Source organism: Niabella pedocola (assembly GCF_021044425.1).
Lineage (GTDB): Bacteria > Bacteroidota > Bacteroidia > Chitinophagales > Chitinophagaceae > Niabella > Niabella pedocola.
Map to the genome: position 1 here is coordinate 865,073 of NZ_JAJNEC010000004.1, position 91,532 is coordinate 956,604.

A 91,532-nucleotide genomic window follows, 5' to 3' on the forward strand; every position below is an offset into this window, starting at 1 on the left:
TGGTATTGGATCAGCTCGAAAATGCCGTCATCTCGCTGTTAACCGCCGGAGCACAGGGAAGCCCGTCGGTACTACGCCTGAAAAATTGTACCGACGTACTTATCGTCTCACCCAGGGTGCTGAACCCCGCCACCGTGTTTGCAGCAATTGAGGGGGCGGATACACGGAATATTAAAATAGAGGGCGGCGATTTAACAAAAGTCAAATCCAGGATACAGCTCCAGCAGGTTCCTCCGGCCGAAGTAAAAACTACAGAATAACAAAAACGCATAGACCAACATGGCAGCCGGCCCTGGAACGAATTGCCGGGAAGCAGATCCGGCGTATAAGCACGCAACCTTACACTCGCGTTGAATACATCCCCTGTTCCAATGCTGTCTGACATTTCACCTATTGGCCAAACTTAGTACCTCCGCAATCGGTTTATAAACTGTTCAGGCAATAAAAAAAAGATACGGCCGGTCGAGCACCGCTATCTCTTTGAAAACGATGCCAACGTAGAGGCTGACATAATTCAGCAACGGGCTTCCGTTCATTCCTGTTCATTGATGCCAGCCTCAGCTATTTCTACAATATTGCTTGTAAGGGATTGCAATTTCCCTGCAGCCAGGTTAAGCCCAACCTCCATAAGATAAGCACCGGAAAAGATATGCTCATTTTCCGGCAGCACCGATTTAACGCCGGGAAATAAATTTATTTCCCGGATCCTGTAACGTTTTGCGGGATCAAGCCCCTGTAAACGCACTTTTGAAAAACTATCTTTTTTTCTAAGGTTGGTAAAATAGTTAAATAGTATGCCCCGGTTTTGCGTTGTATTTACATACATAATGACGGCACGACTCTCATCATAGGGAGACACCAGCCGGTACAAATCTCCCTTCCAGATCACTTCACTGATGTCCTTATATGTTTTTACCGCATTTTTACTAAACTCCAGTTCCGGTGCCGTAAAATTATTGATCCGGATATCGTAGCCCATTTTCCCCATCATCGCCACATCCGTTCTGAATTTCAACGATTGCTTACCCATGCTGGTAACATGTGCAGAAATAGTGTTGGACGGAAAAAAGTAAGAGTATCCCCACTGGATAAAAATACGTTCCAGTGCATCCGTGTTGTCACTGGGCCAAAACTCCGTAAAATATTCCAGCGCCTTATAATCGGTACGTCCCCCTCCACCGGCGCATAACATAATGGGTAGATGTGGGTATTTTTTCCGGATCCGCTTCATCACTTCATAGAAGCCTTTTGTATAATTGATATATAGATGCGACTGGCGATCTTTCAAATAAGCCGAATATGCGTTGGTCATACTCCGGTTGCAATCCCATTTTATAAAAGCAACACCCGGATTTTGGGTCATTAACTGATCAACGATGCCAAATACAAAATCCTGCACGGCGGGATTTGTAAGATCCAATACCAGTTGATTCCGTCCATAACTCTCTGCCCGGTTGGGTAATTTTAAAATCCAATCCGGGTGTTTTTCATAAAGCTCACTTTTCGGATTTACCATCTCCGGCTCCAGCCAGATACCAAACTTAATGTTCCGCTCCCCGGCTTCCTTTACCAGTTTTGCAATCCCATTGGGCAATTTCGACTTGTCCGGCTGCCAGTCGCCCAACCCTGCTTTATCATCATTTCTTGGATATTTATTTCCAAACCATCCGTCATCCAGCAAAAACAAGTCCACCCCCAGGTTCCTGGCCTCATCAAACAATTCCACCAACCGCGTCTCATTAAAGCTGGTATGCGTCGCCTCCCAGTTGTTTAAAAGTGTCATCCTCGGGGCATTGCCATCCAGCAACGCATGATTCCGTACCCATTTGTGCAGGTTACGACTGGCCAGTCCCTTACCTTTTCCAGAAAAAGTGAATATAAACTCCGGCGTTTCAAAAATTTCATTGGGCCGCAGATAATATTCCGAAGCAAAGGGGTTGATGCCCGAAATCACCCGCAGGCCATTTTTCTGATCCACCTCAAAACTGTACTTAAAATTACCGGTCCACCCCAGGGTTCCGGCAATTAACCTGCCTTCGTTTTCAGTAGAAGGCTGATCCAGTGAAACAAAAAAGGTTTGTGTTTGATAGAAATTGGTGCGGGTGCCCAGTTTGCTTTCAATACTTTTAATTCCATTATTGAGTTTCTCTTCCTTGAGTTGAACCTCCCTGGCCCAATCTCCATGAAACTGCGTCAGCCAGTACGCCCGTGCATCAAAATGCAATAACGAAGATGCGTACTGCGTCAGCATTACGGGCTTTTTTTCGGCATGCCTGATCTCCGTCCAGGTTTTGATCACATCCTCTTCCATGTATGCTTTAAAATGAATGGTCACATAGAATGGGTAAACCGGATCTTTTAAAACAATCCGGCTATGGATTACGCCTCCTTCATTTTCCTGTTTATAATCCTCAAACTGCAAATCCAGAGAAGGATTTCCATCATTATGAACGGCCCTTATAGCCGGTTCAAACTGGTTTTCCATACCCGCCGTAAGATACATTTCACGGCCGCTGTTCATCATAGCATAATCTGCCCTGCCCAGCTTATTGCCGATATAAACCTGGCTTACCTTTTTATCCTTCCCAATTTTATATACAATCGCCGTATTATTGGTTTCAATAAAAATTTTATCAGCCTGCGCATTCCCCAATTGGGCTGTCAGTAAAAAAAACAGTACCGGAAAAAACGATCTCATGCTCCTTTTATTTAGTATTCCTGATATCAATGGAAACGATAACCCGTCCTACAATTGAACGGAAATGGTTTTGCCTTCTTTTAGTGTATAACTTTTCGTTTTGCCTTTTTCAGCAACTTTCATAACCAGGTTGCTGCCATTTTTTCTGGATATATCCATATCGAATACGGTTCCAAAGGCATGAATATTTTTCAACCGCAAAAAATTCCACCCGGCCGGCAAATTGGGTGTGAGGTTAAACGCCCTCAGTCCCGTAGGGCGCATCCCCAGCACGCCTTCAGTAAAAATGCGGCAATACAACCCGCTTTCTGCTGAAAGGTGCCGCTGATTCCCTTCCGGATAGGCTTCTACGGCATAAGGCACATGCTCACCCAGCAAACGCCGCTCCGAGTAGTATTTCAAAAAGTCATAGGCTTTTGCCGTTTCTCCGGCAGCAAATGCACCGCGTAGTCCATACAAAGTAGCACGATCCCAAAACGTGCTATTTCCGGCCAGTGAAGCAAGGCCATCTTCTGTCCATAAGCGGCTTGAGAACAGCGCATCGATCGTTCCCTGCTTGCGATCGAACAGATCCATCACCAGCGGTGTTGCAATCCAGGCGCGCAGCGTATCATTCCCTTTATAATAGCGATAGGTTTTAAACCCTTCCACATCGGCGCCAAAATATTTTTCAATGTTTGCCCGCATTTGAGCAGCCTGGCCGGCATAAGCCTTTACCTGAGCTGCCGGTTTACCCAATGCCTTCCCAAGCATTGCAGCCGATACCAGCCCGTCATAATACAGGCAGCTTGTGTTCAAATTTGCATTGCCGGAAGGAAACCGTCCCTCCAGTTCATCCTTATTACTCCAGACCACGCCTTCATCATTGATCTTTCGCTTGCAGTACTCCAGGCACCATTCGATCAATGGCCATAGTACTTTTGCAGAATCTATGCTGCCATTGGCCAGGGCAAAACGCCCGGCGCCATAGGCGATCATGGCCATATCACCACGATCTCCGGCGCCATGCCAGGTTCCTTTTCCTTCATTGATGATGGAGCTGGGAATGGGCTTATACTCCGGGTTCATATAGCCGGCAAATAAGCGGTAGGCGTTCATGGCAGATTTTGTTGCGATATCATCTCCCAGGAATGCAAAAAAAGGATTCACATATTCCGCCTGATCATTGGCCCATATAGCCGCGTAATAACGCAACCCGCCAGGTCCATGCATGAGTCCGCCCCGGGTATTGAAAATACTTTCCGTGCCTCTTATTTTTGCAAAATAAAACATGGTGTTCAGCACTTCATCCGGCGTTTCCAGCTGAAGCAGGGAGGTTATTTCATGCACCCGTTCTCTTCTCGCCTGCTCTTCCTTATCTAAATCCGCAATCACAACAGGCGTAGCATCACCTGCAAGCGCCTGGTAGCTGATCCCAAAGGCAACTGAATCCCCCGGGTTAACCGTTTTCAATCCATCGTTCACCGTTGCTACTACAAAACGCAGCGGTCCCTCGCTGGCACGCTCGGCCGCCGGTCGTAGTTCACGGCGCATATACTCCATCTCTATTTTTGCCGGCTGACTGCCCTTATTGATAAATACCATTTTTTCAAGGCCCAATGCTTTGTCTGTTGAGGGGTAAAAGGATCTTCTCAATACGACTGTTCCACCACTACCAAGCACGCTCTCCATCGTAAGAATGCCATCAAACTTTACATTCATTGCTTTTTCAGGCTGGTCGTCCATGACCGTAGCGTTATAAACCCCTTTTTTCAGCAATTTATCATTTAACAGGATCCGGGGCAGGTTATCATCATCCACGCTGTACATCATGGAAGCGATAGTCCTTGCCGGCAGCAGCCGGAAAGAGGGAAACACAAAGGTTCTGACAAATCCCGGCTTTTTCATCTCGTCAACGCCATATTGCAGCCAGAAGGACACCTTTTCTCCGCTCATTTCAAGATGATCCTGATGCGGAAGGCGATCCGTAATTTTCCATTCAATGCTCCCCGGGGAATGCATCTTCCATCGGTTTGCGGTTTTATTATCGATATGCGACTGCGCATTACCCGTTATATACTGGATCAAAACAAGGGACAGGATAAGCGTTTTTTTCATGAAGGATCTCTTATTTAACGAATAAAATGCAAACATCTTATATACCGGCTTATATGAACCGGCCGGATTTCTGAACAATGAATCTGCACAACTGCAATAATACCTTTTTAAAACAATGCGGTCTTTTAATAAATCATCCAACTTATAAACAATTTCGGCAGATCTCAATGACACGCCCGCCGAACAAAGAGTAATGACATGAATGCCAAACAGCGGTGTATTCAACCGCTGCCTGACTTCCAAATCCAAATTGTCCTGCCTCTGTAATCATCTTTATGGTGTCACCGCTTTATAACTTGTATAAAATGTATCAATGGCCTCTTTACCAGGTAAAAATCCGGTGCGATAATTAAATGTTGCCCCCGGTTTATAATTATACAGGGTATCTGTATTAGAAAACCCCCTCGAGCGGCCCAGATTATCAAACCGCTCCGTAAGCAACAGCGTAGCCGGCTGTCCCCCGTCATTGGTATAGTTTACCTCCACAACCGCAGTTTGCTGAGCCGCACCAAACCATTCCAACCAAATATCTTTGCCATTGGGCGCTTTTTTTGCAGATTTTAACGACCGGTTAAAAATAGAGTTCGCGTAATTGTCTCCATAAGAAACCCCCGCAATCTCTGATTTTACGGATGAATGCCCCTCATTGTCATAAGTATACACCTGGAAAGAATACAGTCCTTCATTCAAATTATTGACAACAACCTGTATCGTATCAATCTTCCCGGTTTTCTTTACCGGTACGGATAAAGAGTCGGCCCCGTTATTCCAGAAAACTTTACACAACGTAATTTTTGGATCCGAAACCAGCTCCCAACTCAATTTCACCCGGTTCCTGCCCGGATAAGCGGTTAAGCCTTCCACCCGTCCAGTATATACAATTTCGCCATCCTTTATAAAATCCTCATAATTACTGCTCATTTTCCCACAGGCGCCAGGCAGTAAAATGATAACCATCCATAGCCCAACAAAACAGACTATGCGAGCATATGTTTTTATCTTTTTCAATCGCATCTTAATAATTTTTTGTTGTTATTTATTCTGCTGCCCCCAAAGTGTCAGTTCAAAAAGATGGAAAAATCCGGTAGCTCCGCCGATCGCATCCCAGCAATCAATATTTTTCCAGGCAATATAACGCACTGCGGGAAGGCCTTCTTTAAACTCATATTCCTGGCCGGCATTCGCCACGTCAATATCTTCATTGCTATTCTGGCCGTTCGGCAGGCCTGATGGCTTTACCATGATCTGTCTGTCCAGTAATATCCAGCTATTTACATCCGAAGGTGTATTGGTACCCCAGATCTCCCATTCATGTGGATTTCCGTGTCCCCATACAAATCCGCCGTTGCGCTGCCAAATTTTATACCGGCTAAAATTTGCCTTTACACCAAGGTCAATCGGAATCCATATAGGCTGATCGACATTCTGTTTTGTATGAAACATAGACCCTGTATTCCCATCATACCAATTCTTCATCGGATAACTGCTGGAATAATCCACGGCCTCGATCATTTTAGCACCTGATTTCGGCAGCGGATCCCGCTGGGGAATCGGATACTTTTTACGGATATCCACAAACTTGGTTTTATCCAGCTGTTCTTCATAGATCGGCTTCAACTGGAAATCCATTGTATCGGAAAGATTATTCCACCGATCGCGCACCACTAATCCAAACCGTTGCATTACAGAATCCTGCCCTCTCACCTTAAACAAACCACTATCGAGCGCCGTATAACTGGCGTCGATCTGTTTCCACTCCTTTAATCCCTCATCCCATTTCAAGGCAATAATGACAACATTGGCTCTGTCATCATTTCTAAACTCAACCGAAAAACCACCGAAAGAAGTTTTTGTAGTTAAAGAGTTACGCACTTTTAAAACAGGAGGAGTGAGCGGCTTAATTTTTACGACAACCGGCGACGAAACCTTTTCTGCGCGACTTACCGCATATATTTGTACATCATGCTCGTTGGTATCTCCAAAGCCTTCCAGCGTAATGGTATTTGCCAGGAATGAAGCCTTGGCTTCTTTTGTTTCGCCGTTCACCGTATATTCAGCTTTTACATACAGCAAATTTTTATTCGCCGGCAACGTATAGGAGATCTGTGCGCCGCCAGATGTATTCGTAACAGACACGTCGCTAACGGGGTCCGGTGCAGACATATCTTTATCGATCGGCGTATTTTTTGCTTTTTGGCAGCTTGTAAAGGCCATAATAAATAATCCAATATGAAAAAGAGTCTTCATTGTATTTTTTTTGATTATTGATCTGATTTACCAGCCTGTATTTTGTACCAGGTTTTTGTTAATTCGTAGTTCACTGATCTGTATAGGCCAGAGGTAATTGCGCAGGTCGAACCGTTGATTAAACATCAGCATCGGGTTATAATAAGGTACGGCGTCCTTTTGCGTAATATCCCATCCCCTTATAGGTCCATTCAGTTCTACATGCGCAATTTTCCATCTCAGAAGATCCCAGAATCGCTGTCCCTCAAACATCAGTTCAATTCCCCGTTCCTGCTGGATAATTGCCCGCATCCCCTGTTTACTTTTAAACTTAACAGGATCTTTGGAATGCTGGCTCCAGGAATCTTCAACAGATTGCAGCCCTGCCCTGGCCCTAACCAGGTCAACCCAGTGATAAACATCTGCTCCCGGCCCCTGTGCTTCATTCAGCGCCTCGGCATACAGCAGGTACAGATCCGACAACCGGAGCTCCGGCCAGGGATATTGCACCGTATTGCTGGTAATGTTTCCATCTGCAGCAACCGTTGTTTCAATATTAACCAATTTTTTAGGATAGTACCCTGTGATGGAGTAGTTACTGATTCCCTGCCGTGCGGCCGTTTCACCAGCACGGCCCTTTACATACAACAAACCAGTAGCGGCATAAACATTATAGTTATTGATCCAGTTGCCAAACCAGATACCCCGGTCAAAACCCAGTGAAGCATAAAACCGCGGCTCCCGGTCAAAATTAAGTTTTACCGTTTCCTGTCCCTTCGCAATATAATACTGGTCGGCATCTCCTGCGGTTCGCAAAGCAAACCGGTCGTTAAAGTCCCATTCCGGATCTTCGGTAATGGGTACCCCGTTCTTCGAATAAAACAGCTCTGCCATTTTAATGGTAGGCGCGATAATGCTCTTTGCATTAGAAGTACTCGTAAAGGGCGCAAGGTTGGCCATGGAAAAACGCTGTATATCACCGGCACGGCTGTCTGTATTGGGCCAGATCACTTCAGGATTATTGAATTTATTAGTTATTGCCGTACGAATATCCAGTTGCTTTTGTATGGTATCATTGATAATATACCCGGTATTTCCCGGAAATGTAGACAGGCTGTACCCGTTTGCAGTGCAAAACTCAATCGCATCTCTGCAGGCCTCCGCTGCACGCACCCATTTGGCCGGGTCCTCCGTTTGCGGGAACAGCGGTCTTCCCTTATTATCAATTAAAGAAGCATAACTCGTATTGCCATTAAATAATGGACTGGCTGCTGTAACGAGTACCTTGGCTTTCACCGCTTTCACGATACACTTGGTGATTCTGCCCAGTTCAGCATTTTCTGTTCCTGAAATCCGGTCCGGCATAAGATCACTTGCAGCTGCCTGATCCAGGAGCGAAACAATGTAATTTACACAGGAATCAACCGGCTCCCGGTACACTTTTACTTCTTCCGGTGAAGCTGAGATCGGAAGATTTTCCTTGGTTAATGGTATAGGGCCATACAGTCTGAAAAGGTAGAAATGATAATACGCCTTTAAAAATATTACTTCTGCCTTCCAACGCTCCCGTTCATATTCATTCAGATCGGGCACTTTGTCTACATTTTCCAAAAACGTATTGCATTTCCGGATAGCCTGAAACAGCGAGGTTCCGCGAGATGAGCCTGCCCAGAAATTGCCCAATGGATTATCTGCATTCTGCAGCCCCCTGGCAATATTATGATAGGTTGCATCCACATCCCTTATAGGATCCATGTACCACACTTCATCGCCGCTGTTAAACGCGGGGTTATCATTAAAAGAAGCATCACCGGGGAGATAGGAAAAGCAGGAGAACAGGTAGCGTTCAGCAGAAGTCCGTAAGGTAAATGCACTTTCAATGGTTGCGATACTATCCGGCACCACATTCAGGTATTTTTTACAGGCCGAAAACATACTTATTAACACCAATAAGACTGTTGTATTTTTAATAATTCTACGCATACAAAAATTTTAAAATGAAGCATCAATACCAATAGTAAAAGTTTTCTGCAAAGGATATCTCAATCCATCACCGCCCATTTCCACATCCCACAGGTCAAACTTGCTAAAGGTGAAAAGATTTCCGCCGGTAAAATAAATCTTCAGTTTTGTCATCTTTATTTTGTTGGACAAACGTGAAGGAACCGTGTAGGCGCCCTGCAATTGCTTTAAGCGGAGAAAAGACCCATCGCGCATAAACCAGGTGCTGGACTGGTTATTATTGGAATTAGTGGTGTAGCTTAACCTGGGCCACAATGCATAAAGATTCCGGTTATCTTCAGACCAATGATCGTCGGCATAGGCCTTCAGCAGCTGGTTTTTTAACTGCACATCAGCAGGCGCCGGATCATCGGAACCATACCTATAGGATATGAATGGCGCTGTAGACTGCGGATTGATCCAAAAGGAGCTTCTGGCAGAACCCTGTGCAAAAAATGAAAATTCAAAATTTTTATAGTTACCAGACAACCCAAAGCCATACACAATTTCCGGCGCTGTAGGAAATCCAATAGGTACCATATCATTTTGATTGATGACGCCATCACCGCTTACATCCCGGAATTTGATGTCGCCACCACGGGTTACGGTACTCCCGAAAACCTGGCTGGGAGAGCTTCTAACCTCTTCATCATCTACAAAAAGGCGTTCGGCAATATAGCCCCAGCTCTGGTTAACCGGCTGCCCCTTTCGGTATAACCACGGATAAGGGTATTCGGGTTCTTCGTATGCTTCAAACCGGTTCTTTGCATAGGTAAAATTGCCTATAAACTGTAACCCCAGATCATTGGTTACTTTTTGGTTATAATTCATATTGATATCAATAGACCGCGACCGTGCTTCTCCCACATTGGCCTTGGGAGTTGCTCCTTCAAGCCCCATAGACAGCGGTATTGATGCCCGGTCCATTAAAATATTATACCGGTGCTCAATAAAATATTCTGCAGTGATATCCAATTTACGGAAAAGGGTTGCCTCTAGTCCAAATGTTGAATTCCGGGCCGTTTCCCAGGTAATTTCGCTGTTGTTATAGCGGGACACAGAAATACCATTTCTCGTGTAGCCGCCATCGGTACCAAAACTGAACTTATACGCATCGTCATTCATGTTTACATTGGAAAGATAGAAGAAGCGATCGGAAGCACTTCCGATTTCGTCATTTCCACCCAAACCGATGTTCGCCCGTAACCGGAGTTTAGAAAAAACATTCCGGAGCGGCGCAAAGAATGCTTCGTTGGAAACCGCCCACGCTACTCCAATGGACGGAAAAAAGCCGAACCGGTGCGTTTTATCAAAACGCTCAGACCCATTATAGGCAAAATTCAGCTCTGTATAGTAACGACTGTCATAAGAATAAGTACCACGGCCACCCAATGTAATATTGCGCTTGGGAAGCGAACGCTGCAAGGTGGTTTCGTTTCCATTGGCATCATTCTGAATAATAAATAGTGCCATCCCTGTTACATTATGTTTTCCGAAGGTTCTGTTATAGTTAGATGCCAGTTCTCCACGGAATGTTGACAGCACGCTCTTACTTCCCGGTACAAAATCAATATAATCGGAACCCGTTTCCGCATTCAGATCCCGCAGGATAAAGCTGTTTGAAAATTTATCATAACTGGCGGGGGTTACATAAAAGGGTTTATAGGCCCTGGTAACCGTAAAGTTGGCCCTGCGGTTGGTGGTCATCATTCCGCGCAAGGACAATCCAGGCGTTATGATGGAAGAAAGATCCTGGTTCAGCTCAATCTGAGAGCCCATTAAAGAGTTGGAGTATTGTTTATACCCCCTTGTCATATCGGCATAAGGATTAAAATAATTACCTGTTTCAGCATTCCCGAAAAGTATATGGTTTACAAACCGGTGCGTTGAGTCCGGCTGATAGTAAGGCCGGAACAATACAGGGCTGGTACGCATAATATTCATGTACATGGCCGCTCCAGACGTGATCGGGCCGGTATAGCCGTCAAAGGTTCCAAAAAGCCGCACCATTGCTGAAGTGGTTTTGGTTACTTTAAGATTTACATTTGAGCGGATGGTATAGGTCTTCAGGCTGATATTTGTATTGAAATTATTGCGATGATCAACCTTCAGGTTACCATGATCTTGGTTCATTGATCCGGCGATATAATAAGTGGCCACACCACCACCGCCACTTAAGTTCATATTCAGGCGCTGGTTATTGGTGTTTTTGGTCAGCATTTCATTCTGCCAGTCAACTGTAGGAAACATTTCGGGGTTTATGCCGGAAATCGTATTGTCAATTTTACTTTGAGAATACGGCAATATCCCCAGTGGGTTTCTCGTTAACACCGCTTCATTTTCCAATTTCATATAGGTTATCGGATCCGAAATTTGCACCATTTTTGTAGGCGTTGATATTGAATTTTCAAATCGTATATTGATTTTTGCACGTCCCTCCTTTCCCTCTTTGGTTGTAATAAGAATTACACCGTTAGCACCCCGTGAGCCATAGAGCGCATTGGCCGTGGCATCTTTCATGATCGAGAAGCTTGCAATATCATCCACATTTAAGCGGGCCAGTTCCGTTGTGGTATATTCCATACCATCGATCAGAATCAGCGGATCTTTTTTATATCCGAAAGTAGTAGCACCCCGTACAAAAAATTCCGCATTATCTGCACCCGGTTCACCGGAGCGCTGATAAGCAATAATACCGGCCACTCTTCCGGCCAGGGCCTGTGTAAGGTTACTCGAAGGGATCTTAAGATCCTCCGGCCTGACGGTAGTTACAGAACCGATAACCGATGACTTCTTTTGTGTACCAAAAGCTACAACAACGATTTCGTCCATCTTACTATGCGACACTTTTAAAGAGACATCGATCACCGATTGCCCCTTTACCGGCAGCTCAACGGCTGTGTAGCCGCTCATTTCAAAAACAAGCACGGAATTTTCACCGGGCACATCCAGTATGTATTTTCCATTTGCATCCGTTGTGGTTCCAATAGCTGTTTGGTCCTTTACATAAACGGTTGCTCCAAATAACACACCGGAAGAATCCGTTACAGTTCCCCGGACCTCCTTTTTACTTTTACTTGCCGCCTTTTGTTCCTGTGTATTTCCGGCAAGCGGCACAAGAAAGAAGGCTCCCAATAAAACAACAAGCAGGCAGATTTCTTTTTTGATTTTTAACCAATTCATAAACAATTAAATAAAATAATAAATGATCAGCAATTCATAAAACGAAGATTGATCTTAGCAGGATGGCAAACTGGTAGTTCTCAACAAACTCGTTTTAGCTTTAATTTGGACATATGCAATCGACAGCAATATTAGAATGCAAAAACGGCCGGGCAATTCGTTATATTAACAAGTTGCTAAACAATCTTAACATATATATCAAATCAGAATAACCGCACCATCAAAATAAAGTGGTTTAACCAGGCAACGCGGATCAAAGCACTTTCACTCAACCGGATTCCTGTAATACGAAGGGTTATATAATACACTACGGCCACATTATCCCTACCCATTGCGGCGGCCCTGGAAACAGCCAGGCGGGGCCTGGCTTTGAAGCCCGGGGGCGTACCCGATACCCGTCTATTTTACGCAAACGATTGCATAACATTATTTTTATACAGCATTTGATAACTGTACTTTTATTGTATTGCTTTTGTACTGATTGCTTGATAAAAACATCTTGATATGAAACCCCAACTACTTAAGGTTCCTACCGAACCTCAAAATTCGTTCAGCCTCAGAAAAGATTCAGTTCCTTATATAAATAACAGGTGGCATCTGCACGCAGAGCTTGAACTCATTTATTTTAAAAAGGGAAAGGGAACCCAATATATCGGCGATAATATTTCAACATTTCGAGAGGGCGATGTTGTACTGGTAGGTTCAAATCTCCCGCATTATTGGCGATTTGCAGACTCATTTTTTGAAGACAATCCCCAGACAGTCGACGTACGGGTTGTTCATTTTTCACAGCATTTTTTAGGCAAACATTTTTTAGAGCTGCCCGAAAATCTCGAAATCAAGGAAGTTCTTGAGCGCTCAAAACGAGGATTGCAAATAAAAGGCGCAGCACGTGGCCAGATCGGCGCTCTGCTGGAACAACTTTCGGAAGCGGAAGGCAGTCAGCGGATCTTATTAATGCTGAAGGCACTTACGATGCTTGCTGCAGAAAAACAGTGCTTCGAACTCTCTTCAGTTGGCTTTCGCCCCGACTTTAGATCTGCGGATGAAAACGAGCGCCTACAGGCCATCCTGGATTATTCCGCAAAACATTTCAAACGAAAAATCACCCTTGAAGAAATTGCAGACATAGCAAATATCAGCCCCAGTTCTTTTTGCCGGTATTTTAAGTCGAGAACCCGTAAAACATATTCCAGGTATCTTATTGAACTCAGGGTGGGTTATGCCTGCCGGCTTCTTATTGAAACCAATACATGCCTGAAACGTTTGTGTTTTGAAAGTGGTTTTAATAATTTCACCAGTTTTCATAAATATTTTAAGATCATTACCGGCCGCAGCCCGATGATCTATCAGAAGGAGTTTCTGGTATAAGCGCGTTGGCCTGGCAGGACAGATGGCGGATCCTGAGATGGTGGTATACCCCAAACTGCACGATGCCAATATCAGTTATCAAATTGCTAATAACGGATATTGGCATATCCCCTGAAATACCCATATTCGTTCTATTATAAATAACATATAAATCTGTCAAGCAATCAATATATGAAAATAAAATCCATTTTAAAAGCATGCGCCTGCCTGCTCTTTTGGAGCAGCCTTGGTTTAAATACAACGGGCCAGTCGCAAAATGCCGGACTAAAACTGCCACCCGGGTTTTCAGCAAAAACGATACTGGACAGCTCCGGCAAAACCCGGCATCTTGTAGTACTTCCGGGCGGATTGATTTATGTAAAGATGGCCCGTCCCTGGAAGGGGAATGGAATCATGATATTAAAAGAAGACAATGCCGGGAAAGCCTCAATAGCGGGAGGATTTGGCGACTATGGCGGAACAGGGATCTATGTAAAGAACGGTTATTTATATGCTTCTTCCAATGAAGCTGTTTTTCGTTATAAACTCAATGAAAAAAATGAGGTATTGACTCCTGACCAACCCGAACGCATTATTACGGGATTGAAAATGGGCCGCCAACATGAAACGAAATCGATCGTGCTGGACAATGACAATAACATCTATGTAAATATTGGTTCCCCAAGTAATTCCTGCCAGTTGCAAGACCGGCAACCAGGCTCATTGGGCGTCCCTGGCTGCCCACTGCTGGACTCTGCCGGCGGTATCTGGCAGTTTCGTGTGGATAAGGCCGATCAATCCTATTCCCAGGGCATCCGTTATGCTACAGGGTTAAGAAATGTAGTAGGACTCGACTGGAACCAACAAAACAACACGCTATTTGTAACCCAGCACGGAAGAGACCAGCTGAATGATTTATTCCCCGCATTTTATACGGCCCAACAAAATGCAGAGCTACCCGCAGAATGCTTGTATATGATCAAAAAAGGAGATGACGCAGGTTTTCCCTTTGCGTATTATGATCAACTTCAGAAAAAATATATGCAGGCCCCGGAATACGGCGGAGATGGAAAAAAAGAAGCCGGGAAAAAATACCTGGAGCCGGTAGTTGCCTTTCCCGGGCATATGGCTCCTAACGGACTATTATTCTATACCGGCACTCAGTTTCCTGAAAAATACAGAAACGGCGCTTTTGTAGCCTTTCACGGATCCTGGAACCGGACCCCGCAAAAGCAGGAAGGATATTATGTGGTTTTTGTTCCATTTGCCAACGGAAAGCCTTCGGGGAACTGGGAGGTTTTTGCTGATGGATTTTCAGGTCAGGCAGAAGTAATGACGCCCCGGCAGGCCAAACACCGCCCCTGTGGGTTAGCCCAAGGGCCCGATGGCGCCCTGTACGTTACGGATGATGTAAAGGGAACCATTTACAAAATAGAATATAAAAAATAAAATGCGAAAAGTCTTCACATTGGGTCTTGTGATTATTTCACTGACCGGTTTTGCACAATCTGCTAAAAAACCAGTCGCCAAGAAACCCGTTACTCATGTTTCAGCAGCAACGCTTTCGATAAACAGAGGGAAACTGGTGTATCAAAAATTCTGCATGTCCTGCCATCAGGCAGACGGCGGAGGCGTTCCAAATTTAAACCCTCCGTTAATTGGCACCACAGGGGTCTTGGGTAATAAAAACAGGCTGGTTAAAATAGTAAGAAATGGGCTTCAGGAGCACGTTGAAATCGACGGCGAGTTTTACTCCAATAATATGCCCCCCTTTAAGATGTTGACCGACCAGCAGGTGGCAGATGTATTAACCTATATACGAAGAAGTTTTGGGAATAAGGCTACCCCTGTTTTAAAAAGTGAAGTATCCCCGTACTATGCAAAAGGGAAAAAGTAATTAGATCGGCCTTCAAATTCCGGACTATATCATTTAACAACGACGCCCTGATGAAGGAATAGTTACGGCCAGCGTTATTTCAACGGCAGCAAGGCAGCAGTAAGGGATTCACATGAATAAAGAGGCCTCACTCTAAAAAGTGAGGCCTCTTTATCGTTTGCGGAAAAATTATCGCAGCAACGCCGTTGCACACCAAAGCAAGGGCGCCTGGCCGTGCAGGTCACCGGTATTCCGTTTGCGATCCATATAGTACTGGAGATCGTTCTTTTTATTGGTTCCTTCACAAACATCTGTAATATCGTTCTCCGTATTGATATACGTAATCAACGCCAGCCAGGCTTTCCGGGCCGCCGGCGCATACATCTTTTTATCCAGCCAACCCTCTTTTACCCCGGTAATAAAAGCGCATGTAAACATTCCTGTACAGGAAGTTTCTTTCCAGGAATCCGGGTTGTCAATCAGCTGCCGCCACATACCATCTTCAGCCTGATATTTAAGCAAGGTTGCCATCATTTTCTGGTATCCTTCCATAATACGTGAACGGTTGGGATTGTCTTTGGGTAACGAGCGCAGTAATTCACTCATCCCTACCGCCATCCACCCATCGCCCCGCCCCCAGTAATAAGGAACACCCGGTGCATGGTAAAACAACCCATTGGGCTGTTGCAGTGAATCCAGGTAAAATACCATTTCATTTGCAGCCTTATCAATATACATCCGATCTCCGGTAGCCCGGTAGGCCTGGGTTTGAACAGCTGTTAGCATAAACATGTCATCTATCCAAAGCCGGGTTTGCCAACTCAACCCTTTGCCATAAAACCGATGCGAATCAGCTGTTACCATTTTCCCTTCAGGAGGTCCCCACTGTTTATCTGCCATTCGCTTACCGATAGACAAATAACGCGGATCTTTTGTTTGCATATACAATTCAAAGGGCACAGCTCCAAACACTGTACGATCCACATGATCCGGAGTGGGAATCAGTGTATCCCTGCTTCCGAACAAAGGCGTAAAGCGATCGGCGAGTTGCCGGACCAATGCCTTATTACCCGTTTCCTTTGCAAATGTAAGTGCACCATACCAGGTACAGGTTTCCGGGTACGTAATTGATTTAGGAGGCCCGGGACGGTTAAAATTGGTATGCGGCGTAATTATAAAGCGCGCGGCAATCCGGTCTCCTATTTCCTTTGGTGAGCTGCCGGTTGGCCAGGATTTAAATTCCTCTACTTTGGACAACTGCGCCACAGCCGTTCCAAAGCCGGAGCATAGTACGAAAGTACCGGCAACCCATATATTCGCTGATTTCATATAACGTTCGTGATTTTTCTTATTCTTTAAATTATTGCAAACCCGAATGTCGGTCTCTAAAACCATCCGGGGTTTTGCGGGTAAACTTCTCCCGTGGTTACAGCATCGATCTGGTTTTGCGGTATCGGACGCAGTACATGAAAATCTTTAATATTGGCAGCGGCCTCCGGGTTGTAGTTCTTTGTTTTTACCCGGTCGATCAGCTTGCTGGTCCGCACCAGGTCCAGCCAACGGGTGAGCTCGCCGCATAGCTCCCGGCTACGTTCATCCAGTATAAAATCAAGCGAGGGAATATCCGCCACATCCATTACGCCAGGGTTGGCGTTTGGATAGGCCGCCCGCCGTCTTACAATGTTGATGTTCTGGATGGCGTCTGCCATGCTTGCGCCTCCCATATAAGCCGCTTCTGCGGCAATGAGATAGGTTTCTGCAAGGCGGTAAACGATCACCGGACGGATGGAAGGGTAGTTCATATCAGCCCTTTTGGTATCATTATACTTTTTCATATAAGGGCTCAGGCTAATTGTGTAGTTATTCGGGGGCATCAACAGGTACCTGGAAGCAGCGATCTCCGCGTTGGTTGCTGCCCGGCCAGGCATATAAATCGCCGTATCTCCTACTGAAAATTTTGGCTTACCCACCGCTGCATCTGCCGGAGCTCCGGGAGGAAGCGGAGCCGTCCACTTGGGTATAGAAGCTGCGTTATTACTATACCATACGGTCTGGAAGGTTTTATTATACCGGGTATCATTTACCCGCTCCTGGAATGCCACATCGGTTAGCCAGCGGGTTGGCACACAGCGAATATAAGGCCTGCCGTACAGCACGTCCCGTTTCATTCCTCCTACGTCTTCATATTTTGGCACCCACATATGATTTAATACATTATCGGACCCGCCGCTGTTATTGGGACCATTGTACGCCAGGTTAGAGGTATGCTGAACGGTCCATATAACTTCGTTGCTGGCTTCATTGCCTTCTGCAAATACCTGTCCAAAATCCTGCAACAACGAAAGCCCGCTATTATTGATCACCTCCATGGCATTGGTATATGCATTCTTGTAATCATCAGCTTTTTTTGCGGCGGAGCCCGCTCTTGCAAGGTATACCTTGGCCAATACGTGCAAGGCCGCTGCTTTGGTGGCCTTTCCAGGCAACACACCTCCGCTTTTGGGACTTAAAGGAAAAGCGGGGGTACCTATCGCATCGTTGAGATCCTGAATGATAAAATCATATACCGCCGCCAGGGAAGCACGTGTTGCAGACGTAACAGGAGTGGTCTGAAAGTTTTTATTCAGTGTTACATCTCCCCAAAACTGTACCAGCAGGAAATAACAGTTTGCCCGCAGAAACTTTGCTTCCGCCACCATCCGCGCTTTTTGTTCGTCCGGGATCCCGGCTACTTTGGGGGCGTTTTCAATAACCCCGTTACAGGTATTGATATTTGTGTAGCACTCCTTCCAGATGGCTGCAACGGTACCATTGGAAGTGTTATAGTTGCTGTTATATTTATTAATATCATTGTTCCCATCCTTTCCTGTATAAAACTCATCCGTACCGATTACAGTCATAGTAAACAGGTTTTGCGTGCCCCAAAGGTTCCGGGTACCTGCGTAAGCAGCATCCAGGCCCTTTTGCAATCCCTGTGTGGTTGAAAGAAACTCAGGAGTCAGTATGGAATGAGGTTCCTCCCTTAATTGTCTGGAACAGGCCGAAACAATCACCATAACCAGTATGCCATATATACTATAAAATTTCGTTTTCATTTCTATATCTTTTGTAGCCCGCCGTCGGAGCAAGCCGTTGTAAATATTAATCCCGTATCATTTCTGTTCATCTGTAACTGCTAAAAGGTAATGTTAAGTCCGAAAAGGATTGAATACGTTGCCGGAGTATCCACATTGATCTCTCCCCGGTTATTACCGCCATTAATCGCTTCCGGATCGATCCCCTTGTACACGCTCCGGTACTTTGAAAACAGGATGAACGCATCATTGGCTGTTACATATACTCTTGCTGACCGCAGATTTGCTTTCAAAAATGAAGCAGGCAGGTTATATCCCAGTGTGAGGCTCCTTATTTTAACGAACGTGCCATCAAAATATCCGAGGGTTGAATTATTAGGCGTATTGGTAGAGGCGGCGTTGGCTTTTGGCCAGAAGTTCTCATTATTCTCTGGTGTCCAGTAATGCACCCGCAGGTTGTTGTAATTCCCCTGGAAGGTATTGGCAAAACCACTGTTGTGCATACGGCTGGTAATAGTGCTTCCAAAACGGCCAAAGGCCACTACCGTAAAGTCAAAGTTTTTATACGCCAGTCTGTTGGTAAAGCCGGCAGACCATTTGGGCTGACTTGAGCCCAGGATCACCCGGTCGCTGGCATTGATCTTACTGTCGCCGTTTACATCTTCTACCCTGATGTTACCGATCACCGATCCGGTTCCGGCCAGAGAAAGGCCCAGGCTTTTTGCAAGTGCTGAATCCGCTGCAGTATTTTGCCAGATCCCGATCTTCCGGTAATCATAGATCGTTCCGATAGGATACCCCACAAACCGGCTATTGGTAATATCCATTAAAACGCCTTCCTGCAATTGTGTGATCTTTCCCCTGTTTAAAAAGAAATTAATATCCGATGTCCAACTCAGTTTACTACGCCCGTCACCGGCGATATTCACTGTATTCAGCTGAATTTCGATCCCTTTATTCTCGGTTTTTCCCACGTTGGTCACTATAGGATTGGAAATCCCCGATGTGGGTGGCAAACTTTGGGGCAGCAGCAAAGAGCTCGTTGCCTGTTTATACAGATCAATTGCGCCGGAAATACGGCCATTAAAAAAACCGAAATCCAGGCCGATATTCGTAGTGGCGGTATATTCCCAGGTAAGATCAGGATTCGGCACATCTGAAAGATAGACGCCGGTGGTTGTTTGATCGCCATAATTATAAACAGCCGCGGATAACGCTCCAAGAGTCTGGTACGGATCAATCGCTGTATTCCCTACCTTTCCATACCCTACCCTTAATTTAAGATTGGTGATAAAGAGCGCGTTCTTAATAAAATCCTCTTCGCCCATATTCCAGGCCAATACCCCGGAAGGAAATGCCTTGAACTGATTACCCGGCGCCAGTCTTGACGAGCCATCGGACCGCACCGTAACGGTGGCCAGGTATTTATTTTTGAACCCGTAATTCAAACGTCCCATCAGCGAAACGATATCCCATTTCGCATAACTTCCAACCCCTTTCAGATTCGAGCCAAAGGTGGGATTATAGTACCAGAGCTGGTCAGCAACAATATCATTATTATCAAACTGGCTGGTTTGCCCCTGCGATTCCTGCAAGCTGAACAAGCCGGTAAAATCCAGTTTATGTTTTTCAGCAAACACCCGGTTATAGGTAAGAATATTCTCCAGGGTATAGTTAGTTGAAAACTCGGTTCTGTTACGGGAGGTAGACAGTCCGCCAAGATTGTTGGAGGTAGCACTGGCATAAAAGTTACCATAGATATCCGATCGTATTTCCGCACCGGCATTAAACTTATATTTCAGCCCCTTTGCCAGGTTTACGTCCAGATAAAGTGTGGTAAAAGTACCCGTTCTTTTCCGGTTCTCTACTTTTGCACCTTCCACAAAATCGCCCAGGGGGTTCCATACCTGGTTGGCACTGCCCGGCACAAACCCCCAGAGATTGCCATTTTCATCATACGGTGTAGCCAACGGACTTGCCCGGAGCACCTGGCCCATCGGATTGGCATTTTCTCCCTTTGTGATACTGTAATTATTTAGCGAGCTCAGCCCGATTTTAAAAGCCTTTCCCAGTTGCTGATCCACATTGATTCTTACAGAGTACCGTTCAAAGGATTGCCCGGGGTAGATGCCCGTTTCATTATGATACCCTGCCGACATTGCATATTGTGTTTTTTCCGACCCACCCGAAACACTAACCTGGTGATCGGTATTCAGGCCTTTTTTATAGATCAGGTCCTGCCAGTCCGTACTACGCCCCATATTCATGGATTCAATTTCCTGCGTTGCAAAAACGCCATCTTCTATGATCTTTGGATCATCGATGCCCGTATACTTGCGATTGCCGTTACTTAAAAAGTTGCCGTTATAGGCGGCCCATTTTTTCAGCAGCGCAAATTCCTCGCCATTCATCACCTCAATCTTCCCCAGGTTCTTTACATAGCCGGCATACCCGCTATAGGAGATCACGGCTTTACCATTGCGCCCTCTTTTACTTGTAACCAGGATCACGCCGTTAGCACCTCTCGATCCGTAGATAGCAGTTGCGGATGCATCTTTCAAAATTTCCACAGAAACGATATCATCCGGGTTAAGATCATTGATATTACCGTTATAGGGGATGCCGTCTACTACAAATAACGGTCCGTTATCTGCACTGATGGAGCGCACTCCCCGGATCCGGATCACCGGAGATGCCCCCGGCTTACTGTTACCACCGCCTTTTTGGATATCAATACCGGCGCCCCTGCCCTGTAACGCCTGGGAGAGGTTGGCTGCCGGCACCTCCCGCAGGGCTTTCTCGTTTACCGATGTGATGGAACCGGTAATATCCGATTTTTTCTGGGTGCCATATCCCACCACAATTACTTCGTCGAGCTTTCCATCGCTTTTTTCCAGGATGATCCCGGACGAAACGGCAGCAACAGCCACTTCCTTCGTTTTAAAGCCCACTACCGAAATAACAAGCACAGACTGCTGATCCTTTACCTCTATAAGAAAACTACCGTCATCATTGGTAACCGTGCCATTTGAAGTTCCTTTTTCCACCACATTTGCCCCCGAAACCGGCAGGCCATTTTCATCGGTCACGGTTCCCTTCACCGGCAGTTCTGCTACAATTCCATCCTCATTACCGGTAATCACAATCAGGCCCTTGTTCATTTTCTTATAAGAAAAACCAGTGGTTCTTAAAACCTTCTGCATGACCTCGTCAATACTGGCATCCTTTGCCAGCACGTCAATTTTCTGCCGGCTCAGGGCCACGCTGTCGCTGTAAACAAAACGGTAATCGTACCGGGCCTCAATACCCCTCAAAATGGCCATAATTGAGATATTGGATTGCCTCAGATTGATTTTTTCCTGGGAAAAGGTGTTGATCGCAACGGCCTGACTGGATGTTAAGAACGTTATTAATACGGCAAGCTTCATTACCAACAGGTATTTAATAATTAATTGGCTCCTGACGCACACGCCAGGGCAATCTTTAATTTTCATATTTTTGTATTCATTAAAGTGATGGAATATTGCTGTCCAGGCAATTATTTCGGTCTTTATCCGGCGGAAAATGTTGCAAGCATTTTCCGCTATTTTTTATATACTATGTTTCTTTTCTCATATGGGATCATTTTTAAAGCGTTATTTATAAAGCAACACGTTATTCTTATCGATCTTGTATTGAATTCCTGTGGCAAGACGGAAGGATTCCAAAACTTCAGTAAGGCTTTCATCCTGAAAAATACCGCTGAGCCTGCGGTCTAAGAGCGCGCTATCCTGTACCCGGATCGCACAGCCGTAATAACGCTCCAGAATTTTCACAATCGTTTCCAGCCGCTCCTGGCTAAATACCAGCCGGTTCTTCAACCACCGGGTCTCCGGAGCCATCGCTTCTGCTGAATCATAGTCCACTTTAAGCACTGCGATCTCGGGAAGGTCCTTTTCACCGGAAGTAGCGGCCATTACCGGGTTTCGCACAATTACTTTTTCCATTGGTCTCAACAGGATCTTTCCGGCCTCCTTTCTTTTAAAGGCCACTTCCACCGCACCCTCCATCAATGTTGTTTGTGCACTGGCTTCATCCCGGTACGAGCGCACATTAAAAGCAGTACCCACAGCTGTTATATCCATAGATTGCGTATGAACAATGAAAGGATGCGCTTTATCCTTAGCCACTTCAAAATACGCTTCCCCGGTCAGGTATACGGTTCTGGTTTTTGCCCCAAATGTATGATCGTAGGTCAGCCGGGTATCTGCATTTACCCATATTCTGGTTCCATCCGGCAGAATCAGGTTGGTACGGGACCCTTTGGCCGTGGCCACTACTGCGGCTTCGGTACGTTGACCCTGGCGGTGCATAAAAAAATAAAACAACCCGCCTGTACATAACACAAGAAGTACGGCTGCAGCGGTCATCCACTTTGCCGGAATGCTGAATATCCGCCCCTTTTGCTTTCTTTCTGCCTGCCCGATCCGCTTCCTGAGTTTTTCCAACGCTGCATCGTCTTTTTTCCCGCTGCTAAACATCGGGCCTGCTCCTGAAATCGCCTTAAGCGACTGCAGGATGGCCGCATATGACGCATTGGCCGCCAGGGCCTCATTGAGCTCCTTTTGTTCCAGCAGTGTTATTTCACCGCTTTCTTTTTTTCTTATCAGTTCAATAAACCGGGTCCGTTCCATAAAAAACGCGCTTACAGACTAAGAGTACCGGACAGATAAAAACCCTTAGTCGTTAAAAAAAAATTGAACTAATTCATAGGAATTTTCGCAACATTCCTGAGAATCAGGTATTCATGCTGCTATTGGCCCTCCCGATGAAAAGCCTGCTTTTGTATATTTTTCAAAAAACGGTTAAATACCGGAACTTTTACCGGGCTTGCAGGAGCCCAGGTGTTGAGATGGCTCCAATTCCAGGCATTCTACAATCCGGCTGTAGGCCAGTCGCATGTGGGCTTCCACGGTCTTTACCGAAATTTCCAAAAGGTGTGCTACCTCTTTATAACGAAAACCATCCTCCTTAATTAACCTGAAAACCAGCCGGCACTTATAGGGCAGGTTATTGATCGCGTTTTCCAGCAATTGCCTGGTCTCCTTTCTAATAATAGCCGTTTCCGGGCCGCCATCTGCCAGCGCAATCCGTTCGCCCGCTTCTGCCATCAATGGTGCAACCCGCCTTCGGGATTTAAGATCGTTAACCGCATTATTTTTTAAGGCATGATATAAATAGCTTGCAGGTCGTTCGATCGCTGTAAGGTTTTTCCGGTTTACCCAGAGGTTTACAAAAAGATCCTGAACCAAATCCAATGCGGCGTCCTTATCTTCCACAAGTGTAGCCGCAAAGGCCTGCATGCCCGGAGCAAAATGAAGATATAGTTTTTCAAATGCCTCCCGGCAGTCGTTTGCAGCCGCCCGGGCAAGCCAACTTTTTATCATCTCGTCCATACGCGCAAACCAATTTATAGCATGCCGGCGTAAAGCCATTATTTTTCGCGTTCCGCCTTTTTTTACTGCCTTAAGCAGCGCTTCTCTTAACCGTTCCGTAAGCCTCCTAAATCCAAGCCTTTACAAACAACTGGCGTTCCGCGCATATTAAAAACACGATGAGGGAATACAGCCCCCGGCAATCGGGCTGCGCTATATCCACTCCCTTGTACCGCATAGGAAAACCACTCGTCGTATACACATATCCAGTAGTCCTTATGTCTTATGGTTTTGCTTTGATCTATTTAACGATCAGTTAAGCATACGCTTTATCCCGGGTGTTTTATTAGCCCTTTGTACAATTCCTGTTTTACTGGCCGCATCCGCTTCAATAAAGGATTTTGCCGGAGCGGATGTTTGTATTTCCTGCAGCGTCAGGTTCCCTGATCCTTTTACTTTAAAAATAGCATCCGGATGGCCTGAGGCCCGGAATGCACATTGGGTCATTTGTGCGCGCTGTACATCTTCCATAAAAACAGCAGGACGCAGATCCGGTTTCTTCACCCGAACTTCCAGGTCCCTTATCCGGATATCCTGTGCATGACGCAACCACAAACCATAGGCAGGTATTACCGGGCCAAAGGTCTTTACCTCCGGGTACTGGTCAATTGCCTCGGGAACCGCTACAGCAGCCTCGTCAGCGGAACCTCCGCCGGGTAAATCGATGCGGATCTTTTCAAGCGAGATGCCGGAAATCTTATGCTCCGGCACCCCGGTGATCAGGATACCGGTGGCCGATTTTAGCTGCGTACTGTCCGCTGATACTGCACTAATATTTTTCAACACCACATTTTCAAAAAAACCGGTTTTTTGCTGCACATCCTGGCCCTTACGAAAAACACTGAGCCTGGATCCCAAACGCAGCAGTATCGGCGTGCGGATGTTGGTCATTTTTATATCGGTAATCGTTACATTCCTTATCGGTGCACCATCCACCGATAATAGTTTGATGCCCCCGTTCCGGGTATCATAGATCACACAATCGGAAATGTAGATATTCTCAAAATCGGCCATAGATTCTGTACCCATTTTGATACCGGCCTGACTGCTTTTTAATCGCAGACCGGTTGCCCTGATATTCTTACAGGCCATTTTACTGGAGGTTGTTTTAAAAACCAGGGCATCGTCTCCGCTCACTACATCACAATTGCGAATCGTTACATCCTGACATCCATCGATACCGATACCGTCATTATGCGCAACCCCCACACTTATAATTTTCAGATGCTCAATCTGGATATTTTTCGACTGAAAATAATGTGATGTCCATGCTCCGGCATATTTCAGCGTTACGTCCTTAATCTGAACCGCTGTACAGCGCACCACACGTAACAGAAAGGGACGACGTCCCCAACGCTGTCCTTCAGGCCTGGTATCCCGTAAAATATGAGCCGCCTTTAATTTGCTCCCCTGACCATCAATGGTTCCTTCTCCTTCAATACCAATATGCTTCCGGTCAACCGCCACCAGTAACGCCCAGCCCACGTCAATTCCCAGGCCCTCGGTAAACGGATCCAGGTTGCGGTAATCGTCAATATCGGTACTGCCCAGCAATGTAGCGCCTTTTTGAAAATGCAGGACAACATGGTCTTTAAATTCGATGGTACCAGATAGATATACACCCTCCGGGAAATGCACCTTTCCTCCTCCACTCTTATTGCAGGCATCAATCGCCTTTTGAATGGCTGCAGTATTCAGCGTAATGCCATCTCCTTTTGCCCCATAGTCTGTAATGGTTACATCCGCAGCTTTTACACTGCACCAGAGTACTGAAAAACAGATCAAGAATATTGACTTCATACTTATTTTTTAATCATGCACCTGTCCGGGATTCGGGTTCGGATTCTTCTCATAGATATTAAAATCTGTCAGCCACAGGGATTCATTCTTTAATAAGGGGCTTTGGCCAACCGGGTTCCGGTCCAGCCGGCCGCCAGCCAGACTCCTGTAAATACCGTACTTATTACGCATGTAAGAACTCCCTTTTCTCCACATATCGATGTTTTCATCCTTATAATCGACCAACACCTTACCATCTTTTACGCGGGTGATCTTACAGGCGTAATATCCGTTGTGTGTATAATGTACTTCCTCCTTTACCTGCACCCATTCGTCCTCAAAATCAGCCAGCGGTATGTTATCAACGATCGTGCCCTTGCCGGTGCTGGCCCCGTCTACCGAATGAATGATCTGTATCCTTTTATTTCCGCCACTGCTGCTTGCGCGCGGTGTGATCGTAATGAGCGGGCTACCGTTATTGGGCCCATCCTGGGCTTTCAACTGATGAATGTGACAAAAACTGGTGGTGGGCTGAAATCCCTTTGGCAGTTTAAATTTCCATTCCAGCAATTGCCATTCATCCCAGTTGCCCTGTACTTTAGCCCAGGTGGTATTATTGGTAGCAGATTTCATTTCATTCCGCTGCCGGTCTACTGTTCCTGAACTGCAACGATCGCCGTCAATTACCGGATCAATATGAATATTGAAACGGAATACGTACTTATTGAAAAACGGATCCAGTTCCGTATCACAATGAATGCCATCCGCATGTCCGCCATACCCGCCGCTGCAATTCGGATGCTCCGAATAATCGAATCCGAAGCCCTTCATATAGGTATTGATCGCATTGTATTTTTTTCCGGGCATTGTTGAATCGGATTGCATAGAAGCGGTAAGCTGATAACCGCGTCGTCCGGGGCCCTGCAAACTCAAGGCACTGCAGCTGGTTCCCGCCTTAACCCATCCTGTGGTGTTCACCCGTGCATAGATGGTATCCAGCTTTATTTCCACTATATATTGATCGGCTGCCCCCAGTTCTTCAAACTTGACAAAATTTGTTGCCAGAATCCCACAGGAAGTATTTCCGTTCGTATTCTTCAACTTGCTTGTCCAATCAACCCCATTGATCCGGGCCGATATAATATTATTAATTGTAGGACTGGCCTCATCCGGATTTCCCAGGTTTAATATAAAATAACCAATGTCTTTTGCCTTATCTGTTTTTGTAATTGTGTAAATCCATATATAATCGTTTAGAGCCTGTGCCGTATTCAGGCTAATCTTATAACTACCTGGGTTTTGAGAACCGGATTGGGTATTTTCGCTTGCAGCACTTATTTCGCCGCTGAACGGATTCCTGGTACTGCAAGCAAAAACAGACAGAATCAGGATAGCAATCATTAAGCTCACTCTTGTAAAACTTTTCATACTGTATTATTTATTTGATGAATATCGATCTTCCCCGTAATTATAATACCTATGCACGCTTTTATTAAGGACAATCCACCGGTGCCTCAGATCAGCAATCATCAACAGCAAGGGCCTTCTTCCACTACTTACACATCCTATAGACTGGTTCTTAAAAACTTCAATCGTTAGCACAATATGCAAATAAAAACGTTTTTACAGCAATGGATTTTTTTATATTATCCAACTACTAAACAATTTTAGCTTCACCAAACAGCGCCATGATTTTCTGACGTATATTTCACTACAATTTCTTGTCAACACAAATTCCGGATGAAACCGCAAGTACTAAAAATGGCCAATACGCCAGGCGCTTCTTTTGAGTTAAGAAGAGATCAGGTACCTGTTAATAATCGATGGCATTATCACAAAGAAGTAGAATTAATTTATGTGATCAGCGGATCCGGAACCCTTTTGATTGGCAATCGTATACGTAGTTTTTCTGCGGGAACCCTGTGTATGATAGGTGCAGGCATCCCCCATTACTGGCGGTTCGATGACCAGTATTTTGGCTTCGGCAAGGTACCCATAGACGTTATTGCGATTCATTTCCCTGAAACCTTCTGGGGGCAATCGTTCCTGGACCTGCCGGAAAACAAAGACATCCGGCAGCTGCTTGAAAGGGCAAAAAAAGGCATCCTGATACAAGGAAGCATCAAATCGCTGATTCCCACCTTTCAGTATATGCTAAGTATCAACGGCCCTTATCGCATTATTTCGCTCATAGCCTTGCTTTCAAAAATAGCGCGCTGGCCAACTATCACGTACCTGCTTCCGGAGCAAATAGCGACGTTCATCAGCACACAGGATGAAGGCCGGATCAACACGATTTATAATTATACAATGAAACACTTTAAAAGAGCTATCCGGCTGCTGGAGATCGCAGAAATAGCCGGGGTTACGCCCAATGCATTTTGCCGTTATTTCAAACAGCAAACTCAAAAAACCTATTCACAGTTTATTATCGAACTGCGGGTAAGTTATGCATGCAAACAACTGGAGGAAACCGATCGCCCCATAAAATCATTGAGCCTTGAAAGCGGGTTTGCCAATATTGCTTCATTTCGCAGATTTTTCAAGATCATTACCGGTTTAAGCCCGCTTTCCTACCAAAAAGCATACAAGGTGCGGACCACATCATAACCACGGATTATTAATCATTTTATTGAAATAATTATGAAATTTCTGACACTACTCATTTCAACGCTCTTATACGTTCCTATAAATGATCTGAGCGCACAATCGACCCGGTTTGAAAATTCCAGGTACGTTGCCGGTATCAAAACGGATACGCTGCAAATTGTTTCAGGAAGCACCTATGCGTTTACTGTAGACACCCCGGAAGACGGCGGCCTTGTTTCAACCACGCCTTCTGTCGCCGATCTGATGACTGATATTCAAAATGAGAGCGGTCGATATACGGTATACACCTCCGACGGGAAACCTAAAACATCCGGTACAATCAGCACCGGTGACCGTTTAAAAGCAGATGAACCGGGAGGAAGTGCCCGCACTCTTATCATTAAGCTGGTCCCAAAAGCGCTGGGAGGACAACTGATCGCAGAGGGGGAAAACAGAACGGTTAACACTACTTCAGACCTTACGCTCTTTTACACCGCCGGCCAGCGCAGCCCCAATGCAACCGTAACCATTTCCCTTCCCGACGGCGTAAAGGCCTCTATGCTACACACAACCGTAAACATTATCGGGCGTGGAGACGTACCATTAAAAGACCTCGAACAGCATTCAACCGGAAGATCCGGCCTGGGCTACCCTTATACTAAAACAGGACGGGTACAAATCTCCGATGACGGGCGTACGCTATTGTTAACGCACCTGGATCTGCGCCCCTCCAACGGACCCGACATCAAAATGGTGCTGCGCAATGTGCAATGGTCTAAAACCGGCCGTTATCATTTTAAAGCGCACTACACAACTACAGCTCCGGAAGTTTTCAGCAGTACGGATGCCATTGCCACTATTGCCGTTACCGAATCCATTTCTGACCTGAAACGGGCGCCCCAAAAGGCACGCATATATGATGAAATACCCGGTTTTTATACCTCACTGGAATTACAATGGCCACGGGCTGCAATACCCGGCGCCCTGGTAGAACAATCACTTGATTCCGGAAAAACCTGGACGCCTGCAAAAGCCGCCATCCGGATCAATGAAGGAAGAGCATCCCTGGCGGGCCTCCTACCCGACCGGTTCTATCTATTCCGGTTGCAGGTCGGCAACGGTCGTCATAAAGGTGCATCCAACCATATTGCATTCTACTCCGGGAAGATTGATATCAAACATTTTGGCATCACCGGCAACGGCGAAACAGATGATACGGAATCCATTAACAGCGCCATTCGTCAGGTGCATGCCTGGGGAGGCGGCACGCTCTTGTTCAGTAAAGGAGTCTATAACATCCGGACCGCGCATTTGCAAAGCAATGTGTGGCTTTACGTTGCGGAGGGTGCAGTTATAAAAGCGCTGAAAGGTGGAGACGCGCCGGAAACCACCTGGTACAGCGATAAAAAGTACCGTTCGGGCCTGTCCCCAACCGACATCGGACCCTATGAAGACCCCGAAAACTGGCTTACCAAGCAGGATGTGGGACACACTTTTTTTAGGAATGCCATGTTTTTTGGAGAACGGATTGACAATATAAAAATCGTTGGCAACGGGTATATTACCGGGAACGGGAACCTCGTTACAAGTGATAAGGTAATGAACAATGCCCCAGACAATCGTTGTGACAAGATGTTTTCGCTGAAACTCTGCACCAACATAGAAATTGGTGGTCTCCGGCGTGCCGAAGACCTATGGTACGACAGTACCAGGGATGAACCCTATTATATTCTGAAAGGCAACAAAAAAGATTTCGACACCGGTAATATGCTACACATAGACCGCGCGGGACACTTCGTGTTGCTGGCAACCGGAACGGATACGGTAAATATGCATGATACCTATTTTGCAAAACACCATACGTCCAATGTGCGGGATATTTACGATTTTATGAGTTGCAACGATGTTATTGTAACGAATATCTATTCAAAAGTAAGTTCAGACGACATTGTTAAGCCTGGATCCGATTGCTCGCTTGGATTTACACGTCCGGCCAGGAACTATCGGATCCGGAATATCATTGGTGACACCAATTGTAACCTGTTCCAGATAGGCTCCGAAACGGCCGACGATATCACTGATATTTGCGTGGATAATATTTACGTGCTCGGCGCCAATAAAGCGGGCTTTTCTATTTCCACCAACGATGGGGGGCATATCCGGAATATCCACCTCAATTGCGGACATACCGGCGTACTGCACCATCGTTCAAAAATGCTTCGTACTTATACTCCATTTTTTATATCTATTTCCAACAGGGGGCGTGTGTTAGGCGCCCATGCGCAGCTTTACCGTTTCAAAGAAAACGGAACTACCCGTAATGAATTACTGGTAACCAATGTGAATATCGGAACCGTTGAAAATATCATCTTAAATGGTATCGATATTTCGGAGGTTTATGCCGGAAGTTCCTTCGGCAAAGAAGGAAAACGCTGGTCTGCATTCAATGGAACCCAACGGACCGCCACCCCCATTGTTGCCGGCTACCGGCTGCCGGGTGCAAAAGACCTGGAAAGCGGTGAGCCTTTCCGGTTGCCCAACGGTATCCATACCGGCTATATCAAAAATATCACGTTTAACGATGTATCCATACAGGTAAAAGGCGGCCATCCGGCTGCAGATACAACCGCCAACCCTCCCGAATTAGGCGTGGGCCAGTACAACGCTTCCAACCTGAAGCTTCAGCCTTCCTGGGGAATATGGGCGCGGCACGTACAAAATCTGACGATTAAAAATTCAAAATTTACTGTTGAACAACCAGACGATCGGTACACGTTCTACCTGGATGATGCGCAAAACGTTCAATTATTAAATAATAAAACATCTTCAAAAATCAGCCAAACTGTGGGCAGCAGAACTGTAACGGGATTAACTGTGCGGTAAAAGAGGGTTCCCGGCTTCTCCGCCGGCTTAGCCAATGCTAAGGGTGCGCTCTTTTACGCATTATTTCCCCCACCACATTTATTGTTACCCAGGTTTTGCTGTATCCGGCTATCGCGGCCTTCGTACCTGTATCAGCGGCATTGGCCTTATCGGTTTTATTGCCAAACGAATCCTTCTTCTTATCAGCTTTATTTCCAACCGGCATAGGAAGAAACAAATACTTCTAGCGGCGGTTCCGGAGTTTATCTCCAAAGGCCACCTGTCCCATTGTCCTTGTTCATTCTAAGGTTCATTACAAATGGTACCACCTGAATTGCCCGTCATAGTATTACCCCATTGGCCAAAGTTTGTTACCAATGCAGGATGCCGTATGCTAATGGCGCAACCACTATTATTGGTAATGCTGTTATTATATACCTGGCAACCGTCATCAGGCTGATTGAGATTGTTTTGAAAACGTATCGCATGACCATAAGTCCGGTCAATTGTACAGTTAAAAATATTGGCCCCGTTGGCCTGGTCGATACCGATACCGCCTACTCCGCGATAGCCCTTATTGTTCTTATAGATCCATATATTACTCACGAAACAGTTGTGAGAACCGCCATCGATCGTTAGTCCCTCTGCACCATTTTCATATAACTGCCCATTTTTGATCGTATTGTCTGAGCTGGCCCATTGAGAAATACCACACATATAGTTATAATAGCACTTCACGCCTTCTATCCAAAGCTGATTGGCCTGGTGAATTAAAAGTCCTGTATTCCCGCTATTTCTGAAATGACTATTATAGATTTTTGTTTGGTTACCATAAACGCGCATATTGGGCTCCGGCAAATTCCCTCCGTCTATATAGATCCAGTCTATTACGGTGTTGATCACACCTGCATCCACATCTATAACAGAAACTCCTTGCTCGGGCGCAGCCGGAGCCTTACGCAGATAATTAAGCGGATCTGTACCATTATTTTCGCCCCTGATCGTTAGCCCACTTTTATTTACGTGCACGGTTCCTGTAAAATAATGATTTCCTGATCTGACCACAATGATATCGCCTGAAGCAGACTGGTTGATCAGGCCCTGAAAGGCAGCGGTTTCATCGGGGCCGTTTTGCGCACTCAGGTACCGCGTGGTAGCCAACAAGGCTTTGCCGGACACTTTTGCTGCAGAAGTCTCTTGCATAAGATCTGCATCCGGCGGACCAGAATGCACTGACTTACTACAGGAACACAAAAAAAATAAAATACAAAAAAAAATGGCATCAACAGAATACGTCTTTTTCATTTTTCTGATATTTAAATTTTAAAAAAGGAGTTTCTTATTATAACCAGCCCGCTCAGGCATCCGCAACTGCAGGAAGCACTTAATAACTATCTGTTCATGAGGTTCCCTTCGGGTTCTCCCGCTTTATTTTTCATTCAGAAATCGGCGATGAAAGAACAGGAGTTGAGCCGGTTAAAAACCGTATGCACTAATTTCTCCCAATACCATCAAAGGGCCCTCGCCGGTAAGCGCCACAAATTTAAAATATCTGCCCGAGGCCGCCGACGTAATGGGAAAAAGCTGCTCACCATTTGCCAGCCTGTTAAAATTAAAGGTCCCAAGGTCCATCCAGGTAATATTGTCTTTACTGATCAGCACCTGGAATGTATTGGGACCACGGGCATCGCCTGCGGGCACATCTTTGTTGGTACGCTCAACGCCAAACTGTGTAAACGTCTGTTCCGATTTCATATCAACAATTACCCAATGCGGATAGGGTGCTGCAGAAGGAATGGCCTGCGTGTGCCACCGTGTGGTGAATGTACCGTCAATCACAGCGGCGGCTCCTCCACCTGGTTCCGGATGCTGGTCGGAGAAGCTGACAACGCTCCACTTTGTTTTATCCAGTTTTATATCCCTGACCCTGCCATATTCTTTATAAATCGTATCAACCGCATTGGAATCCGCAAGAAACATGGAGCGGTACTCAAATTTCGTGTCTGCTGCAAAATCACTGATGACGCTTGCGCTCTGTGTATTACTGACAAAAATCTTTTTCTGCGCCCCCGCTGTGTCCTTATACATCAATTGTAACCCCACTTCCCCGTTATATACAGCAGCCGCCCCCCAGTTAATGGTTAAAATGCCGGCCCATACTGCAGCAGACGATACAAAACGGTTCGCCAAAGCAGCCAGGTAGCTGTCACCATACGCCCGGCCATTTACTTCCACCGGTACAGAACTGTTGCCTTTGTTATCAAAGGTTTTAACGATAAACGTATAGTACTGCTCCTGCAACCCCATAATGGGCACAGAAATGGTATCCTGGTTGGCTGCGATGTTTACCAAAACAGAATCGCTGTAGTTATTCCAATAAACTTTCGCACTGTGTACATTAGGGTCGGAGGCGCGGGGCCACACGATCGCCACTTTTTTGTAGCCGGGCCGCACCACAGCTTTTGCCTTTTCCACGTATACCCTGCCTCCGGGTTCAATAAGATTTTTATAACTGTCATCTATTTTTGAACAGCCCCATGCCATGAACAGGATACATAAAAATAATTGCTTCATGAATCAATGCTTTTGAATGATAATAATTATGGCTCTATTTTCCCCCAGAAACTGATTTCGGGAATTACAATCTGGCCGATAGGCCCCGAACTGGCATAGGTGGCAATGGTTTTGAACCGGATGTAGCGGAAAGCGCCCTGGTCCCCGGTAAATTCAAAATCGCCGCCGCGTACAACGGAGTAGGTCCTGTCTTCTTCTGTAATCTGCCCCTGCGGTAATCCTGAAGGTTTAATAAATTCAAAACTACCCAGTAGCTTCCAGTCATCCCAACTACCATTGGCTGGAGGATTATTGGATCCCCATATTTCAAATTGTTTAACGCTGGCCCCCAGGTAGGGCGATTCATGATAATGCATTACTTTCATACGGCTTGCCGTTACTGTTTTACCAAGATCGAGCGTAAACCATTGCGGTATCTGCAAGGTATGTACCGTGGCAAAAATATTATAGTTCCCGATCCCCCATGAATCATCGTATACATGTGGAAGATCATATGATTCTACATTCTGATAGGTATCTGTAGGCAGGTACATCGCCTTCCAGGTATTCTTGGGAATAAACTGCTCAAACAATGGTTTAATACGCTGCTCCACCTGTGGTGAGCGGTTATTCCATCTGTCGCGGACATATACTGCAAATCTCTTTGAAACAGTATCAAACCCCCTGGCTGAAAAAGTGCCTGAATCGAGCGCACTGTAATAAGAGTTGATTTCTTTATAAGTGCCGTCTCCCGTAGTGTCGTACAACAACGTAAAGGCGAGATTTGCATGTGTTGGATTTTTATACCTTAAACGTACGCCACCAAAAGTAGGCTCAAGACTGAGGGATTGCTGCACCAACATTACAGGAGGCATCATGGGAACCAGGTCAACCGTTACAGGGGTTGATTCTTTTTCATTTTTCCCAACACTGTATATTGTAATCTGTCGCGGGTTTACATCTCCAAAACCAGACACCATAAGTGTGTCTTTAAAAACAGAAGATTTGGTCTCTGCTTTTACCCCCGGTTGTATTTCATACACTGCTTTTACATAAGAGAGGTTGGCATCTACCGGCAGCTTGTATGTGATAATACCACCGCCCGGTGTTGGCTCTACCTTTATATTCGTAACCAGTGCAGGAGGAGGTGCATTGCCATCGGTATAATTATAAATGGGCTCCTTGCCACAGCGAGCCAGTATAAAGACGGTTATTGCGATCAAACCGATTCTCAGCAAATTTTTCATTTCCATAAATTTGTGTTTTACCAGCCGATATTCTGTTTAAGGTTCGTATTTCGTGTCAGTTCGTCTTCTGATATTGGCCAGAAATAATCTTTAAGACTGAACCGTTGATTATACAGCGTAACGGGATTGTAATACGCTATAGCCACACTTTGGTATATATCCCAGCCGCGCAGGGGCGCATTATATTCCTGTATTCCTTCCTTCCAGCGCCTGAGATCCCAAAAACGGTGACCTTCAAACATCAACTCCAGGTTGCGCTCTTTGTGAATGATACTGCGCAGGCCATCCTTTGTTGTATATTTTGCAGGATTTTTTGAAAAATTGGTCCAGGCCGTTTCAATTGCAGGGAGCCCCGCCCGCTCACGTACCAGGTTTACATACTGATATACCTGAGCACCGGGGCCGTTCGCCTCGTTTAACGCTTCTGCGTATAAGAGGTAAAGATCCGCCAGGCGCATAAGCGGCCAGGCATAGTTTACGTAGGAATACCGGGTTGTGTGATCCATGGTATTTTCAAAATGCACTACTTTTTTTATGGCATATCCTGTAACCGGGCCATAAGCAGGATTGCTAAGCCCGTTCACCTGCCCGCGTTTTGAGGAAATGTAATAAAGATCGAGCGGTTTGCTGTCGTCAAACCGTCCCTGTCCGTACCAGATACCGCCGTCAAAACCCAGGCTGGCGTAGAAGCGCTGCTCCCGGTCAAAATTAAGTGTTGCTGTGGTATAGCCCTGTCTTATCATCAGTCCATCGGCGGCAATGGCCGTTCTCAATGCATAGCGCTGATCATAACTATATGTTTTATCCTCTTCAATAGGCACGCCATTTTTTGTATAAAACTGTTCTGCAATCTTAATCGGCGCTTCCAGAGCATTCAACATTACTATATTATCCGGGAAGGCCGGATCCCACTTGGGAGGGGTAGCAAACTGTATATTATTTGCCCAACTTTGAGTATTGGCCCATATGATTTCATCGTTCCATCGTTCGGTAAGTGCCGTTCTTATGCCCAGTTGGGTGCGCATCGTATTCGTGAGCGTTACATTTTTATAAACAGCCGGCACCGTATGTAGCGTGTACCCAAGTTCTGCGCAAATATCAACAGCTTCCTTACAGGCAGTAACAGCCGCTGCCCACTTTGCGGGATCAGCCGTTTGATTAAACAGCAGGGTTCCATCATTGTTCTTCAGCGTGGCGGCGTCCGTATTCCCATTGTATAAAGGACTGGCGGCAGTTACCATAATCTTCGCTTTTACTGCATAAGCAACCGGTTTGGAAATACGGCCTAACTGATCCTGGTTTGTAATTGCATCCGGCAGCGAGTCTTTTGCTTCATCCAGTAGTTCATTAATATAGCTAAAACATTCGTCAGCGGTGTTTCTTGCAGCTTTTACAGCTTCGCTCGGGGCATCTACCGCCAGGTTTTGTTTTATAAGCGGCACAGGTCCATACATTCGTAACAGACAGAAATGATACCAGGCCTTTAAAAATTTCACCTCTGCGATCCAATAAGTCTTCATACTGGGTGGCACGCCGGGTACTTTCCGGGCATTCTCTAAAAAAATGTTACAGTCCCTGATCGCTTTGTAATAGGATACCCAATACTCCTGTCCTACAGGCGTTACAAAGTTCTGGTTGCCACGTGCAATGTTGAACATCTGTCCTAATTGACTCCACCGGCTTTGTAAAGGGATCATTTCATCTCCCCCCGTTAAGGCGGGGTTTAAATTCGGATCTGCATCTTTTAACAGGTATGAATAGCAGGTTCCGAGGTATTTTTCAGCCTGCGTTCGGGTAGCAAAAGCATTATCAATGGTTGCAATATTGTCCGGCACAATATCGAGGTATTTTTTACACGAAGTAAGTACGATCGATACAACAATACCTGCTGCCCAGTATAATCGCTCCTTGTTTTTTATGCTGCAAAATTTCATGTTATCAGTTTTTAAAGCGTTAGTGGAAAGTTATGTTCAGGCCCACATTGTATACCCTTTGTAAGGGATATCCTAACCCGTTACCGGCCATTTCCGGGTCCCACATTTTAAACTTACTGAACGTAAGCAGGTTGAGCGCATTTACATAAATCCTTAAGTTGTTTGCCTTCAATTTGTCCTGGATGCTTTTCGGCAGGGTATAACCCAGTTCTACCTGTTTCAGCCTGAGAAAAGCGCCGTTGCGCATCCACCAGGTACTGGCCTGCGTATTATTTCCCTGTTCAATAGAAGTACGGTCATCTTTTTCGCTTAACCGGGGCATCACTGCGTACACATTTTGATTTGACTCGGACCAATAACTATCGGCATAGGCTTTGAGCAGCTGGGTTTGTCTAAAGAAAGGCATGGTACCGGTGTATAAACCATTACTGCCGAAACCTGCCACATTGATCCAGAATGATTCCCGGGCGATGCCGTTAAAGAAAAAGGAAACATCAAAATTTTTAAAGCCGGACGAAAGACCGAAGCCATAATTAATTTCAGGCGTGGTAGGATAGCCGATCGGCGCCTTGTCTGCTTCGGTGATCTGACCGTCATTATTAATGTCAAGATATTTAATATCGCCTCCCATTGCGCCATCTATAAAGTTTTGCCGGGGCGCGTTGGCAGCTTCTGCGTCATCTATAAATAGTTTCTCTGCAATATACCCATACACCTGCCCGATAGGCTGGCCCGCATGCGAGCGGTATTTATCTTTATATACCGGTTCTTCATACACATCATACCGGCTTTTTGCATAAGTAAAATTGCCCAACGCAGATACCCATAAGTCATTGCCAAACGTTTTCTTATAATCTAGCGAAGCATCGATGCCCCTGGAAGAGGCCTGGCCCACATTGGCCCGGTTTACAGCAGAAAGCCCCATGGTGGCCGGCACATAAGCCCTGTCCATCAGGATGTTTTTTCTTTTCTGGAGAAAATAATCCGCCTTTAAATTCAAGCTGTTGAACAGTTCCAGTTCCACGCCATAATTCTGCTGTACAGAAGTTTCCCAGCTAATATTGGGGTTTGCATACCGGTTTACCAGGATACCATTTGAAGGAGTGTTTTCTAAAAGGCCAAACCTGTAGGCTCTTTGCGCGCTGTTCATGTTTACTTCCGATAAATAGAAGAACCGGTCATCGGGGCTGCCGATGGCATCGTTGCCTACCAGGCCATACGTTGCCCTGAACTTTAAATTCGATATCACGTCAATGAAGGGCGTAAAGAATTTTTCGTTGGAAACAGTCCAGGCAATACCTGCCGACGGGAAGAATCCAAACCGCTTTTCCTTTGAAAAACGTTCGGATCCATTGTATCCGAAATTGAATTCGGCATAATACCGGCTGTCATAGCCATAGGTTGCGCGGCCCGATACACCAATATTCCTAAAAGGAAGCGATTTCTGAAGGCTGCCCGCATTGGCATTTAAGCGCTGGTTCAGCATATAGACCAATAATCCACTGACATTGTGCTTGGTGTTGAAGGTTCGATTATAGTCCAGCTGCGACTGCATATAGAAAAAGGTTTCAATCGTTTTTGGGCCCTCCGAGTAACCCAGGTATTCTGTCCCTTCTGCTTCATTAAGCGGCATCAGGATATATCGATCCGTTGTACGATCGTAACTGGCCACCTGATAAAAATAGGGGTTATAAAACCGGTTAACATCAAAAAAAGAGGTTCGGTTTGTATTCATCATCGTATTCCAGGTAAGTCCTTTTACAACAGTACTAAGATTCTGTTTCAATTCCAGCTGCGCCAGCATTAAAGAACGTGAATAATCCCTGTACCCTTTTACCATGTCTGCATACGGATTAATAAAGGGGCCGTTCTGATCGGTTCCGCCAAACAGGATATGCCGGGTTTCGATGTTGGCTGAATCCGGGGGGAAGAATGCAGGGTAGGCCACCGGGTTGGCATGCATGGCGCTGTAATACATCTGGTCACCGCCCGGTACGGGCCCTGTATAGTCATCAAAATTGCCGTTGAGCCGCACCGTCAACATGGTAGATCTTGTAATATCGATATCCACGTTAGAGCGGAGCGTATAACTTTTCAAATTAATATTGTTATTGAAATTGTTTCGCCCGTCTACCTTCAGCACACCGTTATCCTTATTGAAAGCACCGGATACAAAATATCTGGCCACACCGCCGCCGCCGCTCACATTAAGGTTATAGCGCTGGTTTACTGCATATTTCTTAAACAACATACCGATCCAGTCGTTTTGCGGATATACATACGGGTTGGCACCAGGAGTGGCAGTGCGTTCAATTTTTTCCTGCGAATACAATAACTGTATATTGCCCCGGGTAGCCCTTGCCTCATTCGCCAGCATCATATAGGTAACCGGATCGGCAAGCTCAACCGTTTTAGTGGGTGTAGAAACCGAATTTTCCACCCGCAAAGAAACCTTGGCTTTCCCAACAGTTCCTTTTTTGGTGGTTACCAGTATAACACCATTAGCGCCACGCGCGCCGTACACGGCGGTGGAGGTTGCATCTTTTAGTATGGAGAAGGTGGCAATATCATCCGGTTGCAGACGCGCCAGGTCGGTGGGGGTCAGTTCAATCCCATCGATCAGGATCAGGGGGTCGCGCTTATAACCAAAGGTTGTGACACCGCGGATAAAAAATTCGGCATTGTCCCTGCCCGGCTCCCCGGTACGTTGAAAGGCGATCATACCGGCTACGCGACCAGCCAGCGCAGTGGTAAGGTTACTCGCAGGTATCTTTAGATCTGACGGACTTACAGAAGTAACGGCCCCTACTACATCTCTCTTTTTTTGCGTACCAAAACCCACTACTACCACTTCCTCTATCTTCTGCTTTTCCAAATCCGGCTCCAGGGTAATCGTCATGTCCCGTGCACGGCCTACCTCAATTGTTTTTCCCTTGTATCCCACCGATGTGATCACCAGCGAGTCGGTGTCGGCGTCTACTTCGATCATAAATTTTCCATTGAGATCGGTGGAAGCACCGCGGCTGGTGCCCCTAACGGAAACAGATGCTCCTGCAATCGGTTCTCCATTTTCATTGACCACTTTGCCGTTTAACACCCAGGAAAGTGGTATTACCCGCTGCTTGTTGCTGGTAATAAGGATTGCCCGGTCCATCAGCTGGTAGGTAAACGGCTGATCTGCAAAACACAAATCCAACGCCTGTTTCAGCGGCACGTCTTTCAGATTAACAGACAGGTTCCGGGCATTCCGGATCTCCCGAACATCCGCCAAAATGGAATAACCGCTTTGCCGGCCGATCCGTTCGATAACCGTTTTAAATGGCTCATTTTTGACCTTTAATGTGATCTGCTGAGACCATACCGATGCGTTCACCTTTAAACAAGCGATGATCACCAGCAAAATGGTTAATTTCATTGCCAACAAAATTTTTAATTCGGTTCCTTTACAAGCAAAAATGACACGGACAATCCGACACAGGCTGCGGCCTATGTAATGAATTTTAAAATTCATACATTTGTAATTGTTATGGTTTTAGATAATAAGACTCCCTGTTTTTTTATCCGGGCCTAACATCACCGGAAGTGTTGCCGCACTTCCGGCTTTGTTTTTATGGTTCACCGGTTATTCAGTTACATATATTTTTCTTCCTTCCGTTTTAAAATGAATATGACCTACGATTTCCAGCATCTGCAAAACCCTTGAAAGCGGAACGTCTCTTTCAATTTTGCCGTAAAAAAGATTATCGGGTAGCCGGTCGTACACAAACTCCACATCGTACCATTTCCGGATCTGTTCTTCCATGGCTTTAAAATCTGCAGAATCAAATTCAAAGTATCCATCCTTCCAGGCCATGCTCGCTTCCGGATTGCTTTTATCAGTAACGGTGATAAGGCCCTTTCCTTTCACAAATGCCGACTCCTGACCGGGTTTCAATATACGGGAAACTCCCGCCCCTGATAATTTAATGCTGCCCTCCAGCAATGTAGTTTTAATCACAGAGGCATCAGCACCGGTATTGACCACAAAATGGGTGCCCAATACTTCTACCGCCTGGTTATCAGAAACCACCCTGAAAGGTCTGGCAGCATCCTTGGCTACTTCAAAATAGACCTCACCGGAGGACTGCACCTGGCGCTCTTGCTTCGAGAACAACACCGGGAACCGCACAGTGGAACCGGCGTTCAGCCACAGCTTTGAGCCATCCGGCAATTCAACCCCAGACGCCCCACCAACCGGTGTTGTAAACGTAGTAAATAAGGATCCCTGCGCTGCCTGCTCTTTTGCATCGGAAACCCGGAACTGTACAATACCTTCTTCCGACCTTGAAATAACAAGACCATTCCTGTTATACAAAATCCCTTTTGAAGTGCTGTCAACCCGCAGGGAGGAGCCGTCGGAGAAATGAATTACAGCCTTTTCGGTGCCGGGCAGGATTTCCTTTTTACCGGCCATAACGGCCGGAGCCAGCGGCGTCAACCGATCCTGATACAGCTGAAACCCGAACCATCCTATTATAAAAACGGCCGCAGCAGCGAGCAGGTACCGTTTTATGGAACCGCCTTTTTTCTTTTCAGCGCCCGTTGCAACAGTTTCTAACAACAGCGCCCGGATGCGGTCGCTTTGCCCCTTCGTTATTGCCGTTTCCTTTACGGCCTCCGGGTGATGGTATTGCCGGTATATTTCAGCCAACAACGTACGGTTGGATTTTCGATTCCGGATATATTCCATCAGTTCGTCTATCTCTTCCGGAAGACATTCACCGGTAACATACCTGCGCATCAGCTCGTCATAATAATGGGTATCCTTTTCCATTGACAATACACTTTAGCCGTTAATACTATAATATCCCTCCTCTTTAAAAGAGGGTGGATACAAATTCACATTTTTTTAAAAAATCAGAAAAATGATAAAAATACAAACAGGACAAGAGGCTGGAAATCGATGTATTTACTCATGTAGTTTTTGATAGCGCGTGTGGCCAGCACCATATGCTCCTTTACGGTATTCTTAGAAATTCCCAGCTCCTGCGCCACGCCGTCGTAGGTTTTCCCCTCATCCCGGCACAGGCAGAATACTTTTTTACGCTGCATCGGAAGGCAATTAATGGCATCGGAAAGGATCGCTTCATATTCCTTCCAACGCAATTGCTCTTCGTTGGAGAAGGTTAAGGGAACCGTCATCGTTTTAACCCGCTCCGTAATTTCACACTGCCGGGCGTTTTTCTTCAAGGCCTTGAACACACAGTTCCTGGAAATTTTATACAAATAGGCTTGCAGCGACCGGGAACTATCGATCCGGTCTCTTACCCGCCAAAGCGTGAGAAATACTTCCTGGAGTACGTCTTCTGCAAGCTCCGGTAATTTCACAAACCGGATCACAAAGGCATAAAGGCGTTCATGATACAAATCGTATATTTTTGTATAAGCGTGCGTATCGCCATTTCTTAGCCCATCGATGATTGCTGTCTCTTCCAGTTTCATAGACAATTTTTTGGCGTTGATTTCATTGCAAACGAATCGTTTCCGGTTTCAAATTAAGAAAAAGTTTTAAATCGCCATCCTGCACTGTTATGAGGAATATCAGGAATGACACGAAAAATAATTATTGAAATATGGATTTCGTCAAAATATTTTTAGCTGGCCTTACGACGCCCGCGGGTACAGATCCGGAACAACTATACCAGTTAATATCATTGTAAGTCAATAACATATAATCGAAACAACGGGCAATAAATCTGCCATTTCAACCTACCCTTCCTGCGAAACAGCCAACTGCTATCGGAACATGAAACTCCGGTGGAAGCCACTAGGCTTCCTGCATCCGTGGCGCCATTCCGCCATTACAGCGTGCAGCAATACAGTAAAGTGACATATGTATCTTATACTGTTACAAAAACGGGGGCGCTCATAATATTCTCCCTCTTTGGAAAGATTATCCGCATAGGTTTTAAGAACAGGGCAATTTTTTTTCTCAGCATTTGAATTGATACGCAAGCTGGAGGGGCTGAAATAAATAAAGCCCGCTATAATAGCGGGCTTTATCTTTTGGTTGCGAAGCCAGGGATCGAACCTGGGACCTTCGGGTTATGAGCCCGACGAGCTACCGCTGCTCTACCTCGCATTGCAAAGATAGGGGAAAAAACGGAACGCACAAAACAATTGAAAAGAATCTTCACATTTTTATTGTTTTAATATTCAGCCAATGGTGACGTTTATAAAAAAAAGAATGTCAGTTCCGCTGCCTGCGGTGCTGACATTCTCCCCTATTTACCTGCAGTTACCTATCGCAATTGCAGTAATCGATGCTTTATTTAAAAAGCGGGCTTACCATTTGTTGGCGTAAGAGCGGTTGTTGCTCTTTTCTTCTCTCGGCCGGGCTTCGGTTACTTTAATTGCGCGTCCGTCTACGGTACCGCCGTCCAGTTCTTTAATCGCTTTCCGAGCCGCCTCATCATCCGGCATCTCTACAAATCCAAAACCACGGCTACGGCCGGTAGCTTTATCGGTAATAACCCGCGCGGAGCTAACTTCACCATACTCAACAAAAAACTCTCTGAGATCTTCATCGCGAACGATGAAGCTTAAATTTGAAACATAAATGTTCATAAAAAATGAAAAAATTTAAAATAAAAAATCTTTGAAAAAAACCAGTGTAAGTAGAGGCCTGTAAACCGGATGCAGCGATTGCGTAGCAGATCAGGTAGCAAACATTACAAAATGTATTCCCTTCAAACGAACCGCGCAAAGGTAAGTGGTTACTGTTAGAATCAGAATCTTTTATGACCATCCGCCTCAATTTTTCGGCGAAGCGGGCATCTTTTTCCATATTTCCCCAACAATACGGCAGGTACTGATCCCATTACCGCAGCACTGCTGCCGGAGATGCCCGGCAATCATTGAAATAATTCCGGCATTTTTCGTGAAAGGAAATAGCCATACTCCAAAATGCAGCAATATCCGTTGAAACCGCCGTCTTACAAGGCTTTCAACGAGATATCCATAGAAGACAGCCAGGCTCAAAAAGGTGCACAGCCGCTCCCGCTTTCCCATCCAATGATGCCCGTTTTCTTTTAACAACTTGTTTTATCATTAAATTTTAATAATTTCGCGGCGTTCTTTCAAAGAATAACCGGCAGGTATTGCCGGTTCAATGAGATTTTCATAGAGCTGGTATCAACATTTTTTAACGAAGTTTTGGACCGGTCTCTGGTTCCCGGGGTGCTCGATGTTCTGCGCAAGTGGAGCTGATGGCTGAGATCATACCCGTAAACCTGATCAGGGTAATGCCTGCGCAGGGAAGGATGGCTCCTTTCTTTTCAGCATTTCCCTCTCATTATTTTTTTTAAAACCCGCTCCGCAAGCCATGCGGAGTCAAAAAAATGAAAAAAACAAATGAAGAGGCTATTCATTTCCGGCTGCCTGCTATGGGCGGCACAGATCGCTTTTGCACAAACTGATTCCACTGCTGCAAAAGCAGACAGTTTTTATTTAATGTCGCCGGTGGAGGTACGGTCGCTGCGGCTAAGCAGCAAAGCACCGTTTGCTACATCCAACGTTACCTCCAAAGACCTTGAGAAACAAAACCTCGGGCAAAACATGCCCTACCTGCTGAACCAGACGCCTTCCCTGGTGGTTAACTCAGATGATGGCGCCGGTGTAGGTTATTCCTCTTTAAGGATCCGGGGTACGGATATGACGCGCATCAATGTAACCATGAACGGCATACCGGTAAATGATGCAGAATCACAGGCGGCTATTTTTGTGGATCTGCCCGACCTGGCATCTTCCACTACCACCGTTCAGATCCAGCGCGGCGTGGGCGCTTCCACCAACGGTTCCGGCGCTTTTGGCGGCTCCATTAATATTGCCAATCTTGAACAAAGCAAAACACCGGGTGTATCCCTGAGCAATTCCTACGGGTCCTTTGATACCTGGAAACATACACTGCAGGCCGGTACCGGTTTATTAAAAGGGGGCTTTCAGTTTGATGTGCGGTTGTCGAAACTCAGCTCCAACGGGTTTATCGACCGGGCCTTCTCCGATCTGCTGGCCGCGCACGTGATCGGATCCTGGACCTCAAAAAATGAGGCCACCAATATTAAATTCAATTACCTTACGGGGAAGGAACGGACCGGACAGGCCTGGAACGGACTGGGTATTGCTTTTACAGATAAGGACGCAATCGATTATCAAAAAGCACTGGATCAACAGGGACGGAATACAAACACGCTGGGCAAGATCAGCGATGGGGTTTATTATAAAGATCAAACAGACAACTACTGGCAGGATTACTACCAGCTATTCCTCAATCAGAAATTACACCCCAACTGGGATCTGAATATCGGAACGTTTTTAACAAGGGGTAAGGGCTATTATAACGAATACAAAAAAGATGAAAAATTTAAAGACTACGGATTGCCCAATTTTGTAAAAGCTCCCGGCGATACGCTGCGCAAGGTGAACCTTACCCGGCAGTTATGGCTGGACAATTACTACTACGGGACGGTTTTTTCCACCAACTACCATACCGCCCGCACACAATTTGTTTTTGGGGGTGCTTATACGCGCTATGATGCAAAACATTACGGCTTTATAAAATGGGCTGCATACGGGGCACCGCTGGATTACCAATGGTATCGCCTCACCGCATTTAAAAACGACTTCAATGTGTATGCGAAATTGCAGCAACAGGTGCTCCCGGACCTGTATGCGTTTGCCGACCTCCAGTACCGGAACGTTGATTATACCATTAATGGATTCCGGAAATCGCCCAGCCTGCCCTCCATCGAAAATACGTACCGGTTCTTTAATCCCAAGGCCGGATTGAGTTATTTTATCCAGCATGGCAATGACAGATCCAGCAAACTGTATGCGTCCTACGCGATTGCTAATAAAGAGCCCAACCGGGACGATTTTGAAGCTTCGGAAACGGAAAAGCCCCGGCCGGAACAACTGCAGGATCTGGAAGCCGGCTATCAATACAGCACGCCTGTTTTCCAGGCAGGCGTAAACGGCTACTATATGCAGTATAAGGATCAGTTGATTCTCACCGGTAAGATCAATGATGTAGGGGCCTATGCCCGTACCAATGTTCCCGACAGCTACCGGGCCGGTCTTGAATTTACCGCCGGACTAAAGCCGCTGCAATGGCTACAACTGAATGCCAATGCTACTTTCAGTAAGAACAAGATCAAGGCCATTACACAATATGGCGATGATTATGACAATAGCGGGCAGGTGGCCACCGCATACCGGAACACCGATATTTCTTTTTCGCCAAACACCATTGCCGGGGCAGGCCTGACGCTGGAGCCGTTGTACCGGATCTCCGGCAGTCATCATTTTTTTATCGATATCCTGGAAAAATATGTCAGCCGGCAATACCTGGATAATGCCTCCGACAAACGGAAAAGCATCAATCCTTATGCCCTCAGCGATCTTCGTTTTCGTTACCAAACCAGTTCCCAAACATTTAAGAATATCGGGATCATCCTGATGGTCAATAATGTTCTTGATAAAAAGTATGAGAACAACGGGTATACCTTCAGTTATCTATCCGAAGGCGCTTATACTACTGAGAATTATTACTTCCCGCAGGCTGGCATCAACTGGAATATCGGGCTGAGTTTTGGGTTTTGAGATTTGAGAATCCAGATTTCAGATTTGAGAATCCAGACTTGAGACCCGCATCCGTATTGAGATTGGGCAAATGGCCGGTACAGGCACCGGTCATTTGCTTTTCATTATTTAGCCTTGAACAGCGCCTCTTTTGGTGCATTTACCTTTGTTCCGGCTTTAGTTTGGGTAATCAGCGGCTGAGCTTCCTGTTGCATAAGCGGAATCAACGGCCGGAAGCCAACATGCCTGTGGTTCAGAAGATGTTGTTCCGGACCTGTTCCGGGATCTGTATGATGCACGTATAGATACTGAAACTGGTTGCCAATAACAGATGAGATGATATTCGGAATCAACCATGCGTTCGTCATGCTGAACTTGTTTCAGCACCCATTAAGATCGTTCAATAGTCCCTGAAGCAATCCCGACTCGTCGGGACAGGGCGATTACAAGCATGATTATTATCACCTCATTGACTTGCACAACAAATAAGAACTGCCAATGATAAAAGAACAATGCATTTCTTACGCTGGAGAAGCTGCCGTTAGCGGACGGAGGGCCGGTTGCTAAAAGCAAAGGTTCCCTTATTTAGCCTTGAACAGCTCGTCTTTCGGTACTACTTTTACCTTTGTATCATCCTTCAACGTTTGGCTAACGGCGCTGTAAGGTCCGGTTACAACCTCATCTCCCGCCTTCAACCCGCTGGTGATCTCAATATAATTGATATCCTGTATACCGGTTTTTACAATCCGCTTCTTCACCACACCGTCTTTCATCAGCAGGTACACCACTTCCTCCATATCCCCGGCATTGCGTTCTTCTTCCTGGTTGTTGTTTCCGTTGCCTTTCTGTTCCTGCTGTTCCTTCCGCGTATCGCTCAGGCTTTTATCGCTTCCTTTTACCCGCGCATTCACCGACGAAATCGGAACCGTAACGATGTTTTCTTTCCGCTTGGTCTTAATATCGGCACTGGCATTCATGCCCGGCCGGAACGGAAATCTCCTGGGATTCGCGGGATCGATCAGGTCCTGGTACGAATGCTTATCGATCCGGATGCGAACCTCGTAATTGGTAACATCATTGCTGGTGGCGGTGCCCGCTGCGGCAGCCGCAGATTTTACACTGCTCGCTATTTTGGTTACAATGCCTGCAAACTTGCGTCCGCTGTACGCATCCACCTCTATATCGGCCCCATCACCGATGCTCACCTTCACGATATCATTCTCTCCTACGTTCACGCGCACTTCCATGGTGTTCATGTCGGCCACCGTCATCATTTCGGTACCAGCCATTTGCGCCGTACCTACTACCCGTTCTCCTTTTTCCACCTTCAGTGATGAAATGATCCCGCTGATGGGAGCTGCAATGGTGGCCCTGCCTAACACTTTATCAGCGGCCACCAGTCCTGTTTGAGAAGAACGCACACCCGCCTGCAGGCTGCGGATGTTCTGCAGGCTTGCATTATAGCTGGCCTTCGCGGAAGCCAGGTCGGTTTCGTATTGTTCAAATTCAGCTTTAGAGATCACCCGGTCGTCGTAAAGGTGTTTGTTGCGGTTATACGCCTGCTGTGCCCGGTCCAGCGTGGCTTTCTGAACGCCGAGTGCCGCCTGGCTGTTAGCTACATTGGCCTGCGACTGCCCCAGCCGCGCTGAAGCTTCATCGCGATCCAGCGCGTAGTTATCGGCATATACCCTCGCCAGCACCTGTCCTTTTTTTACACTATCGCCCTCCTGTACATTTAGCTCCGTAATCTCACCACTTACATCCGGGCTGATCTTTACCTCGTATTCCGGGTAGATTTGTCCGCTGGCCGTTACCGTTTCCGTAATAGAGCGGATCGCCGCTTTTTCTGCAGAAACTTTTACCAGGTTTTTATCTTTATTGGAAAATAACGAATACAATACCAGTAACACGATCACACCGGCTATTATCCATAAAATTCGTTTCCATTTCTTTTTCATGATCAAAATTTAATCAGATCTCGTTAATGATGCAATTTAATACCGCGTCCTTTGTAAAATTCCAGCAGCTTCAGCTTGAATACATAGTCGTATTGGGCTGAAAGCATATTTATTTTCGCTTTGAACAAGTTGTTCTGATTGGTGATCAGATCGATCGGTTTCAGCAGTCCCACATCGAACCGCTTCCGGGCAAAATCATAGGCTTTCTGAGCAGAGGTTACGGCGATCCGGGAAGCATTATATTTTTCAATGGCCGCAACCGCGTTGGTATGCGCCTGGTAGATATCCTGTTTCAGCGTTTGGGCGTCCTGCTCCTGGGATAATTGCTGCGACTCCACATTTAGCTTTGCCTTTTTCCAGTTGGTACGGGCCTGGTTGCCGTTAAAGATCGGGATATTGAGGCCAACGCCCAGGTTCTGACTGAAGTTTGCAGAAAGCTGGTTAAAATAATTCCCTTTTTTAAAGCTCACCGGATAGGTTTGAGGGCCCACTGAGGTTACCGGATAATCTTTACCATCCAACACCACAATCCCGATCGGTACAATGCCGGACGCATAGGTATTCGGGATCAACTTCTGCGCATTGGAGTACCGCGTGTCCAGTCCGCCAAAAAATCCAAACGAGGGATACATCCCTGCTTTTGCCACCAGCACATTTTTTTCAGCAGCTTTTACATTCAGCTCATTGATCTTTTGCTGGGGAAGGTTCACCAGCGCGGAAGTAAATACCACGGCAGGATCCAGCTCTGCCAGTGGCTCTACCGGGATGCTGTCTACCGGGGGCGACTGTACGTCAAATGCCATTGCCGCATCCAGGTTCAGCAATGCCTGCAATTGCAGCAACCGCAACCGGTAATCCGCCCGTGCGCTGATCAGGGTAGCGCTGTCATTGGCCAGCTGCGTTTCCATTTCAGCAAGGTTCAGCTCAGGAAGCGCGCCGGCCAGCACCTGTTTGTTTATATTATCGCGTTGTTCACGGCTTTGTTGCAGCTGTACGGCAGCCACATTGATCTGCTCGTGCGACAGCAGGGCGGCCAGGTAAGCGTTGGCCACATTGAGCGCCACGTCGTTCCGGGCCTTATCAAACTTTGCCACGCTGGCTTCGAAGGTAAAGCCATTAGCGGCCATCGTATTCCGCTTCCGGAACCAGTTGAAAAGATCCGCATTTACATTCAGCGAATGATTGGCAAAAAGGATTTCGTTGGTCGTAAACTGGTTGGAAGTTGGATCAATGGAACGTCCGAACTGATACCCCGCACTGTGCTGCGAATTGGCCGTCGGATACAATGCCGCCTTGCTTTGGTCCAGTGTCAGCCGGTCCATACGGGCCTGCACATCGGCCTGCTTTACCGATATATTATTTTCCACCGCATATTCCACGCATTGTTCCAGGCTCCATTTTTTCTGGGCACCGGCGGTGATGGTTATTCCCAAAGCGGTTAATATCAGAAATGCATTCTTCATTTCACAAAAATAGACGAAAAAGGCAGAAAGTTTAATGTCTTACACCCGGTGGCTGCGGCGCCAGCCAAAAGCCCGTTCCCGGGAGGCTGCCGCATTCGCCTACCCCGGTCATAGCCATTACGAACCGGGATGCAGCGGTTACTGCCTGCAGATTACAAAAAAAAATAATGCACATCAGCGACGGAACCTTACTTTTGCACCGGTTCTGGTTTCCCGTATAGCGGGAATGAAAAGGGAAGTCCGGTGTAAGTCCGGCGCTATCCCCGTAGCTGTAAGGGGTTCTTGATTATCCGTATGAGATAACAGGACCGCTTTAAAAGATACCACTGCGGCGCCTTGCGCTGCGGGAAGGTTTTAAAGTAATCCCCAAGCCAGAAGACCTGCCAGATCTGTATCCGCTACAGCGGGAAAAACAATATTCAGCTTTCGGGAGAAAAGTATAATATCAGCAGTGTTGTAGGTATTGATGGCCTATTTAGCCGGAACCGTCCCTGCTTTTTTATTTCCACCGGAAGCAGTCATTTAAGATCATTTAGAAATGAAAAAAGGGATTTTAATGATGACTGCTGTATTTTGCAGCGGTCTGTTGCTGGCGCAGGATCAGCAAACGGCAAATCTGGATGAAGTATCCGTTACCGCTTCAAAAACGCCATTGAAACAAAACCAGACAGGCAAGGTGGTAACGATCATTGACCAGGCAACGTTACAGCGAAATTTAGATAAATCGCTAACCGAAATTCTCAACACGCAGGCTGCGATCTTTACGGCCGGGGCAAACAATACGCTTGGAAGCAACCAGGAACTTTATTTCAGGGGAAGCGCCACCGGCAATACCCTGATCCTGATAGACGGGATCCCGATCAATGACCCCTCACAAAACAGCAGCGCCCCGATTGACATTAATAATATCAATATCGGTCAAATTGAGCGGATTGAAATCCTGAAGGGATCGCAGAGTACCCTTTGGGGAAGCAATGCTATGGCAGGCGTAATTAATATTATTACCAAAAAAGGAGGAACGGAAAAAATAATGCCCAATGCCCACTTAAGCTATGGCTCCTATCAGACTTTCAGAGGCAATATCGGTGTCAGGGGAACCGTTGATCGCTTCGACTACAATATTGCCTACAATCAGATCAACAGCAAGGGATTTTCTGCTGCTTATGACAGTACGAAAAGCAGTAATTTCGACAAGGATGGGTTTAACCAGAATAATATCCAGACCAATCTCGGTTATAAAATATCCGACCGGCTTTCGGCAGCCTATATGGGAATGTATAGTAAATACAAAGCAGATGGCGATGCCGGTGCTTTTACGGACGACAGGGATTATCGCATCAATAGTAAAAACCTGATCAATACATTAAAATTACAGTATAAACATAGCAAAACGTCGATCACACTGTCCCAAAGCATTATCAGCAGCGAAAGAGCATACGCCGATGACAGCGCCCATGTTGGGGGATTTGCCAAATGGTCGTACGGTTTGTACAACGGGCAGTCCTATATCACCGACCTTTTCGGAAACTACGATTTCAGCGGTCATGTATCGCTTCTTGCCGGGCTCCAATATGCTGCAATCAATACTGATCAGCAGTATAAAAGTATTTCCTCCTTTGGCGTCTATGAAGCGCCGCCCCTTGGAAAAGATTCTGCAAAATTCAATAATTTCGCGGGCTATGTTTCGCTGCTGCTGCTGGACCTGAAGGGATTTAATAACGAAATGGGGGTCCGGATCAACAACAACAGCAAATACGGGTCAAATGCTACCTTTTCCTTTAATCCCTCCTATAATATCAGTAACAACACCAAAGTCTTTGTGAACCTGTCAAGTGGTTTCCGCGAGCCCTCTTTATATCAGTTGTATGGAGAATACCGCAATAAAACCACTGAGCTGAAACCGGAGAAAAGCATCAATTATGAAGCGGGTGTACAAACAAATTTTGACGAAGGCAAAAGCTGGTTCCGCATGGTGGGTTTTAAAAGAGATATTAAGGATCTTATTATTTATTATACCGACGCCTCTACTTTTGAAAGTTATTACATGAACCAGAATGAACAACATGACTACGGTTTTGAAATGGAAAGTTCCATTGCAATAGGCCGGATCGGAAGCTTTTCAAACAACCTGAGTTATGTGGACGGACAAGGCAAAAATAATTCTGGCTCCATCAACAACCTTTATCGCCGGCCTAATTTTATTTTCAACAGCAGCCTGGTACTTACGCCCATAACAAACTTTACCATCAACCCTGCTTTTCGTTTTGTAGGCAACCGCCTTAAAGGAGAGTTCGATGCCGGAGCACCGGTGCTTCCCCATTATTACACACTCGACTTTTATGCGTCCTATGCATTTACGCCTAAAATTAAAATCTATACCGATTTCAGAAATCTGACGGACCAGGTTTACTTCGACACTCCGGGGTATAATGCAAAGCGCTTTAATTTTATGGGAGGTATTTTGCTTAACCTATAAAACAGGTGCAAAAAAAAATACCGGTCATACTGAACTGGAGCGGCGGCAAGGACGCTGCCTATAGCCTGTACCGGCTGCAGCAGGAAGGCTTATACGAGGTACGCTACCTGCTAACCGTTTTTAATACCGACCGGCGATCTTCCATGCATGAGATCCCCGAATCGCTCCTTATGGCGCAGGCCTACAGTACGGGTATTCCCTTGCTAAAAATATACGTTTCCAATGATAGCGGGCAAACCTATGAAGCCGGAATGCTACAGGTACTGAACCGGGTAAAGCAGGAAGGGATTCATATAGCGGTATTTGGCGACCTGTTCCTGGAAGATCTGCGCCAGTACCGGGAGCGCCAGTTACAGCAGGTTGATATGAAGGCACTTTTCCCCTTATGGCAGATCGATTCCCGGCATTACCTGCAATCCTTTTTTCAATCCGGTTTTGAAGCCGTTATCTGTTGCGTGAACGGGTCGATGCTGGATATGGCGTATTGTGGCAAACAGCTATCTCCTGCCCTTATTGCCTCCTTTCCGGCACCGGCCGATCCCTGCGGGGAAAACGGGGAATATCACAGTTTTTGTTATGCAGGCCCGGTTTTCCAAAAGCCGGTCCCCTACCATACTGAAGGCTGGTTTAACCGTTTTTTTCCATCGCCATTAAATGAACAGGAGCAGGTCTGTTTCCGACACCTCCAATTTGGTGGTCCATAACCCAGCCGTTATTTTCCCAAACCGCGCGATGCGCCAATGCTGGCCAATAAAAAAGGCGACCCGCTCAACGGATCACCTATCAATTTTTTTGTAAATCTGCTCCCATAAAGGAGAAAACTGGTAGCCTCGACAGGAATCGAACCTGTATCTGGAGCTTCGGAAACTCTTATACTATCCATTGTACTACGAGGCCAATATGTACACCCGGTTTTAAACCGGGGGGCAAATATAAAGAACTTTATTGCAATTACACGAAACTTTATTGTACATGTTGAAATAAACCTGCGGCATTGGATGCAAAGATCTTGATCGCAATGGCCAGCAAAATCACACCAAAGAACTTCCGGATCGCGATCAATCCGCTCGGCCCCAGCAATTTTGCCAGCCGGGTCAGGGATTTCAGCACGATATAAATGATCAGCAGGTTTAGCACAATTGCAATTAATATGGTTACTTCCTTATAATTGGCTTTTAAGGACATAATGGTTGTAAGCGTACCGGAACCGGCGATCAGCGGAAAAGCCAGGGGTACCAGCGTTGAGGCTTTTACATCCCCGTCCGATTTAAAAAACTCTACCCCCAATACCATTTCCATCCCCAGGATAAAAATAACAATAGAGCCTGCTACCGCAAAAGACTTTACATCCAGGCCCAGTACATTCAGGATCGGTTCTCCCAGAAAGAGAAATAAGATCATCAGTGAGCCGGCGATGACGGTTACCTTAAATTCCCGGATACCACCGATCTTGTTCTTCATCGAGATCAAAATGGGAATGGATCCGATGATATCAATGATGGCAAAAAGCGTAAACGTAACGGTAAGTATGGCTTTATAATTCAGGGAATCCATGCTTATTATTTTTGGCAAAGGTAATTTGTTGCCGGTATAAAATAACCACGTGGTCGTTAATTTGCATTCCCGGTTCTTTCTCTAATTGAATGCGCCCTCCGGCGGCATATTTATTGCAACTGTATTTTCACCACCCATGCAAACTTCTGTTGATGTACTGCTACAAACTTGTAGTTCAACCCAGGCACGTCAACAACAATCGCTCCTATGTGTTTTTGCACGCTTCCGAAAAGGAGCTGTCGCCTTCAGCAAATGATTATTTGACGGAGCTGGTCAACCAGAAGTTTACCAACGGATCCTTTGCGTACCTGGTTGCCATTTCCGAAGCAGAATTCAACGAACTGAAGCAGACCATGCTGGAAATCGCGTGAGGCCCTTCTCAGGCAATCCCCTTCAGAAATATGATCAGGTCGGTTTCCTTATCCAGATCAAATTTCTGTTTCAGCCGGTATTTGGTCATACGCACACTTTTGGGTTCTACATGCAGCAACCCGGCAATCTGCTTGGTATCCATTCCCAAATATAAATATGCGCAGTACTTCAGATCCAGCGATGTGAGTTTTTGAACCGACCGCTCCTGAACATTTTTAAAAAAATTGGGATGCACTTCCTGGATACGGAACCGGGCTTTTTCAAAATCACCATCCAGTAATCCCTCATCCCGGATGATCTGCTGGATGTTTACGGGCTGTTCTTCCCTTAGCTTTTCTTTCAGCTGCCATAGCAGTTCATTTTTATGCTGCACCTGCAGCTGGCTGATCATGATCTCATCCCGGAGCTTTTGCTGCTGCAGCTCCATCAGTTCCTGTTCCGCCTTCAGGCGTGCCCGCTCCTCCTCCTGCAAACGCAATCGGGTTTGCGCATCGTGCTGCTCCGCCTCCAGTTTCTTTTCACGTTCCACCGAATATTTCAGGTTAAAATGATAGGACCGGAACATAAAAAAAGCCCCCAGCAACCCAATACCGGCCAGGCCGAAATAGAGCCGCTGCGCTTTTTGCTGGCTGCGGGCCCTGTCCTTCAATACCTGTACCTCCTGCTCCTTTTTTGCCGCCTGGTATTGTGCTTCCAGCTTATTCACCATCAACGCCTGGTCTTCATCAAACAGTTTGGTATTGTTATTCAGTAATTCCTTTTCCAGGTCATAGGCCTTTTGGTAATCGCCCTCCGCGGCACACAGGGCGGCCATATCCGATAAAAGCGTGTTACGGGTATGATAAAAAGGTTTGTCGGCTGTATCCAGGGCCTGTTTGGCCTGCAGGTAGTACCCTTTTGCCTGGTTAAAATCACCGGCGCGCTTTGCCATTGCACCAAGTATGCCATAACAACTGGCAATAATATCCTCGTTATCCGCCAGCCCTTTTGCCACAACCCGGAGCACCGACTGCAAGGTATCGGTAATGGCCTGCCGGATCAGCGGGTCATCCGTTGGGTAGTATTTAAGGTAATAGCTGCACAGGTTCATCCGGGCCAGGGCATAGGTGTGCGCCGCCACTTTTCCCGGATATTGAAAGAACAGGTCGCCGGCGGCCTTCGAATAATATATAGTCGTATCCAGGTCGGCCTGCTTCTTTTCCTTATCGTACCGGTAAGGATATACAACGGCAAGGGCCGAATATGCAGAACTCAGCAAATTCTGATCGCCCGCAGCTGCGGCAGACACTGCAGCCTTGCCGGCGTAATTCAGGCTTTTGGAAAAATCATTATAGGTGGTATAAACCGTATATAAATAATAATAACATTTCGCCATCAGGAACTGATCCTTACGGGACGGTTCTACATCTTTTAAGATCTGCTGGCACAGGGTTACCAATACATCGTTGTTATCGATATTGTAATAGAAGACCGCCTTCGCCAGCAGGGCATAATCTGTTACCAGCCGATCCTTCGAGATCGCAGCCGTGGTTTCTGCGGAATCCAGGTATTGTTGCGCCAGCTTATAATCGCCTTTGTTCAGCTGGATATGGGTGAGCAATCCATAGGCCTTTACTTTCTCCAGGTTGTTCTTCTGCGCATCCGCCATTGCCACATAGCCTTTGGCGGTGGCAGCAGCCTGCTCATAATCATCGTTATAGCGGTACGCTTCTGTTAGTTTAAAATACAGGTTTGCTGAGCGGGTTGCGGTAAGTTCTTTCTTCAAACTATCGATATAGACATTTTGAGCACGGGTATCCGTAAAAAACAGGATCAGTATCCCGAGGACTGTTACAACACTTTTCATGGAGTGAATTTATAGAATTATCAGGCACCGGCTCTTTACCCGGAAAAAAATATACAATTTGCTGATTTATGTAACAAAATGATTCACAAATCTCTACATCAATTGTAGTCGTTTTGTAGACAGCTGTAACCCAGGATGTAGCCACTATGTAATGGCGGAGGATTTTGCCAGAAAGCAGCACTTTCACAGTTTTGGGCCAGCGATCGTTCATCACAAAAAATCAATTTATGAGTAACAAGAACCTTTCTGTAATTTCTTACCTCACTATTTTCGGCTGGCTGTATGCCTATATCAAAGGAAAAAACCAGGCCGATAGCCTGTTGAAATATCATTTACGGCAATTCTTCGGGCTCTTCCTGCTGGCCCTTGTTTTCAACATTGGGATTACGATCCTTATCCGGATTGTTCCGGGGGTTGGTTTTCTTTCTTACCTGTGCGGTATTGCCTTTTTGATCTTATGGATTTTTGGGTTGATTAATGCCATCAACGGGGTGGAAAAAAACATCCCCCTGGTTGGAAAACTGTTCGAAGACAAATTTGCCTTTATCGGGTAATATCAAAAGAACGTACAAACTTCCCTGGTATCCCGGCCGTTGCTCCCCCCTGTTCCGGCTATATGGTTTTACAACCGGAAACAGCCGCAAAACACCCTGAAATAACCGCGCTGCAATCCATCCACAGGTTGCGGCGCCCACTTTCACCGGATCCTTATTATAAAAACAATACGGGTTCACACATCATTCGGGCAATAATTGTATCATGCATACGTTTAAACATCTTTCTTTACAGGACGGCGTGTATCACATAAAGCAATATCCCGGGGCAGCCCTGTTATTTGGTACGCTTTATTTTGTGGTAAGCCTTGCACTTATATTTCTGAGCGCCTATATGAACACAGGCTTCGTTTTGCTGGGCCTTGGTATCCTTTTTGTGATCCTGTCAAAAACCAGCCACCGGAGTCGTTTTAAGGTTGACCTCCGGAACCGGACCCCTGGGTATTCAACGCGCCCGCTTTGCAAAGGAAAAATATTATCCGCTGAGTAGCTTTCAGCATTTTACAATGGACAAAATCATCTACGCCCGGATCCCCATTCATTTTATGTTAATCGCCCATTTTTACACAAACGGGAAACCGAAAAAGGTTGTACTTTCACAGGCAGGGTCTGCAAGGACCCTGCAGGAACTTATGAATGAATTAACAGACCTCTTCAGTCAACCGGAATTTAAAAATTAAAACATGAGCTTACCTTTTATTGAAATCATAGAGTCGCCCACGCCCGACCCGAATCTTCTGATGTGGAAATTTGCCGACAAGGACAAGGAAATCAAAAACGGCGCTAAATTAACCGTAAGAGAAAGTCAGCAGGCCCTGTTGCTGAACGAAGGGCAGCTGGCGGATATTTTTTCGCCCGGGCTGCATACGCTGTCAACAGAAAACATTCCGATCATCAGCCGGCTCAAGGGGTGGAAGTATGGTTTTGAAAGCCCCTTTAAAGCCGATGTTTACTTTTTTAATACGTATCATTTTATCAATAACAAATGGGGTACGCCCGCACCTATCTTAATGAGCGATCCGCAGTTTGGGCAGGTACGTATACGCGCCTTTGGCAGTTTTGATATCCGGATTGCGGATGCAGGCACTTTCTTCAGAACCTATGCCGGCACCTTTCCCCAGCTGACCATCTTTGAATTACAGGCCCAGCTGCGCGATTTTGTAGCACCGAAATTTGGAGAAGTACTGGCCAAGGAACAGATCCCCGTTACGGCGGTTGCCGGCAATATAACCGACCTGGGAAAAAAGATCGAGCCACACCTGAAGCCCTATTTTGCCACATTGGGTTTGGAGCTGACGCAGTTTATTATTACCAGTGTAACCCTCCCGGAAGAAGTAACTGCATTCTACGACAAGGTTACCAGTATGAATATGGTAACGGATATGGATAAGTTTACAAAATTTAATACCGCCAATGCCATTGGCGATAAAGGCACGGCTTTGAACGAAGCCGCCCAAACGGCAGTGGCCATGGGGCTGATGATGAACCAGCTTCAGCAACATCAGCCGAATTCCGCAACGCCACAGGCCGCCGCGCCACCACCACAGGAAGACATTACCGTAAAGCTTCAGAAGCTCAAAACACTTTTTGAAAACGGGCTGATTGATGAAGAGGAATACAAAGCTAAAAAAACCGAACTCTTAACGCAGTTATAATGGAAGAAAAAAAAGCACAATCCTTTTTAGAAAAGCTGAAGGCCAAAGCACAGGCCCAGGAAAAATACGGCGGACCTGTAACGGAAAAAGAAGCCAGCATTGGTACCCGCACCTGTCCGAACTGCGGAGCCGGCCGGGCAAAAGACGACGGTCTTACGCATTGTGCGTACTGTGGCTTTGAATTTCTGCAGGTAACCCTTACGGATGGGCTGCATATCAAAAAGGAAGACAACTCCAGGGAAAACCAATAAATGCCATCCATGAAGGATGCACGCTATCAATAATAAAAAGGACGTCTGAAAAAACGGATCCGGGAAATCAACAACGCTTCAATAATATTAAAAACAATCTGCCATGTTTGGTTTATTCAGCAATAAAAAGGAGGCCGGGGACCCGGTATCACCGGAATGGGCGCAGCAGATCCATGAAACGCAGGATCGCTGGTTTACGTTTCTTCAGAAACTGGAGGAACGGGTAGAAGCACTTTGTCTGGCCGCGATACCCGAGCTCAAAGCCATGCGCAGCAGCACCGATTCCATATACGAAGCCAATATCGGCCAGGTATGGAGCGGTATCCGCGGGCAGATCAACCAGGTACAGGAAAAAGCCCGGGAAACAGAAGAACAAAAGATCCGTCCTTTTTACCGGCAGCTGAAGAACGCCGGCGTCAACTATGCCGTGGCCCTACAGTTTATCGAAACCTGCTCCGAACGTTATCGCCGGTTTGAAGACTCCTGTCATAGCTGGCAGGATCAACTTGAAGCGGCCACCAAACAAGACCATGAAGCCCTGTATCAGAAGATCCTGGAGGAACATGAACAGGTGAAAAACCAGTTCAGCTGCCAGCAATGTGGTGCGCCGATTTACCTGGAAAAAATTTATTTTACCACCAGCTATCTGCAATGCCCCGCATGCCGCACGCAAAACACCTATGAGCCCAGCACCCTGGCAAAGAGCCTTAACTGGATTGCGCGGGACCTTGCTGAAGAACGAACTGCGCATTTGCTGGATGCCTATCGCAAGGACGCCGGGCAAGATGCGGATCTCTATCGCCACTACCTGCGAAGCATGTTCGATGAATGGAACCGAATCGTGCCCGATATGGCCGCCTCCAATGAAAAATTTTACCAGCGACAGCTCGACGACTTCAACAGATCTGTCTGACAAACCATCTATTCAATTATATTTAAAAGTGAACATTATGTTTAAAAAATTCCTGAACAACATCCTGGGCAATGACGCTGATCAGCAAAAACAACAAGAGCCGGTAGTCAATCCATTTCAGCAGCAGGCCGCCCGGCATGACAACGAAGCGGATGATGACGACAATGACGATGATAACGTTCCTGTACAAGGAACGCAATACCAGTTTGACCCCCACACCCAGCACGGCACACATTATACCAAAGATGCATTTGATGCTGCGGCAAACCGGCATTATGAAGAAATGCTGGCCAACCAGGATGAGGCCCTGAGCGAGAACGAAAAACGGAATTTGAAACGGGAAGCCGTTACACAATTATACCTCCAGTGGAATGGTCATAATTACGACCAGCTTGTACAATTTGAAATGGCCAATTCCTTAGAATTAACCGGCTATGCTACCCAGGGATTCAACCAGGTTAAAGAAGAAGGAAACCCGCTGTACGAACCCATTCACGGTATTTCGCTTTATGACTATGCCGGCATTGCGCATGCAATGGCACAGGGCGTTCCGGAGGAAACCATTTTAAAGGCCATCGGCATCGAAAAAGCGGTGTGGGAAGAAGTGAACATCCTGTGGCCGGAACGGATGAAAGAAGATGCCAGCTTTGGTATTATGACCAAGTATGGCGAATACTTTGCAACCGCGGGCCAGCATCCCAAACTGGCACACCTGAAATCCGGCGCTGCAGCTACCGCGGAAGGAAATCCCAACCTGGAGCAGTTAAAAACCGACCGGTATTTTTACGAGGAACTCTGTGGTGCACGAACGGCGGCCTATGAGTACGGCCTGGATGGCGCACAATGGATCCTGGAAAACTTCGGCATCAACCTCTCCGATTTCCAGGCGGTGGCTATGGATTGGATGACGGCGCAAAACCAGCAATTCAACAGCAGCGAAATTCAACATTATATGGACTACCAGTTGCAAAAGCAAAAGGAATACTCGGAAAAGTTTGCAAAAGAACAAGGCGGAAATATTGCAGATGACATCGCATTCTAAATCCAACCCGCTTACACAACAGAAAGGATAGCGGTACCTGCCGCATTTTACATTTCCGGCTGTACGCACTCCGCTACCCTCCGGTCAAAAAAGAGCAACAAAATGGTTCATCCCCTGCTCTTTTTCCCGCAGCCCGGCATATCACACAACAACAAAACATTCATGGCTACACACCGGGCAAACCGGTGTGCGGCCATCCGTTACGTTATTCACCCATCAATATTCTATAAAAAACAACACATGCAATCATTAAAACACTTTACAGCGGAGGGCAATGTTTACAAAATGAAACCCTCCTATTTTCTTCCCATTGCCCTCATTATTGTTTTACCCCTGCTCAGCTTTTTTATATTGCGGGAAGGCAAGTATCCTGTTATCGGTTGGCTGGTGCTGGGATTTGCGATACTGGGATTTGCGGGAATGATCTCCCGGTCGCTGATCATTGATTTAAACAACCAGGAAATACGGGCCAAGGCCGCGCTACTGCGCCCCGCCGTCCGGATCCCGCTGGCCGATTTTCAAAATTTCGAATTGCACCAGTTAAAACAGGGCTTCTTTACAACCAACACGTCGCTGAACATCTGCTACCTCAAAGATGGAAAAACCAGGCGGGCGCTCATTGCCCAGGGTGTTACCACCAGGGCCATGCAGCGTATTTTAAACGAAATCGACGAAATCATCAACAATTATGACAGCAAGAGATAAATATAAAGTAGCGGAAACTTCACAAACCATTTCCTTACAACCCCATTATCATCTGTTAAAAAGCCTGTTTTGGTTTATAATAGCGATGGCGGGCATCGCCGCGGGTCTTTTCATTTTTTATGCGCAACTGGGCGAGGGCGGCCGGGTACTGGGCTATGCGCTGCTGGTTTACCTGCTCCTGCATGGGCTCTATGATTTTATCTTCCGGGTAAATGTGCGTTATGAGTTTGACAAACCCAGCAATGCCGTTTATAAGACCAATATACCATTTCCGAAAAAACGGTTAATGTCGCTGGATGAGCTGGTGATCTTTACCAGTTCGGAACAAGGCAGCTGGTATTATGCAATGGGGGCAAGAAAAAAGCAGTTTATAAAAAACTACGCTATCAGTGAAGATTTCGGTTCCGGCAAAAAAAGCCAGCGGTTACTGGGGGCCTATGAGGCAGAGGTATTAGAACCGATCCTGCGGTTAAGCGCCTCCCCGGCAAACGGTATGTACACACCTGCCGGTTAAGGTTGCAACTGAAGAAACGCAGTTTTTGAAACAACGCCGTTAAAGGGCTCTTATCTTGGTGTACTTCTTTTACCGCAAAGGCCACAAGAGTTTCGCAAATTTTCGCAAAGTATGTCCGCTGTGGTTTGCTTTACCGTGAGGCCTGCGAGCAACCATAGAGTACGGCAAGGTGCTGGTTATTGTATACCTCTGCGTCTATTGCGTGATCCTTGCGGGCCCAGCGGTTAAACATTTAACAACAACAGGCCCATCCCCGCAACCAGCAACGGATATCCGTCCGCTTCCATTACCCAGAAGCATGCGAAAAACACAAGAATGCAACAGCACGGGGTATTATTTGCGTACTTTGCGTGATCCTTGCGCGCCCGGCGGTTAAACATTTAACAACAATAGGCCCATCCCCGCAGGCAGCAACGGATACCCGTCCCCCTCCATTACCCTGAAGCAGGCGAAAAACACAAGAATGCAACAAGCACGGGGTACTATATTTTGCGTACTTTGCGCGATCCCTGCGCGCCCGGCGTTTAAAAATAAAACCGCAGGAAGCTTCAGCAGTGAAACTTACCAACTTCGGATCTATTTTTAAACGCCAAGATCGCAAGGGCATCGCAATGTTCCCAAGGAGCACTATGATACCGGCTCAACCTGCCATCGGGTACTTTGCGTGATCCTTGCGCGCTCTGCGGTTAATATTTAACTGTAATAAGCCCATCCCCGCAAGCAGCAACGGATATCCGTCCCCCTCCACGAGCCTCTGTACCCGCGGTTAAACATCCCTGAGATTCTTTGCGAAAAGCGAAATAAATCCCTCATTTTTGCTGCCACAACCAATTCCATTTATCATGAAAACAAATGTATTAAAAGACAACCGCCGGTCTTTTTTAAAAGGAAGCCTCGCACTGGGAGGTATAGCCCTGCTGAATCCCCAAAAGGCGCTGGCAGCGGCAACGGAAAAAGAGGAAGGTTTTAAGATCCTTGCAGGCCCCTATCTGCAGACGAATTTTGGAAACAGCATCTCCATTTTATGGATCACCAATAAGAACGCCGCAAGCTGGGTCAATTACGGCACTTCGGCCGGAGCGCTGGATCAAAAGGCATTTGGAAAAAGCGAACTGGGATTAAAACCCGCCGGAAGGATCAATTGTGTAACCCTTACCAACCTGAAGCCCGGGGCTACTTATTATTACCAGATCGCATCAAAAGAGATAAAGGACTTCCAGCCTTATAAGCTTACCTATGGAGAAGAACTGACCGGGAACACCGAGCAATTCGTAAATACCGACATTGCAAAAGAATCGGTTTCCTTTGTAATGCTGAACGACATCCATGACCGTCCCCAATCCATCCCCCACCTGCTGAACCTGGACAAAGGCAATCAGCGCGATTTTGTTTTTTTCAACGGCGATATCTTCGACTATCAAACCGATGAACAACAGATCATCGACCATATGCTGCAACCCTGCGATATGTTTGCCAGGAATCTACCCTTTGTATATGTACGGGGCAACCATGAAACCCGGGGAAAGTTTGCACGCGATTTCTCCTCGTATTTTCACCATGTGGGGCATACCGCATTTACACTAGGCCCCGTGCGTTTTGTAATACTGGATACCGGTGAAGACAAGGAAGACACACACCCTGTGTATGCCGGCATTGTAGATTTCGATACCTACCGCCTGGAGCAGGCCAAATGGCTGGAGCAGGAGATTGGCAGTAAGGCTTTTAAAAATGCGCCGTTCCGCATTGTAATGATGCATATACCACCCCGTTACTCCGGAGATGCCCATGGCGCGGTGCATTGCACCCAGGTGTTTGAACCGCTGCTGAACAAAGGAAAGGTAGACCTCGTACTCAGCGGCCATACCCACCGGTATAAGGTGCACGCTCCCGACAAGAACGGCAATCACTACCCGATCATCATTGGCGGCGGCCCCCGAGAGGGCACCCGCACCATCACCCAGGTAAGTGCGTCCAGGAAAGAAGTCCGCGTTCGCATGCTGGACGATTCAGGAAAGGAAGTTGGAAGTTACCTGGTAACCCGCAAGTAAACATGAACAGCTGTTTTATGAAACTGTGTTCCTGCGCATGACCCGTTATTAAAACAGGTTATAAAAACCATTAAGGCATTACGTGTAGTTACGTTATTTATCTTTCTTAACCAATCTTAATGCCTTAATGGTTCTTTTAGTTGTTGCAGCCGCTGGCCCGCCAACACCATCGCATCAATAATGATGCACGACGTATTCATTCGCTACCCTTCCATCGGCATACAACTTCAGCAGGGCGTAACCTGGCGGTGTTTCCTGGTAATAATAGGGCGCTGCTGATTTTTCATTGCCCTTTCCCCACCAGAATCCGCTCATGGCTCCGTTACAAAAGTAATCGACATCATTGTACCAGGCACGGTCCAGCAGGTGCTGATGACCACTAAGACAAACCCGCACTTTATCCTTATGCTTATAAAACAATTGCTTTAGTTCCTTATGATCCTTGTGCTGACCGCCTTCCCAGGTATTGGTAACGGTAAGAATGGGAAAATGCGACATCAGCAATACATGCATTCCGGCGGGTGCAGACTCCAGCTGGTGCTGCAGCCATTGAAACTGCTCATTGTCCAGCGAAATGCCATTGTTATTCCCGTCGAGAATGATAAACCGCCAGTTCTTTTTATCGATGCTGTAATAACGGTGTGGCATCCCCGCCCGTTCTGCCGCATAGCTAACCCCGTACATGGCATCATCCTTCGAAGGAGCCGCCCACCAGTTATCGTGGTTGCCCACGCAACTATATACTTCATACCCTTTAAGGGCCTTCATACATTCGTCCCAGCATTTCCACTGCTCCAATACCCGCTCGCGCGTAATATCCTTATAATCGGCGGCATGGATGGAGTCGCCTCCATTCAGGAAAAAATCAACCTTCTTTTTTTTAATCTCCTCCAGGCATTTTACAAAGCGCTCCGGCACTCCTTCATCCGGCCGTATATGTACATCCGTAATATGAGCAATGGTAAGTACCGGCAGCTGCTGCCGTTCCGGAAAGGGCCGTCCCTCCCGCTGTTAAAGCCATACTTTTTAAAAAACTGCTGCGTTTCATGGTACTATTTATAAAATGGAAAAAGCCTTTCATTCTGAAAAGCTTTTTCCTGGTTTAATGATCCTCGTTATTGCCAGCCTGTGGGTTGTGTAAGGTTTTTATTCAATACCGTTTGTTCAAGCGGAATGGGGAAATAATAATATTTCGGCTCTATAAAACTGCGGGGCGATGTATTATCCTTGGTGAACATGATCTGACCGGATGTGCCATTGGACAGTATAAAATCGCCGTCGGAGATATAATATTTTGTAAGCTTATCCTTTACCGAAGCCGGCAGCCCTGCTATAGGACTTTCATCTGTTTTTGATTGCAGGATAGCGATATCGGCCACACCGTCACCGGTAACATCCAATGCGCCCAGGGCAGGCACATATATGCCAACCGGCTTTTGCGCCAGGAGTGCACCGGATTTCCAGCGATACAGGTCATCCAGGCGGAATCCTTCACAGGCCAGCTCAACGCGGCGCTCTCTGCGGATTTCAAGGATCACCCCTTTATTACTGCCCGTCACCAACGGATACGCTGCCGCCAGGTACGCATCCGGCGCGGCATTTGCTGCTGCCATATCCAATGCTGGCATACCTACGCGGGACCGCAGTTTGTTTACCGTAGCGTTCAGATCTGTTTGGGCCAACGTACCTGATTCTGCTTTTGCCTCCGCATTGATCAATAATACCTCGGCATATCTGAAAATAGGCAGATCCGTATAGTTCAGATCATACCCACCGCGCAATGCCGGGTCGCGGGGATAAAATTTCACCTGCAGGTATCCGCCAAAACTCGGCCGGGTTACATAAGGACTATTTGTAGGTGTAGTGGTAAAGCCCGGCGGCATAATGGTTTCGGCCAGGCGCGGATCCCGGTTGGCAAATATTTCAGTAAAGGTCTTTTTATCATAACCCGGAACTGAAGTAAACGGAGTACCGTCATTCATTAAAAACTCGTCTGCAAGACGGCCATTCAACGCCCATTGCCAGTCGAGCACTACCCCTGTATTGTTGGTAACACCCAGATCTTTGCTGCTTTTTTGAAGAAAGATCACTTCTTTATTTGCAGACAGATCGGCACTGGAGAACAGGGCCCTGTAACCAGCGGCGCCGCTGCCGGTAATGTCAAAGCCGCCGTTACTGATGATTTCCTGCGATGCGCTTATGGCACGTTGCAAATAGGTTTGTGCCGAAGCCTGCAGGTTTAATTCTGTATGATATTTCCGGTAAGTCCCCTCATGTAATGCGATCCTTGCCAGCAATGTTAACGCGCCCCATTTTGTAACATAGGTGTTGTTGGTACGTGCCGGCAGTACATTGGCGGCGGCATATTCCAGGTCTGCCATGATGGAGTCTACCACCATAGTGCGGGGGTCCTTGGCTTTATAAAGCATGTCTTCATCCTTGGTACCCATTACATGCCCATACCAGGGTACATCACCATAACGCTTTACCATTTTATAGTAAAAGTTGGCTCTGAAAAAACGGGCGATACCAATATAATGATTAATCGCAGCCTGGTCGCCGGTGGTCTTGCCTGCGTTATCCAGCATATAATTGATGCTGCGCAGCTGATTCCAGGTATTCCATCCGCCTACAGTAGCAGGTGTAATACCGCCGCGGATAAAATTATCCACCTCGCTTCCGCCTGTAAAAACCGATATGTCATCTGAAAATTTATCTCCTATAAATACATCGGCCCAGGTTGCTCTAAGCTGGGTGTAAAGGCCGTTGGTATAGGTTTCCAGGTCTGCCGGCGTATTAAAAAATTCTTCCTTGGTTACATTGGTTTGAGGATTCCGCTGTAAAAACTCTTTCTTACAGGAAACGCCCAACAATGTTGTTGCTAATAATATGTATGAAATCCGTTTCATTTTCAAAAAGTTTAGTGCATTAAAAGTTCATGTTTACTCCAAAGGAATAAGTCCGTTGGAACGGATAGGCGGCTTGTGGCCGGTTGCCATCTCCCAGCGATTCCGGATCCAGTTTTACTTTAATGTGTGAAATCTCAAAAATATTCTCCGCACTCACATAGAAACGTACTTTATCTAACCCGGCCTTTCTTAATAAAGTCTGCGGCAATGTATACCCCAGTGTTACGTTTTTCACCCGCATATAGGCCCCGTTCTGCAGGTAGCGTTTATTCGGAATACCCAACTGCTGATACCCGTCTTCGGCTGAATACGCCCGTACCGCCGGGAAATAAGCATCAGGATTGTCCGGTGTCCAGTAATCGCCGTTCTGCACCGTTGGGTTTGTCCAGGGTTGTGCAAATACGCCCCAGAAATAAATATTTGAAGCCCCGGGGTACCAGTCTCTTTTGCCGATCCCCTGCACAAAGATCCGGAGGTCGACCCCTTTCCAGCCTGCCGAAAGATCGGCGCTGTACGGAAGGCGGGCCCTGTTGTTTCCGATAATATGCATATCACCCGGATCATCTACGGTTTTCTTACCCATGTCTACTTTCCCGTCGCCGTTGCGGTCTGCAAACTTCGGGTCTCCGGGGTAGAATTTGTACGACTGATCATCGGTTCCCATAGCCGTTTGATTGGGTGAATTGGTAATATCCGCTGCGTCCTTGAAAAACCCGATAATGTCTGCTCCCCAGATCTCGCCGATCTCTCTTCCAACATAATTATTGCCAAAACTTCCACCCAATGATTTTGTGGGGTTGTCAAAGCGTGTGATCCAGGAACGGCTGTCGGCCAGTGTAAGGGCCAGGTTGTACCAGAAGGGAGAACCGGCCAACTCGCCGTTATCTCTCCAGTTCACCCGCAGCTCCCATCCTTTTGTTTTCAGATCGCCCGCATTTTCCTGGGGCACGGCCGTACCGAATACTGCAGGAAGCGTTTTACCTGCAATTAACATATCATTGGTATAACGGGTATACTTATCAAAATTAACAGACAGCCTGTTCCGGAGCAATGCCAGGTCGATACCAAGGTTTACCGTTGCAATACTTTCCCATGAAAAATTATCGGAAACGGCTCCCGGAGCATATACCGCCTGGGGTCTTCCGGTTCCTAAAATATAGCCCACCTGTCCGTTGCTCATCGTTGGAATATACCCGTATTCAGATACGGAGGCCTGGTTACCAAGTGTACCATACGAACCTCTCAGCTTAAACAGATCCAATGCCAGTGCCTGCTTCACCGGCTCAAAAAAGCGTTCCTGTGAAAGCACCCATCCCGCAGAAGCAGAGGGGAAGTATCCCCATCGCTTACCCGACGGAAAACGGGATGAACCATCATACCGGCTGTTCAACTCCAGCAGGTATTTTTCCCGGTAGTTATAGGCCAGTCTTGAAAACACACCCTGTACGGCCCAATCCCTGATGGTTTCATTATTGGTAACCGTTCCGGTAGATGTGGCTACTGAAGGCAGCGAGGGAGAGATCAACCCGGTGCGGCGGGTCCAGAAATTATTGTAATTAAAATATTCCTGGTTAAACCCTACCAGTGCCTGCAGGTAATGCGCTCCGAAATTTTTATGAAAATCGGTATAGATATTAAATACATTATACGCAGTGGTTGTATTTTCATCCTGGGCCCATGTGCCCGTATTGGCGAAGGTGTACTGAACGGGGTTATTCGGTCCTGTTTTATACGCTACCGGCACATCATACGAACGGATAAGACCCGAACCTCTTCTGAATGTTGCATCTGCATTAAAGTCCCATACATTTTCGATGAGCGCCGCCTTTGCCGAAAACGTAGTAAGAAATTCATTCAGCTTGTCTCTGCGGCGGCCGCCTTCCTGCAGCACGCCCAGCACGCTGGCACCGGCGCTTGTCCAGCTTCCATCAGGATTCTTCGGCACATCGAGGGAGTTGGTACGGTTCACGTTCCAGAAGAAATCCCCATCGAGGGAAACCGGCGCTTCATAATCGGTACTGGTCAGCAGGGTATTGTTTGAAAACCGCAGCCAGCGGGTTACATCAAAATCTATTTTGCCTCTTACATTATAGCGCTTATAGGTATCATTACCAAATTTCAGCAATCCATCCTGCCGGTAATAATCCCCGGAAAAATAGTAGCTCAGCTTATCCGAACGCTTGGAAATGCTCAGGTTGGCATTGTAGGTAGGTGCACTGTTGTTATAGGCTTCTTTCAACCAATCGGTAGATCCATAATAGGCCCAGTTATTGGCATTGGTGGGGCTAATAATCACGGCGGGCAATGAGGGATCCTCAGACCGTTTTTTTGCATATTCCCGGGCAGCTTCGGGGTAAAGATTGTATAACGGCTTTCCGGCCTCGTTCTTAATATCCATCACCTCATACGGATCGGTAATAAAATCCGGCAGTTTCCCCAATGAGCGGTAACCCACCATGGCGTTCAGCGCTACATTGAGCTTGCTGCCTTTGGCCTTCTTGGTGGTAATCAATACCACGCCAAACGAGGCCCGGGCGCCGTAAATAGCACCGGCTGCCGCATCTTTTAACACGGAAACCGTTTCCACATCATTGGGGTTGATGCGGGCTACCTCCGCCATCGTGTAGGGGATATTATCTACAATGATCAATGGGTCGCCACCATTGATACTGGTAAAGCCGCGGATATTGAAGTTGGGGTTGGTTGTAGCCCGTCCATTTGATATGGTGATATTCAGGTTGGGGATCAATCCCTGTAACCCCGCTCCCAGGTTGGCAATGGGCCGGCTCTCCAGTTGTTTGGAGGTGATCATATCCACCGCTCCGGTAAGGTTTACTTTCTTTTGTACGCCAAAACCCACCACCACGATCTCATCCAGGTTTTTATCGCCGGGTACCAGTTGTATATTGCCCAGGTCTGTAGCATTGATTTTTACCTCCCGAGTAATGTATCCCACATAAGAAAACTCCAGCGTACCGTTTTCCGGTGCATCAATAAAAAAACGGCCATCCTCGGCTGTAACCACTCCAACAGAAGTGCCCTTGATCCGGATGCTTACACCAGCAAGCGGCCTTCCGCCCTCCCCTGTTACCTGGCCGGTAACCCGTTGATCGGCGATCGTAAGGCGGGCCGGATCAGCGGCATCCCGCTTTTTTATAATCACTACCCGGTCCCTGATCTCGTAGGTCACCGGCTGATCCTTGCAAACCGCGTCCATGGCCTCTTTCAGCGAAACATTGGAAACGCTGACCGTTATGGGTTTGGCATTGCGTAAATGCGATTTTACATAAAAGAAATTATATCCGGTTTGCGTGCGGATATCTTCCATTACTTTTTCAAAGGAAGCATTGCGTGCCGAAAGGCTTAGCCGCTGGGCATAGCCGCCGGCACTTACCTGCAAAAAGCAAAGCAGCAGCAGGCAGGAAAACACCTTTCTCATCAATAAGACACGGCTCCCGGGCCGGGTGCCGGAACATCCCGTTTTGTTATTAAAACACATACGATTCATTTTAAAACATTAGTTAATTGTAGTAGTGATGCGCCGCGTTGATATCCGCTGCGCTGTTTCTGGCATTGAAAAAATCGCAAACGATCCCCTATGCCGCTGGTTAAGTGCAGTACCTGTCCATACGCCTGGTTTAATAATTATGAATAAATGTCAATTTTTTGAAGCCCCGACGGCGCACCATCAGGTCCGGGTTACATAGATTTTCTTCCCGTCGATACGGAAGGAAAACAATCCCGTGGCTTCCATGATCCCCAGCACACCGGATACGTTCTGAAAGCGCGACATAGCGCCTTTCATTTTATCCAATGGCATATCGCCCTCATAAATCACCTGTACATCATACCAACGTGCTACCTTGGTCATGATCTCGTATACATTCTCATCGTTAAATTCAAAATAACCGTTCTTCCAAGCAACAGAAGCGTCTGCGTTCACCTTTGAAATGGCAACTACACCCCTGCGATCTACCTTTGCCTGCTCCCCGGGTTTTAATGTTTGCCGCCCGTTGATTTTTACAGACCCTTCAAGCAGTGTGGTTCTTGCTTCCGGTTCGTCTTTATAACTGCTTACATTGAAATGCGTGCCGAGTACTTTTATATCCTGCCGCCCGGAGTGTACAATAAAGGGTTTGCGGGCGTCCTTGGCCACTTCAAAATAGGCTTCACCTTCCAGCTCCACTCTCCGTTCCTTTAACCCGTTAAAATTCACCGGGAACTTTAATGATGTGGCGGCGTTCAGCCAAACTTTTGAACCGTCGGGCAGGATAATGCCGTATTGCTGGGCCCGGGCCGTGATCAGCGTATTAAAGGCGCCGCCCGCAGCAGCCGGATGATTTGCCGGAGCGGAAACCGCCAGCTGATAAACCAAGGTGCTATCTGTTGTTTTGGTGATCACTGTTCCTTTCTGATCGGCCAGCTTTCCGTTACCGGCTTCCGAAAGCAGGATACGACGACCATCAACCAGCACCAGCGTAGCCATATTAGTACCGGGTGCAATATCGGGATGCGGCGCAGCAACTATCTCCGGCCCTTGCTTCCGGGAGGGATGCATCCACCGGATCACACCGGTTAAACAGGCCGCAAATACAACTGCAGCCGCTGCAATACGGAGCCAGGATTTCAGCGGAGGTATCTTCCGGTCTATTCTCCGGTTGATTTCCCGGAACATTTGCTGCTCCTTCGCAGGAAGATCAGCCGTATCCGCTTCGTCCTCCTGCTGCTGATTGCACCAGGCATTGTAAACCCGGAGATCCTCAACAGAAGCATTGCCCTGTTCGATGCGCTGAATGATCTTTATAAGTTCCTCCTGGTTTACCATATTTAACGGGCATTTGGCTGCTCCTATATTAAAGAGACATCACCGGATCACATCCCCCAAAGACATTTTAACTTTTTTTTTGCGGCAACAAAAAACGATAGCAGCAAGGCATCATTATACCCGGATATTGCAACCGGAAGCCTATATTAAAGAGGCGATTCAATACCCGGTATCACGGGCGGTGCAGTAAAATTTTGAAGGTACCCCTGCCTGCAGTCCAAGGCGGGGCTGCGATTTCCATTAATAGGTTATCGGAAAATCCGCTAGAGAAAAACACTCCAGAAGGACATTTTGCCCAGGTGTAGCTTTAGTTTTTTCAGCGTAATGGTCATCTGGTTTTCAACCGTTTTTTCGGCAATACCCAGGCGGGCCGCAATTTCCTTATTGCTCAGGTACTGCTCTCTGCTTAACTGATAAATTTCCCGTGCCCGTTGCGGCAGGGTATTTACAAAATCATGAATAGCGGCTTTCAGCTCTTTGATCTCAATGTCTTCTTCCAGCCGGGCTGCCTCTGCAACCGCCTGTTTTGCAAATGCCTGGTTCAGGATCGCCGTTCTCCTCTTGCTGGATAAGATCACTCTTGTAAGCTTATATTTTACAGCCGCCATCAGGTAGGCTTTTAAGCAGGTGATGTTCAGTTTGTCATGATTCACCCATAACCATACAAATATATCCTGCAATGCATCCGTACATTCCTCCTCGTCTTTCAGGATGTTAAATGCATAGCGGTACAGCTGGGAAACATAACGGGAATAGATGGCATTGAACGCCGCCCGGTCCCGTTCTTTCAGCAACCCCGTCAATTCCTCATCACTATATTGCCTGTAATCGATCATGATAAAATTTTACCCCGGTAGAAACCAGGAAGCGGTATGAAATACATTGCAATAATATTACATCCAGTTACGCCATCGTTTAAAATCAAATTATATTTATATTAAGTCCGGGAGCTACTCCTTTGGATACGCGGTCTATGCGTATCTTCAGCAATCATCCTCTCCATCAGCAAAACGGCAGCAAGCAACCTGGTCTTTCCAATCCCTAAGCGATATTAGCAGAAAATATTGATATGACATTGAACTTTGGCGTGCAAACGGTTGCACGCTATTTTGCAGTCCGTTTCGGCATGGCATTGATCCAGTCCACTATCAGCTTTACACCTTCCTTGTGGATCACGGTACGCGCCAATTCGGGCATGGCCGTTCCCGGTTCCGTACTACTCATCCGGTAAGCTAAAATGGAATGTGTCGCATCTCCGGGAACCAGGTCATAGTTGAGGCCGCCGGCACCACCACCGGCTGATACCGGTGATTTTAAAATACCCAATGCCTGCGGATCCTTTTGCTCATATTCAAGGAACAGGCCGGTGTTATAGGCATCTCCTGAACGGGTATGACAATGCGCGCAATTCACATCCAGATACGCACGCGCCCGCTGCTCCAGGGTATAATGCTGCGCATCATTCCAGGCGGGCAGCTGCTCTACAGTGCTTACATCGGGCACACCGGTAATCATATGGCGGTTCACCCAATCGGCCAGCTGGTTGCTGCCTAAAAATGCGGGTGAAAAATTCAGGTTCCGGGCCTTGGGGCCTATCGGCATTAATGCCCCCTCCTGTGTATGACACCGTTTGCAGTCGTTGGTATTGGGCACCTGGTATATGGTAGAAACCGGCACCTGCCGGTCGTCGAGAAACCGGATGGGCACCCGGGCTCCCGTAATATGTTTTACCGCATCGGTCTGTTCTTTATTCCATAAATAATTCATCACCTTCCATTCATGATCGGCCGGATCTTTTACCAACAGGCGTGTTTCAATCATCACTTTCTGATGTTGCTCATTGGTATAGGCAAAGTTCTTAATAATAACGGTTGCGTCCGGAAACTGAAGCGGCCCCCGGGAAACATAATGCATCTGGCTGTCGCCAGGCAATACAATAAACCGGTCTTTGACGGTATAATCGGTAAACAAGGGCGTATGCAATTCGTAACGCACCACACCGCTATTGGGCACCAGTTCTTTAATCGCGCCTTTAAAAAAACCGTAGTCGGAGAGCTTGTTCTTAAATTCAAAGCCTGTTTGGCGCGGGGCATCACTCCCGGTTGACGGTTTCCCCTTACACTGCTGCAGCAGCAACATTCCAAAGCCGGCGAGTATACCCGCTGCTATCATCTGATATGTACGCATGGTTCGTAAGAACATTTATATTGATAATACTTATTGCACGGTCCCTCCTGAAGATTATTTACAAATAAAGGCGGCCATATCCGTGGATGGTTTCCAGAGCGCCGGTTTTTCTATGTTTAAAAAATCGGCGTTTACAAACAAATTATCACCGGCTTGTGCAATGCAAATACTGTCTGGGTTAGCCGCTGTTCCCTTTGTGAGCAGGTTGGTAGAAATGCCGTCATACATGATCAGGGGAATGCGTTTGTTCTTTCGCCCGGGGTCCTGCTGATTCAGTTGCTGCTCAATGCCCATTAGCAATTTTCCGATATGATGCAGGGCTGCCGGCCCGGGAAATGCAGGTCCCATTTCCAGTGTATTTTCATAAATACGGATATGCTTTGATACCGGAAAATACTGGTCATTGATTTTATCCGGTGTTTCACCAACAGCAAAGCCGGAAGCAATGGTAATGGCAGATGAATTGTTATTGATGACCCGGTTGCGGTAAAGCTCCACATTTGAAGTGGCCAATATGATGATACCGCTTCCGGGGGCCGCGTTTCCTACCCCCCAGGAGGTACCAAAGCTGCCGGCCTTTGCAAAATTGATGCGGTTATTATCGTGCAGATAATTATCATATGCCTTTACATGTCCGCCCCTTTGCGACAGCCCGGGCAGATCAAATACCAGGAAGCCGGCCGTATTATCGTAAAACTCGTTATTGTATACCTCAGCATTTGTTGTATTTTCAATTTCGCAGCCAGCTACATTTTTAGCCGCCTTACAATGCCGCACCACGGCGCTGTCCGACTGGCCTATATAGATACCGGCATCCGACGCGCCTTCTGCATAACAATTTTCTACCAGTATTTTTTTACAGAGTACCGGGTAGATGGCATAGCCTCCGCTGGTGGAATCGGAGGTTTTCCAGATGGCATTCAGTTCCCGCACCACTATATCCCGGCTTTTATTGATCTTCAACAGATCGCCCCTGGAATCCCGGATCGTCATGTCTGATATGGAGAACCCGGTAACATCGGTAATACGGATCCCCTCGCCCCCCTGGGATTGTGCGGAAAAATCGAGGATCGTCTTGTCCCTTCCCTCACCCTTAAGCTGTACCTGTTTGGCCTTTACAATACTTAAATTATCGAACTTGTACAATCCGGCTTTCAGCAGGATGCTGGTACTATCCCTGATCGTGAGCAGGGCTTCCAATACCCTGGCTTCCTCCCCGGGCTTAAAAGTCAGCTCATGAATATAGGCCTCCTGTGTTTCTTTTTCCGTGTTGCCGTTGCAGGAAACAAGCACTGCCAGCACCAGAATGCAGAGGCCATACCAATTATTTTTGAAGATGCGGTTCATTATACGAGGTTTTTGTTTTAAAAAATATTATAGGCAAAAGTAGCGTAGTAAACGGCCCCGATAGCGGGGTTGGCGATACCTGTGGAATAATAGCGGTTGGTGATATTGGTACCGCCGATGCGTATGCCGGAATGCGCTTTTATAAGCTTATAACTGATCTGCGCATCCACAACCGCGGAAGCCGGAACCGTGCCCTGGGCCAACCCTCCGGATACCACGTAAAAATAACCAGGCTTATACCGCAGTGCGGTATTAAATGACCATTGTTGCTTTTTCCCCAGGCCGCTGTTTGCAAATTCCATATTGATATGGTAATGCGGCGTATTAAAATTATTCACCTGGCTGTTGTTCCGGTTTTTAAGGTAATCCGAATAATAGTTCACTTTTGCCAGGAAGTTGTGACTCAGATCTACACTTACACTGGCGGCATAACCATAGGTATTTACCCGCTCGCCTCCGTTAAACGCAATATTATACTGGGTGTACTTGCTGTGATCTTTAAAGGCCTCCGGGTTCTGCGTACCGGGTGTATTGGCTACGTTCGCATACCCGATAAAGTTCTTCCACTGGGAATAATAGCCCAATACATCGATGAGTACCCGCTTGCCGATCAACGCGGCATAACCCAGTTCAAAGGCATCTACGGACTGGGGTTTGATATCGTTGTATACAAACCGTTTTAATGCCGACGGATCACCGGATTGCTGGTAGGCCTGCACACTTTCAAGTGTATAAGGCGGATACTGGTCGAATTTATATTTGCCATTCAGCAGGAAAGAAGAACCGCCGGAAGAATAACTGTTATACCCATTCAGGGTATTTTGTAGCGCCTGTATATTGGAAGGGAAGCTATATGCATTCTGGTAAGAAAAGCGGATATAATGTTCCGGCGCCGCCTCAAATACCAGGGAGGCTCTGGAGGTAACACGGGGTTCCTTAAACAGGGTATTTTTATCATAGCGGAACGAAGCGGCGGCACTCAGCCGTTCCTGCAACATCTTTTTCGACAGCTGCACATAACCACTGTATTCGTTTACATCAATGGGTTTGTCATCATCCGGGAAAAGCGTATTCCGGCTATTGAGGTTGTATAACCGCCAGTTGGCACCGGCAATGATATTAACAAAGGGAATTAAACCGGCGAAATTATACTGCGCCTCGGTATTGTACAATTTGCTGCGGTCCAGGAACAGGGTGCCGCCTTCAGAGATCGGTGTGCCGGAGATGCTGGTTTTTAACGCTTCAAATTCCGGTGTACCCGGTACCAAACGTCCCTGGTCAGCCGCTGCACGGGCGGCCAGGTGTGCGTCGGTGAGGGCAGCGCCACCCGCCAGTGCTGTCAGCAGCCCCATCGTATATTGCGGATACCAGCCATCCTGGGTGGCCTCGTCATAGCTGGGCTTCCATCCCTCATTTATGTACTGCGCCGTTGGCCCAGCTATTAAGGTTTTACCGGAGTTTTCCTGGGTGGTGTAACTGCGCACAAACCATTTATCGCCCCGGGCTTCCAACCGGTATTGCCCTACTTTAAAATCCTTGATCTGGTAGCGGGTATCGTTGGTATATACAACGCTCCCCGTTCCAAAAGTACCGGATGCGATAAGCTGTGTTTTGGGCGTGATAAAATACCGGATCTCCGCATTGGTTTTTAAAAGCCGGGCATTATTATCCAGGTAGCCGTATTCCGCATAACCGGTACGGGCTACATAGTTGGAGTGCTGTAACAAGGGATCAATGAGCGGAGCCAGCGACGCATCCATTCCGCGGGCCGCTTCCAGGAACGGATTGATATCTACAGACGTAGCTCCGCCATAGAAATTCGGGCTGTTATAATTCGGATCTGTAAACCGGTTTCCCGGGCCGTTTTTATTGGCCGTATCGGTAGCCACCCAGTCTTTTGCCTGTGTATACTGGATGTTTACTTTAAACGCCAGCTTTTCATTGACCTTCTTTGCCCAACGCAGCGTCCAGTCATAATAAGGGGCCGCTCCAACAGGGTCATTGCTTTTGTTATTCTTAATATGATTTACACCCTGCGTCACCAGCAGGCTCAGCCCCTGGTATTTGAAGGGGTCCTTACCCGTCATCACCATCGTTCCGTTCAAACCACGGGAGCCGTATAAGGCGGAAGAAGCACCGGATAGCAATTCAATATTATCTACATCCAGCTGTGTAAGCCCGATAGCGGAGCCCAATGGAAAATTAAGCCCCGGCGCCTGATTATCCATTCCATCCACGATCTGGGTAAAATTGGTATTGCCGCTGGTATTAAAACCGCGGGTGGTTACGCTGGTAAATCCCAGGCTGGATACCGTTACATCTACGCCCTTCAGCCCCTGCATCATATCCATATAATTTAGTTGAGGGGAATTGGCGATATCTTTACTGCTGAGCTGTTCGATGGTTACGGGCGAGGTTAGTTTCCGTTGCCGGGTACGACTGGAAGACACCACTACTTCCGACCCCAACACAGAGGCTGGGTTCAGCACTATTTCCAATGGCTGCCGGGCATCCGACACTACTACTTCTCGGGGTTCGAAGCCTACAGAAGACAAGAGCAACGTAAGCGGCAATGCCTTATGCGTGCGTAGTTCAAACCGCCCGCGTTCATTGGTGTAGGTGCCCTCCGAAGCGTTCCGGATGCTTACCGAAACCGCCGCCACCGTTTCTCCCGCAACCGTACTTTTTACCACCCCTTTAATGGTTTGTTGCGCCCGGGATGCCTCCGCCAGCCACAGCTGGAATACAAGACTCAGCAGTAAGATTTTTCTCATAGCCCTTATGATTAATGAACAATTAAAAACAGCATCGGTATTACATCCCGCGTCGTCACCGTTTCAGCACCACGGCCACTCTTATTTTTTCAGTCCCTGGAAAATAAGAGCGATCAACAATTTCATATCCTGAAGACTCCGCGCATAGTCGATATCAGCCTCTCTTTTCAGAATGGCTTTTTGCTCTACACTGTGCTTCAGCGCATCGCTGATATTGATGAGCACAGAAGCCAGCTTTACGGGGTTCGCCTGCACCAGTTCACCCGTGCTCATCGCCTTCCGGATCAGCTCCGACAGGAATAGTTTTTCCCGGTTCATCAGCGCATCATACAGCTCAAAAAAGCGCGGCAGGATTTTGTTCAGGGTATCGGTAGACACCCGGTTCATATTCAACACCTTTTTATAGTAGTTGAAACGGGCCTGCATATAATAGGCCACCTGGCTTTCGATGCCCTTTTTTTGCTGCACTTTTTCCTGCAATGCAAGAATATAATCCTCCCCTTCCCTCAAAGCAGTTTCAATAAAAATATCTTCCTTATTCTTGTAATAATAATACAGCGACGCCTTGTTCAGGCCAACCGTTTGTGCAATATCCTCCAGCGTAGTTTTGTCGAGACCAAATTTTTCAAAGCACTGCATAGCGCCCTTTCCGATCTGCTTTTTAACCAGGTCCCGTTTGTTCATATAGTAGATCTTTGAGACTAAGATAATTTAATTTTTCAAACAAATCATTAAAATAGTTGAAAAATTTTGTACACGGAAAATGGATAACAACACTGGCAGGCTGCGTTTACCAAATACTGCCAAACTGGTCTTTATAGGCCTTGGGTGTTTCCCCGGTAATTTTTTTAAAGGAGGTTGAAAAATAGGAAGGGCTCGAAAACCCGGTCTGGTAGGCAATTTCGGCAAATGAGAGACCACCCTGCCGGATCAGGTAGCGGGCTTTCTGAATGCGTTGGTTCAGGATGTATTCATTAACGCCCATCTGCAGCGACGGCTTCACTTTGCGGTACAACTGGATTTTTGAAAGGCCCAGTTCCCGGCAAAGATCCTGTACGGAAAAATGTTCATTGGCCAGGTTTTTTTCAATGACCGCATTAAAATCGGCAAGAAAGCGTTTTTCACTTTTACCACCCGCCGGCTGTACTTCTTTAGGAATAGCCGTAGTAAGATGTGTTTTCAGGTGCTGCCGGTTCTGCAGCAATCCGCGAATGGTTTGTTCCAGTACATCGATCCGGAACGGCTTCACGAGGTAGGCATCCGCATTCGTCCGCAACCCTTCCAACCGGTTATCATCGGTTGTTTTTGCGGTCAGCAATACGATGGGGATATGGGCGGTACGGATATCGGCCTTGAGCACGTTGGTCAGTTGCAGGCCATCCGTATCCGGCATCATAATATCAGACAATACCAGGTCCGGAAATTCTTCAAACGCCTTGCGAATGCCCTCGCTCCCGTTTTTTGCTGTAATGATATGATAGGTCCCCTGCAACTGTTCTGTAAGAAACCGGCGCAGATCGTCGTTATCTTCCACCACCAGGATACTTCCGGTACGGTCCTGTTGAGCCGCTGTATCCGGCACTTCCTGCAATGTAACCGGTGCCGCGCTGTGCTCCATTTGAAAACTTTCCACCCATGCAGGCATATGCGGCTGGTATCCGGACGGATCTGCCTTTAATACGCCCGGCGCCTGTAACCATGCATCCCCCAACGGTAAGGCGATCACAAATACGGCACCACGGTGCTTTTCACTTTCCACATGAATCGTTCCTTTATGCAGTTCTACCAGCTCTTTTGAAAGCGCCAGCCCCACTCCGCTTCCGTTCTGGTTGCGCACATTGCCCTGGTAAAAAAGCTCAAACAACCGTTCCTTTTCTTCGTTGCTAAGTCCCGTACCTGAATCGGCTACTTTTATAAGTGCCGTTTGCCCGTCCGGCTCCAGCGTTACATGTACATGTCCGCCATCCGGTGTAAATTTGAAGGCGTTTGAAAACACATTGAACAATACCTTTTCCATCTTTTCAAAATCGATCCAGCACATCAACCTGGTTTCCCTGGTAAGCAGGCGGCAATCGATGTTCCGCTGCCGGGCCAGGCCTTCAAAGGATTGCAGCAACTCATTTACAAACAATACCAGGTCTGTTTCCTGCACGCGGAGGGTCATCTTGTTCAGCTCCAGTTTACGGAAATCCATCAACTGGTTTACCAGCAACAGGAGGCGGGAGGCATTTTTCCGGATCAGCGAGAATGATTCCCGCAGGTAGGCAGGTGTGCGCGTATTCCGCAAGGCCTCTTCTGCGGGCGCAAGGATCAATGTTAACGGCGTCTTCAGCTCATGCGATACATTGGTAAAAAAGTTTAGTTTCTGCTCGGTGGCTTCCTGTATCTGCTGCGCCATTTCATTCAGCTGCTCGCTTTGCGAACGGATCTCATTGTTTTGTGTACGCAGCAATTTATATGCCCGGATATTTTTCCTCCGGAGATAGATGAGCAGGCAGGCCAACATCAATAACAGGATCAGGGTTCCCAAAAGGACTCCGATCAGGTTCTTTTGCGTGCGGAAGGTTTTTGCCTGGCTTTTCAGCAGGAGGTCCTGCCGTACAATATCTTTCTGCTGGGCGATCACCTTATTAAACTGTTGTTGCAGCATCACCACATTGGTGCTGTCTACGATAATCGTTCTCAAAAAATCGCGTTTGGGCACTTCCTGTTTATGCAGGATCCGGGCCGCCGCCCGTATTGCTTCACCGCCGCCTGTCGGGTACAGCACAGAAGCCAGGAGGGTTTTGTGCTCTACGAATGTCAACCCGGTTCCGGGCTGTGCATCCACCCCAATGATGCGGATACCGGGAAAGCCCAACTGCCGGCAAATAGTGGCGGCCGTATTGGCCATTACATCATTATGGGCAAAGATCAGCTGTGTATTCCGGAGTTGGTCCGTTAACGCCGGCAATTGTTGTTGTACGCTTCCTTCCAGCCAGTCGCCCCGGATCACCTGCACGTTTATCTGCGGGAAAGCGGCCATTGCATCTGCAAAACCCTTTTCCCGTTGCCGGGCAGGTGTAGATGACTGCAATCCGGTGATTTCAATAATCGATCCTTTCTGACCCAGGAAATCTGCCGCATAAGTGCCCGCCAGCCGGCCCACTTCTATATTGTCTGCCCCGATAAAACTGGTGTAAGAACCCGAATTAATATTCCGGTCTACCGTGATCACCGGAATACCACTTTTATATACACTGTCGATGATGGGCGTAAGCGGGGATGCTTCATTGGGTGATACGATCAGCAGATCGATCTTTTTTTTCACCAGCTCCCGGATCTGCTGAACCTGGGTTTGGCTGTTATAACCGGCCTGCCGGTAAATGATCCGCAGATCGGGGTTAAAGACCAGCTCCCGGTCCATTTCCGCCTTCATCTCCTTCCTCCAGGCATCCGCATCTCCCAGTTGCGAAATCCCTATCACCAACTGCCGTTGCTGTTGCCGCATACAGCCGGCAAACAGGAGCAGGATCAAAAAAATGACCAGATTTCTGCCCATTGCAATCGTTTTTGGGAGTATCATGATCCAAATTTAACAGGAAGCGGGTACAATATTGAAATTTGTTGATACAATATCTAAAAGCACCGCCTTCAATTTTATCCAATCAAATCTTCAATGAATTGATAATCAAAATAAAAAATCAATGCCTGCCGATTTTAAAATTTTTAAAAGGAATTGATACGAATTCAAAACAGAACCGGCACTGTGGCATGCTATTTTCACTGCACAATTTAACAACAACGATCAGCATATGAAAAGTAAACTTTTGTTCTGGAGTATCGTCATCGCCCTTGGAGGTCTTTTATTCGGGATGGATGTGGCGGTTATTTCCGGCGCCGAACAACAAATACAAAAGGTATGGCAACTCAGCGATGTGCTTCATGGCCAGGCGCTGGCAGCGGCTTTATATGGTACCATTATCGGTGCACTGTTTGGCGGTGTACCGGCCGAACGCTATGGCCGGAAAAAAGTATTGCTCTGGATCGGGATCGCGTTTTTTATAGCCTCAGTAGGCTCGGCCCTTGCACATGATGTGGTTACATTTATGCTCTTCCGCTTCCTGGGAGGTTTGGGTGTGGGCGCCTCTTCTGTAGTGGCCCCTATGTTCATTTCGGAGATCGCCCCTGCAAAAAACCGGGGCAAACTGGTGGCCACCTTCCAGTTCAATATCGTTTTTGGGATCCTGCTGGCCTACTTATCCAATTATTTACTGAGCGGACTGGGCGATATCGCCTGGCGCTGGATGCTGGGAATCCTGGCCCTGCCCGCAGCACTTTTCGTAGCACTATTATCACTGGTACCCGAAAGCCCGCGCTGGTTAATGGTGCATAAAAACGACTATGCCGGAGCCCGGAAGATCCTGGAAGTATCGGATCCGGAAGGTGTAGAAGAAGCGATCCGTTCAATACAGCAGGACGTGGAGGAAGACCGCAAAAAAGCCAGCCTTTCTGTTTTCTTTTCCAGGCGGTTTATAAAGCCCATCATCATGGCCACACTGGTTGCCCTGTTTAACCAGTTATCCGGCATCAACGCTATTATTTATTTTGCCCCCCGGGTTTTTGAACTGGCAGGGCTGGGGAAAAGCACGGCTTTTTTACAAAGTGCCGGTGTAGGGTTGGTGAACCTGGTATTTACCATGCTGGGACTTTACCTGATCGACCGCCTGGGTCGTAAAAAATTAATGCTTATCGGCTCACTGGGATATATTGTTTCACTGGGTGCTATTGCCGCCGCCTTTTATTACCAGTACCTCGGCGGCATGATCGTGCCCCTGCTGGTGTTTATGTTTATAGCCGCACACGCCATTGGGCAGGGCGCAGTGATCTGGGTATTTATTTCAGAAATCTTCCCCAACCAGGTACGTTCGTATGGCCAATCCCTGGGCAGCTCCGTACACTGGGTAATGGCGGCCATTATCACCAGTGTATTTCCCTTCTTTGCCAATAACCCCGCTATTGGCCCTGCAAAAATCTTCCTCTTCTTTATGCTCATGATGATCCTGCAACTGCTATGGGTACTATTTAAAATGCCCGAAACCAAGGGGGTTTCGTTAGAGGAAATGGAGCGAAAACTGGGTCATCACTAATCGCGCTCCTTATTTACATCACTGTTTAAAAAATAACCGACTGTTATGCTTCGTAATACCGAAAAGGGAATCGTATGCTTTGGCGAGATCCTCTGGGATGTGCTGCCCGACCGTGAACTGCCGGGTGGTGCCCCCATGAATGTAGCCTACCATTTAACCAAACTGGGGCATCCCACCAGCCTTATTTCCCGGCTGGGCAACGATGAACGCGGCCACCGGCTGCGCGCCATACTCGAAGGCCGGCAGCTGGATACGGGTTTTGTTCAAACCGATGCGCACTATGGCACCAGCGTGGTAATGGCCACACCAAATGAAGCCGGCGATATGAAATACGAGATCGTTGAAAATGTAGCCTGGGATTTTATTGAGCTGCAGCCCCTGCATGCCACCCTCATCGCTAACGCCCGGTATTTTATATTCGGAAGCCTGGCCACGCGCAACGTGGTATCCCGGAATACGCTTTTCCAGCTGATGGATATTCCCTGCCGGAAGGTGCTGGATATTAACCTCCGGGCGCCGTTTATCAATAAGGAACTGCTGGAGTACCAGCTTCACAAAATCCAGGTGCTGAAGATGAACGAAGAGGAACTGAACCTGGTAGCCGGCTGGTATGGCCGCCTGGATCGCATTGAAGACAGGATGCAATTGCTGCAGGACCGGTTTCATATCGAAACGCTGATCGTTACCCGTGGTGCAAAAGGAGCCGTTGTAAATTACAATAACCGCTTTTATGCACATCAGGGCTTCAAGGTGAAGGTAGCCGATACCATCGGCAGCGGCGACAGCTTCCTGGCAGGCTTTCTTTCAAAATTTATTGAGGGCACACCCATCGATGCCACACTGGCCTATGCCTGTTCGGTGGGTGCCTTTGTGGCCACCCGCGAAGGCGGCTGTCCGGATTATGATGTGGGCGCCATTGAAGCCGCTTTTCACCCGACAACAAGTTCGCAAAAAAAAATCTGATTGTTTTAAACCTACTAACAAGTGTCAATATGAAACAAATTCTCACATTTATTTTATCCTGCATTGCAGGAATGAGCGTTGCCCAACAAATAACGGTAACAGGAACCGTTCGGGGCAAAAGCACGCAGGAGCCGGTTTCCGGGGTTACCATTAAAGCCGCCAACAGTATCGTAATAACGGACACTGCCGGGCGTTTCAGCATTCATACCGCAGTTAACGGGCAGCTCGCTTTCAGCCATGTGAGCATGAAGCCACTTACCCTTACCGTAGCCAATGCCAGCAGCCCGCTGCTTGTGGAAATGGAAGAGCTGGTAGGACTGGGCCAGCAGGTGATCGTGGTGGGCTATTCCACCCAGCGAAAACAGGATGTAACCGGGTCCGTAGCGGTAGTGGATCTAAGCCCGGTAAAAAATACCAGCTCCGGCAATACCATGCAGGCGTTGCAGGGACGTGTAGCCGGGTTGTATATTGAAAAGGACGGATCACCCAATGGTGCCAACAGCCGTATCCTGATCCGTGGCGCCAATACCCTGGGCAATACCGATCCGCTGTATATCATCGACGGCGTACCCACCACACGCCCGGAAGTATTCCAGAACCTCAACCCTGCCAGCATTGCATCGGTGCAGATCTTAAAAGATGCGTCCGCCGCTTCCATCTATGGATCTCGGGCCTCCAACGGAGTGGTGATCGTTACCACCAAGAACGGCGGCAATACCGAGGGCCGGGTCAACTTTCAACTCAACACCAGCCTGTCGGCCCAGTCTGAAAAATATGCCCGCTATAAAATGCTGGATGCCGTTGGCCGTGGCAAGGCCCTTTGGCAGGCATCCGTAAATGACCGCATTAACCCGGTGGATGCCTATGGCGAGATTTACACCTTCGACTGGAATAATAATTTCGACAACCCCGTGCTGAACAATGTTGCTCCCAAACCCTTTGTAGGGGGCGACCCCAATGTTCCGGTTGGGAACACCGACTGGCAGCACGTAATGTATAAAACCGGATACGTTTCCAATACCACGCTCACGGCTTCCGTTGGCAACAGGAATTCCTCCATGGAGATCAACCTGGGGTATCTTAAAAACACGGGCATGCTGCGGTATACCGGATACGACCGGCTGAGCGGGGGCATCAGTGCCATCACCCGTGCATTTGACAATAAACTCACATTTGGGGTAAACTTCAACATCGCCAATTCCGATGAAACCCTGGCCACAAAAGACATCGGCGGCTCCCCTACAACCTTCCTTGCGGTAACACTGGCCCCAACCATACCGGTATATAAAAAGGATGGAACCACTTTTGCCGGCCCGGTAGGCGGCGGTTATTCCGACCGCAATAACCCGTTGCATATGCAGTACCTGGCCCGCTGGAACAATGCCAACCGCCTGAGTGCATTTGGAAATGTGTTTGCCGAAATACAACCGGCAAAAAACCTGTTCTTTAAAACAAGTATCGGTTCCGACAATGCATTCTTCAAAAGCAAGGTAATAGAACCCTCCTTTAATGAATATGCCCCCAGCCGCGGCACCAACAGTCTTACGTTTGATGAAAACCGGTATACCAGCATTACATTTTCCAATACGCTGCGCTACAATTTAAACCTGGGAGAAAGCCGCTTTAAATTCCTGGCAGGTGCAGAATATATAAAAACCGATCTCGATACCCGGTATACCCGTAAAGAAAATTTCAGTTTACAAACCGAAGATTATTTTACACTGGATGCGGGCACCGGTAAAACAACGGCTCTGGGAAGGTCTACAGGTAACCGGCTTTTTTCACAGTTCGGCAGAATCGATTACAGCTACGCAGACCGGTACCTGGCGGCACTTACGGTAAGACGAGACGGGTCTTCCCGCTTCGGATCCGAGAACCAGTATGGTATTTTCCCCGCTGCTTCACTAGGATGGCGGCTGGATAAAGAAGCGTTTATGCAAAACAATGCGCTGTTCTCCGAGCTGAAATTAAGAGTGGGCGCCGGCCGCGTGGGCAACCAGCAGATCGGTGACATCGCACGGTTCCTCCTGTTTGCAACCCGTTATGGCACCACGCAAAATGAACTGACGCCAGGCTTCTGGGAACAATATATGAACATCGGTACTGCCTATTCCCTCTCCGGAGCCAATACCGGCGCGCTGCCCTCCGGTTTTGCACAAATACAGGCTGCCAATGCAGCCTTAAAATGGGAAACCACTGATGAGATCAATGCCGGTATCGATTTCTCTATTCTAAAAAATACGATATACGGCTCCTTTGATTATTTCACCCGCAATACCACCGGTATCCTCATCATCCCTCCCGTAGCATCGGCGTTGGGAGAAGGAAAACAACGGCCCGTTAACGGTGCTTCCAAAACCAATAAAGGCTGGGAATTTGTACTGGGTTACCGCGGCGACCGCTCCGCCGATATCGGATATAATGTACAGCTGAATCTTGCGCATTTCCGCGACCAGATCACCGAACTTCCCGAAGAAGTGCGGCCGGCCTACCCCGGCAATGTGGAAAATACGATCATCGGTCATTCCCAGTTCGACATTTTCGGATACAAGACGGCCGGACTGTTCCAGTCGCAGGCCGAAGTAGACGCCGCACCCACACAGGTGGGCGCCGGCCCCGGCCGCATCCGTTATGTAGACATCAATAACGATGGAATGATCGATGACAGGGACCGCACCTGGATCGGAACTACCTTACCCAAACTGGAGTATGGGGTGCGCGTGGATCTCAACTATAAAAAGTTCGATGTTTCTGTATTTGGATCGGGCGTAGCCGGACGCAGGGGATATGACGGCTATACCGACTTCAACAACCTGATGAAGAGCCGCGAGAACGTTGGTCCCGGTGTACTGGACGGATGGACCCCGCAGCACACCGATACCGATATCCCAGCATTAACGCTCAAGGACAATAACAATGAGCGACGCACTTCGGACTATTTTATCGTTAGCACTTCTTACTTCAAACTACGGAATTTACAGGTGGGATATACCATTGATCCCCGCAAATTCTTTACAAGGGTACGGTTCTTCCTGATGGGCGAAAACCTTGTAACCATGAAGAACAAAAAATACCTGAGCCCCGATCCTGAAAGGATCTCCATGGATCCGATACCGGTTCCGCGTACGTTCACATTCGGTGTTAATGCATCCTTTTAATACAATTCAAAAAACATAAATATGAAGCATATCATTATCATAGCGATGCTTTTTATGGCGGCCTTTACCTCCTGTAAAAAAGCATTGGATTACACACCCAAAGGGTACCTGGTAGCTGAGGATATCAGCGGACCGGAAGCCATTGAAGGATTGGTTACGGCCGCCTATGCCGCCATCGGCAACGGCGACATGATTGGCCCCATCTATAGCAAATGGGCATACGGCGGTGTGCGTTCGGATGATTGTTACAAGGGCGGTGGCGGCACCGGCGATGTGGGTGAAGTAGACGCGATGGAGCACTACAACCTGGTGGTGCCCACCATGGACGCCTTTGTATCCCGGACCTGGAAGAATCTTTTTAAATCCATTTCAAGAGCCAATGCGGGTTTGCGGGCTGTAAATGCAGCCGACGAGGCCAGCTTTCCCAATAAAAAAATCCGCCAGGCCGAACTCCGGTTCCTGAGGGCACACAGTTATTTTACCATGAAGCTCCTCTATAAGAACATTCCCATTTTCGACGAAAATGCAACGGACGCCGACATCCTGAAAACCGCCAACGATCTTGGCAATGATGAATCCTGGAACCGGATTGCCGCCGATTTCCAGTTCGCCGCCGACAACCTACCGGAAGCACAGGCAGAAAAAGCAAGGGCCAATAAGTACGCTGCGCAGGCCTACCTGGCTAAAGTAAAATTATACCAGGCGTACGAACAGGATACCCGGCACCAGGTAACGAAGATCAATACTACCCGGCTGCAGGAAGTGATCACCTTAACCCAATCGGTGATCGGTTCCGGGAAATACCACCTGAGTACGGATATCGCCGATAATTTTTTACCCGAAACGGAGAATGGCCCCGAATCGGTATTCGCCATCCAGTTTACCATTAACGACGGCACTACAACCGGCCGGCTGAACTTTGAAGACGGACTGAACTACCCCCATGGTGCACCTCAATATGGCTGCTGTGGATTTTACGCGGCCAGCCAGAACCTTGTAAATGCGCATACCACGGACGCAAACGGGCTGCCCAATTTCAATACCTTTAATAACAGTATTGCAGATTTGAATACAGCTACTGTTGATCCGCGTTTGGACCATACGGTGGGCATTGACGGGCACCCTTATAAATACGACCCTTCCAAACCCTTTAGCAACAGCTGGGTTAGAGACCCCGGTGTATACGGTAATTTTCATACCATGCGCAACCAGCAGCTGGCCACAAGCGCCTCCTACCTGAAGCAGGGACCATTTATGGGCTCCGCAAAGAACTACGATGTGATCCGCTTTGACGACGTATTGCTGATGCAGGCCGAAGCCTATATTGAGCTGGGACAACAGGATAAAGCCCTGCCCATTATTAATGATATCCGGAAAAGAGCCGCAGCCAGTACGGGCCGGCTCAAGAAGCAGGACGGAACCTTTCCCTCCAAATACCGGATCGGTGAATACAGCAGCACCGGGTGGACGCAGGATTATGCCCGCAAAGCCCTGCAATGGGAACGCAGGATGGAGTTTGCAACCGAAGGTGACCGGTTTTTTGACCTTGTACGATGGGGTATTGCAGAATCCGTTTTAAACGGCTATCTTGCAACAGAGAAGCTAAGAAGACCCTTCCTGACAACGGCTAAATTTACAGCCGGACGGGATGAGTACCTGCCCATACCACAATCAGAGATCACTTTTACCAAAGGCCTGTACAAACAAAACCCGGGGTATTGATCCTTATGATGTATCCAACAGCTAAAAGAAGTAACCGCTATAAAGCAAGGCCTGCTCGCTGCCGGACCGGGTTCAGCATACTGATCCTGCTCCTGGCAGCAGCGCTGGCCGGCAATGCACAGGGGAAAAAGCTTCCGCCATTTCAGATGGTACAGGCAAACGGACAACTGTTTAAAGCACAGCAGCTGCCCATGGGCAAACCCATACTGCTGGTGTATTTTTCGCCCGGTTGCGATCATTGCGAAAAGCTGGTACGGCAAATGCGGCAACACCAGGCACCGCTGGCAAGGCTATCGGTGGTCCTGATCACCTACTGGCCCGTAAAAGAGGTGGCCGCATTTGTAAAACAATTTTCACTGCAGCAATATCCCAATTTTTATACAGGCACCGAAGGCAATACGTTCTTTGTAAGGAACTATTATCATCTTGAGCAATTACCCTTCATGGCCTTATTTACAAAAAACGGCGATCTGGTAAAACAATACCATTCGGAGCACGGATGGAACGATTTATTACAACAAATTAAAAACCTGAAATGAGGAAGGGCCAGTAGAATGGTGAACGGTCAATGGGGAACAGATGTTGGCTTTCGATTCACTACTGACTATTCACTACTGACGATTCACCATTCCCCCTTCACGATCACAACACTTCACCTTTAATACAACCATAATATGCGATACCACAAATATTTAATCACCCTTGTAGCGGCACTGGTTTTGGCGCAGGGCATCACCGTTGCCCAGCAAAATGGCGAACCGCACCGTCCCCAGCTTCATTTTACGCCCAAAAAAGGATGGATGAATGACCCCAATGGTATGGTATTCCTCAATGGCAAATACCACCTGTTCTTCCAGCATAATCCCAATGCTACCGTATGGGGCCCGATGCACTGGGGCCATGCCACGAGTACCGACCTGGTACACTGGAACGAGCTTCCCATTGCCTTATACCCCGATTCACTGGGAACCATCTTTTCCGGCAGCGCCGTGATCGATGTAAACAATACGGCAGGCTTTGGCAAAAATGCGATGGTAGCCATTTATACCAATCACAGTCATGAGGGCGAAAAAGCAGGCACGGATAAATTCCAGAACCAAAGCATTGCCTACAGCCTGGATGAAGGTAAAACCTGGACCAAATACAAAGGCAACCCGGTGCTCAGGAACCCGGGCATCCGCGACTTCCGGGACCCAAAGGTTTCCTGGTATGCGCCGGGCAAAAAATGGATCATGACGCTCGCAACACTGGATCATATCACCTTCTATTCTTCTCCCGACCTGAAAACCTGGAAAGAAGAAAGCCGGTTTGGCAAAAACACCGGCGCACACGGCGGCGTATGGGAATGCCCCGACCTGATTGCATTTAATGACAACGGCAAACTGGTTTGGGTACTGATCGTTAACCTCAATCCCGGTGGCCCCAATGGCGGTTCTGCCACCCAGTACTTTACCGGCAGCTTTAATGGAAATACGTTTACACCCAACGACACCACCATCAAATGGCTGGATTATGGTCCGGATGAATATGCCGGCATTACCTGGAGTAACACCGGCAACCGCAAACTGTTTCTCGGATGGATGAGCAACTGGCAGTATGCAAACGTAGTACCCACGAAGAACTGGCGGAGCGCCATGACCCTGCCCCGCGAGCTGGGTATTAAAAAGATTAACGGGCAATACGTTGTTGTATCAACGCTGGCCAAAGAAGTAGATGCGGTTACCCGTCCTTTAAAAACTGTCCCCCATGTACAGGTAGCCGATCATTATGAAGTAGTAAAAGCTTCAGGCAATGCCGATGGCTTATTCCGGCTCGATCTGAGCGGACTTCCCGTAACCGATTTTTCCATTGCACTCACCAATACAAAGGGTGAAGCCGTAATCGTTGGCTTTGATAGAACCGCCAACCAGTTCTATATTGACCGCACCCGCTCCGGTGCAACGGATTTTGAAAAAGGCTTTGCAAAAAAACATGTGGCGCCAAGAATTGCCACTAATAGCAACCTGAACCTTACCATTGCCGGGGATGCCGCATCGCTGGAACTGTTTGCAGACAACGGGGCAACGGTAATGACCAGTATCTTTTTCCCTTCGGAACCCTTATCCGGCATTACGATAACAGCACCCGGCAACCTGCAGATAAAAAATTTAAAATACAGTACGTTTGTACAAAATGCTCAGAAACGCTAAGAATGATTTGCAACACTCTTTGTACTCCTTGCAGCTCAGCTTTCAACCGCAAGGGGTGCAAAGGGAAGCGCAAGGTGCGTAACGTTCTGTTCCCCGCTCCGCAGCATTTCATCGCGACCTTCACGTATTCTTCGTGCCCTTCGCGGTTCATGTTTTACCACAAGGTCCGCCAGGGGTTCGATTTTAACCGCCAGGAATGCACGGGAAGCGCGCAAAGTGCGCAGCGTCCTAAACCCCCGCCCCGCAGCATTTCATCGCGACCTTTGCGTATTCTTCGCGCCCTTCGCGGTTCAGTTTTACTGCAAGGTCCGCTAAGGGTTCGATTTTAACCGCCAGGAATACACGGGAAACGCAAGGTGCGCAATGTTCTGTTCCCTGCTCAGCAGCATTTCACCGCGATCTTCGCGTGTTCTTCGC

At 47.3% G+C, this 91,532-nt stretch carries 60 protein-coding genes, 2 tRNA genes and 2 riboswitches (1 of these 64 cut by a window edge); of the genes, 25 read left to right on the plus strand and 37 right to left on the minus strand.

The window, feature by feature from the left end:
* Positions 1–260, plus strand: partial view of a glycoside hydrolase family 28 protein gene (locus tag LQ567_RS07425; protein WP_231003716.1) — the end only. Its footprint begins 1,387 nt before the window's first position; only the last 260 of its 1,647 coding nucleotides appear in the window; its start codon lies beyond the left edge, outside the window; it ends in the stop codon at positions 258–260.
* A gap of 272 nt (positions 261–532) precedes the next feature.
* Here the strand turns inward: LQ567_RS07425 and LQ567_RS07430 are convergent, their stop codons facing one another.
* The 6 genes from LQ567_RS07430 to LQ567_RS07455 all read right to left on the minus strand — a co-directional run bounded on the left by LQ567_RS07430 (position 533) and on the right by LQ567_RS07455 (position 12,205).
* Positions 533–2,698 carry an alpha-galactosidase gene (locus tag LQ567_RS07430; RefSeq protein ID WP_231003717.1) on the minus strand — a complete coding sequence of 722 codons (2,166 nt, stop codon included), beginning with the start codon at positions 2,696–2,698 and terminating at the stop codon, positions 533–535.
* Between the two features lie 48 nt (positions 2,699–2,746).
* On the minus strand, positions 2,747–4,795 hold the full coding sequence (locus LQ567_RS07435) for a glucosidase family protein (RefSeq protein ID WP_231003719.1): 2,049 nt from the start codon (positions 4,793–4,795) through the stop codon (positions 2,747–2,749).
* A 273-nt stretch (positions 4,796–5,068) separates the two neighbouring features.
* A complete protein-coding gene (locus tag LQ567_RS07440) occupies positions 5,069–5,716 on the minus strand; it encodes a DUF4998 domain-containing protein (RefSeq protein WP_231003721.1) in 648 nt (215 codons plus the stop codon).
* A gap of 111 nt (positions 5,717–5,827) precedes the next feature.
* Positions 5,828–7,042 carry a DUF4959 domain-containing protein gene (locus LQ567_RS07445; protein WP_231003724.1) on the minus strand — a complete coding sequence of 405 codons (1,215 nt, stop codon included), beginning with the start codon at positions 7,040–7,042 and terminating at the stop codon, positions 5,828–5,830.
* Between the two features lie 27 nt (positions 7,043–7,069).
* Positions 7,070–9,004, minus strand: coding sequence for a RagB/SusD family nutrient uptake outer membrane protein (locus LQ567_RS07450; protein WP_231003725.1), 1,935 nt, complete (start codon positions 9,002–9,004; stop codon positions 7,070–7,072).
* Between the two features lie 9 nt (positions 9,005–9,013).
* On the minus strand, positions 9,014–12,205 hold the full coding sequence (locus tag LQ567_RS07455; protein ID WP_231003726.1) for a SusC/RagA family TonB-linked outer membrane protein: 3,192 nt from the start codon (positions 12,203–12,205) through the stop codon (positions 9,014–9,016).
* 504 nt (positions 12,206–12,709) lie between these two features.
* Here LQ567_RS07455 and LQ567_RS07460 point away from each other — a divergent pair.
* From LQ567_RS07460 to LQ567_RS07470, 3 genes are all read left to right on the plus strand, one after another.
* Entirely contained in the window at positions 12,710–13,576 is an 867-nt protein-coding gene (locus LQ567_RS07460) for an AraC family transcriptional regulator (RefSeq protein ID WP_231003728.1), read from the plus strand.
* Positions 13,577–13,747: 171 nt separating this feature from the next.
* Positions 13,748–15,004: a PQQ-dependent sugar dehydrogenase gene (locus LQ567_RS07465; protein WP_231003729.1), complete on the plus strand. Its 1,257-nt coding sequence runs from the start codon at positions 13,748–13,750 to the stop codon at positions 15,002–15,004.
* Between the two features lies 1 nt (position 15,005).
* Entirely contained in the window at positions 15,006–15,452 is a 447-nt protein-coding gene (locus LQ567_RS07470; RefSeq protein ID WP_231003731.1) for a c-type cytochrome, read from the plus strand.
* Between the two features lie 168 nt (positions 15,453–15,620).
* Here LQ567_RS07470 and LQ567_RS07475 read toward each other — a convergent pair whose 3' ends face one another.
* The 7 genes from LQ567_RS07475 to LQ567_RS07505 form a co-directional block, all read right to left on the minus strand.
* Complete coding sequence (locus LQ567_RS07475) at positions 15,621–16,760, minus strand: glycoside hydrolase family 88/105 protein (protein ID WP_231003733.1); 1,140 nt, start codon at positions 16,758–16,760, stop codon at positions 15,621–15,623.
* Positions 16,761–16,816: 56 nt separating this feature from the next.
* The gene (locus LQ567_RS07480; RefSeq protein WP_231003735.1) at positions 16,817–18,526 is read right to left on the minus strand and encodes a RagB/SusD family nutrient uptake outer membrane protein; all 1,710 of its coding nucleotides are present in this window, start codon (positions 18,524–18,526) and stop codon (positions 16,817–16,819) included.
* 80 nt (positions 18,527–18,606) lie between these two features.
* Positions 18,607–21,933 (minus strand): SusC/RagA family TonB-linked outer membrane protein, encoded by a 3,327-nt coding sequence (locus LQ567_RS07485; RefSeq protein ID WP_231003737.1) that lies wholly within the window; start codon positions 21,931–21,933, stop codon positions 18,607–18,609.
* Positions 21,934–22,140: 207 nt separating this feature from the next.
* Positions 22,141–23,178, minus strand: a complete 1,038-nt coding sequence (locus LQ567_RS07490; protein WP_231003738.1) for a FecR family protein — start codon at positions 23,176–23,178, stop codon at positions 22,141–22,143.
* 171 nt (positions 23,179–23,349) lie between these two features.
* Entirely contained in the window at positions 23,350–23,940 is a 591-nt protein-coding gene (locus LQ567_RS07495; protein ID WP_231003740.1) for an RNA polymerase sigma factor, read from the minus strand.
* 291 nt (positions 23,941–24,231) lie between these two features.
* Positions 24,232–25,779, minus strand: coding sequence for a glycoside hydrolase family 28 protein (locus tag LQ567_RS07500; RefSeq protein WP_231003742.1), 1,548 nt, complete (start codon positions 25,777–25,779; stop codon positions 24,232–24,234).
* Positions 25,780–25,788: 9 nt separating this feature from the next.
* Positions 25,789–27,186: a heparin lyase I family protein gene (locus LQ567_RS07505; protein ID WP_231003744.1), complete on the minus strand. Its 1,398-nt coding sequence runs from the start codon at positions 27,184–27,186 to the stop codon at positions 25,789–25,791.
* A gap of 312 nt (positions 27,187–27,498) precedes the next feature.
* Between LQ567_RS07505 and LQ567_RS07510 the strand changes: the two genes are divergently transcribed.
* Both LQ567_RS07510 and LQ567_RS07515 read left to right on the plus strand, forming a co-directional pair.
* Positions 27,499–28,368 (plus strand): AraC family transcriptional regulator, encoded by an 870-nt coding sequence (locus LQ567_RS07510; protein ID WP_231003746.1) that lies wholly within the window; start codon positions 27,499–27,501, stop codon positions 28,366–28,368.
* Positions 28,369–28,401: 33 nt separating this feature from the next.
* Positions 28,402–31,230, plus strand: a complete 2,829-nt coding sequence (locus LQ567_RS07515) for an endopygalactorunase (RefSeq protein ID WP_231003748.1) — start codon at positions 28,402–28,404, stop codon at positions 31,228–31,230.
* A gap of 282 nt (positions 31,231–31,512) precedes the next feature.
* Here the strand turns inward: LQ567_RS07515 and LQ567_RS07520 are convergent, their stop codons facing one another.
* The 9 genes from LQ567_RS07520 to LQ567_RS07560 form a co-directional block, all read right to left on the minus strand.
* Positions 31,513–32,412 carry a right-handed parallel beta-helix repeat-containing protein gene (locus LQ567_RS07520; RefSeq protein ID WP_231003750.1) on the minus strand — a complete coding sequence of 300 codons (900 nt, stop codon included), beginning with the start codon at positions 32,410–32,412 and terminating at the stop codon, positions 31,513–31,515.
* Positions 32,413–32,685: 273 nt separating this feature from the next.
* The gene (locus LQ567_RS07525; protein WP_231003752.1) at positions 32,686–33,783 is read right to left on the minus strand and encodes a DUF4998 domain-containing protein; all 1,098 of its coding nucleotides are present in this window, start codon (positions 33,781–33,783) and stop codon (positions 32,686–32,688) included.
* A 26-nt stretch (positions 33,784–33,809) separates the two neighbouring features.
* Positions 33,810–35,015, minus strand: a complete 1,206-nt coding sequence (locus tag LQ567_RS07530; RefSeq protein WP_231003754.1) for a DUF4959 domain-containing protein — start codon at positions 35,013–35,015, stop codon at positions 33,810–33,812.
* Positions 35,016–35,026: 11 nt separating this feature from the next.
* The gene (locus LQ567_RS07535) at positions 35,027–36,943 is read right to left on the minus strand and encodes a RagB/SusD family nutrient uptake outer membrane protein (RefSeq protein ID WP_231003756.1); all 1,917 of its coding nucleotides are present in this window, start codon (positions 36,941–36,943) and stop codon (positions 35,027–35,029) included.
* 19 nt (positions 36,944–36,962) lie between these two features.
* Positions 36,963–40,358, minus strand: coding sequence for a TonB-dependent receptor (locus LQ567_RS07540; protein WP_231003757.1), 3,396 nt, complete (start codon positions 40,356–40,358; stop codon positions 36,963–36,965).
* 207 nt (positions 40,359–40,565) lie between these two features.
* Positions 40,566–41,756, minus strand: a complete 1,191-nt coding sequence (locus LQ567_RS07545; protein ID WP_231003759.1) for a FecR family protein — start codon at positions 41,754–41,756, stop codon at positions 40,566–40,568.
* Positions 41,757–41,839: 83 nt separating this feature from the next.
* Positions 41,840–42,424 carry an RNA polymerase sigma factor gene (locus tag LQ567_RS07550; protein ID WP_231003761.1) on the minus strand — a complete coding sequence of 195 codons (585 nt, stop codon included), beginning with the start codon at positions 42,422–42,424 and terminating at the stop codon, positions 41,840–41,842.
* A 565-nt stretch (positions 42,425–42,989) separates the two neighbouring features.
* A tRNA-Met gene (locus LQ567_RS07555) sits at positions 42,990–43,064 on the minus strand.
* Positions 43,065–43,267: 203 nt separating this feature from the next.
* Positions 43,268–43,549: an RNA recognition motif domain-containing protein gene (locus LQ567_RS07560; protein ID WP_231003764.1), complete on the minus strand. Its 282-nt coding sequence runs from the start codon at positions 43,547–43,549 to the stop codon at positions 43,268–43,270.
* 598 nt (positions 43,550–44,147) lie between these two features.
* Positions 44,148–44,258, plus strand: a riboswitch (TPP riboswitch).
* Between the two features lie 77 nt (positions 44,259–44,335).
* On the opposite strand from LQ567_RS07560, the gene LQ567_RS07565 reads away from it, so the two are divergent.
* Entirely contained in the window at positions 44,336–46,582 is a 2,247-nt protein-coding gene (locus LQ567_RS07565) for a TonB-dependent receptor (RefSeq protein WP_231003765.1), read from the plus strand.
* Positions 46,583–47,142: 560 nt separating this feature from the next.
* On the opposite strand, the gene LQ567_RS07570 is transcribed toward LQ567_RS07565, so the two are convergent.
* Together LQ567_RS07570 and LQ567_RS07575 are read right to left on the minus strand one after the other, a co-directional pair.
* Positions 47,143–48,519, minus strand: coding sequence for an efflux RND transporter periplasmic adaptor subunit (locus LQ567_RS07570; RefSeq protein ID WP_231003767.1), 1,377 nt, complete (start codon positions 48,517–48,519; stop codon positions 47,143–47,145).
* 23 nt (positions 48,520–48,542) lie between these two features.
* Entirely contained in the window at positions 48,543–49,982 is a 1,440-nt protein-coding gene (locus tag LQ567_RS07575; RefSeq protein ID WP_231003769.1) for a TolC family protein, read from the minus strand.
* Positions 49,983–50,171: 189 nt separating this feature from the next.
* Positions 50,172–50,384: riboswitch (cobalamin riboswitch) on the plus strand.
* A 154-nt stretch (positions 50,385–50,538) separates the two neighbouring features.
* Between LQ567_RS07575 and LQ567_RS07590 the strand changes: the two genes are divergently transcribed.
* A complete protein-coding gene (locus LQ567_RS07590) occupies positions 50,539–52,458 on the plus strand; it encodes a TonB-dependent receptor plug domain-containing protein (protein WP_317206834.1) in 1,920 nt (639 codons plus the stop codon).
* Between the two features lie 5 nt (positions 52,459–52,463).
* Positions 52,464–53,162, plus strand: a complete 699-nt coding sequence (locus tag LQ567_RS07595; RefSeq protein WP_231003770.1) for an adenine nucleotide alpha hydrolase — start codon at positions 52,464–52,466, stop codon at positions 53,160–53,162.
* 118 nt (positions 53,163–53,280) lie between these two features.
* On the opposite strand, the gene LQ567_RS07600 is transcribed toward LQ567_RS07595, so the two are convergent.
* Together LQ567_RS07600 and LQ567_RS07605 are read right to left on the minus strand one after the other, a co-directional pair.
* A tRNA-Arg gene (locus tag LQ567_RS07600) sits at positions 53,281–53,355 on the minus strand.
* A 66-nt stretch (positions 53,356–53,421) separates the two neighbouring features.
* Positions 53,422–54,012 (minus strand): MarC family protein, encoded by a 591-nt coding sequence (locus LQ567_RS07605; RefSeq protein WP_231003772.1) that lies wholly within the window; start codon positions 54,010–54,012, stop codon positions 53,422–53,424.
* 152 nt (positions 54,013–54,164) lie between these two features.
* Between LQ567_RS07605 and LQ567_RS07610 the strand changes: the two genes are divergently transcribed.
* Positions 54,165–54,383 carry a hypothetical protein gene (locus tag LQ567_RS07610; RefSeq protein WP_231003774.1) on the plus strand — a complete coding sequence of 73 codons (219 nt, stop codon included), beginning with the start codon at positions 54,165–54,167 and terminating at the stop codon, positions 54,381–54,383.
* A gap of 8 nt (positions 54,384–54,391) precedes the next feature.
* Here LQ567_RS07610 and LQ567_RS07615 read toward each other — a convergent pair whose 3' ends face one another.
* Positions 54,392–56,230 (minus strand): helix-turn-helix transcriptional regulator, encoded by a 1,839-nt coding sequence (locus LQ567_RS07615; RefSeq protein WP_231003776.1) that lies wholly within the window; start codon positions 56,228–56,230, stop codon positions 54,392–54,394.
* A 227-nt stretch (positions 56,231–56,457) separates the two neighbouring features.
* On the opposite strand from LQ567_RS07615, the gene LQ567_RS07620 reads away from it, so the two are divergent.
* The 9 genes from LQ567_RS07620 (at position 56,458) to LQ567_RS07660 (ending at position 63,912) form a co-directional block, all read left to right on the plus strand.
* Positions 56,458–56,784, plus strand: coding sequence for a hypothetical protein (locus LQ567_RS07620; protein ID WP_231003778.1), 327 nt, complete (start codon positions 56,458–56,460; stop codon positions 56,782–56,784).
* A 205-nt stretch (positions 56,785–56,989) separates the two neighbouring features.
* Positions 56,990–57,274 (plus strand): hypothetical protein, encoded by a 285-nt coding sequence (locus LQ567_RS07625; protein WP_231003780.1) that lies wholly within the window; start codon positions 56,990–56,992, stop codon positions 57,272–57,274.
* A gap of 193 nt (positions 57,275–57,467) precedes the next feature.
* On the plus strand, positions 57,468–58,439 hold the full coding sequence (locus LQ567_RS07630; protein ID WP_231003782.1) for an SPFH domain-containing protein: 972 nt from the start codon (positions 57,468–57,470) through the stop codon (positions 58,437–58,439).
* On the plus strand, positions 58,439–58,690 hold the full coding sequence (locus LQ567_RS07635; protein ID WP_231003784.1) for a transposase: 252 nt from the start codon (positions 58,439–58,441) through the stop codon (positions 58,688–58,690). The genes LQ567_RS07630 and LQ567_RS07635 overlap by 1 nt, the downstream gene beginning before the upstream one ends.
* A 103-nt stretch (positions 58,691–58,793) precedes the next feature.
* The gene (locus LQ567_RS07640) at positions 58,794–59,603 is read left to right on the plus strand and encodes a hypothetical protein (protein ID WP_231003786.1); all 810 of its coding nucleotides are present in this window, start codon (positions 58,794–58,796) and stop codon (positions 59,601–59,603) included.
* Positions 59,604–59,640: 37 nt separating this feature from the next.
* Positions 59,641–60,645, plus strand: a complete 1,005-nt coding sequence (locus LQ567_RS07645) for a DUF6620 family protein (protein ID WP_231003788.1) — start codon at positions 59,641–59,643, stop codon at positions 60,643–60,645.
* 240 nt (positions 60,646–60,885) lie between these two features.
* Positions 60,886–61,350 carry a hypothetical protein gene (locus tag LQ567_RS07650; protein WP_231003790.1) on the plus strand — a complete coding sequence of 155 codons (465 nt, stop codon included), beginning with the start codon at positions 60,886–60,888 and terminating at the stop codon, positions 61,348–61,350.
* Positions 61,334–61,864 (plus strand): hypothetical protein, encoded by a 531-nt coding sequence (locus LQ567_RS07655; protein WP_231003792.1) that lies wholly within the window; start codon positions 61,334–61,336, stop codon positions 61,862–61,864. Before LQ567_RS07650 ends, LQ567_RS07655 begins: the two co-directional genes overlap by 17 nt.
* Positions 61,865–62,706: 842 nt before the next feature.
* On the plus strand, positions 62,707–63,912 hold the full coding sequence (locus LQ567_RS07660) for a purple acid phosphatase family protein (protein ID WP_231003793.1): 1,206 nt from the start codon (positions 62,707–62,709) through the stop codon (positions 63,910–63,912).
* 174 nt (positions 63,913–64,086) lie between these two features.
* Here LQ567_RS07660 and LQ567_RS07665 read toward each other — a convergent pair whose 3' ends face one another.
* The 10 genes from LQ567_RS07665 to LQ567_RS07710 all read right to left on the minus strand — a co-directional run bounded on the left by LQ567_RS07665 (position 64,087) and on the right by LQ567_RS07710 (position 81,519).
* Positions 64,087–64,887: a metallophosphoesterase family protein gene (locus LQ567_RS07665; RefSeq protein ID WP_262909586.1), complete on the minus strand. Its 801-nt coding sequence runs from the start codon at positions 64,885–64,887 to the stop codon at positions 64,087–64,089.
* A 140-nt stretch (positions 64,888–65,027) separates the two neighbouring features.
* Positions 65,028–66,821, minus strand: coding sequence for a RagB/SusD family nutrient uptake outer membrane protein (locus tag LQ567_RS07670; protein WP_231003798.1), 1,794 nt, complete (start codon positions 66,819–66,821; stop codon positions 65,028–65,030).
* 19 nt (positions 66,822–66,840) lie between these two features.
* Positions 66,841–70,260 carry a SusC/RagA family TonB-linked outer membrane protein gene (locus LQ567_RS07675; protein ID WP_231003800.1) on the minus strand — a complete coding sequence of 1,140 codons (3,420 nt, stop codon included), beginning with the start codon at positions 70,258–70,260 and terminating at the stop codon, positions 66,841–66,843.
* A 249-nt stretch (positions 70,261–70,509) separates the two neighbouring features.
* Positions 70,510–71,646 (minus strand): FecR family protein, encoded by a 1,137-nt coding sequence (locus tag LQ567_RS07680; protein ID WP_231003802.1) that lies wholly within the window; start codon positions 71,644–71,646, stop codon positions 70,510–70,512.
* A gap of 263 nt (positions 71,647–71,909) precedes the next feature.
* Positions 71,910–72,482: an RNA polymerase sigma-70 factor gene (locus LQ567_RS07685; protein ID WP_231003804.1), complete on the minus strand. Its 573-nt coding sequence runs from the start codon at positions 72,480–72,482 to the stop codon at positions 71,910–71,912.
* 268 nt (positions 72,483–72,750) lie between these two features.
* A complete protein-coding gene (locus LQ567_RS07690) occupies positions 72,751–73,833 on the minus strand; it encodes an SO2930 family diheme c-type cytochrome (protein WP_231003806.1) in 1,083 nt (360 codons plus the stop codon).
* Between the two features lie 54 nt (positions 73,834–73,887).
* Positions 73,888–75,180, minus strand: coding sequence for a parallel beta-helix domain-containing protein (locus LQ567_RS07695; RefSeq protein WP_231003808.1), 1,293 nt, complete (start codon positions 75,178–75,180; stop codon positions 73,888–73,890).
* A gap of 17 nt (positions 75,181–75,197) precedes the next feature.
* Positions 75,198–77,954: a TonB-dependent receptor gene (locus tag LQ567_RS07700; protein WP_231003810.1), complete on the minus strand. Its 2,757-nt coding sequence runs from the start codon at positions 77,952–77,954 to the stop codon at positions 75,198–75,200.
* A gap of 81 nt (positions 77,955–78,035) precedes the next feature.
* Positions 78,036–78,638 carry a TetR/AcrR family transcriptional regulator gene (locus LQ567_RS07705; RefSeq protein WP_231003811.1) on the minus strand — a complete coding sequence of 201 codons (603 nt, stop codon included), beginning with the start codon at positions 78,636–78,638 and terminating at the stop codon, positions 78,036–78,038.
* Between the two features lie 106 nt (positions 78,639–78,744).
* Entirely contained in the window at positions 78,745–81,519 is a 2,775-nt protein-coding gene (locus tag LQ567_RS07710; protein WP_231003813.1) for a substrate-binding domain-containing protein, read from the minus strand.
* A gap of 229 nt (positions 81,520–81,748) precedes the next feature.
* Between LQ567_RS07710 and LQ567_RS07715 the strand changes: the two genes are divergently transcribed.
* The 6 genes from LQ567_RS07715 (at position 81,749) to LQ567_RS07740 (ending at position 91,115) form a co-directional block, all read left to right on the plus strand.
* Positions 81,749–83,083 (plus strand): sugar porter family MFS transporter, encoded by a 1,335-nt coding sequence (locus tag LQ567_RS07715; RefSeq protein WP_231003815.1) that lies wholly within the window; start codon positions 81,749–81,751, stop codon positions 83,081–83,083.
* A 45-nt stretch (positions 83,084–83,128) separates the two neighbouring features.
* Entirely contained in the window at positions 83,129–84,046 is a 918-nt protein-coding gene (locus tag LQ567_RS07720) for a carbohydrate kinase family protein (RefSeq protein WP_231003817.1), read from the plus strand.
* A gap of 29 nt (positions 84,047–84,075) precedes the next feature.
* Entirely contained in the window at positions 84,076–87,204 is a 3,129-nt protein-coding gene (locus LQ567_RS07725) for a SusC/RagA family TonB-linked outer membrane protein (protein ID WP_231003819.1), read from the plus strand.
* A 21-nt stretch (positions 87,205–87,225) separates the two neighbouring features.
* Complete coding sequence (locus tag LQ567_RS07730) at positions 87,226–88,926, plus strand: RagB/SusD family nutrient uptake outer membrane protein (RefSeq protein WP_231003821.1); 1,701 nt, start codon at positions 87,226–87,228, stop codon at positions 88,924–88,926.
* Between the two features lie 5 nt (positions 88,927–88,931).
* Positions 88,932–89,465 (plus strand): thioredoxin domain-containing protein, encoded by a 534-nt coding sequence (locus LQ567_RS07735; protein WP_231003823.1) that lies wholly within the window; start codon positions 88,932–88,934, stop codon positions 89,463–89,465.
* A gap of 135 nt (positions 89,466–89,600) precedes the next feature.
* Positions 89,601–91,115: a glycoside hydrolase family 32 protein gene (locus LQ567_RS07740; RefSeq protein ID WP_231003824.1), complete on the plus strand. Its 1,515-nt coding sequence runs from the start codon at positions 89,601–89,603 to the stop codon at positions 91,113–91,115.
* The last annotated feature ends 417 nt before the right edge of the window (positions 91,116–91,532 follow it).

Bases quoted from the DNA above. Each gene is read 5' to 3' on its own strand.
- LQ567_RS07430 (WP_231003717.1), bottom strand. From the start codon at position 2,698: ATGAGATCGTTTTTTCCGGTACTGTTTTTTTTACTGACAGCCCAATTG.
- LQ567_RS07435 (WP_231003719.1), bottom strand. From the start codon at position 4,795: ATGAAAAAAACGCTTATCCTGTCCCTTGTTTTGATCCAGTATATAACG.
- LQ567_RS07440 (WP_231003721.1), bottom strand. From the start codon at position 5,716: ATGAGCAGTAATTATGAGGATTTTATAAAGGATGGCGAAATTGTATAT.
- LQ567_RS07445 (WP_231003724.1), bottom strand. From the start codon at position 7,042: ATGAAGACTCTTTTTCATATTGGATTATTTATTATGGCCTTTACAAGC.
- LQ567_RS07450 (WP_231003725.1), bottom strand. From the start codon at position 9,004: ATGCGTAGAATTATTAAAAATACAACAGTCTTATTGGTGTTAATAAGT.
- LQ567_RS07455 (WP_231003726.1), bottom strand. From the start codon at position 12,205: ATGAATTGGTTAAAAATCAAAAAAGAAATCTGCCTGCTTGTTGTTTTA.
- LQ567_RS07460 (WP_231003728.1), top strand. From the start codon at position 12,710: ATGAAACCCCAACTACTTAAGGTTCCTACCGAACCTCAAAATTCGTTC.
- LQ567_RS07465 (WP_231003729.1), top strand. From the start codon at position 13,748: ATGAAAATAAAATCCATTTTAAAAGCATGCGCCTGCCTGCTCTTTTGG.
- LQ567_RS07470 (WP_231003731.1), top strand. From the start codon at position 15,006: ATGCGAAAAGTCTTCACATTGGGTCTTGTGATTATTTCACTGACCGGT.
- LQ567_RS07475 (WP_231003733.1), bottom strand. From the start codon at position 16,760: ATGAAATCAGCGAATATATGGGTTGCCGGTACTTTCGTACTATGCTCC.
- LQ567_RS07480 (WP_231003735.1), bottom strand. From the start codon at position 18,526: ATGAAAACGAAATTTTATAGTATATATGGCATACTGGTTATGGTGATT.
- LQ567_RS07485 (WP_231003737.1), bottom strand. From the start codon at position 21,933: ATGAAGCTTGCCGTATTAATAACGTTCTTAACATCCAGTCAGGCCGTT.
- LQ567_RS07490 (WP_231003738.1), bottom strand. From the start codon at position 23,178: ATGGAACGGACCCGGTTTATTGAACTGATAAGAAAAAAAGAAAGCGGT.
- LQ567_RS07495 (WP_231003740.1), bottom strand. From the start codon at position 23,940: ATGGACGAGATGATAAAAAGTTGGCTTGCCCGGGCGGCTGCAAACGAC.
- LQ567_RS07500 (WP_231003742.1), bottom strand. From the start codon at position 25,779: ATGAAGTCAATATTCTTGATCTGTTTTTCAGTACTCTGGTGCAGTGTA.
- LQ567_RS07505 (WP_231003744.1), bottom strand. From the start codon at position 27,186: ATGAAAAGTTTTACAAGAGTGAGCTTAATGATTGCTATCCTGATTCTG.
- LQ567_RS07510 (WP_231003746.1), top strand. From the start codon at position 27,499: ATGAAACCGCAAGTACTAAAAATGGCCAATACGCCAGGCGCTTCTTTT.
- LQ567_RS07515 (WP_231003748.1), top strand. From the start codon at position 28,402: ATGAAATTTCTGACACTACTCATTTCAACGCTCTTATACGTTCCTATA.
- LQ567_RS07520 (WP_231003750.1), bottom strand. From the start codon at position 32,412: ATGCAAGAGACTTCTGCAGCAAAAGTGTCCGGCAAAGCCTTGTTGGCT.
- LQ567_RS07525 (WP_231003752.1), bottom strand. From the start codon at position 33,783: ATGAAGCAATTATTTTTATGTATCCTGTTCATGGCATGGGGCTGTTCA.
- LQ567_RS07530 (WP_231003754.1), bottom strand. From the start codon at position 35,015: ATGGAAATGAAAAATTTGCTGAGAATCGGTTTGATCGCAATAACCGTC.
- LQ567_RS07535 (WP_231003756.1), bottom strand. From the start codon at position 36,943: ATGAAATTTTGCAGCATAAAAAACAAGGAGCGATTATACTGGGCAGCA.
- LQ567_RS07540 (WP_231003757.1), bottom strand. From the start codon at position 40,358: ATGAAATTAACCATTTTGCTGGTGATCATCGCTTGTTTAAAGGTGAAC.
- LQ567_RS07545 (WP_231003759.1), bottom strand. From the start codon at position 41,756: ATGGAAAAGGATACCCATTATTATGACGAGCTGATGCGCAGGTATGTT.
- LQ567_RS07550 (WP_231003761.1), bottom strand. From the start codon at position 42,424: ATGAAACTGGAAGAGACAGCAATCATCGATGGGCTAAGAAATGGCGAT.
- LQ567_RS07560 (WP_231003764.1), bottom strand. From the start codon at position 43,549: ATGAACATTTATGTTTCAAATTTAAGCTTCATCGTTCGCGATGAAGAT.
- LQ567_RS07565 (WP_231003765.1), top strand. From the start codon at position 44,336: ATGAAGAGGCTATTCATTTCCGGCTGCCTGCTATGGGCGGCACAGATC.
- LQ567_RS07570 (WP_231003767.1), bottom strand. From the start codon at position 48,519: ATGAAAAAGAAATGGAAACGAATTTTATGGATAATAGCCGGTGTGATC.
- LQ567_RS07575 (WP_231003769.1), bottom strand. From the start codon at position 49,982: ATGAAGAATGCATTTCTGATATTAACCGCTTTGGGAATAACCATCACC.
- LQ567_RS07590 (WP_317206834.1), top strand. From the start codon at position 50,539: ATGATGACTGCTGTATTTTGCAGCGGTCTGTTGCTGGCGCAGGATCAG.
- LQ567_RS07605 (WP_231003772.1), bottom strand. From the start codon at position 54,012: ATGGATTCCCTGAATTATAAAGCCATACTTACCGTTACGTTTACGCTT.
- LQ567_RS07610 (WP_231003774.1), top strand. From the start codon at position 54,165: ATGTACTGCTACAAACTTGTAGTTCAACCCAGGCACGTCAACAACAAT.
- LQ567_RS07615 (WP_231003776.1), bottom strand. From the start codon at position 56,230: ATGAAAAGTGTTGTAACAGTCCTCGGGATACTGATCCTGTTTTTTACG.
- LQ567_RS07620 (WP_231003778.1), top strand. From the start codon at position 56,458: ATGAGTAACAAGAACCTTTCTGTAATTTCTTACCTCACTATTTTCGGC.
- LQ567_RS07625 (WP_231003780.1), top strand. From the start codon at position 56,990: ATGCATACGTTTAAACATCTTTCTTTACAGGACGGCGTGTATCACATA.
- LQ567_RS07630 (WP_231003782.1), top strand. From the start codon at position 57,468: ATGAGCTTACCTTTTATTGAAATCATAGAGTCGCCCACGCCCGACCCG.
- LQ567_RS07635 (WP_231003784.1), top strand. From the start codon at position 58,439: ATGGAAGAAAAAAAAGCACAATCCTTTTTAGAAAAGCTGAAGGCCAAA.
- LQ567_RS07640 (WP_231003786.1), top strand. From the start codon at position 58,794: ATGTTTGGTTTATTCAGCAATAAAAAGGAGGCCGGGGACCCGGTATCA.
- LQ567_RS07645 (WP_231003788.1), top strand. From the start codon at position 59,641: ATGTTTAAAAAATTCCTGAACAACATCCTGGGCAATGACGCTGATCAG.
- LQ567_RS07650 (WP_231003790.1), top strand. From the start codon at position 60,886: ATGCAATCATTAAAACACTTTACAGCGGAGGGCAATGTTTACAAAATG.
- LQ567_RS07655 (WP_231003792.1), top strand. From the start codon at position 61,334: ATGACAGCAAGAGATAAATATAAAGTAGCGGAAACTTCACAAACCATT.
- LQ567_RS07660 (WP_231003793.1), top strand. From the start codon at position 62,707: ATGAAAACAAATGTATTAAAAGACAACCGCCGGTCTTTTTTAAAAGGA.
- LQ567_RS07670 (WP_231003798.1), bottom strand. From the start codon at position 66,821: ATGAAACGGATTTCATACATATTATTAGCAACAACATTGTTGGGCGTT.
- LQ567_RS07675 (WP_231003800.1), bottom strand. From the start codon at position 70,260: ATGAGAAAGGTGTTTTCCTGCCTGCTGCTGCTTTGCTTTTTGCAGGTA.
- LQ567_RS07680 (WP_231003802.1), bottom strand. From the start codon at position 71,646: ATGGTAAACCAGGAGGAACTTATAAAGATCATTCAGCGCATCGAACAG.
- LQ567_RS07685 (WP_231003804.1), bottom strand. From the start codon at position 72,482: ATGATCGATTACAGGCAATATAGTGATGAGGAATTGACGGGGTTGCTG.
- LQ567_RS07690 (WP_231003806.1), bottom strand. From the start codon at position 73,833: ATGCGTACATATCAGATGATAGCAGCGGGTATACTCGCCGGCTTTGGA.
- LQ567_RS07695 (WP_231003808.1), bottom strand. From the start codon at position 75,180: ATGAACCGCATCTTCAAAAATAATTGGTATGGCCTCTGCATTCTGGTG.
- LQ567_RS07700 (WP_231003810.1), bottom strand. From the start codon at position 77,954: ATGAGAAAAATCTTACTGCTGAGTCTTGTATTCCAGCTGTGGCTGGCG.
- LQ567_RS07705 (WP_231003811.1), bottom strand. From the start codon at position 78,638: ATGAACAAACGGGACCTGGTTAAAAAGCAGATCGGAAAGGGCGCTATG.
- LQ567_RS07710 (WP_231003813.1), bottom strand. From the start codon at position 81,519: ATGATACTCCCAAAAACGATTGCAATGGGCAGAAATCTGGTCATTTTT.
- LQ567_RS07715 (WP_231003815.1), top strand. From the start codon at position 81,749: ATGAAAAGTAAACTTTTGTTCTGGAGTATCGTCATCGCCCTTGGAGGT.
- LQ567_RS07720 (WP_231003817.1), top strand. From the start codon at position 83,129: ATGCTTCGTAATACCGAAAAGGGAATCGTATGCTTTGGCGAGATCCTC.
- LQ567_RS07725 (WP_231003819.1), top strand. From the start codon at position 84,076: ATGAAACAAATTCTCACATTTATTTTATCCTGCATTGCAGGAATGAGC.
- LQ567_RS07730 (WP_231003821.1), top strand. From the start codon at position 87,226: ATGAAGCATATCATTATCATAGCGATGCTTTTTATGGCGGCCTTTACC.
- LQ567_RS07735 (WP_231003823.1), top strand. From the start codon at position 88,932: ATGATGTATCCAACAGCTAAAAGAAGTAACCGCTATAAAGCAAGGCCT.
- LQ567_RS07740 (WP_231003824.1), top strand. From the start codon at position 89,601: ATGCGATACCACAAATATTTAATCACCCTTGTAGCGGCACTGGTTTTG.